This window comes from Microcoleus sp. CAWBG27 (assembly GCF_020883145.1).
Lineage (GTDB): Bacteria > Cyanobacteriota > Cyanobacteriia > Cyanobacteriales > Microcoleaceae > Microcoleus.
Map to the genome: position 1 here is coordinate 1 of NZ_JAHREU010000019.1, position 106,637 is coordinate 106,637.

At 46.0% G+C, this 106,637-nt stretch carries 87 protein-coding genes and 3 pseudogenes; 39 read left to right on the top strand and 51 right to left on the bottom strand.

What is annotated here, in order from left to right; genetic code table 11:
• Nucleotides 1-260: 260 nt before the first annotated feature.
• The 6 genes from QZ938_RS13185 to QZ938_RS13210 all read right to left on the bottom strand — a co-directional run bounded on the left by QZ938_RS13185 (nucleotide 261) and on the right by QZ938_RS13210 (nucleotide 5,122).
• On the bottom strand, nucleotides 261-551 hold the full coding sequence (locus QZ938_RS13185) for a DUF1816 domain-containing protein (protein ID WP_293146762.1): 291 nt from the start codon (nucleotides 549-551) through the stop codon (nucleotides 261-263).
• 281 nt (nucleotides 552-832) lie between these two features.
• Nucleotides 833-985 (bottom strand): hypothetical protein, encoded by a 153-nt coding sequence (locus QZ938_RS13190; RefSeq protein ID WP_293146760.1) that lies wholly within the window; start codon nucleotides 983-985, stop codon nucleotides 833-835.
• A gap of 218 nt (nucleotides 986-1,203) precedes the next feature.
• Nucleotides 1,204-1,959: a DUF2993 domain-containing protein gene (locus QZ938_RS13195; protein WP_293351840.1), complete on the bottom strand. Its 756-nt coding sequence runs from the start codon at nucleotides 1,957-1,959 to the stop codon at nucleotides 1,204-1,206.
• A 127-nt stretch (nucleotides 1,960-2,086) separates the two neighbouring features.
• Nucleotides 2,087-2,680 (bottom strand): pentapeptide repeat-containing protein, encoded by a 594-nt coding sequence (locus QZ938_RS13200; protein WP_293351842.1) that lies wholly within the window; start codon nucleotides 2,678-2,680, stop codon nucleotides 2,087-2,089.
• 92 nt (nucleotides 2,681-2,772) lie between these two features.
• Nucleotides 2,773-4,185 (bottom strand): HD domain-containing phosphohydrolase, encoded by a 1,413-nt coding sequence (locus QZ938_RS13205; RefSeq protein WP_293351844.1) that lies wholly within the window; start codon nucleotides 4,183-4,185, stop codon nucleotides 2,773-2,775.
• A 742-nt stretch (nucleotides 4,186-4,927) separates the two neighbouring features.
• The gene (locus tag QZ938_RS13210) at nucleotides 4,928-5,122 is read right to left on the bottom strand and encodes a hypothetical protein (RefSeq protein WP_293146752.1); all 195 of its coding nucleotides are present in this window, start codon (nucleotides 5,120-5,122) and stop codon (nucleotides 4,928-4,930) included.
• 135 nt (nucleotides 5,123-5,257) lie between these two features.
• Between QZ938_RS13210 and QZ938_RS13215 the strand changes: the two genes are divergently transcribed.
• Nucleotides 5,258-8,380, top strand: a complete 3,123-nt coding sequence (locus QZ938_RS13215; RefSeq protein WP_293351941.1) for a glycerol-3-phosphate acyltransferase — start codon at nucleotides 5,258-5,260, stop codon at nucleotides 8,378-8,380.
• A gap of 192 nt (nucleotides 8,381-8,572) precedes the next feature.
• On the opposite strand, the gene QZ938_RS13220 is transcribed toward QZ938_RS13215, so the two are convergent.
• From QZ938_RS13220 to QZ938_RS13240, 5 genes are all read right to left on the bottom strand, one after another.
• Complete coding sequence (locus tag QZ938_RS13220; RefSeq protein ID WP_293351846.1) at nucleotides 8,573-10,303, bottom strand: phosphatase PAP2 family protein; 1,731 nt, start codon at nucleotides 10,301-10,303, stop codon at nucleotides 8,573-8,575.
• 326 nt (nucleotides 10,304-10,629) lie between these two features.
• Nucleotides 10,630-11,850 (bottom strand): ABC transporter permease, encoded by a 1,221-nt coding sequence (locus QZ938_RS13225; protein WP_293351943.1) that lies wholly within the window; start codon nucleotides 11,848-11,850, stop codon nucleotides 10,630-10,632.
• Nucleotides 11,851-12,051: 201 nt separating this feature from the next.
• Nucleotides 12,052-13,269: an ABC transporter permease gene (locus tag QZ938_RS13230; RefSeq protein ID WP_293146747.1), complete on the bottom strand. Its 1,218-nt coding sequence runs from the start codon at nucleotides 13,267-13,269 to the stop codon at nucleotides 12,052-12,054.
• Between the two features lie 249 nt (nucleotides 13,270-13,518).
• Entirely contained in the window at nucleotides 13,519-15,387 is a 1,869-nt protein-coding gene (locus tag QZ938_RS13235; RefSeq protein WP_293351848.1) for an efflux RND transporter periplasmic adaptor subunit, read from the bottom strand.
• 161 nt (nucleotides 15,388-15,548) lie between these two features.
• Complete coding sequence (locus tag QZ938_RS13240) at nucleotides 15,549-15,725, bottom strand: hypothetical protein (RefSeq protein WP_293146745.1); 177 nt, start codon at nucleotides 15,723-15,725, stop codon at nucleotides 15,549-15,551.
• A gap of 109 nt (nucleotides 15,726-15,834) precedes the next feature.
• Here QZ938_RS13240 and QZ938_RS13245 point away from each other — a divergent pair, with 109 nt between their 5' ends.
• A complete protein-coding gene (locus QZ938_RS13245; protein WP_293351850.1) occupies nucleotides 15,835-16,257 on the top strand; it encodes a hypothetical protein in 423 nt (140 codons plus the stop codon).
• Here the strand turns inward: QZ938_RS13245 and QZ938_RS13250 are convergent, their stop codons facing one another.
• From QZ938_RS13250 to QZ938_RS13295, 10 genes and pseudogenes are all read right to left on the bottom strand, one after another.
• Nucleotides 16,258-17,268, bottom strand: a complete 1,011-nt coding sequence (locus QZ938_RS13250) for an ABC transporter permease (protein WP_293351852.1) — start codon at nucleotides 17,266-17,268, stop codon at nucleotides 16,258-16,260.
• 192 nt (nucleotides 17,269-17,460) lie between these two features.
• Complete coding sequence (locus QZ938_RS13255; protein WP_366863727.1) at nucleotides 17,461-17,832, bottom strand: transcriptional regulator; 372 nt, start codon at nucleotides 17,830-17,832, stop codon at nucleotides 17,461-17,463.
• Nucleotides 17,819-18,100 (bottom strand): annotated as a pseudogene (locus tag QZ938_RS13260) (type II toxin-antitoxin system RelE/ParE family toxin); the annotation flags it as partial. The gene QZ938_RS13255 and the pseudogene QZ938_RS13260, both read right to left, overlap by 14 nt.
• A gap of 276 nt (nucleotides 18,101-18,376) precedes the next feature.
• On the bottom strand, nucleotides 18,377-20,032 hold the full coding sequence (locus QZ938_RS13265; protein ID WP_293351854.1) for an ABC transporter substrate-binding protein: 1,656 nt from the start codon (nucleotides 20,030-20,032) through the stop codon (nucleotides 18,377-18,379).
• Between the two features lie 347 nt (nucleotides 20,033-20,379).
• Nucleotides 20,380-20,994 carry a hypothetical protein gene (locus QZ938_RS13270; protein ID WP_293351855.1) on the bottom strand — a complete coding sequence of 205 codons (615 nt, stop codon included), beginning with the start codon at nucleotides 20,992-20,994 and terminating at the stop codon, nucleotides 20,380-20,382.
• Between the two features lie 362 nt (nucleotides 20,995-21,356).
• The gene (locus QZ938_RS13275; RefSeq protein WP_293351857.1) at nucleotides 21,357-22,484 is read right to left on the bottom strand and encodes a type II secretion system F family protein; all 1,128 of its coding nucleotides are present in this window, start codon (nucleotides 22,482-22,484) and stop codon (nucleotides 21,357-21,359) included.
• Nucleotides 22,485-22,733: 249 nt separating this feature from the next.
• A complete protein-coding gene (locus QZ938_RS13280; protein WP_293146732.1) occupies nucleotides 22,734-23,831 on the bottom strand; it encodes a type IV pilus twitching motility protein PilT in 1,098 nt (365 codons plus the stop codon).
• Nucleotides 23,832-23,955: 124 nt separating this feature from the next.
• Nucleotides 23,956-25,965, bottom strand: coding sequence for a GspE/PulE family protein (locus QZ938_RS13285; protein ID WP_293146730.1), 2,010 nt, complete (start codon nucleotides 25,963-25,965; stop codon nucleotides 23,956-23,958).
• Between the two features lie 492 nt (nucleotides 25,966-26,457).
• The gene (locus QZ938_RS13290) at nucleotides 26,458-27,588 is read right to left on the bottom strand and encodes a transposase (RefSeq protein ID WP_293365539.1); all 1,131 of its coding nucleotides are present in this window, start codon (nucleotides 27,586-27,588) and stop codon (nucleotides 26,458-26,460) included.
• Entirely contained in the window at nucleotides 27,589-27,891 is a 303-nt protein-coding gene (locus QZ938_RS13295; RefSeq protein WP_293351861.1) for a helix-turn-helix domain-containing protein, read from the bottom strand.
• Between the two features lie 757 nt (nucleotides 27,892-28,648).
• Here QZ938_RS13295 and grpE point away from each other — a divergent pair.
• The 10 genes from grpE (at nucleotide 28,649) to QZ938_RS13345 (ending at nucleotide 39,953) form a co-directional block, all read left to right on the top strand.
• Entirely contained in the window at nucleotides 28,649-29,440 is a 792-nt protein-coding gene (gene grpE / locus QZ938_RS13300; RefSeq protein ID WP_293342413.1) for a nucleotide exchange factor GrpE, read from the top strand.
• A gap of 290 nt (nucleotides 29,441-29,730) precedes the next feature.
• The gene (gene dnaK, locus QZ938_RS13305) at nucleotides 29,731-31,839 is read left to right on the top strand and encodes a molecular chaperone DnaK (RefSeq protein ID WP_293351863.1); all 2,109 of its coding nucleotides are present in this window, start codon (nucleotides 29,731-29,733) and stop codon (nucleotides 31,837-31,839) included.
• A 132-nt stretch (nucleotides 31,840-31,971) separates the two neighbouring features.
• Nucleotides 31,972-33,099, top strand: a complete 1,128-nt coding sequence (dnaJ, locus tag QZ938_RS13310; RefSeq protein WP_293351865.1) for a molecular chaperone DnaJ — start codon at nucleotides 31,972-31,974, stop codon at nucleotides 33,097-33,099.
• Nucleotides 33,100-33,583: 484 nt separating this feature from the next.
• Nucleotides 33,584-33,874, top strand: a complete 291-nt coding sequence (locus QZ938_RS13315) for a sulfurtransferase TusA family protein (RefSeq protein WP_293146720.1) — start codon at nucleotides 33,584-33,586, stop codon at nucleotides 33,872-33,874.
• Nucleotides 33,871-35,121, top strand: a complete 1,251-nt coding sequence (gene rsgA / locus QZ938_RS13320) for a ribosome small subunit-dependent GTPase A (RefSeq protein ID WP_293351867.1) — start codon at nucleotides 33,871-33,873, stop codon at nucleotides 35,119-35,121. Before QZ938_RS13315 ends, rsgA begins: the two co-directional genes overlap by 4 nt.
• A 245-nt stretch (nucleotides 35,122-35,366) precedes the next feature.
• On the top strand, nucleotides 35,367-36,155 hold the full coding sequence (locus QZ938_RS13325; protein ID WP_293146714.1) for a MotA/TolQ/ExbB proton channel family protein: 789 nt from the start codon (nucleotides 35,367-35,369) through the stop codon (nucleotides 36,153-36,155).
• Between the two features lie 15 nt (nucleotides 36,156-36,170).
• Complete coding sequence (locus tag QZ938_RS13330; protein WP_293146712.1) at nucleotides 36,171-36,902, top strand: biopolymer transporter ExbD; 732 nt, start codon at nucleotides 36,171-36,173, stop codon at nucleotides 36,900-36,902.
• A 531-nt stretch (nucleotides 36,903-37,433) separates the two neighbouring features.
• Nucleotides 37,434-37,631 (top strand): NblA/ycf18 family protein, encoded by a 198-nt coding sequence (locus QZ938_RS13335; protein ID WP_293146710.1) that lies wholly within the window; start codon nucleotides 37,434-37,436, stop codon nucleotides 37,629-37,631.
• Nucleotides 37,632-38,635: 1,004 nt separating this feature from the next.
• Nucleotides 38,636-39,574 (top strand): transposase, encoded by a 939-nt coding sequence (locus tag QZ938_RS13340; RefSeq protein ID WP_293351870.1) that lies wholly within the window; start codon nucleotides 38,636-38,638, stop codon nucleotides 39,572-39,574.
• A 49-nt stretch (nucleotides 39,575-39,623) separates the two neighbouring features.
• On the top strand, nucleotides 39,624-39,953 hold the full coding sequence (locus tag QZ938_RS13345) for a transposase (protein WP_293351872.1): 330 nt from the start codon (nucleotides 39,624-39,626) through the stop codon (nucleotides 39,951-39,953).
• Nucleotides 39,954-40,028: 75 nt separating this feature from the next.
• On the opposite strand, the gene QZ938_RS13350 is transcribed toward QZ938_RS13345, so the two are convergent.
• The 11 genes from QZ938_RS13350 to QZ938_RS13400 form a co-directional block, all read right to left on the bottom strand.
• Nucleotides 40,029-40,478 (bottom strand): hypothetical protein, encoded by a 450-nt coding sequence (locus QZ938_RS13350; protein WP_293146706.1) that lies wholly within the window; start codon nucleotides 40,476-40,478, stop codon nucleotides 40,029-40,031.
• 80 nt (nucleotides 40,479-40,558) lie between these two features.
• Nucleotides 40,559-41,779 (bottom strand): anhydro-N-acetylmuramic acid kinase, encoded by a 1,221-nt coding sequence (locus tag QZ938_RS13355; RefSeq protein WP_293351874.1) that lies wholly within the window; start codon nucleotides 41,777-41,779, stop codon nucleotides 40,559-40,561.
• Nucleotides 41,780-41,849: 70 nt separating this feature from the next.
• The gene (locus QZ938_RS13360) at nucleotides 41,850-42,581 is read right to left on the bottom strand and encodes a PP2C family serine/threonine-protein phosphatase (RefSeq protein ID WP_293351876.1); all 732 of its coding nucleotides are present in this window, start codon (nucleotides 42,579-42,581) and stop codon (nucleotides 41,850-41,852) included.
• 370 nt (nucleotides 42,582-42,951) lie between these two features.
• Nucleotides 42,952-44,169: an RNA-guided endonuclease TnpB family protein gene (locus tag QZ938_RS13365; RefSeq protein WP_293351878.1), complete on the bottom strand. Its 1,218-nt coding sequence runs from the start codon at nucleotides 44,167-44,169 to the stop codon at nucleotides 42,952-42,954.
• Between the two features lie 247 nt (nucleotides 44,170-44,416).
• Nucleotides 44,417-46,183, bottom strand: a complete 1,767-nt coding sequence (locus tag QZ938_RS13370) for an AarF/ABC1/UbiB kinase family protein (protein WP_293351880.1) — start codon at nucleotides 46,181-46,183, stop codon at nucleotides 44,417-44,419.
• Between the two features lie 60 nt (nucleotides 46,184-46,243).
• The gene (locus QZ938_RS13375) at nucleotides 46,244-47,458 is read right to left on the bottom strand and encodes a transposase (protein ID WP_293365541.1); all 1,215 of its coding nucleotides are present in this window, start codon (nucleotides 47,456-47,458) and stop codon (nucleotides 46,244-46,246) included.
• A gap of 212 nt (nucleotides 47,459-47,670) precedes the next feature.
• Entirely contained in the window at nucleotides 47,671-48,012 is a 342-nt protein-coding gene (locus QZ938_RS13380; protein ID WP_293146694.1) for a DUF6825 family protein, read from the bottom strand.
• 41 nt (nucleotides 48,013-48,053) lie between these two features.
• The gene (locus QZ938_RS13385) at nucleotides 48,054-48,302 is read right to left on the bottom strand and encodes a hypothetical protein (protein WP_293146692.1); all 249 of its coding nucleotides are present in this window, start codon (nucleotides 48,300-48,302) and stop codon (nucleotides 48,054-48,056) included.
• Nucleotides 48,303-48,527: 225 nt separating this feature from the next.
• Complete coding sequence (locus QZ938_RS13390; RefSeq protein WP_293351884.1) at nucleotides 48,528-50,099, bottom strand: serine/threonine protein kinase; 1,572 nt, start codon at nucleotides 50,097-50,099, stop codon at nucleotides 48,528-48,530.
• Between the two features lie 847 nt (nucleotides 50,100-50,946).
• Nucleotides 50,947-51,408 (bottom strand): DUF2127 domain-containing protein, encoded by a 462-nt coding sequence (locus QZ938_RS13395; RefSeq protein WP_293351887.1) that lies wholly within the window; start codon nucleotides 51,406-51,408, stop codon nucleotides 50,947-50,949.
• Nucleotides 51,409-51,715: 307 nt separating this feature from the next.
• A complete protein-coding gene (locus tag QZ938_RS13400) occupies nucleotides 51,716-54,679 on the bottom strand; it encodes a CBS domain-containing protein (protein WP_293351945.1) in 2,964 nt (987 codons plus the stop codon).
• Nucleotides 54,680-55,217: 538 nt separating this feature from the next.
• Between QZ938_RS13400 and psbZ the strand changes: the two genes are divergently transcribed.
• From psbZ to QZ938_RS13445, 9 genes and pseudogenes are all read left to right on the top strand, one after another.
• Nucleotides 55,218-55,409, top strand: coding sequence for a photosystem II reaction center protein PsbZ (gene psbZ / locus QZ938_RS13405; protein ID WP_293146686.1), 192 nt, complete (start codon nucleotides 55,218-55,220; stop codon nucleotides 55,407-55,409).
• 228 nt (nucleotides 55,410-55,637) lie between these two features.
• Entirely contained in the window at nucleotides 55,638-56,186 is a 549-nt protein-coding gene (gene ribH / locus QZ938_RS13410; RefSeq protein ID WP_293146685.1) for a 6,7-dimethyl-8-ribityllumazine synthase, read from the top strand.
• A gap of 106 nt (nucleotides 56,187-56,292) precedes the next feature.
• A pseudogene (locus QZ938_RS13415) lies at nucleotides 56,293-56,875 on the top strand (Uma2 family endonuclease).
• Nucleotides 56,876-57,360: 485 nt separating this feature from the next.
• Nucleotides 57,361-58,599, top strand: a complete 1,239-nt coding sequence (locus QZ938_RS13420) for a sedoheptulose 7-phosphate cyclase (RefSeq protein ID WP_293351889.1) — start codon at nucleotides 57,361-57,363, stop codon at nucleotides 58,597-58,599.
• A 2-nt stretch (nucleotides 58,600-58,601) separates the two neighbouring features.
• A complete protein-coding gene (locus tag QZ938_RS13425; protein ID WP_293351891.1) occupies nucleotides 58,602-59,405 on the top strand; it encodes an O-methyltransferase in 804 nt (267 codons plus the stop codon).
• Nucleotides 59,406-59,776: 371 nt separating this feature from the next.
• The gene (locus QZ938_RS13430; RefSeq protein ID WP_363318837.1) at nucleotides 59,777-61,168 is read left to right on the top strand and encodes an ATP-grasp domain-containing protein; all 1,392 of its coding nucleotides are present in this window, start codon (nucleotides 59,777-59,779) and stop codon (nucleotides 61,166-61,168) included.
• Between the two features lie 2 nt (nucleotides 61,169-61,170).
• The gene (locus QZ938_RS13435; protein ID WP_293351893.1) at nucleotides 61,171-62,196 is read left to right on the top strand and encodes an ATP-grasp domain-containing protein; all 1,026 of its coding nucleotides are present in this window, start codon (nucleotides 61,171-61,173) and stop codon (nucleotides 62,194-62,196) included.
• Between the two features lie 246 nt (nucleotides 62,197-62,442).
• Nucleotides 62,443-63,078 (top strand): Uma2 family endonuclease, encoded by a 636-nt coding sequence (locus tag QZ938_RS13440; protein WP_293351895.1) that lies wholly within the window; start codon nucleotides 62,443-62,445, stop codon nucleotides 63,076-63,078.
• A gap of 215 nt (nucleotides 63,079-63,293) precedes the next feature.
• Nucleotides 63,294-63,917 carry a Uma2 family endonuclease gene (locus QZ938_RS13445; RefSeq protein ID WP_293351897.1) on the top strand — a complete coding sequence of 208 codons (624 nt, stop codon included), beginning with the start codon at nucleotides 63,294-63,296 and terminating at the stop codon, nucleotides 63,915-63,917.
• A gap of 60 nt (nucleotides 63,918-63,977) precedes the next feature.
• On the opposite strand, the gene QZ938_RS13450 is transcribed toward QZ938_RS13445, so the two are convergent.
• A complete protein-coding gene (locus tag QZ938_RS13450) occupies nucleotides 63,978-64,115 on the bottom strand; it encodes a hypothetical protein (RefSeq protein WP_293351899.1) in 138 nt (45 codons plus the stop codon).
• A 13-nt stretch (nucleotides 64,116-64,128) separates the two neighbouring features.
• Between QZ938_RS13450 and QZ938_RS13455 the strand changes: the two genes are divergently transcribed.
• The 5 genes from QZ938_RS13455 (at nucleotide 64,129) to QZ938_RS13475 (ending at nucleotide 70,248) form a co-directional block, all read left to right on the top strand.
• Complete coding sequence (locus tag QZ938_RS13455) at nucleotides 64,129-64,440, top strand: hypothetical protein (RefSeq protein WP_293351901.1); 312 nt, start codon at nucleotides 64,129-64,131, stop codon at nucleotides 64,438-64,440.
• Between the two features lie 12 nt (nucleotides 64,441-64,452).
• The gene (locus tag QZ938_RS13460; RefSeq protein WP_293351903.1) at nucleotides 64,453-65,886 is read left to right on the top strand and encodes a pentapeptide repeat-containing protein; all 1,434 of its coding nucleotides are present in this window, start codon (nucleotides 64,453-64,455) and stop codon (nucleotides 65,884-65,886) included.
• Nucleotides 65,887-65,995: 109 nt separating this feature from the next.
• On the top strand, nucleotides 65,996-66,235 hold the full coding sequence (locus QZ938_RS13465) for a hypothetical protein (protein WP_293351905.1): 240 nt from the start codon (nucleotides 65,996-65,998) through the stop codon (nucleotides 66,233-66,235).
• Between the two features lie 168 nt (nucleotides 66,236-66,403).
• Nucleotides 66,404-67,726 carry a 30S ribosomal protein S12 methylthiotransferase RimO gene (rimO, locus tag QZ938_RS13470; protein ID WP_293351907.1) on the top strand — a complete coding sequence of 441 codons (1,323 nt, stop codon included), beginning with the start codon at nucleotides 66,404-66,406 and terminating at the stop codon, nucleotides 67,724-67,726.
• 1,049 nt (nucleotides 67,727-68,775) lie between these two features.
• Nucleotides 68,776-70,248: a DEAD/DEAH box helicase gene (locus tag QZ938_RS13475; RefSeq protein WP_293146672.1), complete on the top strand. Its 1,473-nt coding sequence runs from the start codon at nucleotides 68,776-68,778 to the stop codon at nucleotides 70,246-70,248.
• 277 nt (nucleotides 70,249-70,525) lie between these two features.
• On the opposite strand, the gene QZ938_RS13480 is transcribed toward QZ938_RS13475, so the two are convergent.
• Nucleotides 70,526-71,086 carry a hypothetical protein gene (locus tag QZ938_RS13480; RefSeq protein WP_293146670.1) on the bottom strand — a complete coding sequence of 187 codons (561 nt, stop codon included), beginning with the start codon at nucleotides 71,084-71,086 and terminating at the stop codon, nucleotides 70,526-70,528.
• Nucleotides 71,087-71,405: 319 nt separating this feature from the next.
• On the opposite strand from QZ938_RS13480, the gene QZ938_RS13485 reads away from it, so the two are divergent.
• Nucleotides 71,406-72,605 carry a Coenzyme F420 hydrogenase/dehydrogenase, beta subunit C-terminal domain gene (locus QZ938_RS13485; protein WP_293146668.1) on the top strand — a complete coding sequence of 400 codons (1,200 nt, stop codon included), beginning with the start codon at nucleotides 71,406-71,408 and terminating at the stop codon, nucleotides 72,603-72,605.
• A 92-nt stretch (nucleotides 72,606-72,697) separates the two neighbouring features.
• The gene (locus tag QZ938_RS13490; protein ID WP_293146666.1) at nucleotides 72,698-73,381 is read left to right on the top strand and encodes a leucine-rich repeat domain-containing protein; all 684 of its coding nucleotides are present in this window, start codon (nucleotides 72,698-72,700) and stop codon (nucleotides 73,379-73,381) included.
• A 113-nt stretch (nucleotides 73,382-73,494) separates the two neighbouring features.
• Here QZ938_RS13490 and QZ938_RS13495 read toward each other — a convergent pair whose 3' ends face one another.
• Together QZ938_RS13495 and QZ938_RS13500 are read right to left on the bottom strand one after the other, a co-directional pair.
• Nucleotides 73,495-73,866: a DUF2237 domain-containing protein gene (locus tag QZ938_RS13495; protein ID WP_293146664.1), complete on the bottom strand. Its 372-nt coding sequence runs from the start codon at nucleotides 73,864-73,866 to the stop codon at nucleotides 73,495-73,497.
• A gap of 51 nt (nucleotides 73,867-73,917) precedes the next feature.
• Entirely contained in the window at nucleotides 73,918-74,379 is a 462-nt protein-coding gene (locus QZ938_RS13500; RefSeq protein ID WP_293146662.1) for a GNAT family N-acetyltransferase, read from the bottom strand.
• Between the two features lie 393 nt (nucleotides 74,380-74,772).
• On the opposite strand from QZ938_RS13500, the gene QZ938_RS13505 reads away from it, so the two are divergent.
• The 7 genes from QZ938_RS13505 (at nucleotide 74,773) to QZ938_RS13535 (ending at nucleotide 80,992) form a co-directional block, all read left to right on the top strand.
• A complete protein-coding gene (locus QZ938_RS13505; protein WP_293146660.1) occupies nucleotides 74,773-75,357 on the top strand; it encodes a TetR/AcrR family transcriptional regulator in 585 nt (194 codons plus the stop codon).
• A gap of 7 nt (nucleotides 75,358-75,364) precedes the next feature.
• Entirely contained in the window at nucleotides 75,365-76,870 is a 1,506-nt protein-coding gene (locus tag QZ938_RS13510) for an efflux RND transporter periplasmic adaptor subunit (protein WP_293351909.1), read from the top strand.
• A gap of 33 nt (nucleotides 76,871-76,903) precedes the next feature.
• On the top strand, nucleotides 76,904-77,536 hold the full coding sequence (locus tag QZ938_RS13515; protein ID WP_293351911.1) for a Vat family streptogramin A O-acetyltransferase: 633 nt from the start codon (nucleotides 76,904-76,906) through the stop codon (nucleotides 77,534-77,536).
• Between the two features lie 151 nt (nucleotides 77,537-77,687).
• Nucleotides 77,688-78,017, top strand: a complete 330-nt coding sequence (locus QZ938_RS13520; protein WP_293351913.1) for a DUF2834 domain-containing protein — start codon at nucleotides 77,688-77,690, stop codon at nucleotides 78,015-78,017.
• A 21-nt stretch (nucleotides 78,018-78,038) separates the two neighbouring features.
• A complete protein-coding gene (gene devC, locus QZ938_RS13525; protein WP_293351915.1) occupies nucleotides 78,039-79,235 on the top strand; it encodes an ABC transporter permease DevC in 1,197 nt (398 codons plus the stop codon).
• 225 nt (nucleotides 79,236-79,460) lie between these two features.
• The gene (locus QZ938_RS13530) at nucleotides 79,461-80,207 is read left to right on the top strand and encodes a DevA family ABC transporter ATP-binding protein (RefSeq protein WP_293351917.1); all 747 of its coding nucleotides are present in this window, start codon (nucleotides 79,461-79,463) and stop codon (nucleotides 80,205-80,207) included.
• Between the two features lie 188 nt (nucleotides 80,208-80,395).
• Nucleotides 80,396-80,992, top strand: coding sequence for a hypothetical protein (locus tag QZ938_RS13535; protein ID WP_293146648.1), 597 nt, complete (start codon nucleotides 80,396-80,398; stop codon nucleotides 80,990-80,992).
• A gap of 121 nt (nucleotides 80,993-81,113) precedes the next feature.
• Here the strand turns inward: QZ938_RS13535 and QZ938_RS13540 are convergent, their stop codons facing one another.
• Nucleotides 81,114-82,346, bottom strand: a complete 1,233-nt coding sequence (locus QZ938_RS13540; protein WP_293340269.1) for a methionine gamma-lyase family protein — start codon at nucleotides 82,344-82,346, stop codon at nucleotides 81,114-81,116.
• An 80-nt stretch (nucleotides 82,347-82,426) separates the two neighbouring features.
• Here QZ938_RS13540 and QZ938_RS13545 point away from each other — a divergent pair, with 80 nt between their 5' ends.
• Both QZ938_RS13545 and QZ938_RS13550 read left to right on the top strand, forming a co-directional pair.
• A complete protein-coding gene (locus QZ938_RS13545; protein ID WP_293157155.1) occupies nucleotides 82,427-83,239 on the top strand; it encodes an acyl-CoA desaturase in 813 nt (270 codons plus the stop codon).
• A gap of 366 nt (nucleotides 83,240-83,605) precedes the next feature.
• Nucleotides 83,606-84,433, top strand: coding sequence for a fatty acid desaturase (locus QZ938_RS13550; RefSeq protein WP_293157157.1), 828 nt, complete (start codon nucleotides 83,606-83,608; stop codon nucleotides 84,431-84,433).
• Between the two features lie 251 nt (nucleotides 84,434-84,684).
• On the opposite strand, the gene QZ938_RS13555 is transcribed toward QZ938_RS13550, so the two are convergent.
• The 14 genes and pseudogenes from QZ938_RS13555 to QZ938_RS13620 form a co-directional block, all read right to left on the bottom strand.
• Complete coding sequence (locus tag QZ938_RS13555; RefSeq protein WP_293351919.1) at nucleotides 84,685-85,401, bottom strand: hypothetical protein; 717 nt, start codon at nucleotides 85,399-85,401, stop codon at nucleotides 84,685-84,687.
• A 430-nt stretch (nucleotides 85,402-85,831) separates the two neighbouring features.
• Complete coding sequence (locus QZ938_RS13560) at nucleotides 85,832-86,677, bottom strand: ABC transporter permease (RefSeq protein WP_293351921.1); 846 nt, start codon at nucleotides 86,675-86,677, stop codon at nucleotides 85,832-85,834.
• Nucleotides 86,678-86,810: 133 nt separating this feature from the next.
• On the bottom strand, nucleotides 86,811-87,722 hold the full coding sequence (locus QZ938_RS13565; protein WP_293252960.1) for an ABC transporter permease: 912 nt from the start codon (nucleotides 87,720-87,722) through the stop codon (nucleotides 86,811-86,813).
• A gap of 205 nt (nucleotides 87,723-87,927) precedes the next feature.
• Nucleotides 87,928-89,058 carry a spermidine/putrescine ABC transporter substrate-binding protein gene (locus QZ938_RS13570; RefSeq protein ID WP_293351923.1) on the bottom strand — a complete coding sequence of 377 codons (1,131 nt, stop codon included), beginning with the start codon at nucleotides 89,056-89,058 and terminating at the stop codon, nucleotides 87,928-87,930.
• 151 nt (nucleotides 89,059-89,209) lie between these two features.
• Nucleotides 89,210-90,340: an ABC transporter ATP-binding protein gene (locus QZ938_RS13575; protein ID WP_293157171.1), complete on the bottom strand. Its 1,131-nt coding sequence runs from the start codon at nucleotides 90,338-90,340 to the stop codon at nucleotides 89,210-89,212.
• Between the two features lie 185 nt (nucleotides 90,341-90,525).
• Nucleotides 90,526-91,158 carry a DUF4340 domain-containing protein gene (locus tag QZ938_RS13580; protein WP_293351925.1) on the bottom strand — a complete coding sequence of 211 codons (633 nt, stop codon included), beginning with the start codon at nucleotides 91,156-91,158 and terminating at the stop codon, nucleotides 90,526-90,528.
• 42 nt (nucleotides 91,159-91,200) lie between these two features.
• Nucleotides 91,201-92,391, bottom strand: coding sequence for a transposase (locus tag QZ938_RS13585; protein ID WP_293351927.1), 1,191 nt, complete (start codon nucleotides 92,389-92,391; stop codon nucleotides 91,201-91,203).
• A 330-nt stretch (nucleotides 92,392-92,721) separates the two neighbouring features.
• A complete protein-coding gene (locus QZ938_RS13590; protein WP_293351929.1) occupies nucleotides 92,722-94,968 on the bottom strand; it encodes a Gldg family protein in 2,247 nt (748 codons plus the stop codon).
• 48 nt (nucleotides 94,969-95,016) lie between these two features.
• The gene (locus tag QZ938_RS13595) at nucleotides 95,017-95,922 is read right to left on the bottom strand and encodes an Rpn family recombination-promoting nuclease/putative transposase (RefSeq protein WP_293157183.1); all 906 of its coding nucleotides are present in this window, start codon (nucleotides 95,920-95,922) and stop codon (nucleotides 95,017-95,019) included.
• Nucleotides 95,923-96,113: 191 nt separating this feature from the next.
• Complete coding sequence (locus QZ938_RS13600) at nucleotides 96,114-96,914, bottom strand: ABC transporter permease (protein WP_293157186.1); 801 nt, start codon at nucleotides 96,912-96,914, stop codon at nucleotides 96,114-96,116.
• A gap of 1,783 nt (nucleotides 96,915-98,697) precedes the next feature.
• Nucleotides 98,698-99,642, bottom strand: a pseudogene (locus tag QZ938_RS13605) (ABC transporter ATP-binding protein); the annotation flags it as partial.
• A gap of 417 nt (nucleotides 99,643-100,059) precedes the next feature.
• On the bottom strand, nucleotides 100,060-100,434 hold the full coding sequence (locus tag QZ938_RS13610) for a hypothetical protein (RefSeq protein WP_293157189.1): 375 nt from the start codon (nucleotides 100,432-100,434) through the stop codon (nucleotides 100,060-100,062).
• 188 nt (nucleotides 100,435-100,622) lie between these two features.
• The gene (locus QZ938_RS13615) at nucleotides 100,623-102,740 is read right to left on the bottom strand and encodes a serine/threonine-protein kinase (protein WP_293351933.1); all 2,118 of its coding nucleotides are present in this window, start codon (nucleotides 102,738-102,740) and stop codon (nucleotides 100,623-100,625) included.
• A gap of 56 nt (nucleotides 102,741-102,796) precedes the next feature.
• Nucleotides 102,797-104,116 (bottom strand): NB-ARC domain-containing protein, encoded by a 1,320-nt coding sequence (locus tag QZ938_RS13620; protein ID WP_293351935.1) that lies wholly within the window; start codon nucleotides 104,114-104,116, stop codon nucleotides 102,797-102,799.
• A 189-nt stretch (nucleotides 104,117-104,305) separates the two neighbouring features.
• Between QZ938_RS13620 and QZ938_RS13625 the strand changes: the two genes are divergently transcribed.
• Both QZ938_RS13625 and QZ938_RS13630 read left to right on the top strand, forming a co-directional pair.
• Nucleotides 104,306-105,409 carry a peptidoglycan DD-metalloendopeptidase family protein gene (locus QZ938_RS13625; protein ID WP_293363681.1) on the top strand — a complete coding sequence of 368 codons (1,104 nt, stop codon included), beginning with the start codon at nucleotides 104,306-104,308 and terminating at the stop codon, nucleotides 105,407-105,409.
• A 277-nt stretch (nucleotides 105,410-105,686) separates the two neighbouring features.
• Nucleotides 105,687-106,409 (top strand): hypothetical protein, encoded by a 723-nt coding sequence (locus QZ938_RS13630; RefSeq protein ID WP_293351939.1) that lies wholly within the window; start codon nucleotides 105,687-105,689, stop codon nucleotides 106,407-106,409.
• Nucleotides 106,410-106,637 lie beyond the last annotated feature (228 nt).

A 106,637-nucleotide genomic window follows, 5' to 3' on the forward strand; every position in this document is an offset into this window, starting at 1 on the left:
TGCACGGCGACAAATCATTATACCTTAAAAAACCTCAAATGATTGCATAGCAACCATCTCAGGTTTTGAAAATTATGATTTGTTTGAAAATTAAATCCGATCGAATATCTGCGGAATGTGGGTTGTTATCGTCATCTATCGGATTTGATAGGACGAACTATTGACGCGCAGAAACCGGGGTTTTTAACCGATACTTCTCACGATAGAGGGAGTATTTAAGTCAAAAAACCCGGTTTCGGCAGTCTGAACTATCAAAATTATTAAGCAGCAATACCCTCTGAGAATTCACTTTCGCAGATGGTGAGATCCGAAGGATGGCATCGTTTGATGCGGATGCTAAGTCTTTTGGCTCCCTCGCTTTCCAAGTCTTCGATGTAGCCTGGAGTATTGCTGGAGGCTTCTTTGTCGGTGTCGAAGGGGCCAAAATAGTAGGTACAGTAGGGGAAATCTGTGATGATTTCTACCCACCATTTCTCCTGGCTGCGGCGGCTGGGCCCGGCAAATACGGACAAGACTGCGAGGTAGAGACCAAATAAATAAAATCCAAGCATTTTTCCTCTTTATGGGTTATTTATTTTTTAATAGGACTTGCGTCGTTGTGACTCTCATTTACCGGGTTCTTCGATCTTCGCGATCGCCCCTCACCAGATAATTTTGTCCCTTAAACCCGGTTTCTGTCTCCAAGATACTCTAACTTTATCAAGACTATTTGGGCGATCGCCTCAACCTGAGTGCTGATTTTGAGGCGAGAGTTAGAATCCCAGGGAATAAGCGACTTTGCACAGGTACTTTATTGCACTTAAATTGAAGCTTGATGGCGCGCTATCAATTCTCACTCAAAAGTATTTAAGTCAGCAATTGCTGACAAATTAAATCCCTTAAAGCTTAGTTCTGGAAATACGCCGGAATACAGAGAGACTTTACCAGAAATAATTGGTTGAAAGCCTCGCTTGTTTGGCGTAGAAATTAAAATCAGACGGTTCATTACTTCCATCCTCGGACTTGAGGGTAGAGGTTGCCCTCAAGCGGTCAACTATCAACTGTCAACTGTCAACTGTCAACTGTCAACTGAATGAAGCTAGCAACACCAGAGCTGAAAAACTGTGGCTAAAATAGCAAAACCCGCCGGGGCGGGTAGTTTTGCTAAGCTATAAAATTTTTCCAGCTAATCTGATTTGTCGGCCAAGCTCAGCACGCTGAGGCTTAGCGCTTTCCTTTGGGAAACTGTTCGATGCCAGCCCAACCGTAAAAAACCAGTTCGTCGTTTTGAACTCGACAGCGATCTACTCGCAGTTGAGTGCCCTCTAAGGCAAATTTGTCTAAGTCTAGCAAGTTATTTACGTGGGCAATTATAGCTTGAGCCAAGTCTACTGCTTGCCCGTCACCGCCGTAAGTAACGCTGACAAATTGGATTTTGCGCCGGTCTTCTACTTGCAATTGAGCTGTAATATCTATTTTGACTGGTTCGCTGTTCTGGCCGATCGTAATCTCGGACTGAAGCCGAATTGATTTGTCTGTTCCGAAGCTGACTTCAGTGTTTTGAAAGTACAGAGATTGGTCTTGGTATTTCAGCTTTTGGAGTTTTTCAACTACAAAAGGTGTATTGAATGAGGTGGTTAAATCCGATCGGCTTAATACTACTCGCATATTTGCCTGGGTAGGCTGCCGCAATTTGACTTGACCTGCAAAAATCGCCCCAAAATCAATGGAGAGTGCTTGCAAGTAGAGTTCCATCACTTCTATGCGGAGGCCGTTATACATCAACATACCTTTGCCAACGAAGTCGAAACCGTCGATGCTTCCCTGCAAGAGTTTGGCCACAGGTTCGACTCGGATGTTGGCTTCTGCCTTTTCAGAACGTTTGAATAAGGCTGCGATCGCAGCTCCTGCTACTTTGCTGACAAGGCGATCGCCACTTTGACCTTGAAAGGATGTACCGCTAAACAAAGCTGCTACCATTTATTCGTTTGCTCATCTACAGTAGCTATTATAACCTCTCATTAAGAAATGTTAAAATAGCTTGTGCTTATTCACTTTATAAGCAGAAGTTGTTTTTTGTCTGCCTTGAAAGTAACATTTTGGAAATTTAAGGACTCAGGGGCGTGCCTTGGAGACAAGCGCGATCGAGCAAAGCTCCATCCCAGACGGTATGTTCGATCGCCGCACAGAGCAAATTAGCGCCCGTCAGGTTGGCACCGCGCAGTACGGCTCCATTCAGGATAGCTTCTTCTAAATCAGCTCCCGACAAGTCTGCGCCGGACAAATTGGCATTGCTCAAATCTGCCTGCTGCAAGATGGCGCGAGCCAAGTTAGCGCCCCGCAAATCGGCGCCGCGAAAATCGACACAGCTCAAATCCAAATTGCCGATCGAGGCCGCCGTCAAAAAAGCACCCCCAAAACTTGCATCGCGCACCAAAGCATTAGCAAAAGAAGCACCGCGCAAGTCAGCATTCCGAAAATCTGCCCCGCGCAAGTCAGCACCGCTCAAGTCTGCGCCGCGGAGGTTTGCTCGCAGCACCGCCCGCTGCAAGTTAGCACCTGCGAGATTAGCTCCTGTTAAGTTGGCTTGAGATAAGTCGGCACCGGCGAGATCGGCTCCCGCTAAGTTTGCGCCGGCTAAATCTATGCCGGCCAATATATGAATTTTGCCTTGGCGTATGGCTTCGAGGTCGTTAGTCATTGGTCATTAGTTAAATGAAGGAAGAAGGATGAAGGAAGAAGGATGAAGCTACCAATGCCCTATGCCCCATGCCCTATGCCCTGTTTGGCCGATTACAATGCCGGAGTTGCCGCGATCGTGCGATCGCCCAAATCCTCCAACCAGATATTGGGCAGTTGGCTGGGGCGGGTGGGTAACTCCATCAAACCCATGTCTGCGAGTCTGACGACATTCCCGAGAGTTTCCACCAAAGCCGGATCGAACCGAGTGCCCGACAGTTCCCGGCACCTTTCCAAAGCTTCTGTCAAGCTCAAAGGCGGACGATCGCCCCGCGGTTGAGTCAAATCTTGAAAACAAGCGACTAACCCCACAATCCGCGAAGCAATTGGTATATCTTCGCCTCGCAAACCCTCAGGCCTGCCGCTGCCGTCCCAATTTTCGAGTTTGTGCTTGACAATTTCGGCGACTGGTGATAGTTCCGGCATTGCTTGCAGGAGTTGGGAACCGATGAAACTGCGATCGCGCCAGAATGACAGAGTTCCTTCGTCGAATTTATCGGAAGTGCGATCGAATACCTCATTCGGGGCGGAAACTAAGCCGACTCGAAACAGCAATCCCGCCAGCCGCAGCCTTCGCAGTTGCAAAGCCGGCAAATCCAACAATTGACCCAAAGTTTCCGACAAAGCCGCCACCTGCAAAGAAGCTGTGGGATTTGAGGTGTCGCGTTCGTCTACGCGCTGGGCCATCCGCAGAAAAGCTTGCAGTTTGTTGGCGTTCAAATTGCGGCTGACGCGCAAAGCTTGACCTTCCAATTCCCACAAATCGCGAGTTTGGCGGTTAATTGCCACCATTTGCTGCTGAGAACTTTGCAGGTAAGTGACGATCCGGGTGACTACGCCACTAATATCGGCTAGGGGTGGGCCGACTGTGGCAAGAATTTCGTGGTGAATTTCTAGCAAACTGTCGGCTAGGGAGGAATTGTAATGTCGTGTTTGTTCTATAAAAATTTCTGCTGACGCTGACACTAATGATTGGTCAAAAGACCACAAACCGTAGAATTTTCGCTCTGTATCGACTTCTGGCTTGCCCTCTGGCAAGTATTCCTGGGCCGTAAGTTCGCGACAAAGCACCATTGCTTTGTATGTGGGGGCGAGGATGATTAAATTCCATTCTTGGATAATCGGGTCGATCGGATCGAGATTTATTAAAGATACATTTTCTAATTGACCAGTTTTGTGTGTAGCGAAACCGCTGTCGGCTACTGCACCGATGACAACTTTTCGGGAAGCCTCAGCAATATCGAAGTAGCGATCGGCTTCTTGCAAATACCATTTTCCCTGCTGAAACGTGACCAAAACCAGGGGTTTGAGTGCGAGATCGTCCCCGGTACTGGTTTGCAAGATGTGGTCTTCTAGGGCGTGACACAGGGCTACTAGGGTGTTTTTGAAGTATACCCCGTAGCTAGAAGGCAGTTTTCCGTCGGGAAGTGTAGCTTGTAGTCTGGCGAGAGTTGATTCTGGATTCATTGCAAAAGGCGGTGCCGGCTCTTAATATATTGTAACGTGCGATCGACCTTCTCCAAAATACTTTTGACAAAAATCCGATTTTTTGATGACTTCCGGCTCCACAACCTATAAAAACGGCGATGTAATGGCGATCGATCGGCCTTTTTCAACTTATATCGAACCCAACCGCACCAACTGCGATTTCTTGCTCTTCAAAAAAACGACCTTGCTTATATTAGGGTATGAAAATAAATCACTTGAAAATTCAGCTATATTAGACTTGAATTGCCAAAGTATTTTTGCGGTGTTGTTTGTATTAATTCTTGTTTGCTGTTCCCCGTTCCCTGTTCCCTATTCCCGACTTTTGCAAGAAGTCTATTAGACTTAAATTGCCAAATTATTTTTGCGGTGTTGTCTGTATTAATTTTTGTTTGCTGTTCCCCGTTCCCTGTTCCCTATTCCCGACTTTTGCAAGAAGTCTATTGACTGACTGGCTTGTTTCATTTATTCACATTGAGTCTTTCATGCCGTAAATCAGCAACGCCGCATTCGCTAATATAATTTTTTTTGCTTGTTGTTGTTCTACCAGAGAGGATATCAGAATTTTTATTAATATGTTCTTCATTACAATATAAATACAGGACTTGTGCAAAAAATGGAAAACCCAGCCCTTAAAATTGCAGCGTTCTGGGTGCAACGACAAAGTTTTCTCATTAATTCACAAGTCCTATCTCAGTTTTTCTTCGTCTCAATAAACTTTTTATTATTTACCTTTGGACTCAGAAACATCTGCAATCAAATCATCTTTATCAACTTTTGGAACAAAATCAGGCCGTTCTTTGGATTCCCAACCCGGGGGGCGCTTGGAATTATACCACGCAATGGAGCCGATACTAACCGCAGCGACAAATCCAACACCAAGAACTGCGATCGGAATCATTAGGTTGTTCTCTACCATTTGGTTCAAATCCTTATTTACTGTACTTCTCTAGTATTTTATGTGCTATTGGCGATCGTGCAATATATCCGAAGACTGAAAATTTGAGTGAATTGCAGCCATAATACTTAGAGATTGAAATTAGAAATCCCCTTTATGCCGCTGTTGTCGATCGCACTTCTGTTAACCGCCAGTTTCGCCCTCGGCGCTTTGCCACTTACTCGCTGGGCGGTGCGGCTGCTGGGCGGTAAAGATTTGAGGCGGTTGGGCACGGGGAATGTGGGGGTGTCGGCTGCTTTTATTCACGGGGGGAAGTTGGCGGGAATTGCTGCGGTGTTGGCGGAAATTGCCAGGGGTATTCTACCAGTTTTGGCGGGGAGATTTTGGTTTCCTGATTCACCTGCGATCGCGATCGCCCTGTTAATTCCTCTGGTTGCGGCCAGATATGCGATCGCCCGAGGTGGAGGCGTGACTAACGCTGTTTGGGGTCTTTTGGTATTTTCGCCTCCGGTGGCTGTCTCATCGGGCATTTGGGGGCTGCTGGTGTGGGGTTTGGCACGGCGGTGGTGGCAAAAGGGCGATCGGGCGAGACTCTTTGCTTCCCGCTGCGGCTGTCTTTGCACGCCCATCTGGGTTTGGGTGTGGCGTCAATCTTTGCCGGAATTCTTAGCAGCAGCAGGATTGGGAGTTTTATTAGCTGCAATTAATCTCAGTCAGGGTGATGATATGGCTTTATCTAAATCGGAACAATTGTTTTCTCTGGATGACTCGTTGGATGCTGCAATCTGCGGCGATAAGGCTACTAGGTTGTCCCAGCTAAAACGAGCTAATTTTAACGTACCTTCGGGTTGGATATTGTTGAATGAATCGGGCATTGGGCATCGGGCATCGGGCATCGGGGATGGAGGAAATGCTGAGGAGTTGTTGAATAAATCGGGCATCGGGCATCGGGCATCTGGCATCGGGGATGGAGGAAATGCTGAGGAATTATTAATTTCTAATGCTTTCATCCAAAATATCAAATCTAAAATCCAAAATCCGATGATTGTACGCTCTTCTGCTGCGGGAGAAGACGGGGATTTTAGTTCCGCCGCCGGACAATATGAAACTATCGGGCCTGTTTCTACTGAAGCAGAATTGCTTGATGCAATTAACCGCTGCCGCCAGTCTTATTGGACTTCCCAAGCAGTCGCTTATCGCAGACAGCGACAACTGCCCGATACCCAAATGGCTGTTTTGATTCAGCCTTATATTGATGGCAAAGTTGCGGGAGTTATGTTCACCCGCAATCCTTTAGATGGCGGTTCCGAGGTAATTGTTGAAGCTTTACCGGGAGGAGCGGAATCGGTTGTCGGCGGGCAATTTACTCCGGTTCATTTAGAAATAGATTTTAGCACTACTGAATCTTTAGAATCAAGTTTAAATAAAATTGAAACGAATTCAATTATAGATAAATCTCTTGTCGCAGAGTTGGTGAAAGTAGCCCAAGCTATTGAGGCATTTTTTCACGGCATCCCGCAGGATATTGAGTGGAGTTGGGACGGGGAAAAAGTTTGGATTTTGCAAAGCCGTCCGATTACTAATTTGCAGCCGTTTTGGACTCGCACTATTGCCGCTGAAGTGATTCCTGGTGCAATTCGCCCGCTAACTTGGTCGATTAATCGGCCGCTCACTTGCGGGGTTTGGGGAGAGATTTTTCGGGTGGTTTTGGGCGAGAAAGCTGCTCATCTAAATTTCAACGAAACGGCGACTTTGCTGGGTTCTCACGCTTATTTCAATGCGACTTTGTTGGGCGAAATCTTTCGGATGATGGGATTGCCGGAGCAGGGTTTGGAATTTTTGCTCAGAGGCCAGAAGATGGGTAAGCCGCCTTTGGGGAAGATTTTGCCTTCTTTACCCGGTTTGTGGCGTCTGGTGCGGCGGGAACGGGCGCTGAATGCAGAATTTAAGGGCGATCGCACTTCTATTTTTTTACCAGCAATCGAAAGTCTGGAGAAGTCAGAGAAGGAAGAAGGAAGAAGGAAGAGGGAAGAAGGAAGAGGGAAGAATGAAGAAGGAATATTAATTCCCAATGCCCAATTCCCAATGCCCAATGCCCAATTCCCAATTCCCCATGCCCAATGCCCCATGCCCAATGCCCAATTCCCCATGCCCAATTACCAAGATTTAAGGAAGTTGTTGGATAAATCTGAGCAAATTCAGGAGTGGCTGAAGCCGATTACTTACTACAATATTCTAGGGCCGATCGGGCTGGCAATTCGCAAAGCAATTTTTCGGGTTCCCGATGAATGGTTGGACAATGAAAATGCTCCTGAAATTGCTTCGGTGCGAGCTTTGCAGCAGTTGGCTCAAAAGTTGCGAGAATCTGGAATTTCGGAATCTGAGGAGACTGTTTCAACTGCACGATTAACAGAGGTATTTTCTGAAAGTTCGGCTTTGCAAGCAGAGTTTGCACAGTGGCTGGATAGTTACGGATATTTGAGCGAGGTGGGGACGGATATTGCTGTTGCTACTTGGCGCGAACAACCGGAAGTTTACCAAAAACTGTTAGTGAATATGGCTCTTAAATCTGCTGTAACTAATTCAGCATTCAAGCGTGAATTAAGCTTGACTTTTTGGCAGAAGTGGCGTTTAGATAAGTGTCGGGAAAGAGCGATCGTCAAAAATGAAATTAGCGAAATTTACGCGCGGTTGTTGGCTCATTTGCGCTGGACTTTTTTGGCAATTGAAGCAGGCGGCTTGGCAATGGGTGTATTTGAGGAAGCAGGGGATATCTTTTATTTGGAATTTGCGGAAGTTCAGGGGTGGATTCGTAAAGGTGCGAGTGTTTCGTTTCAGGATACAATTAGGGAAAGACGCGCACAGTTGAAAGCCGATCGCGATCGCCCGATTCCCCCTGTAGTCTACGGCAATCTGCTGCCGAATTCTCAGAAAAGGTCGATCGAACTTGCAGAATCCGCAACTAATATCATGCAGGGAATTCCGGCAAGTATCGGCTGCGTCGAAGGCTTTGTCAAAATTTGCCGCACCGCGAACACAGATTTAGGCGAAAGTGCGATCGCCGTTGTGCCATACACTGATGCAGGTTGGGCACCGCTGCTATTAGGCGCAACAGCAATTATCGCCGAAGTTGGCGGCCAACTATCTCACGGAGCAATTATCGCCCGCGAGTACAAAATTCCCGCAGTCATGAATATTGCGGAAGCGACAACTCGGCTGCGAGACGGTCAAAAAGTCCGAGTTGATGGCTATCTCGGCACCGTAGAATTGCTCGAATAAACTGGTTTGTAGTAAGGACTTTAGTCCTTATTGACTACAAACTTAAGAGAGGACTGAAGTCCTTACTACAAACCTTCAGAGAGGACTGAAGTCCTCACTACAAACCTTCAGAGAGGACTGAAGTCCTTACTACAAACCTTCAGAGAGGACTGAAGTCCTTACTACAAACCTTCAGAGAGGACTGCTAATTTCTTACGCTTTCAAGAAATTCTCGACAACATAGTTGCCCACCTTTCTACCAGAACTCAAACCATCTACGTTAGCAGTCATGAAATGGATGCCTCCGTAAATGCGACTCATCCCCGATTCATCAGCAGCTTGGGCAAAGTTTTCATAAGTTCGCAAACTATTGACAGTTTTATCTCCCTTATCCGCAAAGCCAAAATCCGAACCGAATACAGCATTCATAACAGGCTCTGCCGCACCGCTAAAGGTACTGTGGCCCGACGTGTACTCGGGGAAAGGCGGAGTCGTTATCAGTGGAGCCCACAGGGGGTCTGCCGTCGTGTTGGGGTTGTTGTCTGTCTCAGCTTGGCGGATAGCTGTCACGGGCCGCCACAAGTTGTACTGGTACTTGGCATCCCAGGAGGTAATCGCTGCATCGGCTACGGCCATATTCAGCAGCGCGAACAACCGGGCGTTATCCTCCAGAGAGTTACCCGCTAGGGCTGCTGCTTCTTGGGCGATTTGGTTCCAGTGGCCCGGAGGTGTAAAAGTACCGGCGCCATTGGCCCAGAATTTGGCGATCGCAGTTTGATCTGGCGTGCGCGTGAGGCTATCACTTTTGCCGATTTCTTTGACTTCGTTAAATTCCGCTGCATACTTGGCGCTATCCAGGGCGGGCGGGCCCGACGGGCGAAATTGAGAACCGCTAGTCATCGCAAACGGAGTAACTTCGGGCCACTGTGGCGCCAGGGCGGCGGCTAAGGCGGGCGGAGTCGGTTCCCAAATGCCGGGTTCGGCTGAGCGGGTGTACGGCACGACTTTGCTGGCGCCATCTGTACTCCGCAAAGCGATAATTCGATCGGCAACCTGTTGTCCCAGGGCGATACCGTCGTTTTTAGCTTTACCGTCGGGGATTTTGGCTAGAGACGATGCGTATGTTTCATTGAATTTGACTGCTTGGGCTGGATAGAGACTGAGTAAAACGCGGTGGGCGGAGGCTGCGGTGGCGGCTTCTGGTGACGCGCCCGCTGGTGCATCGATGCTGACTTTGTAAGGGGTATATTTTTTGGTGATGGAGTTAACAGAGTCGTAAACGGCTGCCTGAACCATTGCCATGTTGCGCGAGGCCAAAGGAGGCGCGGTGCTGGCTGTCCGCACGGCGTCGAGTAAGGCGCCGTTCCAGTCTGTGACGGCGTTTCCCGATATAAAGGTTGTGAAGTTGCTGCTGCTGATGCTGCTGCTGTTGACTCCTTGCAATACTGCTAAATACTCGCCCGTGAGTTTGTCTTGAATTACGGCGCTGTTGCTGTTGCTGCCCGTCCCTTGCTGGATATTTAAATCGTTAAAAGTCAGGCCGTCTAGCAATCGAATTTTGTCATTTCCGTTGCCGAAATCGGCGATAAAGTCGGCTGTGGCTACAGTTGAACCGCCGCTGCCTTTACTGATGGCAAATATATCGTCGCCTTCGCCGCCGGTCATGCTATCGCTGCCTGCGCCGCCGTAAATGGTGTCGTTGCCGGATTCGCCCGAAATTAGGTCGTTGCCTTTGCCTCCCCAAATCATGTCATTGTCTGCGCCGCCGAAAATGGTGTCGTTCCCTTGATCGCCGCAGATTTTGTCTTTCCCTGCATCGCCTGCGAGAAGGTCGTCTCCGCTGTTGGCGTAAAGTATGTCGTTGCCATCCAAGCCTTTAAGTGTGTCGCTTTGGGTGGTTCCTTCGAGGTAGTCAAATTTAACACTTGGGGTTAGGGATGCCATGATTATTTATTGGATATTAAGATTAAACTTGCTGAATTTGTATTGTCGGTAGATGCTTGGGTCTGTTTGTTGTTGGTTTAAGCTTAATCAACTTTATGGCTCGACTGTAAACACCCTAACGGAACTTTATTAAATCTTTAAAATATAACTGGTTCTTTATGAAGTTTTGCACAATTGAACTAGGTAATAACACAAGCATTAAAACTGCATTAAAACTATCTTTTTGTTAATTCTTTACAAAATGAGTATAGTTTTTAAAGTTTAGATAAAGATGTTTGTGAAATCATAAAAGCAACAAATTGTATAGTTACGTAAGTAAATATTTATTAAGCACTTCTCAAAGCTGCGATCGGATCGAGTTTGGCCGCCTGACGCGCCGGGATCACGCCGAAGAAGAGACCGACGCCACCGGAGACGCTGACGGCAAGGGCGATCGCCACGGGCGAAATTCCAGCTTTTAGAGGAGTAAAATTACCTACAAGCAAGATGCCTCCGACTCCTACGCAAGTCCCAACGATCCCTCCGGCGGCAGATAAAATTACAGCTTCGATAATGAATTGAAACAAGATATCGTGTTGGGAAGCCCCGATCGCCTTTCTGAGCCCAATTTCCTGAGTGCGTTCGCTGACAGAAACCAGCATGATGTTCATAATCCCAATGCCGCCGACTAACAGCGAAATGCTAGCAACAGCAGTTAACATCAGAGTCAGGGCCCCGGAAATCGATCCCATTGTCGCCATTAAATCTTTCTGATTTCTGACAGTAAAGTCATCTTCTGTGGTAATCTTGTGCCGCAATCTCAGCAAGTTTTCCACCTGAAATTGAGCGGCATCCATTTTCGACTCATCTTGAATCGAAATAAACAGCGAAGTGACAGCTAAACCGTAGGGAGACTTGCGCCCGACAATGCGGTTGGCCATTGTGGCGATCGGCACAACCGCCGAGTTATCATAATTCGTACCAAAAGATGTCCCTTTTGATGCAAATACTCCAATTACTTTCATGCTGACATTTTTGATTCGCACTTGTTCGCCGAGGGGATTGGTATTAGCAAACAGTTTCTGGGCCAATTCTGAACCGAGAATCACAACTTGATTGTTTTGTTTGACATCGAGTTCGGTCAAAAATCGCCCTTTAGCCATTTCAAAATTTCTAACTGTCAGAAATTCTGGAATTGTGCCAAAAATCAGAGACGAGACATTTTTATTGCTGTAGCGCACAATCTCCGAACTGTTGAGTTCTGCGGAGACACCTTGCACCGACGGGACTTGAGTTGCGATCGCCTTACCATCTTCTACTATCAGCGTTTGGGGTGCATTTCTAATCGAACTTCGGCTAGCATTAGGCACTCCAGGTCTCACAATCAATACATTTGTACCCAGAGATTGAACTTGTCCTGCTACAAATTTTTGCGCGCCTTCTCCAATGCCAATCATCGCAATTACCGAGGCATTTCCGACAATCATCCCAATCATTGTCAAGCTGCTGCGAGTTTTGTTTGCTAGCAGTGTTTGACCGGCCATTTTAACACTTTCAATAAAATTCATAATAGGGGAATAGGGAATAGGGAATAGGGCATCGGGCATCGGGCATCGGGCATCGGGCATCGGGCATCGGCCAAAGAGGGAATTGGGAATTGGTGCTTCCTTATAGCCTGATAGTAAGGTGCGTCGCTGCAAGTTCGATCGAATATCTCGCAGCGACGCACCCTACAAACTGTCAACTGTCAACTGTCAACTGTCAACTAATTAAGCACTTCTGAGTGCGACAATCGGATCTAATTTAGCAGCTTGTTTTGCCGGTACAACGCCGAAGAATAAGCCGATACCGCCAGAAACACCAACCGCAAGGGCGATCGCCACTGGAGACACACTAGCTTGCAGAGGAGTAAAAGCAGACACTAACAAAACGCCACCAATACCAAATCCAGTACCGATCGCGCCACCAGCAGCCGACAAAATCACAGCCTCAATCATAAACTGAATCAGAATATCCTGAGGAGAAGCACCGATCGCCTTTCGCAGTCCAATTTCCTTAGTACGTTCGGTAACAGAAACCAGCATGATATTCATAATCCCGATGCCGCCCACAAACAGCGAAATCGCCGCCACAAAAGCCAACATCAGAGTCAAAGCACCAGTAATGCTGCCCAAAGTCTTCATTAAATCCTTCTGATTTCGGACAGTAAAATCATCTTCCTTAGTAATATTGTGACGCAAGCGCAGCAAATTTTCAATTTGAAATTGCGCCGCACTCATTAACTTCTCATCTTTCACAGAAACCGAAATAAATGTTACCTTAGTACCGTAGGGAGACGAGCGACCGACAATGCGGTTAGCCATCGTTGTTAGCGGCAAATAAACATTCATATCTTGATTGTCACCAAAACTCGAACCCTTAGCCTGCATCACTCCAATCACTTGAAAAGTTGCGTTTTTGATGCGAACATATTGACCGACAGGCTGAGTATTGCCAAACAATTGTTCAGCAGCTTCTGAACCTAAAGCAACTACATTTTCTTGTCTTTCTAAATCTAGCTTGTTTAAAAAACGACCTTGACCAACATCAAAGCTTCTCACCGGCAGAAACTCAGGAGTAGTTCCGACAATCGAAGACGAAACATTTTTATTGCGGAAAGTAACGATTTGACTGTCATTGAGAGTTGGTGCGACTGCTTCGACAGAAGGGACTTGAGAGGCGATCGCCTCTGCATCATCCAAAACCAAAGTTTGAGGAGGAATCACCGGGCGACTTTGGGCATCAGGACTTCCGGGAATGATAAACAGCAAATTTGAACCCAGAGAGTTAACCTGTCCCGCAATATAGGTTTGAGCTCCTTCGCCAATACCAATCATCGAAATTACGGAAGCATTACCGATGATAATTCCTAACATCGTCAAGCTGCTGCGTAACTTGTTGGCTGTCAAAGTTGTGACAGCCATTTTGACGCTTTCAATAATATCCATGAGTCTATTTTAGATTGTAGATTTTGGATTTGCGATTTTTGGTAATTGGGAATCAGTAATTTAAATCCGTTACATCCCAGGACTTATGAAACTGGCACAAAATACAAGTTAACTCTTAGGTATGTAGTTGCGCTTGAGCGCTCTTTCATATATCTGTAAAGAGCGCTCAAGCGCAACAACGTACCTTTATTTAATATGAGAGTTGTGCCCAGGAATAACATCCCGTACATTGCTCGTTCCCAACTTCCTCTACTTCTGATTCTTAATAATATCCTCCAACTTTTTACCAGCAGGAAGTTCAGTAAAAACCCGATCGCCCGCCTTAGCACCCTCTAAAATCTGAATCTTGTTACCAATAGTCGATCCAACCGTCACAGCCTTAAACTTCGGCTGCTGTTTCTCATCGGGAACCAGCACACCCGTTTGCCCTTTATTAGTTACAATCGCCACAGTTGGAACAACCAAAGCATTGCTCAATTTTTGACCGACAAATTTCAAATCAACATTCATCCCAGACTGCAAGAAATCCTTACCAGTGTCAATGGCGACGCGGACTTGAAACAAAGTCACATCCCGTTCTTTCACAGCTTCCGGCGCAATCAATTTAACCTTGCCTTTAAACACTTTATCGGGATAAGCATCAGCCACAATTTCCACCACTTGACCCGGTTTTATTTGACTGATATCAGCCTCGGGAACTTTCGCTAAAACTTCCACATCTCTAGCCAGAGCCACAATCGATGTTGAAGTTGCCGAAGTCGCTTCCGAAGCCGAAGTTGCCGGAGTTACAAAAGCTCCTTGAATCGCGTATCTTTGGGTAATAACTCCTGCAAAAGGAGCGCGAACTTTTGTATCTTCTAACTGCACTTCTTGGAAGCGAACTTGAGCCTGAGCTTCAGCTAAATCAGCTTTAGCCGAAGCTATTTCTTCCGGGCGAGCACCGTTTTCTTGTACGGCTAATTGGCTTTTTGCTTCAGCAACTGCTGCTTCGGCTTTGGCGATTTCTTCTGGACGGTTGCCGTTTTCTGTTTGTGCTAATTTACTTCTAGTTTCAGCAACTTCTGCCTCGGCTTTGGTAATTTCTTCCGATCGCGTGCCGTTTTGCAACTGCTTCAATGCTTGCTGCTCGACTTCCACAGCAGCTTGCAGTTGCTGGATTTGCGACTCCCGACTTTCTTGTAATTGTTGGAGGCGTTTTTGGGCTTCTGTTACCTTAGCTTTGGCAGTGCGATTTTCCTTGATCAGTTCATCGAGTTTATCTTGAGCAAGAGCACCTTCTTGGACTAACGGGCGGTTGCGTTCCACCCGCTGAGCTGTTAATTCGGCTTGAGCTTTACTCGATTCAATTTGCGTTTGTGCTTGGGCAATTTCTTGTTTGACACTGCCAGTTTGAGCGTCTGCTAAACGAGCTTGAGCTTGGGCTAAACGAGCTCGCCCTTGGCTGACTTCTTCCACGCGACTGCCGGCTTTGAGTTGCTGCAAGCGGGCTTGAGTTTGCTCTAAGCGGGCTCTGGCTCCTGCAACTTCTTCGACGCGGCTGCCGGCTTGGAGTTGCGCCAGAGTAGCCTGGGCTTGCTCTAAGCGCGCTCGGGCGCTGGCGATGTCTTCCGATCGATTTCCGGCTTCAATTTTGGCAAGTTTGGCTCGAATGCTGGCTTCGCGGGCCTTGGCTTGAGCGAGTTGAGCTTCCACATCGCGGCTTTCCATGCGGGCGACGATTTGTCCTGCTTCGACGCGATCGCCCTGTTCGACAAATAACTCTGCGATCCGGCCGGAGCCTTTGGGGCTGAGATTCACGCGCTGTACGGGTTGTACCGTCCCGCTCGACGTGATCCGCACCGTCAGGTTTTGTGCTTCCACCGGCACTGTCATCGCTGCGATCGCATCTACTTTCGGCTGCGATCGACTTTTTGATATATATATGGTAGTCGGTACAGCTAGCAACCCGGCTGCAACCAAACCGATCGCCCACCGCGGCATCTTCCGCGCGGCTTTTTTCGGGGATTGCTTTTGGGCGGTTTTTTTATCTGCAATTTTAGTCTCTGGGGCCTTGGTGTCTGCAATCTGAGTATCTTCCACCTTGACCTGAGCAGTTTCCTTTTTGGGGCTAACGATCATACCGACTCACCTAATTAAATCTCAGGATTACCTTAAGGGTAAAATTTTTTCTGATGCGCGGCATCGTCTTTCAGACTCATCCGATCGGGTGATTTAAAAAAAGTTCCCCAACCAGCACCTGTAAACAATTATAGCTAATCTTTGCAACTTATTAAATAATGTTAAGTTTTTTCAGTCTCAAGAGGCGAGCTCAAACTTCGATCGCGCTCAACTGACTTTCTGCGGGGGCGGGCTCTGCCGCGTGGGCGATCGGCTTCCAGTAAGTCGTGGGTTGTCTTGTAGGGCGATCGCACAGTGCGCGCCCGGTAACTACACAGTATGAAGACGCTGACTATCATAAATCCATTTGTCGATCGTACCCTGTCCAAGTCCTGAATATCTATGTGCCCTGTGCGCGCAACAGGTTAAAATATTTTGCAAATCCGTTGAAAATGGAAAAGCTTCAACATGAATCGTCCTCAAAGCGTTACAGTTCTGGCAATCTTACAGTTAATTAGTGGCATCTTCAGTCTGCTTGACGGCTTGTTCATCTTACTTTTTGCAGGCGTTTTAGGCGGTCTCGGCGCAGTTGGATTCGGTGCAAAAGTTGGCACTGTCATCGGCGGCTTCATTGCAATTTTTTCGGCGATCGCGATAATTATCGGAATTATTTCCCTAGTCTTAGCATGGGGTTTGCTTCAACTAAAAAAATGGGCTTGGACTGGAACATTAATTATCCATGTCATCGCCGTCGTCGCGCAAATTGCCAAAATGTTGGGTAGTGCAGGTGCAGCAGTCAATTTTCTATCTCTGGGTTTTGCGATCGCTAGCATTTACTACCTGCTACAGCCGGATGTTAAACAAGCATTTTCTGTAGAACTTCCCTTCTAATTAACGGTACTGAATTCTCGGGTCAAAAAAAGCATAGGAAATATCAACCGCCAGATTGATCAGTACAAAAGTCACAGCAACAAAAATTACTCCTCCTTGCACAATTGGGTAATCCCGCGTCAGGATACCGCTATAAATCCAGGAACCAATTCCGGGCCACGAGAAAATTGTTTCAGTCAAAATTGCCCCGCCCAAAAGCGTGCCGAACTGCAAACCTATAGTTGTGACGATCGGCAAAAACGCATTTTTCAAAGCGTGTCTCAAAACCACCCAAAATTCCGGCAATCCCTTAGCCCGCGCCGTGCGGATGTAATCTTGCGCCAGCACTTCCAGCATTGCAGCACGAGTAATTCGAGCGATAATCGCCAAGGGGATTGTTCCTAAAGTTAAGGCTGGGAGTACGAGATGGGCGATCGCATCTCCCAAAGCCACCAAATCCCACCTCAGCAAAGCATCCAAAACATAAATACCCGTAATTGGCTGAAAACCAAACCCCAAATCAACACTAATTCGCCCGCTAGGAGGCAGCCATTTCAGATAAACAGCAAACAAATAAATCAACATCAATCCCAACCAATAGACTGGTAAAGATACGCCAATCAAAGAACCGCTCATCGTCAGATTATCCAGCCAGCTATTTTTCCGAACAGCAGCCAAAATCCCCGCCGGAATTCCGATTATAAGTGCCACCAACATCGCCGCCACCGACAGTTCCAAAGTAGCAGGCCAGCGACTTCTAATTTCATCAACAATCGGAATACCGCTAATAATACTATTTCCCAAATCGAATCGAATCAAACTACTTAAAAAAGCCAAATACTGCAAAGGTAAAGGCTGATTCAAGCCCAATCTCGCCTTTAATATTTCTACCTGTTCGGGAGTTCCGCGTTCTCCCAAAAGCACAGTCGCCGGATCTCCCGGTATCAAATGCAAAAACGCAAATACCAGCACTGTAATTCCCAAAAGAACGGGTAATATTCCCAGCAAACGTTTAACAATATATTGGAACATCAGTTTATTTTAAATGCGATCTCATTATAAGTTCGTAGTGCGGACTTCAGTCCGCTTTTTGGCTGCGGACTGAAGTCCGCACTACGAACCTTCTTTATCGATCGAAGCAAATTCGGAATCTAACCTTGAATATTCTTGCGTTTCCCTAAAAGCGGTTGCGAATGTACGATCGCCATAAAAAGCTGCGATCGGCTATAAATTAGCTGGTTCCGGGGTTCGTTCTGATTCCCCAATCTTCGTTGATTCCGAGTCAGCGGGCAACTCACTATTTTCGACAGTAATTGCTAGTTTAAATCCTAACGCTTCGAGCAATTCTACAAAACAGTAAATTTCCGAACCTCCACTTGCTGTCAACATTTTGTCAAGCTTTTCATGATGCTGTTTGGCCGAAGCAGAAAGAGCATTCATCCTAATTCGAGCCTCAATCACCTTTCTAATTGCATTTCTAAACAGTTCCCGTTCAGGTTCTTTTTCTTCCAAGATAGCCTCAATATAACCAGCAGCTTCTTCCGGCTCTTTGAGAGATTCAATTAGGTAATCGCGGTAGCTATCACTCGCAGGCATTTTCACGTTTTTCATAGTCTATCCAGTATTCTATAGCTTTTTGAATGTCTTGTTGTTGGGTACTTTTGTCCCCAGCTATGAGGATTACCACAATTGTCAAATCAAATTGTCCAAAGTAGACGCGGTAGCCTGGGCCATAATTAATTTTGAGTTCAAAAACTCCTTGTCCCACTGACTTAAAATCTCCGAGATTACCTTGCTCAACTCGGTCAAGCCTAGCCTTGATTCTAACTCTAACATTCCGATCGCGGAGAGCATCAAGCCACTCGGTAGACCTCCTGCGAAAGTCCTCACCTAATCGACAGAACCGATAATTACCAGTATGTCTGGCCAATCTTTTATTATTAGTTAATAATGGCTGAAATGGCTACTGTTAAAGGATCGATAAAATACTTTCGCAGGAGGTCTGGTGAATGGTGCTCGACCCTCTGCTGTAGTGTAACGTCGAATTTCCCTTGGTTGTACTTCCATCAGTGTATCACTCTCGATCGGCAATTTCTATAGTAGAGCGATCGGCAGTACATTCAGCACGAAAATCACTTTTTTAAGACTTACTAACTTCCTCAAAAGACTCCGAACCTAAAGGACTCGGAATCCAACCTTTAATATTCTTGCGCTTCCCTAAAAGCGGTTGCGAATGGACGATCGGCAAACGCACCGCCTCCCCATGCAAAATCTCGCTAACTTCCGCATAAATTTTCGCCCGGGCTGCTTTATCCCCAGTCGCCCTCCCCTTATCTAAAAGTTCCAAAACCTTCGGATTTTTCCAATTTCCCAAATCCGCCGTCGAACCAGGGCCGAAGTGAGGATAATAAAAATTGTCAGGATCGCCATAATCTCCAGTCCAACCCATCATAAAAGCTTGAAAGCCTGGAGGTTTTAGCCGATCGGCCAAATAAGCAGACCAATCCTTTGTCAGCAACTTTACCCGAATCCCGATCGCGCTTAAATCCGCAGCAAAAGCCTCAGCGATCGGCTTCGGCGTGGGAAAATAGGGACGGCTGACTGGCATATACCACAAATCCAAATCAAAACCGTTTGGATAACCAGCCTTCGCCAGCATTGCTTTAGCTTGCTGGGGGTTAAACTCGTAATCTTTAACTTTGTCCGACGCCGCCCAATTCAGCGAGGGCGGGATAAATTGTGAATCATATTTGCCTAGTTCTCCCCAGAAAGCCTTGACGATGGCTTGCTTGTTGATTGTTTGGGCGATCGCCCGTCTTACCTCTGATTTCGCCAAAGGCGCGTAACCTGGATTTAACGCCAAATAACCCACATTAAAAGAAGGGCGCAAAACAGTTTCCAAATTAGCATCCGCTTGCACCTCTTTCAATTGATCCGGCGTTAAATCCACAGTAAAATCAAGTTGACCAGCCCTCAATTGAGCGAGTCTTGCCGCCGGATCGTCCACAAAACGAATTACCAATTGATTGACTTTCGGCGTTCCAGCTTTCCAATAATTCGGATTTTTTTCTAAGATAATGCGATCGCCCGAGATCCATTCCTTAAACACAAAAGGCCCCGTACCCACCGCCAGCGACCCCGGAGTGCCGTATTTAGCACCCGCTTTCTTCACCGCCGCCGGACTCGCAATCCCAAAATAACCAGACCCAATCGCCGAAGGAAAGGCCGCAAAAGGTCGATTTAACACGAACCTAATCGTAGACTTATCAACAACGGTCACATCCTTGACCAAAGAATCTTTATCGCCCTTAAATCCAGCAAAAAAGTTTTTCCAAATCTGATAAGTTTTGCCAGAATCTCGATACCCGTTAGGATTTTTGGCATCCCACCAGCGATCGACATTAAACTTAACAGCATCCGCGTCAAAATCCGTCCCGTCGTGAAACTTCACCCCGGATCGCAACTTAAAAGTCCAAGTTTTGCCATCTGTCGAACTCGACCATTCAGTTGCCAGACTCGGTTCCAATTCTACAGTTCCGGGTTTAAAATCAGTTAAACGATTGTAGATTTGGTCGATCGCAATCACCGAATTACCATCAGTAACATTTCCCGGTTCCAGATTCACCGGCGGCCCGCCCGCACCGTAGACTAAAGCCCCTGGTGGAACAGCCGCAGGAGTTGTCGCAGTTGGAGAATTATTAGTAATATTTGCAGGAGTGCCACAATTTGATAGAACTACAGCCATCCCAAAAACTAGAGCTAATAAAACTAAACGCCAGGATTTTAACAACCTCATTTCAATAGCTCCTATTTAATAAAATTATATTCCTATCAAGAAAATTCTAATTTCCTCATTCTCTCCCCTCTGCGTTCTCTGCGTCCTCTGTGGTTAACCTCTTAATTCTTATCTTACATAAAATTTAATCAACAAAATATAACACACTGATTACCAATTACCCTTTATCATTACAAAAAAGAATTGGCTTAAAGCCCCAAGCGCGATCGGAAGAAATTAAAATCAGACTATTAATTACTGCAATCCCCGGACTTCCCAGTACAGATGGCTGTCACAGACAACTAAGAGGGCAGGCACGGGGGCACTACCCCTACAATTGTCAACTTAATTATCGATCGCACCACCGCCTACAACTCATAACTCTCTTCACCCATACTCCCCAATTCAGGGCTACCGAGAAACTGTTCATCCTCCAATTCCTCAATCCCCGAGTCAAAACTTTCAACAACAAACGGCAACCCCGCCGCCATCAAACCGCGCTGAATGCGATCGTTAGTTTCCTCAAACAAAACAAATAGCGGATGAACAGCCTCCGCCTCATCGCTAAAAATATGTCTGTAGCGGTACGGCATCACCCACTCGTAAGTTTTATCCAACCAAACCTGACACTGCCGCCAGCGGCCCAACAAATCAGAAAAATCTTCACCAGGGCGGTGAATAAAAACCAAAATTTCCACCCCAATTTTAACTTTCCACTCTGGATCGCACATCAAAATCACCAAATCGCAGGGCAAACAAACTGCCTGTCCCGGCGCTATGGAAGTGCCTCCGCTTCCAGCATAGGAAACCCCCTCCCGCAAGCGCGCAATGGGCAATGGAATGGTAATTAAGCTTTCGTTAGCGCGGCGGATACTCGGAATCATCTCCATGTACAGCCGATATTTTTTCAACAGGGCGATCGCTGCCGAAAATTCGCTGTACTGTGCTAGTAAAGCCTCGTAATGTGATTGTTTTACAGACATTTTAAATCAATTAATTAGTCATTAGTCATCAGTCATTGGGCATGGGGCATGGGGCATGGGGCATAGGGCAAACAGGGCATTGGTCATTGGTCATTAGTCAGTTGTCATTGGCAATTTGTAATTGGTAATTTGCAATTGGTTATTCATTAGTTCGCAACAATTGGTCATTGGTTCTTCAAAGATTAGCCAAGACCATATCACTGACTGAACAGTATTAACAACTCAAACAAAGCCAATGACAACTGTCAACTGACAACTGTCAACTGTCAACTGTCAACTGACAACTGTCAACTGTCAACTGTCAACTGTCAACTGTCAACTGACAACTGTCAACTGTCAACTGACAACTGACAACTGACTTTTTACAGCTTCTGAAACACTGAGAACATCGGCAGATACATCGACAGCAAAATCGAACCTACGATACCACCGACCACAACAATCATCAGAGGTTCCAGCATACTGGTAAGTCCCTTGACTGCTTCTTCGACTTCCGTTTCGTAGAAAGCGCCAACTTTCATCAACATTTTGTCAAGTTCCCCAGTCTCCTCGCCAATTGCCATCATTTGAATTGCCAAGGACGGAAAAACAGCTTGTTCTTGCAAAGCAATACTGATCATGCCACCGCTTTGAATTTCCTGTCTCGCATATTCGATCGCATTTGAGATCGCCTGATTTCCCGCCACATCTCGCACAATTTCCAAAGAGTTCAGAATCGGCACACCCGATCGCGTCAGCGAGCCAAAGATGACGCAAAACCTCGCCACCGCCGATTTTTCAATCAAATCTCCAAAAATTGGCAACTTCATCGCAATTCTATCGATTTGGAGGTGACCTACTGGAGTTTTGTAGTACATATCGAAGGCAAATTTTAGCGCTATAATTACCCCAATAACTGTCAGTTGTTGGATCGGAGGCCAAGCCGTACAAAATGCGCTAATTCCCAACATCATCACCGTAAAAGCGGGCAAATCTGCACCAATATCCTTAAAGATTTTTGCGAAAGTTGGTAGCAAAAAAATCGTCATTGCGAAAAAAATCACAATCGCGATGAAAAACACAGTCTTCGGATAAGACATCGCAGATTTAATTTCAGCCTCCGTCTTGTGATTTTTTTCCATCATCACCGCCAGACGGTCGAGGGTTTCATCTAGCACACCGCCGACCTCTCCCGCCGCCACCATACTGATAAACAGTTGGTCAAAAACATCAGGAAACTTAGCCATCGCCTCTGCCAAGTTTATCCCCTCTTGCACGTCAGCATTCATGCTCCTGAGTGCTCGTTTCAACTTAGCATTAGAGCACTGCTCGTGCAGCACGGAAAGGCATCTCACGATCGCCACCCCGGCATTAAACATAGCCGCAAACTGACGAGCAAAAATCGCCATATCCTTAACAGTAAGACTGCTAAGGTTATACTCAAATTGCTCCTGAATCCTACTGAGATCGAAGCCTGTTTTTGGTTTTGGATTAATAACATTTGTAGCCATAGATTGCCTCTGGAAAATTATTAAAAGTCATTAGTCATTGGCAATCAGTCATTAGTCATTAGTGATTGGTCATTTCTGCGGACTGCTGACCAATAACTGATTGCTTAGCCCCAAAACAGGTACAAGTCCCCAACACTTATGAGAGTCGATCCCCAAATTTTAGATTGTAATTCAAGCTCCCAGATTCACTGCGCTGCAATTAAATCTAAAATCTAAAATCTAAAATCTAAAATGGACTGACTGACTCAATTAATGAGCCCCTACCTTGCCTGTACCAACAGGTGCCGGGCCGATCAAGCGTTCGAGTTCATCAGCCTTAGAAGCCTTGGCCATTGCCGATTCCCAAGTGATTTTACCGCCCTTGTAAAGTTCAGCGAGGGCCATTTCCATCGTCCTCATGCCCAATTTTGCCCCCATTTGGATTTGGGAGTAAATCATAGGAGTTTTGCCCTCCCGGATCAAGTTAGCCATAGCTGGAGTATTCACCATGATTTCCATAGCGCAGCAGCGGCCGCCCCCAACTTTCACAACCAAATTTTGGCTGCAAATTCCGACTAAAGAGTTAGACACTTGGGCGCGAACTTGGGGTTGTTGAATGGGCGGGAACACGTCCAAAATCCGATCGATCGTAGCAGCAGCCGAATTAGTGTGCAGCGTTCCCATCACCATGTGACCCGTTTCTGCCGCCGAAATTGCCAGACCGATCGTTTCCAAGTCCCGCATTTCCCCCACCAGAATCACGTCCGGATCTTCGCGCAGGGCTGCTTTCAGCGCATTAGCAAAGCTCTTAGTATCTTCGCCCTTTTGGCGTTGGTGAAACAAACTCTTGACATTCGGAAACACATATTCGATCGGGTCTTCAACCGTCAGAATGTGTTCAGCCCGCGTCCGGTTGACCAGATCCAACAAAGCCGCCATCGTAGTAGTTTTCCCGGAACCTGTCTGTCCCGTTACCAACAGCATACCCCTGGGTCTTTCCGTCAGATCCCGCAAAATCTGCGGCACGCCTAAAGCATCTGCGTTAGGAATCTTAGAAGCCAGAGCCCGCATACAAGCAGCCCAAGCACCCCGCTCACGGTACACATTCACCCGGAACCGAGCCAATCCCTTCACCCCGTAAGCGCAGTCGAGTTCCCACTCCATTTCCAACTGCTTGCGCTGCATATTGTTGAGCATTTGGAAGATCAGGATCTGCACTTCCTCAGCAGACAAAATGTCGCCGTATTGGGACTGAGGAGTTAGTTTTCCGTGGACGCGGAAGAAGATAGGCGCGCCTGCTTGGATGTGTATGTCCGAACCCCCTTGCTCTACCAGGGACTCCAATACGTCTTCAATCATCAGACCCATAGATACCTCTCCTCGATCTAGTTGATAGTTATTGACCAATCTAGCTCAGTTAACAGTTAACAGTTAACAGTTAACAGTCAACAGTCAACAGTCAACAGTCAACAGTCAACAGTTAACTGCTGAATCAATCCAAAAAGCGTGGCGTCAAGCAGTACGGACAATCCAGCATCTCCGGCTTCAATTCCGCCCGACAAGTTTTGCAGGTAAGTCCCTGCTTGCGTTTGGCTTTCAGTTCTGCCTCCAACCCGGAGTCAGTAAAGGTCACCCGCTCGACTTCTTCAAAGGTAGTCGCGCCTTCCCGCACCAACTGCAAGCTGTAAGCCAACAAGGTTTTCATCCCTTCTTCTACCGCTGCTTCCTTAAGTTGCTCTGTGGGAGCCCCTTGAGTGATCAGAGTTTGCAGCCGCTCAGTATTTTTCAGGAACTCGTAAACGCCTACCCGTCCTTTGTAGCCTAGGCCGCTGCACTTCCGACAAAGTTGATCGCGTTCTGCGAGTCCTTTTCTTTCCTCTACCGGTATGGTGTTGGCTTTGTTAACAGTCAGATCGATTTCTTGAGAAGCCGACAGACCGTAGCGACCGAGTTCGGCCGCAGTAGGCTGGTAAGGAATGCAGCATTTGTCGCAAACGCGCCGCATCAGACGCTGGGCCAACACGCCCAACAGAGCGGCTGAAACCATGAACGGTTCTACGCCCATTTCGTCCAAGCGCGCGATCGCCCCTGCCGCGTCGTTAGTGTGCAGTGTGGTCAGCACTAAGTGTCCCGTCAAAGCAGCTTCCAGAGCAGTTTTCGCCGTTTCTCTGTCCCGCGTTTCCCCCACCAGAATCACGTCAGGATCTTGCCGCAAAAACGCCCGCAGCAGGTTGGAAAAAGTCAAGTCTTTTTCCCGAATTACTTGACATTGGGTAATTCCCGGCAAAGCATATTCGATCGGGTCTTCCGCCGTACTGATATTAACCCCCGGATCGTTGCGTTCCGCCAGAATCGAGTACAGAGAAGTTGACTTACCCGAACCCGTCGGCCCCGTCACCAAAATCAGTCCGAACGGGCGGCTAGCAGTCTCTCGCACCAAAGCCAGAGTTTCTTGATCCGAGATCAACAAACCCAAACCCAACTGAGTGCTGGAACTGTCCAAAATCCGCAGCACGATTTTTTCGCCGTACCGGGAAGGCAAGCTATTCACCCGGAAATCTACCGTGCGTCCCTCAAACACCCGGCGGATACGACCATCTTGAGCTTGTCGGCGTTCGGCAATGTCCAAGTTGGCAATAATCTTGAAACGAGCCGTAATCGATTGCACAACCTGTTTCGGAAACCGGAAATACTCTTGCAGCACCCCATCTTTCCGCATCCGTATCCGCATAAACTCTTCTTGAGGTTCTACGTGGATGTCAGACACCTTTTCCGACAAAGCTTTAGCCAAAATGATGTTGACAGCCTTAATTACCGGAGCCGCCTCAGCATCGTCTATGGTGTTGGCTAAGTCTTCTTGGTCAGAACTCTCCTCTTCTAATGAGAGTTCGCCAAAATCTCCCTCGCCTAACTCCAGTTTTCTCTGCTTTTCGGCTTCTGCTATTTTGGCGGCTACCTTAACTTGGTCGTCTTGATAGGACGAAGTGATGTCCTGGTAGTCGTCTGGCGTAATCACCCGTCGCTGCAAAGCCAATCCGTGAGGCTGTAAAATCCGCCGCAAATCTTCTATGGCGTTGAGGTTGTCGGGATCTACCATTGCCACTAAAACAGCCTGAGGCTCGGTTTCAGTCTTCGCTACTGGTAAAAAGCGACCTTGGTGACAAATGTCGATCGAAATTTTCAACCCATCGAGCATAATTCCGAGTTGCTCGTTCGACATTTCGCTCATCTCCGGGTCATACGCTTCAACCCCGTAGACAATCTTCCGTTCAAACATCTGCTGCTTCTTGTAAAGCCGCAGCAATTCAGGAGGCAACGGCTGCCCGGTAAGTGCTTCTAATACCTCCGTCAACCGCTTACCCGACTTCCGGCTTTCAAGTTGAGCTTGTTTCACTTGGTCGCCGTTGACGTAACCCGACTGAATCATCTTGTTGAGAGCCGGAGGCAAAACGCTGATAGCAACTATCGATGTGCGAGAAGACCCCTGGGATGTGTTAGTCATAAAAAACACTCATGATTGTGGGAAACTCAGTCACAGAGAGTGCTGAGAGGAAAACCAACGCGGGGTTAAAACCCCCGTATCTTTTGCTTGTGGATGAGCTATCATAATTTTTGCTCTATCCGTAATATGTCAAGTGTAAGCTCGTAGTCTCCTCTCATTTTCGTCCACAAATTGATGAGACGTTGGAGGGATTGGTCGATGCTCGCAATCAAATTTTGTTTGTTGAGTGCTAAGTTGCTTACTGGCCCGATCGACCTGCGATATACTCTCGTTATAGCCTCATGGCACATCACTTGGGCATTGATCCCGAGGTCTGTAGCCTTTCCACGATCGTGCTATATTCGCAAATTGTTTGGTCAAATTACAGTACCCGTGGTGGCGCGGTATCTGTACTAGCTTCAAGATCGGCTGTCCGATCTTTGATGATGATAGCTTTGACGAAAGCCATCGATCGCTCTTTTGAGATATATTTTGAGTGAACGAACCTGACGGTCAACAGAGTACAGTTAAACCGCAGGCTTCTTTTTCCTTTTCTGCAAAGGCTTTTTTGAGTGACGGAGTTCCCCCGCCACTTTCGTAACTTATACCAATTTTTTTGATTAGCTTGGCTGAATTTTCGTCTCGATCCAAAGACTCACCGCATTGACAAGAATGCCACCGCTGAGACAATTCTTTCGGTACTTTGTTGAGGCAGTTCCAACAATATTGAGAAGTTCCCTTTGGATCGACGAACAAAACATTTTTACCCAATTTCCAAGCGACATACTTGAGAACACTAGCAAATTGACCGTGAGCAGCATCAAGCATTGATTTATTCAAGCCACTTTTAGCTGACTGACCGTTCGGCAAGTAAACTAAATTGCCATCCTCGATATCAGTCTTAGATTTGGCACGTCTAGTTAGATTCTTGAGACTCAAGTCTTCAACGACCAAAACATCGCATTTGCCAAACAGCTCATGTGCAACTTTGAATTGAAAGTCAAGTCTCGCCCTAGCTACAAATTGATGCAGCCTAGAAATCCTGTCCTTGATAATTCTCCAGGGTTTAGAACCTTTAACTCTCGACGCTAGTTTTGCTTGAAGCCTTGCTAATTTCTGAGCCGACTTCCTCAAGAATCTAGGATTCTCAACTCTTTCACCATTAGAAAAATAGACGTAATTGGTTATCCCCAAGTCGATACCAAGAGTGTTTTTATCAGTCGGTTGAATTTCTGCAACCGCTACGGGAACTGTCTTATCTTCTAGCGTCAGGGCAATATACCACCCGTCTGCTTCTCTGATAACTGTCCCCGTCTTAACTTTAAATCCTGCTGGTATTGGACGATGGAAAACCATCGGCACTTGACCTATCTTCGCTAGGTCAACACAAATTCTATTTTGCTCATCCTTGATAATATCTAAATTATCTAATTGAGGATAAGTAAAAGATTTGTAGTAATGGAATCCCTTGAATTTAGGTTTGCCTCTGCGATTGCCATTTTTGTCAGGCGTGGTGAAGTTTGAAAAGGAAGTTTCCACTCGGTTAACCACATCCTGTAAAACCTGGGAATTCAAGGCTTTGTAATCAGAAAACAGTTTTTTAGTGTTTTTCAGATCCGCTAACTGAATGGTTTGCCACTGCACCTAACCACTCTCAATGTTTGAAAAAACATCACCTTTCCTGGTCAAAGAATTGCCTGATTCATCCTTCTTTCTACCATCTCTAGTTTGCACTCTAGTCAAAGGAATATTTTGATAAATCTCCTCGACAGAAACTATGGATGCAGTTAAGGGGCAGGCGTTGACGGGTGATCTCGTCGATTCCCACCACCTAAATCTTTCGCCGAGTCGGTAGTTATACTGTCGGCGGCAGAGTTCTAGGTGAGTCGTGATTGTTCCTAATTGGGCTTTTGTAGGTTTGAGGCGGTATTTGTACGTGAGCTGCATTGAAAACTTCCTTTTTTCGACCTTCCCACAGTATAACTGTTTCAACACTTAGGAAGTATATTGAGAATCAAGATGCTCCCGAAGATTGACTCGTAGTAGGCAGGTCTAATTGTTGGTTTCCGTTCCTCTACCCAACGCTTCTGGACATCCCTGCGGTAATTCATTCGGGGTACTTCGCGCAATGCTCAGATTCATCCCCTTTAAATATACCCTTAGAATTCCCGGCTGTTAGTTAATTATCTGTGATCGGGTTGCGGGCGATCTCCCAGATTTTGAGCAGATCTAGTTTTTTCTCTGCCAATATTCATTTTACTCCCAAATAATCGAGGATACTTCTCTGTTTTGCAAACGCAGTCAAGGGAAAAATATAAGGCTCTACTTGCCAATAAAAAAGCCATACATATCAACCTTAATTAACTCTTGTTTTTCGCAAATATTGAAATGTCTGCTATCAACGACTCAATTATTCTTAGGAAATATAACTGCTTAATATCATTCTCAACTTGCTATCAATGCGAGTGTGTTATTCCCAAATTGCGATACAATAAACGTTGTGTTAGCGCCAACGGCGGTCTTACTAGAACTAGAGATCGAGATTTCATTTCCATAAAATATTGAAAGCTTTGAGAGATTCCTGCACATAGGCCGGAGCTTTCCTATGAATCAGATAGTGCTATCCACACTAAATTATAGTTCTCTACATTTACCGTGTTAAGTGTATCTGCTAGAATTGATAGGGTTCTGTCGCGCAGCTTATATGATTGACGAGGAAAAACAGCAAGATCTAGATCCTAACTCAACTGGGGAAACCCCAGAGGGTTCACCAATGGCAAGCGAAACTCCGCCGGCACCAGCAAACTCTAACGAAGCAGCCGATTGGGAACTCGAACTTGCTCAAGCTTATCAAAGCACCGAGGGCGATCGCAAGGGAGCAAACGCATCCGGGGATCCTGTCACCGGCAATTCCACCAACAGCCCGACAGCAGACGCGGCTGAATCATGGAAGAGGGAACTCGCCTCCGTAAGAGATGAAAAAGAGGCTTTAAAAACTCAGTTGCAAGCCACATCGGCTCAACTAGAAGACCTAAAAAATCAAAATCTCCGCCTAGCAGCAGATTTTGAAAACTTCCGCAGGCGCACCCAAAAGGAAAAAGAAGAGTTAGATTTACAGGCAAGGTGTCTCACGATCAAGCCGCTGTTGCCGGTAATCGACAATTTCGAGCGCGCTCGATCGCACATTAAGCCGCAAAACGACGGCGAAATGAACATTCACAAAAGCTACCAAAGCGTTTACAAGCAAATGGTAGATGGTCTCAAGCAAATTGGGGTTTCTCCGATGCGCCCTGAAGGCGAACAGTTTGACCCCAACCTCCATGAAGCTCTCCTCAGCGAGCCCACAGACGAACACGAGGAAGGAACAATCATCCAAGAACTAGAACGCGGCTACATTCTGGGCGATCGTGTCTTGCGCCACGCCAAAGTGAAAGTTGCGGCGCCTGGGATATCTGTGGTAGCCTCAGATGAAAATCCCGATAGTTCGGAAAGTTAATCGGGACAGAAGCTACTGCATTCCTCGAAGTCACTGACCCCCGAAGAGAATTCGGGGGTACGAAGGTGGCAGACTCACCAACTTCTTAATTCAGGACTAAAAGCAGGTCAGCGCTTTCTCAACAAATTCTGAACAATTTTTTAACGAGTCTGCGATCTTGCATTAAAATATCAAGTTTGTTTCCTACAAATCGAGTCAGGTGATGCTTGTTAAAACAAGCTTAGTCGTTTTTTATACCCCAACTTGTAGTTGGAAGTTTCCAAACATCCCACAAAGTTTTATGAGGCGCTATGGGAAAAATTATTGGAATTGACCTCGGCACGACCAACAGTTGCGTAGCTGTATTGGAGGGCGGTAAACCAGTCGTGATCGCCAATTCTGAGGGCGGCCGCACAACTCCGAGCATCGTAGGATTTGGCAAGGCGGGCGATCGCTTAGTCGGTCAACTAGCCAAGCGGCAAGCTGTAACTAATGCTGTAAATACTGTTTACAGCATCAAACGATTTATCGGGCGCAGGTGGGACGACACGGAAGAAGAACGATCGCGCACTCCCTATACCTGCATCAAAGGCAAAGACGACACTGTTAATGTCCAAATTCGGAACAAAGTTCACACTCCCCAAGAAATCTCGGCAATGGTACTCCAAAAGCTCAAGCAAGATGCTGAAGCTTATTTGGGACAAACTGTTACCCAAGCCGTGATTACTGTGCCGGCATACTTTACAGACGCCCAGCGCCAAGCTACTAAAGACGCCGGTACGATCGCGGGTTTAGAAGTCCTGCGGATCGTCAACGAACCGACGGCGGCCGCCCTTTCCTACGGGCTCGACAAGCAAAATATCGAACAGAAAATCTTGGTCTTTGACCTCGGCGGCGGTACTTTCGACGTTTCGATCCTGCAATTGGGAGACGGAATTTTTGAAGTCAACGCCACCGCAGGTAACAACCATCTCGGAGGAGATGACTTTGATGACTGCATAGTTCAGTGGCTGGTAGAAGCTTTCCGAACTCAAGAAGGTAGCGACCTCTCAACAGACAAAATGGCTTTGCAGCGCCTCCGAGAAGCTGCGGAAAAGGCGAAAATTGAACTCTCTCTCTCGCAATCCACATCCATTAATTTGCCGTTCATCTCCTCTGATGCTAAAGGGCCCAAGCATTTGGAAATGGATCTCTCGAAGGCTCAGTTTGAAAAACTGGTGGCTCATTTGGTGCAGGCGACGATCGATCCGGTGACTCAAGCCCTCAAAGACGCAAGTCTTACCCCGAAAAATATAGACAGGATTATTTTAGTCGGAGGCTCAACCCGAATTCCGGCAGTTCAAGAGGCAATTAGTAAGTATTTTGGGGGCGCGTCTCCCGATAAATCGGTGAATCCCGACGAAGCTGTAGCTGTAGGCGCGGCAATTCAAGCCGGGGTGTTGGGCGGTGAAGTCAAAGATTTGCTGTTGCTAGACGTGACGCCGCTTTCCCTGGGACTCGAAACTTTGGGCGGTGTGTTTACCAAAGTAATCGATCGCAATACAACCATCCCCACCAGTCGATCGCAAATGTACAGCACGGCTGCTGACGGACAAACCTCCGTAGAAATTCACGTCCTCCAAGGCGAGCGCGCATTGGTAAAAGACAACAAAAGTCTCGGCAAATTCCTGCTCAAAGGCATTCCCGCAGCCCCCCGCGGCGTACCTCAAATCGAAGTTACCTTTGAAATCGATGCCAACGGCATTCTCAAAGTTGCCGCAGAAGATAAGGGAACCGGCAAAGAACAAAGCATCCAAATTTCCAATACAGGGGGCTTGAGCGAAACTGAAGTCGAGCGGATGCGACAAGAAGCGGAACTTTACGCCGATGAGGATATCAAGCGCGCTCAAGTAGTCGAACTCAAAAATCAAGCCGACACCCTGGTCTATAATTGTGGTGTCACTTTGAAAACCAACGCCCAATTGCTCAGCGACGACCTCAAAGTCGCAGCCGAAACAGCAGCAACAGCTTTGAAGGCGGGGATGGCTAACCCCGACATCACTGTTGAGGAACTCACCGAGCAAATCGAAGCTTTCAAGCAACTGCTATACTCCCTCGGGACAGCAGTCTACGAGCAAGCCCGCAGCGGAGTAGCCAACTCCTCGCCAGAGGTTGAAAGCGAGATGATTTCAGAACTAGAAGAGGTTGCAGTTACCGACGACAGCCTTTTCCTGACAGAAGAGCTGCTGGTGGCACCCCCCCCGGCGCCACCAGCTCCGCCACAACCGGAACCCAAACCGGAACGACAGTCCAAGCGACAGCCGGAACCACAACCGGAACCTAAACCGGAACGACAGTCCAAGCGACAGCCGGAACCACAACCCAAACCCAAACCGAAGGTTCCCGAACCGGAAGTTGATGAGATGAATCCTTTCCTTTAGCACTGAAAAATTAACAATTAACAATTAACAATTAACAATGAAAATTTTTAATTTTTAATTGGTAATTTCAGGAAAGGTTGCCCGTTTCTTTTTCGTACACTTTTTGTTATTTACCTCCAGGCAAGCAGCTTTATGGCCGGTGATTACTATGAAATATTAGGCGTTTCTCGCAGCGCAGACAAAGAGGAAATTAAGCGTGCTTACCGCCGCCTAGCTCGCAAGTACCATCCAGATGTCAACAAAGAATCTGGAGCTGAGGAGCGGTTTAAAGAAATTAACCGTGCCTACGAGGTACTATCCGAACCGGAAACCCGCGCCCGTTTCGATCGTTTCGGCGAACAAGGCGTCAGTGGTGCAGGCGCGCCGGGGTTCCAAGACTTCGGCGACAGCTTTGCTGACATCTTTGAAAGCTTCTTTCAGGGTTTTCAAGGAGGGGCGGGCGCCCAACAGCAAGGTCGCAGACGCAGCGGCCCGGTGCGCGGAGATGATTTGCGACTGGATTTGCGCCTGGATTTCCGCGAAGCAGTTTTTGGTGGGGAAAAAGAACTCCGCATCAAGCACCTAGAAACCTGCGAAACTTGTACCGGAACTGGCGCCAAGCCGGGAACCAGACCTCAAACCTGTTCGACTTGTACCGGCAGCGGTCAAGTCCGACGCGCTACCCGCACTCCTTTCGGCAGCTTTACTCAAGTTTCTGTTTGCCCCACCTGCAACGGCACCGGGCAAGTGATTGAGGACAAGTGCGAAACTTGTGGCGGCCGGGGCCAGAAAGAAGTGATGAAAAAGCTGAAAATCACTATTCCGGCTGGGGTAGACAACGGTACTCGCTTGCGCGTTTCCAATGAAGGCGATGCTGGCAAGTTGGGTGGGCCGCCGGGGGATCTTTACGTGTTTTTGGCTGTGAATGAAGACCCGCTATTTAAGCGGGACGGCATTAACGTTAATTCGGAAGTCAAGATTAGTTACTTGCAAGCAATTTTGGGCTGCCGGTTGGAAGTGGAAACTGTAGATGGGCCGACGGAATTGTTGATTCCTACTGGGACTCAGCCTGATACGGTTCTGACTCTGGAGAAAAAAGGAGTGCCTAAGTTGGGCAATCCAGTCAGTCGCGGTGACCATTTGATTGCGGTGTCTATTGATATTCCGACTAAGGTGACTGCTGAGGAACGGGAGTTGCTGATGCAGCTTGCTAAGCTGAAGGGCGATCGTACTGGTAAAGGTGGCTTGGAAGGATTTTTGGGCAATTTGTTTCAGAAATAAGCAATTTTTTGACACCCATGGGTGTCAAATTTTCCTGTTTGATGATTCCGTGGCAATTTTTAAAATTCTCTGTCAAAAAAGTGAGACCAATTGGTCTCATTTTGTACAGGTAGAATAATTGTTCGGCAATTTTAAAATTCTCTGTCAAAAAAGTGAGACCAATTGGTCTCATTTTGTACAGGTAGAATAATTGTTCGGCAATTTTAAAATTCTCTGTCAAAAAAGTGAGACCAATTGGTCTCATTTTGTACAGGTAGAATAATTGTTCGGCAATTTGTGGGAATAGTCCTTCAAAAAATGAGACCCATGGGTCTCAAAGATCCGTCGTAGAATAATAGTTGGGCAATTTGTGGGAATAGTCCTCCCAAAAATGAGACCAATTGGTCTCAAAAATCGGTTGTAGAATAATTGTTGGGCAATTGGTTCACGATAAAATAAGGCTTTTAGGATTTGAAATGGGAAATTTGAAAAGAAAAGGCAGACTATGAATTCAACATCCAAAATTGAAAATCCCAAATCTCCCGATGCCAAAATCGACCTGCGGGGGACTCCGTGTCCTCTGAATTTTGTCCGCACTAAATTGCGACTGGAACAAATGCCACCGGGTGCTGTTTTGGAAGTGTGGCTGGATGCGGGGGAGCCGATCGAACAAGTGCCTGATAGTCTGAAAATGGAAGGCTATCAAATTCTCGAAACGCAATTTGTTGCGGATGAGTCGGAGTCCGGCTTTTTTGCCATGAAAGTGCAGCGCCCAGAACTCCAGGAAGCAGGATGAGCCTGAATTTGTCCTCCCTCGTCGGTACAGTAGTGGCAGTTCAGGCTAACTTCTACCGAGTCAGGCTAGATCAAGCAGCCGGGATTCACGAGAATATAGCCCTGGCGGATGCTCCCACTCTCCTGTGCACTCGTCGCACTCGACTCAAAAAAATTGGTCAACAGGTGATGGTGGGCGATCGCGTGGTGGTAGACGAACCAGACTGGACTGACCGCCGGGGTGCAATTTCAGAAGTCTTCCCCCGCCGCACAGAACTCAACCGCCCGCCTGTCGCTAATGCCGATCGCATTCTCCTGGTTTTTGCCCTAGCCGAACCCGATTTAGACCCCGCCTCATTAACTCGGTTTTTAGTCAAGGCAGAATCTACAGGTTTAGAGGTGAGTTTGTGCCTGAACAAATGCGATTTGGTAAGGGCCGAGGAATTGGAACAGTGGCGCGATCGGCTTTCACGTTGGGGCTACGAACCAATGTTTATTAGCGTTCGCAGCGGTTTAGGAGTGCAGGAAGTTGCCACAAATTTTCAAAATAAAGTTTATGTCGAAAAAGTAACTTCCCAGCATTTATCGGACAAAATAGATGGTTCTCTGTTGCCTTCTGAGGAGAACCCCCTACTAGCAAAATCGGCTCATCCGTTAGCTCCGTTAAATTCCGTACAAAATCCCTTGCCGAACTTTCTCCACAGCCACACCCAAGACAAAATAACGATAATTTGTGGGCCTTCTGGCGTCGGCAAGTCCAGCTTGATCAACCAACTGGTTCCCGCCCTCAACCTGCGAGTCAACGCTGTTTCGGGCAAACTCGGCCGCGGGCGCCACACGACTCGCCACGTCGAACTATTTGAACTCCCCGACGGCGGGCTGTTGGCTGATACTCCGGGCTTTAATCAGCCGGCTCTCGAATCCGATCCGTCCGAGTTAGCTCAATATTTCCCAGAAGCTCGTCAGAGGCTGGCTTTGGGTAGCTGCCAGTTTAGCGACTGTTCGCACCGCGATGAGCCTAACTGTGTGGTGCGGGGCGATTGGGAGCGCTACCAGTATTATTTGAATTTTATGGAAGAGGCGATCGTCCGCCAGCAAACTCTGCAAAACTCCAGCAGCGCCGAATCCAGCTTGAAGCAGCAAACCAAGTCCGACGGTACACAGCAGTATGAACCGAAACTGCAAACTAAAAAATATCGTCGCTCTTCCCGCCGCCTGCAACACCAGTCGCTGCAAGATATGTGTCAAGAAGACTTAGAAGAATTCTGAGCAAGTCGCCACCGCCGATCGCCCGCGAGGAGTCTGACAATATTACCAAGACTTACCAGCAACGGGATTCGATCGAGTAAGATACTTCTTTGCAGCCCGAGGCCTCGGACTGCAAGACCCGGTTTCTTTAGTGGCGAGTGCGTAAGTCCTGAGTACATTAATCGCTAAAATTAAATGGCCTTAGATTTGTAAAAAAAAGTAGAACAGAAGCAAAAGTTAGCGGGTAATGCAGGAGCAAAAATATTGTGAATATTCAAGAACTGTTTCAAAAAGGCGGCCCAGCGATGTGGCCCCTGTTAGTGTTATCGATTCTGTCTGTAAGCACAATTATCGAGCGTTTGTGGTTCTGGGCGAGTCTCTTGAGCAAAGAGAAGCAGATTGTTAACCGGATTCTCGACGCGGCGCGCAGCGATTGGGGGGCGGCTAGCGAGATTGCCAGACAGGCCAACCGACAGCCGATCGGGCGATTTCTTTCTGCACCCCTGCGCCTGTACAATCCCGAACCAGATTTATTTCGACTCGCCCTCGAAGCAGCCGCCGATGAAGAGTTGGCTTCGATGCGCCGCGGGGACAAAATTTTAGAAGCGACGATCGCTCTCGCCCCTTTGCTGGGCTTGCTGGGAACAGTTTTGGGCTTGATTAACTCCCTCAGTTCCATCCGTCTGGGCGACATCGGTACGGCGGCAACCACTGGCGTGACTTTGGGGATTAGCGAGGCGCTGATCACGACTGCGAGTGGGATGGTAGTAGCAATTTTTACCTTGGCGTTTTATCGGATATTTCAAGCTTTTTTGTTCAACCAAGCCAAAATATTTCGCAAAGCTGGAAATGAAATGGAATTGCTCTACAGACAATATTGGCCGACTGCTAATGCTAAAGGTCGATCGCCCGGTACAGAGCACAACAATTCTTCCTTTGGTTCCGATGGTTTGAACAGGCGTTCTCTCAATTCTCAAGAATCATCGGGAGAACGTCTCAGGGAGCCGAAATTGAAAGGTTCCGATCCGGCTGAAGATTCACCTTCTAATAATTAGAACAAAGAACAACTGATGAAGATTCACTTAGATACTCCTGCTGAAGAGGCTCGGATTGAACTGGTGCCTTTAATTGACGTGATCTTTTGCATTCTGACGTTTTTTTTGGTGGCGGCTTTGCAACTGACTCGCCAGCAAGCGATTAATGTCGATTTGCCGAAGGCGAAGACTGGACAAACGCAGATGCGAGAGATGCTGATTGTCAGCATTGACGATTTCGGGCAAACTTATATCGACCAATTGCCTGTTAATTACCAGCAGCTCGATCGAGTTTTAAAGAGTTTCCACAGCACAAATCCTGCCGGCTTGACGGTGTTGTACGCTCCTCAAAATGCTAAATACGCCAAAGTTGTGGAGGTTTTAGACAAATTGCGAGAGGTAGGGGGCGATAGAGTAGCTCTAGCAACTCTTCCTAGTTCAGCTCCCTCTGCCCAGCCGAATAATCCGTCGCTTCCCAATTCGGGGATTCCTGCGGCACCTTCGGGCAATTACCCTCAACCTCTGCCGTCTCCCGTAGATCCTGGGCAACAGCAGCTCAATCCAAATCGGTTTCAATCTCCTCTCCCGGCTCCGGGGCAGCAGCAGTTCAATCCCAATCAGTTTCAATCTCCTCTTCCAGCACCGGGACAGCAGCCGAGCAACTCTGGGGGAAATCTAGGAATTCCTCCCGTTTCGCCCGCACCCATTGCCCCCAATTCCAGGCCCGGAGCTGCTACTCCACAGCCGAATGTCCCTCCCTCCAATTAGCAGGAACGCTTCTAAGTTCGGAAGCAGTGTGCGGGATTTAACAGGTGTAGCCGATTTAACGAATGGATGTTGAGGGTTGAACTCCGAAGCCAGCAAATGATTTGATAACCGATACAAGGAAGAAGGTAAGGGAGAAGAGAGAAATATAAATTCTCCCACTCTCCCGATCTCCCCTCACCCGCTCTCCCCCTTACTCAGAGAGAATTTCCGCACGAGTTGGTATAAATCGCTGCAATTATTTTGGTTCATACTGAGCCTTTTTTCTTTTGACAAGTAGATAGAGTGGTATAAGTCTGCGGAAGGAACTTTTGCCGACATCCTGCCATCTCTACGATTAAGTTATTTCTTGGGAAAGATGGTAATTTTGTCAAATTATTGTTACCTTTTGTAATATACTAAAGCGAGATAGGCTTGCGGGACATCCTGAAACCAAGAGCCGATCGCTGAAGCAACTTACAGAAACAACTTACAAATCTGGTTAATCCAGGTTTCACTGTCAAGTCACTTTTACTTACTACAGGAGTCAAAGTCATGAGCCAACCAGCAGAATTGTCTTTGGAGCAGCAATTTAGCCTGTGTTCCTTCAAAACACAGGTAAGTGGCATGAGCCGCGAGCAAGCTCAGGAGTTTTTGGTCAAGCTTTACGAGCAAATGATGTTGCGCGAAACCATGTACCGCCATTTTCTCAAACACCATTGGGGTCTAGAGCCCAATCCAGGCGTTGAGTAGCCTAGAGTCGCAGTCGGCGACCTCCGTCTCTTACTCTCTTCCCTCAGGCGGAAAGGAGTTGGGGGTGATGGGGCGTCACTCGAAGATACAAGGCAAGAATATCCTCAGAACCCGACACTGATATACGGATGAATTTATCAGGTTAGAGGCATTTGGTAGAAACAATTTTTAGCGACCTATCGAGAACTCATCCTCGGGTCTAGACAAACTCCCACTTTATTGTCTTTTGATTCTACTAAAAGTTGGGATCGATTCTCCGTAATAGTCCGATCGACGATCGCAGCACAAAGCAACAAGAATTTATCGCTCCGCCTCTTAAACATTATAAATTTTTCGACAATATCTATATTTCTTATACAATAAATTAAACCCATAAATTCTGAAATTGGGTAGAATAAATTAATAAATCTAATTTCCAGAAATGCAAATTGTTTGATATAGCTTTTCTCAAAAATATGAGGTATGTCTGGCAATTGGTAAGCGATATGTATTACAAGCTTTCTGAGGTTTCTCTCCGGTAAATATGGTCTTCGTGTGTGCACTCTCCCTGATTATCGCAGCATAATTTGATATACCTCATCTTTCTGAGAACCGCTAGATCGCGAGCTTAACACTTCAACTAAAGCTTTTAATCTGCAATAAAGTTAGATTTGCACGGCGCTAGCCCTCTCAAGTTGCAGCGGATGGCTTTGAGCAAGAATTGAGCAAGTCGAACATCAAAAGGCGATCTCCGACAAGCAAAACCTTTAATTTTCTACTCAAGTTCTGGATCGTGCCACTTGTAACTCTAAAAAGAGTTGTAAAAAACATTCGGCAAGCGGAAAACTCTGAGTCTTTAGACCTGAGATGCAAGCAGCACGGGCGGTTTCAACCGCCGTAAATTTTTCTTGAATCTTAATATTTAAAACCAAAAAAAGACGTTAAAATACAAGCTAAGGAGGTGAACCAGATTGCTAACAAATTATGTTTATAAGTTGCGACCCAATCAAACACAGTCATCAAAAATGTCGGCTTGGATAGATATGCTGCGAAGCCAGTATAATTGGTGCTTAAATGACAGAATATGTCAGTACAATCAGCAGTTTATCCAAGGCAATTACAGTGACATTAGAACGAAAGTCGAAGCTTCACCATTGACCTGCTTCGTAAGTAAAAATGGCGCAACCGGAAATCCTTGGAAAGATTCTAAGTCAGACTTTGAAGGTAAAACTAGAAATCCGCGTCGAAATGCTGGTGACATTCAGATTACAGCATTACCTGAGTTAAAAATGGCTAGACCTTGGTACAACGCCATAGATTCAACAGTTTTACAACAGAATGTTAAACGCTTAGATATTGCCTACAAAAACTTCTTTGAGGGTAGGGGATTTCCTAAATTTAAAAACCGCAGCAACTTCACATCTTTTACTTTCGTAATGGGAGTAAAAATTAAGGGTAATAAAATTTACCTACCTAAACTGGGTTGGATGCGGTTTTACAACTCTCGCTCAATCCCAAATGGTTTTACCATCAAGGCTTGCACAGTTAGAAAACGACAGAATGATTGGTATGTTTCCGTGAGAATAGAAGATAAGTCTGTACCTGAATACAGCCCCAAAGCTCTCGGTAACAATCCCAAAGTAATCGGTTGCGACTTAGGACTCACTAAACTGGTTCATCTTTCTGATGGCTACCAAATTGAGAACCCTAGGTTTTCGACCAATAAAAAAGCTAAACGTACTCTAAAAATTAGACAGAGACGGGTTAACCGCAAAACAAAAGGCAGTAAAAACCGCAAAAAAGCAGCTATCAGAGTTAGCAGATTCCATCAAAAGATTGGCAATAAACGCCAAGCGCATCAATGGAAAACTGCGAATAAGATTGTATCTAGAAGCGTTGATGTAATTGCCATAGAAGATTTGAATATCCCTGGGATGATGCTAGAAATGCAAGGTAAAAAGTGATGAGAAAACTGGGAGGTTTCTGAAGAACGGGCAATCCAGGAAAAAGGGATTGAATCGTGCTATCTCTGATGCGGGCTGGGGCGATTTGGGATTAAAGATTGAGTATCTAGCTGTGAAGCAAGGAAAAATCGTAATTAAAGTTAATCCCAAACACTCTAGCACTGAATGCAGAAATTGTGGACACATCGATAAATCCAACAGGAATGGAGAGAAATTCATCTGTGTGGAATGTGGATATCACGAACACGCCGATATTGGTGCTGCAAAAACGATTAGAGACCGAGCCTTGAGAATGGTACGCGGGCCAGGACGCGAAACCTGGTATTCAACACCTAAACGCCCAAAAAATATTACCACGCTCGCAGAGCAAACGTGGTGAGTTTGGGAACCTGAGCAATCAGGATATTAAGACCGCAATGTCTTAAGAATCTCAGTCGCTTTAGCGCTGAGAGTGTCAATCCGACTGACGTTCCAGAGTTGCCTCCATCGTACTCGTCAAGTAATGACCAGACATGATGCCACTAGATTGGTAGTAGCGATTTTCATCAACGCGGTGGAGGGTATCAAAACCCGTCCGCCGCTGGCGTTCATCTCCGAGTACCCAGTAACGTTGGACGATCGACTGGGGAGCAATCCAACCTTCGCCCTCGACTCGGCCGAGTTCGCTGTGTTGGAGTACAAAAGTATACTGCCGCTCATCGTTATTGAGGTGTCCTCGGTACTGCAAAATAATCTCTTCGCGATCGCCTCCTGGAAACACGAGCTTCGTCACCATACTGAACCAATCTGTTCGGTTCCAGCTCACTAAAGTTTTGCCTTTTACCGTAATTGGCACGCCATTGCGCTCAATCCAACTTCCTTCGAGCGTCCATTGGCCAGATTCCATTAAAAACGTGTGAGCCACAGTGCTGTTCCTATGCTTTTCCTGCTGGCTACAATGCTGGTGCAACAACGCACAGCCGTTGTCCCTCAGACTCTATGCTATCATGCCCAACTGTGCCAACAAGAGTTAATTTCTCCTAACAGAACCGGCGCGCAAGCACCAGTAACTTGAGGCAGATTGCCGGGAATACCCCGAACCCGCCAGACGGCTAAAACCGCGAAAGCGATCGCCTCTTTAAAATCTACACTCAAGCCTGCCTCAGAAGTAGTCAACACTTGCACTGGATGCAATTGTGCTTGCAATCGGCGTTTTAAGTAGAGATTGTGGCTGCCGCCCCCGCACAATAAAACTCGATCGGGCATCTGCGGCAAAAAAGTTTGGTAACTGTGAACGATCGAAGCAACTGTCAGTTCCGTCAAAGTAGCCAGCACATCAGCAGGACTGAGGTTGTAACCTTGAGCCTCGACCAAACAACGGTTAAAATAGTCTACACCAAATAACTCTCGCCCTGTAGATTTGGGCGGTGCTTGGATGAAAAAATCTTGCTGTAGCCAATTCTCTACTAAAGCTTGACAGGGAGTGCCACTTGCCGCCCAAGCTCCACCTTCGTCACAAGTTTTTGTGCCGTCACAGAAGTGCTGCACTGCCAAGTCTAACAGCGAATTTGCCGGCCCGGTATCCCAACCCAAGATACCCTCGCCCAGAGGAGGAGCCGCAGACTTGTCAGCCAATTCCCGATCTTTAAAGGCAGGAAGATAAGTAAAATTGCCAATTCCGCCGAGATTTTGGATGCAGAGATTGCGGTTGGGCTCGGCAAGCAGGCAGGCGTCAACTATTGGGACTAAGGGTGCTCCCTGACCCCCTGCTGCAATGTCTGCCGATCGAAAATTGCTCACAGTCGTAATGCCTGTCAATTGCGCGATGAGCGCGCCCCGCCCGAGTTGCAAGCTGTAACCCATGTCTGAGCAGGGGCTAGGTGCAGCAGAAAAACTGCTCTTTTCCGTATTCCCTGGGGGTCGGTGGTAGACCGTTTGACCGTGAGAGCCGATTAATTCTGCATTATCATATTCTGTTTGAATTGTCAATGCTGCCTTGGCAAATTCTTGGGCGATCGCATCATCTAATTCAGCGAACTCAGCCATGGACAACGCGGAACCACTGCAAACTGAGAGAATTTGCGATCGCAAAGTAGCAGGATAAGGGAAAGTCTTGCCGGCCACCAACTGCACTTTTAAGTCTGCTTGGGAACCGACCACATCCACTAAAGCAGCATCAATGCCATCTACCGACGTGCCACTCATCAAACCGATAACGCGAACCATTCGATTTTAGATTTTAGATTTTTTGATTGGGGGATTGGGAGATTTTTAGGTGTGCGAGGGCGCGAGGATATTATTTGAGGTCGATCGTCACGATCACCACAGTAATATTGTCCCGTCCCCCTTTATCCTTGGCGGCTTCAATCAAAGCAGTTGCAGCGCCCTCGCAGGCGCGAATCGACTTCAGAGGCGAAGCAATCAAAGGATCGGAAAGTTCCTCAGTCAAGCCGTCGCTGCACAGCAACAAGCGATCCCCGGGCTTTACGTCCACCGGCAGAATATCTATCTCGTGCAAATCGTCGCGGCCCAAACACTGGGACAAAACGTGACGCCAAGGATGACTGCGAGCCTGATCCGGAGTCAGGGCCTTTCTTTTGACAGCCTGAGCCACCCAAGTCTGGTCTTCAGTAATCTGATCCAAGTGAGATCCGTGCAGCCGATACAAGCGAGAGTCCCCGATATTAGCGCACCAAGGTCTGCCCTCATCCCTAAAGATCAGAACCACAGCCGTAGTACCCATATCAGCACGCTCGGGATGTTCGAGCTGATCGGTCAAAATTGCTTGATTGGCAATTAACAAAGCCTTTTCCAACAACAGGGGAGAATCTTCAGGCCCTTCCCAATGTTCGAGCAAATAAGATTGAATCGCCTGAGTCGCAATCCGACTGGCTTCTTGACCTCCCGCGTGTCCTCCCATGCCGTCGGCTACTATGAAAAATCGCCCGTCAGGGTCTATGTAGTACGAATCCTGATTTACGGAACGAACTAGCCCTGTGTCTGTCTTACCTGCGAAAGAGCGTTTCATAGATTGCTGATGGGACTCATCGAACTTAAAAGCTTGATTTAACGGGTGCAATTTTTGATTACAAAACTTAAAATTCCGAACGGTACTGGAAATTTCTGCCGATCGCTAGTCTTGGAAAAATTGCACTTCATTAGCCTTACATTGTAGATCGTCAGATGCTCATTGCGTCTGAAAAGTTTCGTGAATCAAGCTGCATTCAGCAGCACCTGCCCAAAAAAAACGATTTCTAGCTTCAAAATAAGACATTTGGCTGGGGAGAAATCTATGCAGCAACCGGGGTTTTAGTGTCCCTAGCAAGTAATAGCTGTCAAGTTGAGAAACTTGTTGTCAGCCTGCGAAAACTTAACAGTGAACTACCCCGCCCTACTTCCTACGCGCCCTGAGCGCTTCGGTCGTTGAGGGCGGAGCTTCCAACTTCGACGGGTAGTGCCTTAGAAACGGATGACTTACGCCTTCCAGACTTTGGACTTACCTTCCCTCCCTTGGCAGTAGCGCTAGTTCCTAACGCTAAAATACGGAGTCCTTCATCTCGAATATTGACCGCTGCGTTGACATCCCGGTCATGCTTTGTTTCACAGCTTTGACACTGCCATGACCGCACATTCAACGGCAAATTACCAACTCGATTGAGACAGACTGAGCAAGTCTTTGAGGATGGGAAAAAACGGTCTACTTCGACGTAGCACTTCCCCTCCTCTTTTGCTTTATATTCAAGCATTCGGGTGAATTCACTCCAGCTAGCATCACTGATTGCTTTAGCTAGGTTGTGATTTTTCACCATATTCTTCACTGCCAAATTCTCAACGCAGATGACTTGGTTCTCGTTCACCATTTTGCGTGAGAGCTTATGCAGGAAGTCTTTTCGGGTGTTAGCAATCCGCTCGTGGACTCTCGCCACAATGCGTTTCGCCTTCAGGCGCGTATTTGAGCCTTTAACTTTACGCGATAGCTTTTTTTGCTTGCGCTTCAGGTTCTTGGCCCGCTTTTTCAACACCCTTGGATTGTCAAACTTTGATCCATCTGACGTGATGGCAAAGTGAGTCAAACCCAAATCAATCCCTACCGCCTTCCCGTCACTGGATTTAGCCAGTTCTGGCACCCCGTCATCAAACAGCAATGAGGCAAAATACTTGCCTGATGGTGTCATCGAGACGGTCACGGTTTTGAGTTGACCATCAAGAACGCGGTGAATTTTGGCGGGAATCACACCCAACTTAGGCAGTTTTAAGCCTTCATCGGTAATCTTGACGTTTTGGGGATACTGAATCGATTGCTTGTCGAACTTAGATTTGAAGTTAGGGAATTTTGTCCGACCTTCAAAGAAGTTGATAAAAGCCCTCGACAGGTTCAATGAAACCGATTGAAGCACCTGGCTATAAGCTTGGGCTAACCATTCAAACTCTTTTTTTAGCCCTGGTAGGCGGTCATTCATTCCTTGCTGAGATAAGCCTTTCCCAGTTTCTTTATAGAGCCGATTGGTCTGGGTCAGTGAATTATTCCAAAACCAACGAGCACAGCCAAACGCTTTTGACAGCGTTTTTTTCTGCTCGTCGGATGGATAAATTCTGACCTTGACTGCTTTCATCATTCCAGTATCTTACTACAAAAATAGAAAAGTAGTAAATAAATCTTCTGTTCGTTGCTTTCTCGGTAGTTTGTGGACTCCGCTGCGCTACATCCACCTGCCTTTCATCCCCACCCTTCTTCGTTGCGGAAGACGCTACGCTGTTCCTACACTACGAGAGGATGGGGAATTCCCGGCGAACTCGTTAAATGTTAAGTTTTTGCAGGCGACAAATCGCAAGTCAGAAATTCTCGATCGTCAATTGGCCGCATTATGACATTCTATCTAATCGATCGATCCGTTTGAACAAACGCAACAGAGCAAACCCAGCACCCGCAGCCAGCAAAGCCACAGCGACAGCGGGCCATACTTGATTGCTGACAAACAAAATTGTCGCCGACAAAGTAAAAGCACTCATCATCAAAGTATAATTAGTGCCCATTTGAACGTTGCTCATGCGGCGCATCAATCGCTCAGCTTCGGAAGAACGGACTCGAATCCGCAAATCTCCCTGTTCGAGTTTATCAATAGTCTCCTCAATCCGGCGGGGCAAACCCAAAGCTGTCGAACTCACCTGAGCCGCCTGACGGCCTAGTTCGTTAAAAATGCTGCTCGTTGCATCCGGCCCATTTCCATTAGTCATAAGCTGCATGGCAAAAGGTTGTGCCACCTCCATAAAGTTAAACTCGGGATCTAAACCCCGGCCCACGCCTTCAATCGTCGAAAAAGCTCGCATTACAAAAGTAAAGGTAGCTGGGAAGCGAAAAGGTTGATCGTAGGCTATATCGTAAAGATCGTCGGTAATGGCGCTCACGGACTGCTCTTCAAAAGGCTTGTCCATGAAGTTATCGAGCATATACTGGATGCTGCGGCGCACCGGACTCATATCGCCTGTAGGAACCAAAGCGCCCAAGTTGATCAGAGAATCCATAATCCGCTGTCCATCCTTGGAAGCAATGCCGTAGAGAGTCTCCATCAGTCCTTCGCGGACGTTGGACTGAATTTGACCCATCATGCCGAAATCGTAGAAAATCAGAGATCCGTCAGCACTAACAGCGATATTGCCGGGGTGTGGATCTGCGTGGAAAAAGCCATCGTTGAGCAACTGTCGCAAATAAGCTTTCGCACCTAACTGAGCAATTAATTTGCGATCGATCCCGGCTGCTTCGAGAGCTTCGTAATGGCTGATTTTAATCCCTGGTAGGTATTCCAAAGTCAGCACTCGCGGAGCCGCGTAGCGCCAATAAACTCGCGGCACCCGCACCCAGTCGCAGTTGCTAAAATTGCGGCGAAAAGTATCAGCATTCCGGCCTTCATTGAGATAGTCTATTTCCAGCCACAGAATGCGACAACATTCCTCATAAATCCCCATCCAATCTCGGCCGCGGCCCCACTTAGGATGGTTTTGAAAATAGCGAGCAATTCCCTTGAGAATTTGCAAATCTATTTCAAACAGCTTTCGCAGTCCAGGGCGTTGTACTTTTACTACAACTTCCGGGCCCGAGTGCAGTTGAGCTTTGTGTACCTGACCCAAACTGGCAGCGGCCAGGGGCACAGGATCGAAGCTGCGGTAGAGTTCATCAACACTCTTGCCCAAATCTTGCTCGACAATTACCTCTAGCTGTTCGTAACTGAAAGCAGGCACTTTATCTTGCAACTTAGAAAGTTCCTCGACAAACTCTGCGGGGAACAAGTCGGCGCGGGTGGAAAATAATTGTCCAACTTTAATGAAAGTCGGGCCTAAATCCAAGAGTGTTTCTCGAACCCAGATAGCTTGAAAGCGGCGTCTGGCAACTTTCTTTTCTTCAGTTACACCTCCCCAGTAGCTCCAGTTTTTGCTGTCGAACCACAGCGAAGCCAGCCAGAGCAAGACAAAGGCCCAAATGTCGAAGAAGCGTCGCTGCCGGGAATATTTTTCGCGATTCCAGCGATAAGCTTTACTTTTGTAGGATTTACCAGCAGTTTTTGGCTCATCGGCGTCGCTAGTACGCTTGGGGGAGCGCTGGCGATTAACAGAGTCATCAAGGAGAGCAGACACTTGGGTTCCCAAATTGCTTATTTTATGTTGTTGCTTTGATTGCAGTTGACACTCTCCGCTCTAAAGAGACGGGGATTCTTTCATCACAGGGAGCCTAGTAGCTTTACCCTCTGAAAGCATCTTGACGGTATGCCCTACCGCTGCAAGCCCACGCTGGACTACTACCTGCGCTGCTGCTACATCTCTATCTGCTTCATATCCACACTCAGGACATTGATGAATTCTTAAGCTCAAAGGCTTCTTTCCTGTATGAGTCTGGCACTGAGGGCAGGTTTGAGATGTACCATTTTTATCTACCTTTAAGAAAAATACATCTTTCTTGAAACAAACATATTCCAGAATAGATAGAAATTGTCCAAATCCCCCATCTAGAGTGTGCTTGCAGAGCATCTCTTTTGCCATTGCTTTGACATTCAAATCTTCAGCAAATATCATTCCTGCTTGATTACAGAGATGATGGGCGGTTTTGAAATGGAAATCCTTCCTACTGTCACTGATATGTTGATGGTATCTTGCTACTTTTTTTTGAGCTTTTTGCCAGTTTTTTGACCCGATTCTTTTGCGACTGACTACTTTTTGCAGCGATTTCAGCTTGCGTTGAGCATCCACAAAGAATTTAGGTCTGGCAACTAGTTCATTATCGGAGGTAGCGAGAAATTTCTCTAAACCTAGATCGATTCCTAGGGCATAGCCATGAGGCATGGTAGTAGGGATACTTACATCTAGAGCTAAAGCTAACATGGCAAAGTATCCAGAGGCTCTTTTAACTATTCTGATTTGCTTGACTACAAAACCATCAGGGATAGGTCTAGAATCTCTGAACTTAACTAAGCCAATACTGGGTAGGTTAATCCTATTCCCGATTACTACGGTTTGATTAGGAGTAGGGAACAGGAAACTTCTGATTCTGCCTTTCTTCTTAAACCTCGGAAAGCCAAAACCTGATTCCCACATAGAAGTAAAGGCTTTCTCTAATTGCTTGAGAACTTGCTGCAATACTTGGGAGTGGACAGTTTTTAGCTCTGAATTACTTTGTCTAGCGGTGGTCAAAGATTTGCACTGCACGGCAAAGTTTGGTCTAGGGGTATCAGCGGGAATAATGTATTCGGATTTTAGGCTACAGGCGTTGATTCCACATGACCTTGAGTTGTACCAGTCTTTCCGCTCTCTAAGAGCATAATTCCACACCTTGCGACAGACTTCTAACCAGTGGTCAAAGGTCTGAGATTGGGATGAAGTGGGTTCTAGTTTGTACTCGTAGGTCATGTTTAGCATATCTCTATGATAGCTTATCTATGGCTAAGATGGTAGATAGAAATGGAATAGTGCAATAATTAAAAAATTAAAGCCGTCCTAGAAGGACGGGGCTTTAGACCCAATTTCTTGGTAAGAAGGAGCGCAGGAGCGCAAAGCAATGCGCTCTTGTAACAATCAGTAGTTGTTGCGATCGTCACTTCGGAGCTATCGTCCGCTGGAATCGCCCTTTGTTAAGGCAAACTGCTGCGGTAGCGCTGCAATTCCGATCGCACGAGAGCGACTTCGGCGCGCAGCTCGTCGATCGTTACTTGCAAGTCTGCGGGATGGATGTCTTGAATGTCAGTAGTAGTGCTGGTGGTTCCAGTACCAGTTCTGGTCTGCATCGCCTCATCGGCAGCTCGATTAGCCCGTTCTACAACTCGATCTGTGAACTGGCGCAGGCGTTCTCTTTGTTCGGCGTCAAATTTGCCGAGTTCGGAGAAAGCGTTGGTTGCTGCGCTTTCTAATTGCTCGTACAGTGCTTCGGCAACTGCTCTGCCTACAAAAAAGGCATGAACTGGGGGTTTACTCATAAAAAAATCTCTGTACGCTTCCGCAACAAATTATAACTTGCTTATCCTCGATGGCGCTTGTTCCCCAAGAAAGGAACTTTGCCCGAATCGATCGACCACCCTGGCTTGCACCGAAAAAAACAACTGTTTGCACCGATCGCGATCGCACATAGGGCGCCACCACCGCAACTCACGGCATTTTCAGGTTGGGTCTTACTGAAACCTTTCTCAAGCTTAGTAGGTTTGGCAGAACTAATGGGCGACCTCGCACAACCCAGCCGTCCGGTCTCAATATTAACATAATTTACCACAAAATATCAAATATTTATAAATTTTGGGGTTTCCATTCTGATTAGTTAGGTGATAGAAAATATTCGATAATTTTCGGCAATGGCTATTGATATTTTCTGAGTCGATCGCAGGTTGTGCGAAATTGTCTGTGGTTCGGAATGGCGTTATTCGCTCCACAATCGATGGATATTTAGTCAATCCTCAAACAAAGGATTAGTTCGCCCTTTTAAGCAAAAAAAAGAATACTAATTTGTCACAGGTTCAGGATAAGGCACTGTCGGTTCTGGCACGGGGGGCTGCGAGTAAGGTGCGATCGAAGTATCGGAATTGCTGCCGTTTTGGCTTGGTATTGGCGGATCGATCGATCCTAGGGCCGGTGACGGCACTGTCGGTGCGGATTCTTGCTGTGGGAATGTTTCAGAACTATTGGCAGCAGACGGGGCGGGTGCGGGTACGGGAGGGGAGGATCTGCGGGATTCCGGTGGCAGGGGCGGAACTTCTGGTACAGGTGCGGATGCTGCTTCGGGTGCTGGCTGGGTTTCAGTTTTAGCTTCTGGAATGGGGTACTCAGAGATCTGCGCTTCGGGATCGGGAGTTGGGGATGCTGAAGGTTCAGGATCGGGGGCGGGAGTCTCCGGGCTTGGGGAGGCAGAAGGTTGGGTGCTAGCTGTTGAGTTGTCGATCGGTTCTGGTATGCTGCTGTCTGACGTGGGTTTGGGGCGCTTGTTGAGTTGGAGTGGAACCAGAGGGCTGCTTTCGACAGACGGCTGCCCAAACATCGGCCCTGAAAGATCGCGGGATTTGAGCAAATCTTCCAAAGATGGGAAGGATTGAGTTGTGGATCTGTTGTTGCTGGCATTGATGCTGTTGTAGCGCCAGGCCAAGTCAAAACCCATCCAGCCAGCAATTGCAGCCGTGACGACAAACGCCAGCAAGGTCAACGGCAGGGGGGGAGGTGCGGGCAATCGCAAACTTTGCTTGCCTGTTGTCTGTGCGGGTACTCGCTCTGTTTCTTGCAGCATAGTAAGCCAATTTTCCACTGTCTGGGGGCGTTTCTGGGGGTCTGTTTCGAGTCCCTGAAGGATTGCTCGCTCAATACCGGGGCTGAGGTTGGGCTGAAATTGCCGCAAAGAAGCCAGGGGAATGCGATCGCGCAGGGGTGCTGCTACGGGTGCTACGCCGGAGAGCAAGTAGTAGAGGGTGGCGGCGATCGCGTAAACATCTGTGGCCGGTGTACATTTACCGTCATAGAGGTATTGTTCGATCGGCGCGTATCCTGGGGAAAGCAAGTTAGTGTGAGTTTGTTTCGTCCCGGCGGTAAAGTCGCGAGCAATACCGAAGTCTATCAACATTACTAGATGAGAATCGGCTCGCCGGATCGTATTTTCTGGATTGATGTCTCCGTGTAGCAATCCGCTGTGGTGAACCGTACTTACCGCTGAGGCTATTTGCCGAATGTAGTGCAGGGCCTGGGCTTCTGGTAAAGGTCGATCGGTTTCGACTATTTGGGCGAGAGTTTGGCCTGGAATGTAGTCCATCGCGATAAAAGACTGTCCGGCTTCTTCAAAAAAGTCAATTACCCTGACGATGTTTGAATGCTGGCATCGAGACAGGCGCTGGGCTTCGGCAATAAACTGCTGCTGAAACTGGGCAGAGGCTGGGTGTTGGCGCAGACTTTCGTTGAGGGTTTTGAGTACGACGGTTTGGTTTAATTGGGTGTGGGTAGCTCGGTAAGTGATGCCGAACCCTCCTCTGCCTAAAGTCGCGTTAATTGTGTATTTGCCCTTTTGCAGGACTGTTGCTGGCGCTAAGTTCATCTTTAGTTGATGCCGGTTCCCAAACTATGCTACCGCCTTTGGGTTGTTTAGCTTTCTTTAGGCTGGATGTTCGATCGACGATCGGCGCCCTAGTTATCGGTTTTGCTCTGCCAGGTCATCTTTGCCTCTGGCAGTTATTTTATCTGTAGCCGTTGTCTCAAAACTTAACACAATTTTTTGCCAATAAAAATCCCGCTCTTGTGGAACGGGAAAGCCATCAGGGTGCATCTATATCAATAACTATAACTCATGGGGGGTGTAGCCCCTCTTTCCTTTATCAACTCTTTACCACTGGCAGGATTGTGTAAAGATTTAGGTTTTTATTTGACTTATCGTCGTTAATGTGATATAGGTTCTGAAAAAAATGAAGTATTGACGAATCAATCCGTCAATCCCCAATCTCAAATCTCAACTTGTACCTCATCTTGCTGAGAAAGGCTATAGAAAAAGTAGTGCTACAAAACGTTCGGCTTGTGCGATCGACTGTGCAGGTAATACCATTTTTCTAAAGATACGATAGAGATCCAGGACGACAAGAGATTGTAATTTATAGACTTTCCATATTTTCTAAAGTCTGTTATAACTTTTAAAAAATGATATTAGGACTCTAGCGTATTCAACTTTAATCTTCCTTAGAATCGCAAATTAAATAATTTACACTCTTGAAAGTGGGATGGGCGTCCCGCCCGTCCCACAAGAACCATTAAATTATAAGTTATTTAATCCTCATTCCTTATCAGAAATAATTGATTTAAAGCCTCTCCATTTTAAGGAAAAATTAAAATCAGACGATTCATTACTCGAATCATCGGACTTCCAGGTAGAAGTTGCTGTCAATTGTCAACTGTCAACTATCAACTGAATTACCGTGCTTCGGCAAATGGTGCAGCAAATACCAAAACACCGCTATATTTGCGATAAAAACCACCAGCTTAAGTACGGTAAAACCATGAAATAACTCATATATTTCGGGCGGGATACTGATACCTACCAGCGCTAAAACCAAAATAGTCGCCCACCCTTTTTCGTACCACAAACCAACTGCTTCAAGAGCAGTTAAAGCGGCATAAAGTCCGGCTGCTAGTCCGCTAAATAGTAATGTTTTAGGCTTTACACTTAGAACTTTATCTAGTAAAAGCTCAATTATTTTTAATTTACTTTCTAAGAAGTACGATTCCGAAAAATCCTCCAAGGCTTGATGATTCTTCAGCGCTAAAAGCAAAGCGACGGAAGTTACTGTCAAGAGGGCTGCTACAAAACTTTTGTAAACTACAATTGCGATTAAACCAGGAGGGCGCTGTTTTTTCACGTAAATTCTCAAAATATCAATAATGTGCGACGATCGGCTTGTGAATAAAGAAGGAATAAGTTCGGCAACGAATTCGCTTGCGCGAGATTTAACGGATAGAAGATGGCATTCAACAGTTGACAGTTGACAGTTGACAGTTGACAGTTGGAAAGCGACCTCTAACTATAAGTCCGATGATTGAAACAGTGAATAATTTTGTTTTATTTCCCCCTCGAAGGAGGAGGGTTTAAACCCATTCTTCTTGGTAAAATTTAGCAAGTATTAGCTCATCAATTGACAAAAAATAAGGTGCTGCTGACATAGCATACTAAGATAGAGGATAACGTTGTGCTAAGAAAGAGAGCGCGCTAGCCCGATCGCCCAAATCGCCATCCAACGCAGCCGCCAACAAATCATCCAACATTACCTTAAACCCAGGCCCGGGCTTGTAACCCAAATCCTTCAAGTCATTGCCGTTTAAAGGCGGCTCAACATTCGCCAACCGGGTGAGGTATTGCCAAATCTGGCGGCGGGCGCTGCGGGGGCTTTGCAGGGCGATCGCAATTAACAGCGGCAACTCATAATTCCTCAACAGAAACACCAATTGACTGGGTAAATTACACTTCTGTAAACCCTTTGCTAATTCCTGATTTCCAGCTTCCAAAACTTCCAGCCGCTTGATACTATCAGCAGGTAATTGAAGATTTGTAGCCACCTTAACCCGATATTCCGGTGCTAAATAAGCAATCAAAACTTCCAGCCGCATCAGCCAATCTGGAATATTGATAATTGGGAATTGGGCATTGGGCATTGGGAATTGGGCATTGGGCATTGGGCATTGGGCATCGGGCAATTGTGCTGAGCGAAGTCGAAGCACTGGGATTTTTTTAACTACTTGTTTCTTAATTCCATCCATTACATCCGTTACATCCGTTACATCCGTTACAGAATCCGCGGCCGAACCTTCTTCCTTCTTCCTTCCATTCAAACATCGATCGAGCAAACGCAACCGCCGCCATAACTCCCGATCCAACTCCAGAGTAGGATGAATGCAGCGCAAAGCCTGCAAATCTCCCAGCATTTTCAAAGCCACCTTCCAATAATGAGCTTGCAAAATGTACTTCAATTCACTTTTCAGCCGAGTTTCCAAAGCCGGAGCTCTGCCGTTTTCTCCCTGAATTCGGTAATAAATCCCGCTTTCCAAAGCGTGGCGGATGTATCCTTCAGTTTGCGATTCAATTGCAAATCCCAGCCGTACCGCAAACCGCACAGCCCGATAAATCCGCGTCGGATCTTCGATAAAACTGTTAGCGTGCAAAACTCGAATTTGCCGCGATTCTAAATCTAGCAAACCGCCAAAAAAATCCAACAATTCGCCGCTGCTCTTAACACCCAACCGCACAGCCAGCGCATTAATAGTAAAATCCCTGCGGTACAAATCTTGGCGGATCGAACTCGCTTCAACTTCAGGATTTGCAGCCGGATAGGGATAAAATTCAGTACGAGCCGTTGCGATATCCAGCCAGAGGGAGCCGAAAGCAGAGTCTTTGTGCCACAACAGGGCGGCGGTTTGAAATTGACCGTGAACGTCTAAACGCGAGTCTGGGTAAAGCTTTTGCAGGGCTGAGGCTAATTCGACACCGGCACCGGAATCGTTGGTACCGCAGTTGCCATCCACTACCAAATCAATGTCTGTGAGGGCGAGTTTATCGTCCTTTGCTAATAGTAAATCGCGGACTGCTCCACCGACAATATAAAGTTGCCAGCCCCGCTGTTGGGCAATGTTGGCTGCGATCGACAATAATTGCCATAATTCGCTACTAATGCCCGATCGCAACAACTGCTCAACCGACTCAGATACAGGATAATCGGACAATTGAGAATTACTGCCCCTATCGCGCGCTTTTTGCTGGTGCAATTCCCGCAACACGTCAGTGCGAGTCACAATTCCCACCAGTTGGCCGTTTTCCAATACTGGCAAACGCCCGATATCGTATGTCACCATTAAAGCTTCAATTTCTGGCAGCAAGGTATCCGGGGCGATCGTTTTTAGCTGCGGAGTCATGTAACCCTTCACCGGGGCGTGACTGAAACCGTGGTGTAAGGCAATATCAATGTCGCGGCGCGAGATAATGCCTGCCAGCCGTAGCTTGCGGGGCGGGACGCCATCGCCTGCATCCACCACTGACAAACCAGAATGCCCGTAGCGCAGGAGGATACGGTGAGCCTCTCCCACGGAGGTTTCCGGGCGAATGCTCCGGACTGGCGAGGACATTAACTCGCGGGCGGTGGGAGGGTGCGGGATTTGAGCTTTGAGTTCGTCAGCTAATTGATTTAAAGTTAGCAGCGGATCGACATCTCGGGTGGCGAGGGATGCGGCGCGGGCGTGGCCTCCGCCGCCGAAAGGTTTGAACAATTCGCTGAGGTTTGTGCCTTCGATGCGCGATCGACCGATAATAGCTAAGCGGTTGGAAACTGGCGATTGGGCGATGTTGCGGTTGTCGTTTTCGCTAAATTTATAAACATTGCCTAAAAGTAGAGCATCGGTTTCAGTTAAATCCAACAAGCGAGAAGCTAGCGCCGAAAGTCCGGGCACGTAGGCTTCAGTGGATAGCAGTACCCAAGCTACTGTATAACCGTGCAAGGTTTGCGATCGCAAATTCTCCAACCCTTCTCTCAGCAAATCCTGCAATTGCGGAGACAAACCGGGTTCTACATATTCAGAGATTACCCGCAAACTTGCTCCCTGTTCCATCAACCACGCCAAAGCCATTGCATCTCGCGCGGTGGCCCCCTCGAAGGTGAGGGAACCCGTATCGACGTGGATGCCGAGGGCCATGACTGTGGCTTCTGAAGGTAAAAGCTGGGATGTTGTATCGCCGTTTTCTGCTGAATTTTTGAGCTTTTCCCGGAGTTTTTCGACAATTAATGTGGTGGTTGCGCCGACAGCTTCGATTTGGGTAACAGTCGCGGGGATGTCCAAATCGGCTTGCAGGTGGTGGTCAAAAACCGCTATTTCGTTGAGGTGTGGCAAATCCAGCCATTCGGCGGCTTTTCCCAAACGATCGCGCCCCGAAGCATCTACTATACTAATCGATCGAATTTGTTGCGGATTGACCGATCGGCGTTCGATCAGCGGGTACTCGTCGCGGTGCAGCGCCAAAAAATCCCGCACCGTCGGGTGACAGCCCCCAGTCAGCACAATTCTGCTACCGGGGCGCAGCACGCAAAGTCCCACCGCTGCGCCTAAGGCGTCAAAATCTGCTGTTGTGTGGCACAAAACTAAGTCCATAGCCGAAAATCCCGCATCTCTCACCCTCACATTAGCAATTTCTGGGGCTTTGATACCGGGCGATCGCACTATAGCCAATGGTTAAAGCTTAGCCCGAAAGACCGCCAGGAGTTAAAACCCTTGTCGGACAGTTGGACTGATGGTTTGATTTTAAGTTGACACGACTGTGGACTATAACTTAAGCTTTCCAGTTTTCTGTGCAGTAGCGAACAATGATAAAATTGATGCAAATCTCAAGAGCCACTGGCGCCTGTTCGCGCAACGCCCGAATTTGCACAGTCTCTTTCGTATCAATCAACCGACAATTTCTGGATTGCGATCGCAATCGAGTCAGTCGATTTTAAATTTTAGATTTTAGATTTACTCCACAGATCGATCTGGGAGATGCAACTTTGGTCTAAAATCTTGAAATCTCCACGACGTAAGTCGGGGAAGCCAACCCGTTTTTGAGCGGGTCAAAAACTATAATCTGGAATTTTCATCCAGATTACCACAAACTATTTCTAGTCAACGCACGGCTATATCGAAAGGAGAAAAAATGTTATCAATTGTGTTTCAAGTTGTTTTACTGGCTCTGGTACTGCTGTCTTTTGTGATGGTAGTTGGCGTGCCTGTGGCTTATGCCTCTCCCCAAAACTGGAATCAGTCTAAAACCTTGATTTTTGCAGGTTCAGGCCTGTGGTTTTTGCTGGTTATTGCAGTGGCTGTATTAAACTTTTTGGTGGTTTAAGCTCGCCCATCGCTATCGAATAAAGAAGGTAAAAGATAGAAGGCTGAAGGCATCAACCAGAATTTTGAAGGTATTCGGTATTCGGTACCCACTAAAAATTTTTCAACCCGCGCGATCCTGTATGTTTGTGCACTCCAGATTAAAATCAGATGTTTCTGCTTTCTAACTTTTGCCTTCTTGCAAACAAAAATCTAAAATCTAAAACCTAAAATCTAAAATTAGAGCACTATGGCAGTTTTCGAGGGAAATTTTACTAAAACAGAATCTTTGCGATTCGCGATAGTCATCGGTCGTTTTAACGATTTGATTGTCAACAAACTTTTGGAAGGATGCCAAGATTGTTTGAAACGCCACGGAGTTGATATCAATCCTCATGGAAATCAAGTTGATTTTTATTGGGTTCCCGGGTGTTTTGAAATTCCTTTGGTTGCCCGCAAAGCTGCTCAGTCTGGCCGCTACGATGCGGTAATCTGTCTGGGTGCGGTAATTCGCGGCCAAACTCCGCATTTCGATTTTGTAGCTGGTGAGGTTTCTAAAGGAATTGCTGCGGCTGCGTTTCAAACAGGAGTACCGGTGATATTTGGGGTGGTGACGACTGACACGATGCAGCAAGCTTTGGAAAGGGCGGGAATTAAGAGCAATTTGGGCTGGAATTATGGGATGAGTGCTTTGGAAATGGGCACTTTGATGCGTCAAGTTAATGGTTTGGGTGGAAGTTCTTACGATCGATTACCGGAGGCTGCTGCTGTTCAAGTGCTCCCGGGCGATCGGGCTTAATACATATCATTATGTCATGCCAACTGGTTCCCCGGCTCTGCCTGGGAATCGAGATCCAGAGGATCCGCCTCGCTCGTCGCTTGTAGAATACTAGGTAAGCAAAGCTATGACTACTGTAACTGCAAAACGATTCTCGATCGCAGAATATCACCGTTTAGGAGAACTGGGATTTTTCAGTCCTGATGAGCGAGTTGAATTGATTCGCGGAGAACTTACTTATTATCAAGGCTGCTAAAACTACGTTTCACTCTGTTTGTAACAGTCTTTTAGTTGAAGAATTAATAATTTTACTGACAAGACGCGCTCGTGTCCGTGCACAAGAGCCGATTATTTTGTCTACTACAGATAGCGAACCAGAACCTGATGTGGTTATCGCCCGCAATCGCGATGATAATTATTTAGCTTCTCACCCAGAATCGGCGGATATCTTGTTGGTAATTGAGGTTTCTGATTCTACTTTAAAGTACGATCAAAGAACTAAGTTATCTCTCTATGCTGAAGCTGGGATTACTAATTATTGGATATTTAATTTAGTCGGTAGTCAACTGGAAATGCACAGCGAACCTTATCAAGAAAGACAAGGGGATTTCAATTATCGATCCAAACGAGTCGCTCTGCAAAATGAGGCTGTTGTAATTCCGGGTTTTCCCGATTTGTCTCTGGATTTGTCTTTGGTGTTTCCAGCCTAAGCTGAATTGACTTTAAAACACTCCCTGAATTTTCAGTATCATTTTATACATTTATTGTCAATCGCGATCGCTCTTCGACTTACTGAGTATTCTATAATACATTAACTTCCTTAAATACTGATTTATCTGTAAATTTTTTAACTAAAAATCGCCCATTATCTAATATTCCTCAACAGTTTTATGAGATTTATCTAAATTTGGTTGCACAAATATGAGAAATTCGTTATGTTAAGTTTTGTGTAAGCATTGAGGCCGTCTCAACTCGATCCTAGGATGGCTTTCAGCATAAATGCTGTACAAACAGTATTTAACGTATTCTTAACAAACAGGTCTAAAAGTAAATTTTTAGGTCAATTGTTAACGTGATATTAAATAATAAATTTGTCCAGTTAATACCTAGGAAGCTTGCCAACAAAGGGATTGATAAGTTTGAGGTTCGTCCGGATACTTACCGTTACTTACCAACACGAAAGTGAAAAAAATTTATGGGTGACATTCAAGCTACATTTACAGCCACCGATCGCGCTTTTCACATTGAAGGGTACGAAAAAATTGATTTCAGTCTACTATATGTAGATGGCGCTTTCAAACTCGAAAATCCAGAGATTGCCGATAGCTATCGGCAATTTGGTCGCTGTCTAATGGTTGTAGACCATACAGTGTATGGTTTGTACGGCAAGCAGATGCACGCCTACTTCCAGTATCACGAGATAGATTTAACCGTCTTTCCAGTGAATATCAAGGAACCAGATAAAACCTTAACCACCTTTGAAAGCATCATAGATGCCTTCGTTGATTTCGGGCTGGTGCGGAAAGAACCTGTGTTAGTAGTTGGCGGTGGATTGACTACTGATGTCACTGGTTTTGCCTGCTCCTCCTATCGCCGTCGGACTAACTACATTCGCGTACCGACAACCTTAATTGGACTGATTGATGCGAGTGTGGCGATCAAGGTAGCTGTCAATCACGGTAAACTGAAAAACCGCCTCGGCGCTTACCACGCTTCCCAGAAAGTAATTTTAGATTTCTCCTTCCTAAAAACTCTGCCGATCGACCAAATACGCAACGGCATGGCAGAGTTAATTAAGATCGCAGTTGTTGGCAACACAGAAATCTTTGAATTGTTGGAAAACTACGGCGAAGCATTGCTGCACAGCCATTTTGGTTACTTAGATGGCACATCAGAACTGCGAGAAGTGGCGCATCGTTTAACCTACAATGCGATTCAATCAATGCTGGCCTTAGAAGTACCAAACCTGCATGAACTAGATTTAGATCGAGTGATTGCCTATGGTCACACCTGGAGTCCGACGCTCGAACTAACACCGGAAATTCCGATGTTCCACGGCCACAGTGTCGCTATCGATATGGCTTTTTCGGCGACGATTGCTCAACAACGGGGCTACATTTCGATCGCCGATCGCGATCGCATCTTAGGATTAATGAGTCGCCTCGGACTAGCCATTGATAGCCCCTATCTGACTCCAGAATTGCTCTGGAAAGCCACAACATCTATCGCCCGTACCCGTGACGGCCTTCAACGTGCGGCAGCACCCCGCCCCATTGGTGAATGCTTTTTCATGAACGATTTAACTCGCAGTGAGTTGGATGAAACCCTAGCGGTGCATCAAAAAATCTGTCATAGCTATCCGCGCAACGGCGATGGCGAGAATATGTACGTGGTATTGGACAAAGTTGCAACTCGTTCCACCGCAGGAGTATAAAGATGAGACCTGTCACCCCAGTCGGAATTTTAGCGGCTAAACTGGAAAGTCTTGTCCAACAGGTAGAGTCTCAAGATGCGATCGATTCAGCTTTCAAGGCAGAATTAAAACAAGCCTACGAATTAGCAAATGGTCTAGATCCCTACCTGAACCTTTGCACCACAGCGGAATCTCCAGCCTTAGCCACCTTAGTCAAGCGCACCCAATCAGAAGATTGGAGTCAGCGATTCTCCGACGGCGAGACAGTGCGCCACCTCGAACAAGAGATGCTTTCGGGCCATGTGGAAGGGCAAATGCTAAAATTTCTCGTCCATCTGACGAAAGCACAGCGCGTACTAGAAATTGGGATGTTTACTGGTTACTCAGCACTAGCGATGGCTGAAGCCCTTCCTGTTGATGGAGAAGTGGTAGCCTGCGAAGTAGATGCTTATGTAGCTGAATTTGCCCAAAAGTGTTTCAACGAATCGAATGCTGGCCACAAAATCTCAGTGAAGGTAGCGCCAGCCCTAGAAACCATGAAACAATTGGCTGCTGCTGGAGAAGTGTTCGATTTAGTGTTTATCGATGCTGATAAAGCTGGATATACAGACTATCTCGATTTACTGCTCACCACAAGTTTGTTGGCACCCAATGGCTTGATTTGTGCGGATAATACTCTGATGCAGGGACAGCCCTATTTGTCAGGTACTGCTACTGCTAACGGAATTGCGATCGGCCAATTCAATCAAGCTCTAGTTGACGATCCGCGCGTAGAGCAGGTTTTAGTGCCACTGAGGGATGGGATTACCTTAATTCGGCGCGTTTAGAATCAGGAGACGGCAAGAGCCCATTAGTGTCAACTTAAGGTACAACCAATAGTCCGGCAGGGGTTGAAACCCCTGCCTCATAGCGAAAGTCCTCTCAAAGAGGACTGAGGAGTTAGTTGATGTGTATTGGTTTCAGGCAAATCTTCAGTCAGTTTCAAGCAAATCGACCGTCGGTTTCAACCGACTTTAGCTATGAGACAGGGGTTTCAACCCCTGTCGGACTCGTAGGATGACTGACAGACTTGGTACGCTGACAGCTTAAGTTGACACCTATTGGAACTGCCGTGTCCTGATTTCCGGTAATATTAATTCCGACACCAACGAATTTAATATTAATTAAGAATTTTTTACTGCCAAACCAAAAACTTATTATGAAAACAATTTCAGTTGCAGCGATGCCATCTGAACAGGAAATAAATGCGGGAAATCGGCGCTTTCAAACAGCACTTAAAACCCTGGCAACTTTGACTTTGTTGCTATTAGCAATGCCTCTGAATCTCGGTTTGACAATTATAGCCTTACTCAGAGCCATACTCACTAAACCGTTCCAGTCGCGATCGCACCTAGCCACTCCCCAAACGATTTTAATCAGTGGCGGCAAGATGACTAAGGCATTACAGCTAGCGCGATCGTTCCACAAGGCCGGTCATCGGGTAATTTTGGTTGAAACCGAGAAATACTGGCTAACTGGTCATCGTTACTCTTGGGCAGTCGATCGCTTTTACACAGTACCAAATCCCCAGACAGAGGAATACCCCCAAGCACTCTTGAAAATCGTCCAACAAGAGAAAGTTAATGTCTATGTACCAGTCTGTAGCCCCGTCGCCAGTTACTACGATGCCGCAGTCCAAAGCGTACTTTCTCCCCACTGTACGGTAATGCACGTCGATGTGGAAACGCTGCAACGATTGGATGATAAATATACATTTGCCACCGCTGCGGAAGCCTTGGGGCTGCGAGTTCCGAAGTCTTATCTAATTACAAATCCCCAACAAGTAATCGATTTTGACTTCACTGGTACACAGCGCAAATACATTATCAAAAGTATTCCCTACGATTCTATTCGCAGGTTAAACTTAACTAAATTACCCTGCGAAACTCCAGCCCAAACAGCCACTTTTGTCAAATCTTTACCAATTTCTGAGAGTACACCTTGGATTATGCAAGAGTATATTCCGGGGCAAGAGTTCTGCACTCATAGTACCATCCGTAATGGTCATGTTCAGTTGCACTGTTGCTGTGAATCATCGGCATTTCAGGTAAACTATGAAAATGTCGATCGCCCGGATATCGAAAATTGGATTCGTCAGTTTGCCAAAAGCCTCAATTTGACTGGACAAGTTTCCTTTGATTTCATGCAGGCGGCGGATGATGGAGAGATTTACGCGATCGAATGCAATCCCCGCACCCATTCAGCCATCACGATGTTTTACAACCATCCCGATGTCGCTAAGGCTTATTTAGATCCGAATCCGCTACCAGAAACTGTGCAGCCCTTGGCATCTAGTCGCCCGACTTACTGGATTTACCACGAAATTTGGCGATTGGTGACTAATTTGTCGTCACCAAAGCTAGTTTCTGAGCGGTTACAAATTATCACCCAAGGTAAAGATGCCATCTTCGATTGGAACGATCCGTTACCATTTTTGATGGTGCATCATTGGCAAATTCCCTTGTTATTGTGGGGAAATTTGCAGAAGCCGAAAGAGTGGATTCGGATTGATTTTAATATTGGCAAACTTGTAGAAATAGGAGGAGATTGAGAATGTCAGTATTACGGGTTTTGCATTTAGTCGGATCGGCAGTCAGTGATTTTTACTGCGATTTGTCGCGCCTTTACGCCCAAGATTGTTTGGAGAATACGGCTAATTCAGCACTGTATGAATTTCATATTGCCTATGTTTCTCCCGATCGCACTTGGCGTTTTCCGACATCTCTGGATAAAAGTGCGATCGCGGCGGCTAATCCCATGTCTTTAGCGGGGGCTGTGCAGGTGCTGAGCGACCTCAAAATTGACGTAACGATCCCCCAGATGTTTTGCATTCCAGGCATGACTCAATACCGCAGTTTGTTCGATCTGTTGAGTATTCCCTATGTGGGTAATCCGGCGGAGTTGATGGCATTGGTGGCGGATAAAGCGAGGACGAAGGCGGTGGTAGCAGCCGCTGGGGTAAGCGTACCGTTGGGAGAAATTGTCCGTAGGGGCGATCGAACTGCGATCGATTTCCCAGCCGTACTTAAGCCAGTGAATAGTGATAATTCCATTGGAGTGGCTTTCGTGAAAAATGCTGCTGACTATGATGCAGCTTTGCAGACAGCATTAACTCATTCAGATGAAGTGCTAGTAGAAAAATTCATTGAATTGGGTAGAGAAGTTCGCTGTGGAATTATCGTCAAAGCAGGCGAGTTAGTCTGTTTGCCACTGGAAGAGTATGCTCTAGATCCTGATACGAAGCCGATTAGGAGTTATGCTGATAAGCTCAAACAAAATGACGATGGCCACTTGAGCTTGACCTCTAAGAATATTACCAAGTCGTGGATTGTTGACAAGAGCGATCCGATTACGGAGAGAGTTTGGGATATGGCGAGAAAATCCCATATTGCTTTGGGATGTCGAGATTATAGTCTATTTGATTTTCGCATCGATCCGCAGGGAAAACCTTGGTTTTTGGAAGCTGGATTATATTGTTCTTTTGCTCAGAAAAGTGTGCTTTCTGCGATGACGAAAGCATCGGGAACTTCTCTCGATAGTTTTTTTGACAGTATGTTGCAAAATGCTTTGCAGAGATGACTCAGGCTGAGTTTGCGATCGGAGTAGCTAAAACATCACAAAATTTGTGAAATAATGATCGTATCAAGAATTTCTGTGGATACTTTGAGATTCAGTCGATCGGCGCGATCGGTATTTTTAGATTTTGGACTTGAGTCCATAGCAAACTTCACTTCCTATGTCAAGGACTTTCCGTATTTTGCGGAAAGTCCTTGTGTAACCTTCTAGCTTTCCGCATACTAATCACCAGACAGAGGAAACCACAACATGATCCAAACCATATCCAAAACAATCACGTTTGATGAGTTCGTTGCTTGGTATCCAGAGAACTCTGTCCATAAGTACGAACTACACAATGGAGTTATTGTTGAAATGCCCAAAGGAACTGGCGACCATTCAGATGTTACAGGCTTTATAAGCTTAAAACTAGGAGTTGAAATTGACCGTGGTGAATTACCCTACTCAATTCCAGGTGACTGTCTACTTAAACCCGTCCGTGACGAATCAGGCTACGAACCAGACGTAATAGTCCTAGACAGAACCGCACTTGCAAACGAACCGCGCTATAAAAAAGAATCCGTCATCACGATGGGGTCTTCGGTGCGACTGGCTGTAGAGGTCGTCAGTACCAACTGGCGGGATGATTATTTTTTCAAAGCTTTTGACTATGAAGAGATGGGCATTCCCGAATACTGGATTGTCGATTATTTAGGTTTGGGCGGCCGCAAGTTTATCGGTAATCCCAAACAACCAACACTTTCGGTTTATCAATTAGTAGATGGGGATTATCAGGTGAAACAGTTTAGGGGAAGCGAAACGATTGAGTCGCTGGCTTTTCCAGGATTGAAATTAACGGCCGAACAGATTTTTCGGGCTGGTTTACCTGCAACCGAGCCGACTTAGAACAAATGGTGCGATCGGGTATTAAAAGAATATCAAATCGGGTACAAAAGGACACCAATTTTTTGATAAATTACCGTTTTATATCAAGTGCTGTTTTGTTAGGACGGGCGATCTAACTCATATCAGCTACGGTTTAATTTGTCAACGATAGCATCTATCGTTGTGAGATTTTCTAGCTTTCCGCATACTAATCACCAGACAGAGGAAACCACAACATGATCCAAACCATATCCAAAACAATCACGTTTGATGAGTTCGTTGCTTGGTATCCAGAGAACTCTGTCCATAAGTACGAACTACACAATGGAGTAATTGTTGAAATGTCTTTAGGAACTGGCGACCATGCCGACGTTATAGGTTTTCTTTCCAGTGAAATCAATTTTGAAATCAGACGACTGCAATTATCCTACTCAATCCCTGGTCACTGCTTACTCAAGCTTTCCCGTGACGAAGCAGGTTATCAACCAGACGTAATAATCCTAGACAGAACCGCACTTGCAAATGAACCACGCTGGAAAAAAGAATCCGTCATCACGATGGGATCTTCAGTGCGACTGGCTGTAGAGGTTGTCAGTACGAACTGGCAAGATGATTACCTGGTTAAAGTAGCCGATTATGAAAGATTGGGTATCCAGGAATATTGGGTTGTGGATTATGCTGCTTTGGGCGGCAGACGCTTCATTGGCAATCCGAAACAACCGACTATCTCGGTTTACCAGTTGGTTGACGGGGAATATCAAATCAGTCAGTTTCGGGGAAATGACATAGTTGAATCGCTGGCATTCCCAGAGTTAAAATTAACGGCAGAGAAGATTTTTATTGCTGGTTTGCCGAACTAACCAAGGCTGTTCTTCCTAGACTTTCTGGTGTGGTATAATCTGAAAAAGTGCGATCGCACTTTATAAAAATTTATACCGTGCCGTAATGACTACGCCGTCGAATCCGCCACCGACTCCGCTGACTCCGACACCATCCCAATCGAGTCCAACTCCTGTAGTGCCATCTCCTCCAGTGACTACGCGATCGGGTACATTCACGAAAAAAGTAGTGATGAGTGTTTTAGAGGTTGTCGATCAGGTGTTCTATATGTTTTTTGGTTCGTTTGGGAGGACAGTTTTTGGATCTATTCAGGATGCGATAGCACTTAGTATTCTTTTTAAACTTCCCAGTTTAATCTTTCAAATTATTAGCGCTAAAAAATTTGCTGATTTCACGAGTTGTTTGCAAGAAAGCCCTTGGGGATCATCGTTTTATTTTTGTTTCATTATCGTAGGTTCTGAGTTTTTGTCATTGATACTTATCGCAGGTCGAATTATTGCTCGGTCTTGGGCAGATTGGAAAAATTTGAGAAATAATCCATAGGAGATATTTGATATGACTTTAGTCAACCGCAAACAAATTAGTCTTTATGATGAAGCTAAAGGTGGATTAACTTCTTTAGTCAAGCAAACGGCTCAAGTTGGTGTTGGTTTGTTGGGAATGCTGTTGCTAACAGGAGGAAATCCGCCAGCTTTGACAGTAGGGTTAAGTGTAGTTGGGGGAATTGCGTTTGTTGCTTGGAGTGAAGAGAAGCGACTGACTAAATTTTATGCGCGACAGACTCAACTCAAACACGATCCTGTCATTGCGAGTGAAACGAAGCAATCGCAACCTCTTAACTCTAGTGAGTCTGAATCGCATGAGTCAATTCAAAATGACATAAAAAAAATTCTGGAAGCAGATACAAATAATTTATCTGAATTGGTGAGACAGGCTGGTCTAAATCCACATGAAGATTTAGCAGGAGCTGATTTAAATAGTGTTAAAGGAGTTGGCTGCAAATTAAGCAGATTCAATCTCAGCGGTGCAGACTTAGATCATGCCGATTTGAGTCGTGCCGATCTGAGTTTTGCTAACTTAAGGAAGGCTAAACTAACAAACGTAAAACTTTGTCGCGCTGACTTAAGTGGTGCTGACTTGAGAAATGCTTTGCTAATGGATGCCAACTTGAGTTTTGCTGACTTAAGCGATGCCGACTTGAGTGATGCCGACTTGAGTGATGCCGACTTGAGATTTGCCAACTTGAGAAATGCCAACCTGAGCTGTACAAACCTGAGCGGTGCAGATTTGAGTGGTGCCGACTTAAGTGGTGCCAACCTGGGCGGTGCTAACCTCAGCGGTGTCAACCTGAGCGGTGCTAACCTTAGCCGTGCCCACATGATCTCTCCCAACCTGAGCGGTCGCAACCTGACCATTGCCAAGCTGATGGTCGGTGCCCACATGATCTTTCCCAACCTGAGCGGTGCCAACCTGAGCGGTGCTAACCTGAGCGGTGTCAGCCTGAGTGGTGTCAACCTCAGCGGTGCTAACCTGAGCGGTGTCAGCCTGAGCGGTGTCAACCTGAGCGCTGCCAACCTCAGCGATGCCAACCTGCGCGGTGTCAACCTCAGCGATGCCGACCTGAGCGGTGCCGACCTGAGCGGTGCCAAGCTGAGCGGTGCCAAGCTGAGCGGTGCCAAGCTGAGCGGTGCCAAGCTGAGCGATGCCGACTTGTGGAGTGCCGAATTGAGCGATGCAGACTTGAGCGATGCAGACTTGAGCGATGCAGACTTGATCGGTGCCAATTTAAGCAATGCTAATTTAAGCAATGCTAATTTAAGCAATGCTAATTTAAGCAATGCTAATTTGACGGCAACAAACCTGATGACCGCCAAAGTTGAAAGTGCTCGATTTGGTAACAATGTCGGACTTGATAAAGATGGAAAGTATGAATTAAAAAAGCGAGGTGCAATCTTCCCGCAAGACGAACTTATCCCTGCATTGGTGTAAAATTTTTGTTGAGACGGCAAAGGATCGGTTAAGTTAAGAGTTGCGGTCAAATATGTCTTCAATACGAGCTATAATAGTTGAATAACGTTGGGGTAAGTAAAAAACTAACATGAATCAAACTTCTACAGTTACGATCGCCAACACATTTTATCAAATCCTCGCAGAAATCTCTGCAACCTCTGGAAAATCAATCCAAGCAGTTCTCGAACAAGCGATCGAACAATACCGAAGACAACAGTTTCTAGAAACAGCCAACCAAGCTTACATCGCTCTACGCAATAACCCCGAAGCTTGGCAAGAAGAACTTGAAGAACGATCGCTCTGGGATATCACTTTAGTTGACAGTTGACAGCCTTTATTTCTTAGTCCGCGGAGGCGGACTTTGTTTGTATAGTAGCGGTTTCAACCGCCGAATCATCTGAATTCCCCGATCGCACCCACCGACACATTGCAATTTATCAAATTGTGTGGTATCATAAAACGTTCTCGAAAATAGCGCAACAGCAAATATTACTGCATGGCAACGAAGCCAACGATCGCATTTACTCACCTCGGCTGCGAAAAAAATCGCATTGATACCGAACACATGATTGGCTTGCTGGCTCAAGCAGGCTATGAAGTCGATTCTAATGAAGAATTAGCGGATTACGTCGTCGTCAATACTTGCAGTTTTATCCAAGCTGCGCGAGAAGAATCAGTCCGCACCCTGGTAGAATTAGCCGAAGCTAATAAAAAAGTAGTCATCACCGGCTGTATGGCACAGCATTTTCAGCAGCAATTGCTGGATGAATTGCCGGAAGCCGTCGCAATTGTCGGCACTGGCGATTATCATAAAATAGTCGATGTGATGCAAAGGGTCGAAAAGGGCGATCGCGTTTCTCTCGTCTCTAGTGAACCAACTTACATCGCTGACGAAACTACTCCCCGCTATCGCACAACATCCGAAGGTGTCGCTTATCTGCGAATAGCAGAAGGCTGTGACTACCGCTGTGCTTTTTGCATTATCCCGCACTTGCGCGGAAATCAACGATCGCGCACGATCGAATCCATCGTCGCCGAAGCCAAACAATTAGCCTCCGAAGGTGTCAAAGAAATTATCTTAATTTCTCAAATTACCACCAACTACGGCAAAGATATTTATGGCGAACCGAAACTAGCCGAATTACTCCGGGCTTTGGGTGAAGTAGATGTACCTTGGATTCGGATGCACTACGCCTATCCAACAGGTTTGACTCCCCAAGTTGTCGCAGCCATCCGCGAAACGCCCAACGTTTTGCCGTATTTGGATTTACCCCTGCAACACTCGCACCCGGAAATTCTGCGGGCGATGAATCGACCTTTTCAAGCTGGGATCAATGATGCCATAGTCGATCGGCTGAAAGCATCAATTCCTGGTGCCGTCATGCGGACAACTTTCATAGTCGGCTTCCCCGGCGAAACCGACGAACACGCAGCACACTTGCTCGATTTTGTCAAGCGCCACGAATTCGATCACGTCGGAGTATTCACATTTTCCGCCGAAGAAGGCACGCCAGCCTACAGTTTGCCAAATCAACTGCCACCAGAAACAATGGAAACTTGGCGCAATGCAGTAATGGCGGCACAACAACCTATATCATTGAAAAAGAATCAAGCATCTGTCGGTCAGGTAGTTGATGTCCTGATAGAACAAGAACAACCAGAGACAGGCGAGTTGATTGGTAGATCCGCCCGATTTTCCCCAGAAGTAGATGGACTCGTCTATGTGACAGGAGAAGCACGGCTGGGATCGATCGTACCTGTGAAAATTACGAGTTCAGATATCTACGACCTCTACGGTCAAGTCGCTTTTGGATTTTAGATTTGGGATTTTAGATTAAAGAATTGATTTGCAGGGCAGTGAATCTGCGAGCTTGAATTTTAAGTCTAAAACTTTGCGATCGACTCTGACGCTCGTGTCGGAAAGCAAGTATCCGTCTGTAGGCGGGTCAAACTCTAAGTGTTGCTGGAATTGTCGCCTCAGACGGTGTGGCGAAAAAAACCGGACACCAGCCAAAACGATTAGCGGATTGTTCAGGAAAAGTAACCATTAGTGCAAGATTGTGCAAAGATATGTAGAAAAGGGGCTGTAAACTTTTTTACCCCCTCTCTGGCAATCGACCCGCCCCGTCGGGGTGCGGTTATCTCTACAGAACGATCGGAGAATTTTAACGAATTAAATGTTTTGTTTCTGAATGTAAAGAGTTATGATGATAACAAGCCAGAAATAAGCGGGGAAAATTTGAGATTGCTTCGCCGTCCGCCCTACACCACAACGGTATCCCGAAAGAGTGTTGAGATGGATAGGCGGTAACGGTAGTCCAAAAACGGATAGAAGCCGCCGACGCCAGGAGTAGAGAGGTTAAAATTTTAGACGCTAGTTCAAGCTGCCAGATTCATCTGTGGAGTAAATCTAAAATCTAAAATCTAAAATCTAAAATCGACTGACGGTCGCTACATTCCCTGTTGAATCCCGCAGGCGACGGATTGCGGGATAGCGCCTGAACCAACAAAACTGTAACTACTATATATGTAGTAAAGTGGGGCTGGTCATCATCCTCACTATAAAATGCCCTAGAGAGAAAGCTTGCAAGTACCTCAAAGGAAGTCCAATGTACTGTTTAAAGAATGTTGGAAGCCGATAACCCCACCGCTGGCGGTTGGTATCGGTGATGTCAGAAAATCAAAGACGGCTGTCGAATCGGTAAATTAGTCACCATCGACGGAGCTGCCCTATACTCGATTGCTATTTGAAAAGGTGCGCGCAGGCGCAGCACCATACAGAACTCACAATGAGTTCCTGCCCTAGAGCAGAAATCCGCATCCGAGTTGGGCAACTTAGAAGGCTAAGACTCGTTATTAGGAGAATTAATGAATTTATTGTTTGAAGGTTTGGGTCTTTCCGAAGAACTCGTTCTCCATCTGGAAACACTCGGCTTTACAGAACCTACTCCCATCCAAGTACAAGCAATTCCGCACCTGCTAGCAGGCCGCGACGTTGTGGGTCAAGCTCAAACTGGAACGGGCAAAACGGCAGCATTCTCGTTGCCCATCTTGGAGCGGATTGATTTAGATGTAACAGCGGTACAAGCATTGGTGCTGACACCGACTCGTGAATTGGCGATGCAGGTAACTGAAGCTATCCGCGATTTGAGCGGTATCAGCAGCGAGGGCCCGGTAAAACTCGGTCGCTCTCTGCAAGTTCTGACAGTGTACGGCGGTCAATCGATCGATCGCCAAATGCAGCGTTTGAAGCGCGGCGTTCACATTGTTGTCGGTACACCCGGACGCATATTGGATATGCTCAGCCGCGGCAGCCTGAAACTCGACAAGGTACAGTGGCTGGTTTTGGATGAAGCTGACGAAATGCTGAGCATGGGCTTTATCCAAGATGTGGAAAGAATCTTGGATGCTGCACCAAAAGACCGTCAAACGGCATTTTTCTCGGCGACGATGGAAGCTTCTATTCGGAAATTGGTAGCGCGGCATTTGCGCAACCCAGTCAACGTCACCGTAGAACAACCAAAAGCAACGCCGAAACGCATCAGCCAAGGCGTGTACATGGTTCCCCGCGGCTGGTCTAAGGCAAAAGCTTTGCAGCCAATCCTAGAAATGGAAGACCCGGAATCGGCGCTGATTTTTGTGCGGACTCGGCAGTCGGCGGCGGAACTTACCAGCCAACTGCAAGCCGCAGGCCACAGTGTTGATGAATATCACGGTAATTTGAACCAAGCACAGCGGGAACGTTTGCTGCATCGGTTCCGCCAATGTCAAGTCCGCTGGGTAGTGGCGACTGATATTGCGGCCCGCGGTTTGGATGTGGATCACTTGACTCACGTAATTAACTACGATTTGCCAGATAGCGTAGAAAGCTACGTTCACCGGATCGGACGCACGGGCCGGGCTGGCCGCGAAGGAACTGCGATCACGCTGATTCAACCAGTGGATCGCCGCAAATTGCGCTTGATTGAACGCCACGTGCGATCGAGCTTGACTGTACGAAACATTCCGACACGGGCTCAAATAGAAGCTCGTCAGTTGGAAAAGATGCAGGGTAAGGTTCGCGAAGCTTTGGCCGGCGAACGGATGGCATCTTTCTTACCTCTGGTGTCTCAGTTGTCTGAGGAATACGACTCCCATGCGATCGCCGCAGCAGCTTTGCAAATGGCCTTCGATCAAAGCCGTCCGGCTTGGATGGGCGCCGATTACGCTCAACAAGAAGATCCCCCTATTGGTGGAGAAAACAGCGTCAAGCCAATCTTGATCAAGAAGCGGGCTAAGACTGGCGCGCCGACTAATTCAGTCGGTTCGAGCGTTCCTGCTCCCGTTCCCCAGAACAGCTAATTAGTAGGGTGCGCGCTGCGCGCCTTATTTTCTAACTGGTAGGGTGCGAAATTCGCACCTTATTTTTTTATGTGTGGAATTAATCTAGAGGTACGTTGTTGCGCTTCAGCGCTCTTTATAGATATATATAAAAGCGCTAAAGCGCAACAACGTACCTAGACTGCCCGTGATTCTCAATACTTGTTTTCAGCAAACCTGAAAATCCTCGGAAGCTAGAAGGACTGAAGTCCTCACTACGAACCTCTACACGGGGATTTTTGGACGGTTGTGTAATATTTTAGTTGAGCTGGGTGCCGACAATAATCTTTTGCACGCGATCGCCCTTAAGTTCCAAAACCAAATTAGAGGCCTTTTGGTCGTTGCTGTAAGTCAACCGACTCACTCCACCCTGCACCGATTGCGAGCTGTAACCGTAAGTTTTAAGGACTTTTTGACTTTTATCTCCTACCTTAATACTACTCGTTGTTACGTACTTGGGATTCGTAGTAGAAATTAAATAAACTTTGCCATTCCAGGCTGCTACCGTCAATTTCGAGTAGGTTAGCGTGCGAATCTTGCCACCCATAGCCTTGCTACCCGGTTTCGTTTCATCCCGCTGGGGTTTGCCCAACTTGCGTTTAGCCTCTTCTACAGACATCCCCAAACGCACACCGCCAATCCCCAAACGCGAATAATCGATCGCCGCCGGCTTTTGTGTGGCGTTCAACATACTTTCTAGAGCGACAGCAGTTTGATTCATACCCACAACAGGGCGAATTAAAGCAGCAAATCCGAAGCTCGAAATTGCGATATTGAGCATGATGCCAGCAACGGCTGTTGTCACAAACAATCTTACCATTTTTTTATACCTTTATTTTGCAGTTTATTCCTGCAATACCCTGTTATATCCGGATAAATACTAATGATTGCGGGCGAATACAATTCGCTCCTAAACAGCCAAAGTCCGCCTGCGAGGACTAAAGGAGTAAGGATATTCATCCCCAAAAATATAACATAGAGAAATCCGGTTTTAGTAGGGGGCGTACCCCCGTGCTCGTCTTTATTCGGGGTTTCTGAATACCAACACCATTTTACGTTTAATTAGCGCGAATACTTCATCACCGGAATGGGTGTGATATCCTAACAAAAGCCCTTTCTCCATAAAATTTGCAATTTAGATGACCGCCATAGATTCCACTAAACACCAGAAATCTAAAGCCCTGAAACCGGGCAGCCGCCGCCCCGCTAAAGAACTTTGCAGCGAGTGCGGTTTGTGCGATACATATTATATCCATTATGTCAAGGAAGCTTGCGCTTTCTTAACTCAGCATATCGCAGAACTGGAAGAGGAGATTCACGGGCGATCGCGCAATCTCGACAATCCCGACGATTGGTACTTCGGCGTCAGTCAAAATATGATGGCGGCCAAGAAAAAAGAACCAATAGAAGGCGCTCAGTGGACGGGAATTGTCAGCACAATTGCGATCGAAATGCTAGAAAAAGGCATCGTTGAAGGCGTTGTCTGCGTCCAAAATACCAAAGAAGACCGCTTTCAACCGATGCCAATAATTGCTAGAAATCGTGAAGAAATTTTGGCAGCAAAAGTCAACAAGCCAACTCTATCTCCCAACCTTTCAGTGTTGGAACAAATCGAAAAGTCGGGAATGAAGCGGTTGTTAGTTATTGGCGTTGGCTGTCAAATTCAAGCATTGCGAACAGTCGAGAAACAACTCGGTTTAGAAAAGCTCTACGTTCTCGGAACTCCCTGTGTAGATAATGTCAGCCGCGCGGGATTACAAAAATTCCTAGACACGACTAGCCGTTCTCCTGAAACGGTGGTGTCTTACGAGTTTATGCAAGACTTTAACGTTCATTTCAAACACGAAGATGGTTCGGAGGAAAAAGTGCCATTTTTTGGATTGAATACGAAGGAATTGAAAGATGTTTTTGCTCCTTCTTGTTTGAGCTGTTTTGATTATGTGAATTCCTTGGCAGATTTAGTTGTGGGCTACATGGGTGCACCTTTTGGCTGGCAGTGGATTGTGGTACGAAATGATACTGGGCAAGAAATGTTAGATTTGGTAGCGGATCAGCTAAACACTCAGCCGGTGATGTCTCGGGGAAACAGAAAAGAAGCGGTTCAGCAGAGCATTCCGGCTTATGAAAAAGGAGTGACATTGCCGATGTGGGCGGCGAAGTTAATGGGAGTTTTTATTGAGAGAATTGGGCCGAAGGGTTTGGAATATGCTCGGTTTTCAATTGATTCTCATTTCACTCGCAATTATCTGTATGTGAAGCGGAATTATCCCGAAAAATTGGAGGCTCACGTGCCAGAATATGCGAAGCGGATTGTCGGGCAGTATAAGTTGCCAGAGTGATTTGATTAGGAGAGTTTATAATTGATGTTTTGTCGGGACATGGCAATGCGGTGTCCTTGTATGCAGTTGCTGAAAATTAGAGGTACAAGATTATGACACTTACGGTTGCACAAAAACACATGAATTTACCAAAGTCGATCGCACTTGCTTGTTGTGTACTCCTCGCATCATGTGAAAATAAACCTTCGGAGTCAGCCTCCGAGACGAAACCGGGAAACAGTCAAGGAACATTTGCTCAACTGTGTCGCGAGAAAGCTTCTTTGAGTGCTGAAGCCAAAAATACTGTTGAGGTGTTGTTGAAGACAGCAGGAACTACTGAGTGCGAGGTGGCTAATCAAAAACTGTCAAGTATCACCGAACTCGATCTCAAAAACAATAAAATCAGCGATATCACACCCTTGAAATATTTTACTCAACTGACGAGTCTAAACCTTGGGGGTAATAACATCAGTGACATCAAACCGCTGGAATCTTTGACTAATCTGAGTTGGCTCTATCTTGGGTTTAATAAAATCAGCGATATCACGCCTTTGCCATCTTTGACTAAGCTAAATTGGCTATACCTCAACAACAATAAAATCAGCGATGTCAAATCCTTGCAATCTTTGACTAAAGTCAGTGAACTCAATCTCAGCGACAATCAAATTAGTGACATCAACTCCTTAAAATCTTTGACTAAACTGACTGCGCTTTCCCTCAGCGGAAATCCGGCTCCCAAAACTTGCCCTCTCAAGCCAGAGTCTATTTGTAAGTGGGGAGCGCCAACTAAATCATAAAACTTTATAATGACATCGATCGCCTTTAAATACTTCAGTCGCAAATGATGATAAATTTGGTATTTATCGGAAAAGTGCGATCGCCCTTATCGACTAAAAGCGATCGCACATTCCTACAAATCAGCAGCGTGTTCCTTCAACTCGTCCAAAGAAACGTATTCCAAAGTTAAGACATGAGTCGCCGACAAAACCACAAGCGGCGCACATCCAGCATCCATTGCTTCCTTCCAACGAGGCGCGCACAAACACCAACAATCCCCTGGTTTCAATCCCGGAAATTTAAAGTCTGGAACCGGGGTACTCAAATCGTTTCCCATTCTTTTGGTGTACTTCAAAAACTCTTCTGTTACTTTTGCACAAACGGTGTGAGCCCCTAAGTCTCCGCCACCCGTATTGCATTTTCCGTCCCGATAATAGCCTGTCATCGGCGATGTGCAGCAAGTTTCTAATTTTGTGCCCAGTACATTTGTCGCTTCCGTAACCATCGCAGCTCCTCCACACAACTCTGCGATCTAATTTTACACAAAAGGTGGTTTTTATATATTTTTTTCCATTGCAAAGTTAATAAATTTTTGTCCTCTCCGCTCTACTTCTTGCTTTCGGATCATCATAAATCCCTGGGTTTCAAAAAAAGGTCTAGCTGTAATGCTGGCTTCGGTAAATAACTTTCTAAGTCCTAATTCTTTGGCTTTTGACTCAATTTGTGTTAAAATTAGCGTCCCAACTCCTTGTCTTTGAAAGTTTTTGTGGCAGTAGAAGCGATCGATATGGCCGTTGATTTCTAATTCTCCAAAACCTGCGATTGTATCGCCCTCTTCTGCTACGAAGGTAAATTTACTGCTTAAACTTTGCATCCATGTTTGAATATCGGTATCTGCTGGCGCCCAAGCATCTACTTGGGCTGTTGTATAATCGCGGATATTTACTTCGTGCACGGTGTCGTAAAATAGTTTGACAATTTTTTCAGTGTCGCCGATTTCGTAGGTTCGTACTTTCATAATAATTAAGAGTTAAAAAAAAGAATGCTACTCTAGATCGGCTCAAAACCACGATCGCAATCTGTCATTTCCCATTCTAAAATCTAAAATCTAAAATCGACTGACTGACGCAGATTGATGGCGGGGTGTTTTGGATTTTAGGCTAAACTCGCCCCGACAAATCGACTCTAAAAATAATTAGACTCCACCCCTTGACAAGCTATGATAGTCTGTGCAACATTAATTATAACAACTGTTCGATATACTTATTTTTTTCCAAGCTCAGCCGTCAAAAGCTTTCTTTGTATTAGTTTATACTATATCGGATGTTCGATATAGGAATATTCGGTCGATCGCCCTTAAATCTCCGATAACCTAGGATCCAGAATCAAAAATCTTAAGATCGATCGACCTATGCCAAAAATAGTTGACCGCGAATTGTACCGCAAAGAATTACTGAACAAAAGTTTTGAGCTTTTTGCCGAAAAAGGCTATTCCTCCGTCACAATGCGAGAAATTGCCTCAGGAATTGGAGTTTCTACAGGAACCCTTTACCACTATTTCCCGAGTAAAGAAAGTTTGTTCGAGCAGTTAATTGTATATTTGAGCTATGAAGATACAAAAGAAGAAGCACTGGCTGAGTTAGGAAATCCACCAACTCTCGGAGAAAAAGTTGAACAACTGATGAATTATCTCAGCGGAATTGAAGATTATATGCTGAAGAATCTGTTAATCACCTTCGAGTTTTGCCACCAAAAGACTCGCAAAGAGATTGATAGCAATCAAGCACTCCAGCTAGCAGGAAAGCGTTATGAAGAGGCACTCATTTGCTACCTGGGGATCTCCGATCCAGCGCTCGCTAAATTTGTCATTTGTTATATTGACGGTTTGGTGGCAAGAAGATTTTATCAAGGCGAAAGGATATCTTTTACAGAACAAGCGAATGTATTAAAAAATATATTACTCGCTTATTTAGAAAAAAAACAACCGCAAATTTAGGAGGAATATGAATTTTCAATCTTTCATCAAGCCTAAAAATAAATTGGTAATGGGATTGGTAGTTGCTGGCGCTGCTATTAGCGTGGGTACAACTTTTTACGGCATTTCTCAGTTTGGATCTTTAGCTAAAAATGCTGAACCTTTACCCGTAGAAACACCTCCGCCCCGAAAAATCACGGCTTTGGGAAGATTGGAACCGCTGGGGGAAGTGATTCGGTTGGGGGTGTCGCAGGCGTTGGATGGCGATCGCGTGGCGAAGCTTTTAGTCAAAGAGGGCGATCGCGTCGAAGCAGGGCAATCGATCGCAATTTTGGATGCGGGCGATCGGCTAAAATCTGCTTTAGACGAAGCCAAAGAAAAAGTCAAAGTTGCTGAAGCCAATTTAGCCAAGGTAAAAGCGGGCGCCAAGTCGGGAGAACTTGCAGCACAATCTGCGACAATTGGCAAGCTAGAAGCCCAATTGCAAGGAAACCGGGAGGCGCAACAAGCAACAGTCGATCGGCTGCAGGCACAATGGCAAGGAGAAAAAACCGCACAGCAAGCAACCATCAGCAGAATAACCGCACAATGGCAAGGAGAAAGGAAAGCACAAACAGCAACAATTAGCCGCATAACTGCACAATGGCAAGGAGAAAAAACAGCACAAACAGCAGCAATTAACAAATTAAAAGCCGAGTCAAATAATGCCGAAACCGAATACCTGCGGCACAAAGAACTTGTTGCCGAAGGCGCTATTTCTCAATCGGTAATGGACAGCAAACGGCTGGCATTAGAAACAAGTCGCCAGCAAGTTAAAGAAGCCGAAGCAAATCTCAGCCGCATCAACAGTACGGCAAAACAACAGCTTGAAGAAGCCGAAGCAAATCTTGCCAGAATTAACAGTACAGCAATCCAGCAACTCAACGAAGCCGAAGCAAATCTTGCCAGAATCAACAGTACAGCAATCCAGCAGTTAGTAGAATCTGAAGCAACACTTAAGCGCATCAAAAACAGTGGCAGCGAAGAACTGAAAGAAGCCCAAGCAACTCTCGACAAAATAGGCGAAGTACGCCCAGTAGATATCCAAGCAGCCCAAACCGAAATCAACAGCGCCATCGCCCAAGTCAAGCGCACCCAAACCGAATTAAATCAAGCTTACATCCGCACTCCGCAACCCGGAAAAATCCTCAAAATTCACACCCGTGCAGGAGAGAAAATCAGCGATGACGGCATTGCAGACGTAGGAGAAACTCAGCAAATGGTAGTCGTTGCCGAAGTTTACCAAACCGACATCAGCAAAATCAAGGTTGGGCAAAAAGCAGGTGTTACCAGCCAAGCATTTTCAGGAGAATTGCCGGGAACTGTTAAAGAAATCGGGTTAAAAGTCAGCAAACAAAACGTGTTTAGCAACCAGCCGGGAGAAAACTTAGACAGCCGAGTTGTGGAAGTGAAAATTCACCTGAATCCTGAAGCTAGCAAACAAGTTGCGGGATTGACAAATTTGCAGGTACAAGTAGCAATTCAGAAGGACTAAAGTCCTCACTACGAACCTTTGAGATTGAAATTTATGGCAGAATTAGGGCCAGATCCAAACCTACCTTATCCGATGGCAAACCAGCGCCGGGTTTGCTTTATCAAAAACTTTGTTAAATCGCCCAATATTGTTGTCGGTGATTACTCTTACTACGACGATCCGATCGATCCGGAAAATTTCGAGAGAAACGTACTTTACAATTACGGAAGTGAAAAATTAATTATTGGTAAATTTTGTGCGATCGCCACCAACGTCAAATTCATCATGAACGGTGCAAATCACAAACTAGACGGCATTTCTACCTATCCATTTCCAGTCTTTGGGAACGGCTGGGAAACAGCAATGAATCTATTAATGGAACTGCCAAGCAAAGGCGATACCATTATTGGCAATGATGTTTGGATCGGCTATGAATCCGCGATTATGCCCGGAGTTAAAATCGGCGACGGTGCGATAATTGCTGCCAAATCTGTTGTGGCAAAAGATGTTCCCGCTTACACCGTTGTCGGCGGAAACCCCGCAGGTTTAATCAAACAGCGTTTCAGCGATGCTGAGGTGGCTCAACTATTACAAATGCGCTGGTGGGATTGGGAGATTGACAAGATTTCGCGCAATATTAACTTAATTATGCAATCCGATATTAAAGCACTCAGTAATGCTGAGTAAACTCGCAAATACAGCGATTATCATAAAGATGAGGTACGTTGTTGGGCTTTAGCCCTCTTAGCTTAAGTGGTTATATAAGCTGTCGATTATACCTCATCTTTTTGAGAAAGGCTATATAGCGATTTAACATTAACAAAGTCGAGGTTTTCCAATGCTTAAGATTGCCTACTTAGTTCTCTGTATTCTAGAAACAGCTTTGCCCTATTCGCAATTTATCCAGTTTCTCTTAGAAAAAGGGTTGAATGTCAACGAGTTCTTCGGACAATTATTTGCGAATCAAATTTCCGGTTTTTTCGGCATGGATGTCATCGTATCTTCCGTGGTTTTGTGGATTTTTGTATTTAGCGAAGGTTCGCGTCTAAAAATGAAAAACTTGTGGATTTATATTGCGAGTAATTTACTGGTTGGTGTTTCCCTGGGTTTGCCTTTATTTCTCCTAATGCGGCAACGCAAAATTGAACAAACAGCTTCAATTTTTTGAAATAACAATGCCCAATGCCCAATGCCCAATGCCCCATGCCCAATTCCCAATTCCCCAAATATTATGTTTCGCAAAACACCCCTTGCTTGGTTGCAAGTAACCAGAGAAAAAACCCGCCTCGCTGTTGCTATCGCCGGAATTGCCTTTGCAGATATTCTGATTTTTGTGCAACTCGGCTTTCAAGATGCACTCTTCGATTCTGCTGTTAAGCCGCACGAAAGTTTACAGACAGATTTAGTGTTAATCAATCCTCAATTTGAAACTTTTGCTGCGGTAAAACAGTTCAAAAGAGAGCGACTTTATCAAACACAAGGAGTCGCGGGAGTCAAGTCTGTTACTTCTTTATATATTGGGATGGGACAGTGGCGAAATCCCACAAACCGCACTACGCGAGGAATTTTAATTTTTGGCATAGATCCTGGCAACACAACATTTATTTTGCCAGATGTCAATCAGAATTTGGCTCAACTGCAAAAGTTCAATAATGTGTTATTTGACCAAGCTTCTAGACCTGAGTATGGGGAAATTGCCAATATTTTTAATACACAATCTACCCTCGAAACTGAACTTAACAAACGCAATATTCAAGTAGGAGGAGTATTTACTCTCGGTACTTCTTTCGTGGCTGATGGCAATGTCATTGCTAGCGATTCTACTTTCATGAATTTATTTCCAGAACGCAAACCAGATGAAATTGATGTGGGTTTAATTCAGTTGCAACCGGGGGCTGACATCCTCAAAGTTCAATCAATGTTGAAAGCTATTTTGCCGGATGATGTGAAGGTTCTGACATTAGCAGAATTTGCAGAAATTGAAAAAGCTTATTGGGGAAATGCTACTCCGATCGGCTTTATTTTCGGATTCGGTACAATTATCGGATTCATTGTTGGTTTGATTATTGTTTACCAAATTCTTTACTCTGATGTTTCGGATCACTTGGCTGAGTACGCGACTTTAAAAGCAATGGGATATAGCGATCGCTATTTAGTCGGAGTTTTAGTTCAGGAAGCATTGCTGTTAGCTGTTTTGGGCTTTATGCCGGGAATTGTTTTGGCTAACGGACTGTATTCCTTAGCGCAATCTGCGACATTGCTGCCAATTGCGATGACGGCAAATCGAGCGACTACTGTGTTGGGTTTGACAATTGTGATGTGTACTGGTTCTGGGGCGCTGGCTTTGCGGAAATTGCGATCGGCGGATCCCGCCGACATTTTCTAGAATAAAAAAAACTCCTGTTTCACAGCAAAAAAGAGGTTCGTAGTGAGGACTTTAGTCCGCATCAAAAAAAAGGTTCGTAGTGAGGACTTTAGTCCGCATTTGGAGAGGACTGAAGTCCTCACTACGAACAGGTTAATCAATGAGGTTCGTAGTGAGGACTTTAGTCCGCATTCAAGAGAGGACTGAAGTCCTCACTACAAACATTAAAAAACACAAAAAATCACCATGCAAACCCTAAATTCTCCCGCGAACTTCGACCCAACTATCACAAATCAAGCTGTAATCTCCGTCAAAAACCTCAACCATTACTTCGGCAAAGGATCCCTCAAAAAACAAGCTTTATTTGATATTAATCTCGATATCAACTCTGGGGAAATAGTAATTATGACGGGGCCTTCTGGTTCGGGTAAAACAACTTTACTGACGATGTTAGGCGGCCTGCGTTCGGCTCAAGAAGGGAGTCTGAATATTCTGGGGGAAGAAATACGGGGCGCTAGTAAGAATCAGTTAACTAAGTTGAGAAAGCAAATTGGTTATATTTTTCAAGCGCATAACTTGATGACGTTTTTGACGGCTAAGCAAAATGTGCGGATGTCTTTGGAATTACATAAGGAAATGCTGAATCAGAATATGGATGCTTTGTCAATATCAATGTTGGAGGCTGTGGGTTTAGGCGATCGCGTCAATTATTACCCAGAAAATCTTTCGGGAGGACAAAAACAAAGAGTGGCGATCGCCCGGGCGTTAGTCAGTCGGCCTAAAATAGTGTTAGCGGACGAACCGACGGCGGCTTTAGACAAACAATCCGGGCGAGATGTGGTAGAAATTATGCAGACACTAGCAAAGGAACAAGGCTGCACGATTTTGCTCGTAACGCACGACAACCGCATTCTCGATATTGCCGATCGCATTATCTACATGGAAGACGGCCGTTTAGTGACAAATTTAGCCGATCGGGCAATTAGTCATTAGTCAGTAGGGGCGGTGGATGGTGCGGGCCCGCCCTCTTAGTCGTAGAGTGCGTCGCCACAAAGAATCTCTCAAAAAATAAACAATCGATGAGCGACGCACCAAACCAAGAATCATTAGTCATTTGTACAAGATGTGAGTTAAAATTAATGGTGAATACTCCCTATAATAAATAGTACAAAGTAACCGCAATGGTTTACAGCGAATTTAATTTAGAAAGGGTCAAAAAAGACTTTAACCTAACTACTTTGGAAAGGTTAAATATTTTTGCGGACGCACCTGAAGTAGAAAGCAGTCAATGGCTGAAAGATACTTTGCAATACTATCAGCCGATCGTCCGCGGCAGCAACAGTGAGAAAGCGCGATCGGAACTCATCATAGCTCCAATTTTGGTAGAATTGAAAAGACAAAAGAATGAGTCAGTAAATTTATTCTCTGGAGTTGATTTCACCGTTGACGAAGCTAAAGGGTTAAAAGGAATTTGTGATTTTATTGTTACCAAATCCCCAGAAGTTTTTATAATTACTGCCCCAGTAATTACGATTGTCGAAGCCAAAAAAGAAAATATTAATGCAGGTTTGGGGCAGTGCGCTGCTGAAATGGTTGCTGCTAGAATATTTAACGAGCGATCTGGTAATGAAGTTGAGGCAATTTACGGAGTTGTCACAACGGGAAGTATTTGGCAATTCCTGAAACTGCAAGGGCAAGAAATAGAAATAGATTTAAGCGAGTATTATCTCAAAGACGTGAATAAAATTTTAGGCATTTTGGCGATCGGCATAACTTAATTAGGACAGGACTTACGCTCATGGACTGGAGTGCGTAAGTCTTGTTAATAAGTCTTCTTCCTTCTTCCTTCCCCCTTGGGGGGCAGGGGGGTTCTTCTTCCTTCTTCCTTCTTCCTTCTACTTATTTGGCCGGCCCGACAGCCTCGATCGCAGCTTCCAGGGCGATCGACACATGAGTCCAATGAGTACCCCCTTGACAAAAAGCCACATAGGGTTCTCGCAGAGGCCCGTCTGCTGAAAACTCCGAGGTGCTGCCATCAATAAAAGTACCGCCAGCCATCACCAACTGACTCTCGTATCCCGGCATCGGCGCCGGTACTGGGTCTAAATACGAACCGACTGGGGAATTTTGCTGCACAGCCCGACAGAAAGCAATTAACTTATCAGCAGAACCGAATTCGATCGCCTGAATTACATCCCTGCGCTTCGCCAAAGGAATCGGATTCACCCGATAACCCAGCTTATAAAAAACATAAGCCGTCAAATGATTGCCCTTCATCGCCTCGCCCACAAACCCCGGGGCCATAAACAAACCCTGAAACAGCAAGCGGTTCAAATCAAAAGTCGCGCCCCCGCTGCTACCGATGCCGGGCGCTGTCAAGCGACAAGTTGCCGCCTCCACCAGATCCGCCCTCCCGGCCACGTAACCGCCCGCAGGGACGATCGTACCCCCTGGATTTTTGATTAAAGAACCCGCCATCAGATCTGCACCCACAGCAGTAGGTTCGCAATCATCAACAAACTCGCCGTAACAATTATCAACAAAGCAAATTGTGTTAGGATTCTGATGTTTGACTAGATCGACGATTTTTTTAATCTCAGAAATAGACAGACTCGATCGCCAAGAATAACCGCAAGAGCGCTGGATCAAAACCAGGCGAGTTTTTGTTGAAATAGCAGAGCTCAATGTCTGCCAATCCACACTACCTTCGCGAGTTAGAGGCAACTCACGGTAACTAATGCCGAAGTCAATAAGTGAACCTTGACCTTGCCCCCGCAAGCCGATCACTTCTTCTAAAGTATCGTAGGGAGAACCAGCCACTGCCAACATTTCGTCACCGGGACGCAGGATGCCAAACAGAGCACAGGCGATCGCGTGAGTACCCGAAACAAACTGTACCCGCACCGCTGCCGCCTCGGCCCCTACAACTTCGGCAAATACCCCGTCCAAAGTCTCCCGACCCAAATCATCGTGGCCGTAACCCGTAACTCCTGCAAAATGGTGGACTCCAACCCGGTGGCTGCGAAAAGCTTTTAAGACTCTTTGAAGATTTTGCTTGACTGTCGCGTCAATACCAGAAAAAATCTGAAAGAGTGCCTGTTCTGCTTCCTGTAGCCGTGAAACGCTATTCATCTATACCTCGCTCACCACTTGCGTGCGCGCTGTTCATTATGGCGTAGATGCGGCCCCTAGTTTGTAAACATAAGATATTCATGACGATTGTAACTTCCAAAAAAACTTCTCCTGATTGGCCTGTCATAGGCTTTATGGCCTTTCTGCACACCGGCGCTTTATTTGCTTTGCTGCCCGGTAACTTTAGCTGGTCTGCGGTCGGTCTAGCAGTATTCCTGCACTGGGTAACAGGTGGTTTAGGAATAACCCTCGGATTTCACCGTCTCGTCACCCACCGCAGTTTTCAAACACCGAAATGGCTCGAATACTTCCTAGTGATTTGTGGCACCCTGTCCTGTGAAGGCGGCCCGATTGACTGGGTAGGAATGCACCGGTTACACCACATCCATTCCGACACGGAAACAGATCCCCACGATTCCAATCAAGGCTTCTGGTGGAGCCACATGGGCTGGATGCTGTCAGATCTGCCGATCCGAGTTGAAATCCCCCGCTTTACGAAAGACATCGGCGACGACCCAGTATACAAGTTTCTCCAAGCATATTTTATACCCCTCCAAATTGTCTTCGGTGTGTTGCTTTATTTATTAGGCGGCTGGTCTTTCGTGGTTTGGGGCGTATTCATGCGGATTGTAGTGGTGTTCCACTGCACTTGGCTGGTTAATAGCGCTACCCACAAATTCGGCTACCGCACCTACGAGTCCGGCGATGGTTCGACTAACTGCTGGTGGGTGGCTTTGCTCACCTACGGCGAAGGCTGGCACAACAACCACCACGCTTTCCAATACTCCGCTCGCCACGGTCTCCAATGGTGGGAAATCGATTTGACCTGGATGACAATTCAACTGCTGCAATCGCTGGGTTTGGCAACCAAAGTGAAGTTAGCAGAAAAATAGGGCGATCGGCAATTTAGTCATTGGTTGTCGGTCATCAGTTCTGGACTAATGGCTCGTGACCAATGCCTAATCCTGTTTTTGCGATCGCTAAAGGTTGGGTTGAACTGAGATTGAATCATCTTGTGCGATCGACCCAACCAAAACCATAATCAGTTATAATAGATTTGAGAACAAAAAATTTTGTTTAGCAGCCAAAGTTTTTATTTTCATTCATTAAACCGTAAATCTTTTTCAATCCTCATCCTAAATCTATAATTCATTCATTTTTGATTCGTTTGGGTAAGTGTGCAGCAAGAAAGTTCACTGCTCAATCCAAACTTTTATGCGTGAATCTAGCTCGGCATCTCATCAGAAACCAAAAATAGAATGACAATAGCAACGCAAGAAAAACTCCAATACAATTGGAAGCACGTTATTAGTTTAGCAGGACTTCACATCGGTGCTTTGTTCGCACTGCTTCCCAGCAACTTCAATTGGACAGCAGTTGGTTTAACAGTATTCATGCACTGGATAACAGGCGGTTTGGGAATAACTCTCGGATGGCATCGTATGCTCACCCACCGCAGTTTTCAGGCACCAAAATTCGTAGAATACTTTCTAGCATTTTGCGGAGCCCTTGCCTGTCAAGGAGGAATAATTGATTGGGTTGGACTGCACCGATTGCACCACACCCACTCTGACCAAAATGCGATCGACCCTCACAATGCCCAAAAGGGTTTTTGGTGGAGTCACCTCGGCTGGATGCTATATAAAGGCCCGGCTCACGCTGAAATTCCCCGCTGTACAAAAGACATTGCCAGCGATCCATTTTACCGATTTTTGCAAAACTACTTTCTCCCGATGCAAATCGTCTTTGGCGTGTTGCTTTACTTTGTAGCAGGCTGGTCATTTGTAGTTTGGGTAATCTTTGCCCGCTTAGTTTTGGTATATCACTGCACTTGGTTTGTGAACAGTGCAACTCACAAATTTGGCTACCGCACTTACGAAACCGAAGATAGTTCTACTAACTGTTGGTGGGTTGCAGTTTTGACTTACGGGGAAGGCTGGCACAACAACCACCACGCTTATCAATACTCTGCCCGTCACGGTATGAAATGGTGGGAAATTGACTTCACCTGGATGACAATTCAAGCCTTGGAAGCAGTAGGTTTGGCTAGTAAAGTGAAATTACCACCTTCCCGAGCGGAAGGTTAGTTAGTTATTGTAGGGTGTACGCAGATTAATAATTTTTCTCCTGACGCACCTTACGGTTAGTTAGCACCTCTTAGTAATGTCGTTGCTCCCGTTCAATCCGTGTTGCGAACCTTTAAAACTTCTAGGAAAACCGATTCTTAACGCGGATTAACTCAGATATTTTCTCAATGCTATCAGGTGCGTCGCTATGAGATTGTCTATAGATCCCATTTGAGATCTTTAGTCAATGGCTAGACTTTTAAGGAATCGAATTAACCTAAAAAAGAAGTGTGCTTTTGGATAGCTGAGGAATTTTCTTTTGCATAGCTGAGGAGTTCGTGAGTCCACGACTCAAATAACCCAAAGACTTCATCAACGAGCTCCAGACAGTGGGTCTGAATCGCACCATTGAGGCAAATTTCTGAAATATCAATGCGATCGCTTCCTACCAAATGACCTGACTCTAGGTTAAAGTGAAATGCCCCGCAGTATCGCAATTCGATGTTGCGCCGCAACTCAATGGCTTTTGCCAGATCCTGCACGGTACTGAAAAGGACATTTCCAGTTTCTTCAATCGCCTCAATTATGGCAAGCCGTTCTACAGCACTTGCTGTAGAAATGAGAGCAGCCAGGCGGTAAGTTAGAATTCGATTTTGGCGTGTTTCGTCGCTCCACAAAAAACGCATCAGGTTCGTTGGAGTGCACCGATTATCGAAACCGAGTTTGGCAAAATCTTCAAGGTACCAAAGCCAATGGTGGTCGTCTTCATAGGTATGAATGTTCACCCGCTGCTGGTACTCATCGCTTGTCGGCTCGGAGCGCAGCATATATTTGTTGATATCCCCAAAACTCAGAATAAAATGCGCCATACACGGGTAAAAAGACAGCCGCTGTTCTTCAGATAAACTTGCATCCCGCATATATTGGAATAGTGGCAAGTTGGCGTAAGCCTCTTTGTGTTCTAATATTTTTGCGAGTACAATCTTCACAAGAACTCCTGATTTTTATTAAAATCTTTCCGCATTTTTGTATTATGGCACTGGCACATTATATCCGATATGGGTATTATCTAGTTTTGTTCACTGCCTAACAGCCGCCTGCATTAACATTCAGTCAAATCCGTTTTAGTATAGCACCTAATTTGAGTTCTTTAGTCGGTGGCAATGCTATCAGGTGCGTTGCTGTGAGATTGTTGATATTGAGTTGAAATTTTCTGTGGCGACGAACCCTACGACTATGACTTATAGGGAAATCGCTCCTTAACGCGGATTAACGCAGATATTTTCTCAATGCTATCAGGTGCGTCGCTATGAGATTGTCGATATTAAGTTAGAAATTTTCTGTGGCGACGCACCCTACGACTAATGACTAATCTACTAAGAGAGAGGGCGGGCACGGGGGCACCGCCCCTACTGACGACTAATGAGCCTGTTTTTGGTCGCCCCTACCGCGCAAATATTCCGCTAAAAACGCCAATCCTCCCGAACCTACTATCAAGAGCACGCTCAGAGCATTAATATCAGGTTTTACACCAGTCCGAATCCGGCTAAAAATTTCCATCGGTAGAGTTGTAGTCCCGCTACCTGCGGTAAAACTCGCAATCAAAAAATCGTCCATGCTGAGCACAAAAGATAGCAGACAACCCGAAACAATTCCAGGTATTAATTGAGGTAGCAAAACCTGAATAAAAGCTTCAATAGGCGTTGCACCCAAATCCAAGGCAGCTTCTTCTAAATAAGGGTTTAAATCTGCCAATCTCGTAGAAACAGCTAGAGCAATGTAAGCCAGACAAAACACAACGTGGGCGGCAACAATTGTCCACAAACTCAGAGGAATAGCTAGCGCTGCTAAAAATACCAGAGTAGCAACCGCGCTCGCAATATCTGGAATAATAATCGGCAAGTAGGAAACTCCCTGATATAAACTTTTGCCGGGAAAGCGGTAGCGGGCTAAACCAACGGCCATTAAAGTGCCGAGTACCGCCGAGATGGCAACTGCACAAACAGCAACTGTTAAACTGTTTCTCAGGGCTATTAAAATCCGCGTATCGCTAAATAATTTAACGTACCAATCTAAAGTAAATCCTTCCCAGCCGGCGCTAAAACGGGATTTGTTAAAGCTGTAAAATGTGAGTACCAAAATTGGCAGGTACATATAAAAAAACATTGAAACGGTAAATATTGCCTGCCAAGAAATCTTAAATTTAGGTTTTAAGTACATATCGGGTTGTATTTCCTCCTGTGGATTGTCGGCGGTATTTTCCATATCTCGTTAATCGGTAATTGGGAATTGTTAATCGGGTAATTGGGAATTGCTAATTGGGAATTGGGAATTGGGAAAACTATAATTATTTTTACCTCTTCCCTCTTCCTTCTTCCTTCTTCCTTCTTCCTTCTTCTTAAACTGCATTACGATCGCCATATTTGAGTAAAAGTGCAATTCCGATACTCACTGCAAAGATTAATACCATACTCAGAGCCGAACCCAGCCCCCAATTTTGAGTCGCCCCCAAAAACTGATTGTAAATCAAACGAGCTGCCGTCATGCTAGAAGCTCCACCGAGCAACTCTGGATCGACAAAATCCCCCAAACAGCTAATAAATACTAGCAAAGAACCCGCCGCAATCCCCGGCATAGTCTGCGGTACTGTCACTTTCCAGAAAGTTTCTACCGGATTCGCGCCCAAATCCTGAGACGCTTCTAGCAATCTGCGATCGAGCTTTTCCAAGGAAGCGTAGAGAATGGTTACGATATAGGGCAAATAGCTGTAAGCCATGCCGATTAGAACGGCGGAACTTTGATTTAACAATTCTAGAGGAGGGATGCCCAAAAGTCCCAGGAGCGAGTTGAGAACGCCCGTAGGACGCAGAATTGTAATCCAAGCATACGATCGCAAAAGTGAAGAAGTCCACAGCGGCAACACAAAGCCCAACAATGTTAAATTCCGCCACTTGGGCGAGACATTGAGCGCGATCCAGTAAGCGACAGGAAATCCCAGCAGCAAGCACAGAATAGTCGTTCCCGTGGCAAAAAAGAGCGATCGACCCATCACCTGCAAGTTAAGCGGCTCAAACACTCGCAGGTAGTTGCCGATTCCCGAAGGATTTACCAAATCTCCCGGCTTAATATTTGGTACCAAGCTAAGTTGAAAAATCACCAGAGTTGGTATTACTAATAATAAAACCAGGAACAAGCCAGAAGGGCCGAGCAATGCTAGCGGGCCTGTCCACTTTGACCATGGGGGGACGCTTTCAGGCTTGACTGGAGCAGTGGGAGGAATCGGAGGGGGAGCTTTGGTAGAAACAGCCATAAATAATAGTTTGGATTTTTGAGCGGTAGGGGCGAATTCACCAAAATCTTTAATTTCAAAGCCCGAATTCGTATAAACCCGCCCCCACCCAACGGTAAATCTAAATGTACCAGATCGACTTATTGTCGGAAAAATTGATGCGGGCGATCGACTCTGGGGGCGAGAGTCAGAGATTGTTGGTCAAATTTGCTCCTACAGGTTAGGGTTAACCAGCGGTTAATTTAGTCCAATAGCGATCGTACACTTCCATAAATTTCCCTACAGGAGCCACACCTTCGCAATTTTTCAAAACAGCTTCCGAAGGGAAAAGAAGCTCGTTTTCGCGAACTTCCGGCGTCAGCAAACTATAAGCATCTTCCGAAGGAGTTGAAAAACTGAGCCTTTCTACTAGAGAAGCAGCGACATCCGCTTGCAACATAAAGTTAATCCACTTATAAGCTGCATCGGGATTGGGAGCACCTTTGGGAATTACTAAAGTATCAGTCCACAGAGAAGAACCGCTTTTGGGCACGACATACTTTAATTTGTCGTTATCTGAAATTACTTCATTGGCATCCGAAGAATAACACATGGCTATCTTCAAATCCCCCGTCAGCATTTGCGGCCGCCAAGCATCCGTGGTAAAAGATGCGATCGCAGGTTTGAGTTCCACCAGCTTTTCGTAAGCTTGTTTAACTTGCTCTTGGTTCGTAGAATTTAGAGAATAGCCCAGCATTCGCAACGCAGCGCCCATGACTTCTCGAACATCGCTCGCTAGCGTCATTCGCCTTGCTAACTCTTTTTTGTGCTGCCACAAATAGCTCCAATCTTCTGGAGCTTCTTTGAGTTGTTCGCTGTTGTAAATCAAGCCTGTGGTTCCCCAGCTCAAAGGAACGCTGTAGCGGTTTCCAGGGTCGTATACAGGGTTTTGAAACTGTTTTTTTAGTCGATCGAGTCCGCCCAAAATCGAGTGGTCTAATTGAGTCAACAGCCCCAGTTCCGTCATCTGAACCACCATGTAGTCAGACGGGTAAATGATGCTGTAGGCGCGGCCGCCACCAGCTTGAACTCTAGCCAGCATCTCTTCGTTGGAGCTAAACACGTCGGCGACTACGCGAATGCCGGTTTTTTCAGCAAAGCGATCGAGCAAAGCTTTATCGGTATAGCCTGCCCAAGTATAGATGAAAAGTTGGTCGGCAGCACCTTTGACAGGAGGAGCAGATTGTACGTCTGCAAGCCGCCAGCCGCAACTGGAAAGAGCTAACCCGGAAATTGTCGCCGCCGAATTTTTTAGGAACTGACGGCGTGTGGAATTAGCCGGGAAAATCCTGGAAATTGGTAGATTTGTCGGAGGCACAGATTCTAAGATTGGTAATTTGTTATCTGTTATTGGTTATCTGTTATTGGTTATCTGTTATTGGTTATCTGTTATTGGTTATCTGTTATTGGAACTAACAACTAACAACTAACAACTAACAACTAACAACTAACAACTAACAACTGACTAATTATTTTCGATCGCCCAACGCGAGACAATCAGTAGTTCCCCAGTAAGCATAAATCGGCGTGTGCGGGTCTGGGAAAGAGCCGCCCGTATTTGGTTGGCGCACCGTAATTTTATCGCCGGACGACAACTCAACCACGTAATGAACGTGGGTGCCCATGTACATAATGTTTTTGAGCCGCCCTTCAAAACAGTTGACCGACAATTCCGGCTGGTAGAGATTCAAATATACTTTTTCAGGCCGGACGCTAACCACCACAGAGTCACCGATGACGCCATTCCACATATCCGATTGCTGAACGATTATTTTCAGATTGGCTGATGTGCGAACTGTAATAGTCGATCGGTCGATCGCCTCCACCGTACCAGAAAACAAATTAGTATCCCCAATAAAATCCGCCACAAAAGCAGTCTGGGGACACTCATAAATTTCTTCAGGCGAACCAATTTGCTCAATCCTGCCCTCGTGCATCACCGCAATCCGGTTAGAAAGACTCATCGCCTCTTCTTGGTCGTGAGTCACCATCACAAAAGTCAAACCCAACTCTTGATGCAAATTCGACAATTCCAACTGCATCTGCTTCCGCAACTTCAAATCCAGAGCACCCAAGGGCTCGTCCAACAGCAGAACCGCCGGTCGATTTACCAGAGCTCTCGCCAAAGCCACCCGCTGCTGCTGGCCGCCCGACATTTGACCCGGAAACCTGTTGGCGAAAGATTCCATCTTCACCAATTGCAAAGCTTCCCGCACCCGTTCTTCTACTTCCGATTTCCCCAGCTTTTTAATCCGCAATCCAAAAGCAATATTGTCCCAGACATTCATGTGTCCGAACAGGGCATAGCTTTGAAACACAGTATTTACCGGACGGCGGTAAGCTGGAGTATTGGTCATCGACTGGCCGCGAATCATCAATTCGCCCGCCGAGGGAGTCTCGAACCCAGCGATTAAGCGCAGCGTGGTAGTCTTACCGCAGCCGGAGGGCCCGAGAATGCTAAAGAATTCTCCTTGACGAATGCTGAGGTCAACTCCGCGGACTGCGGTTTCGCCGTTAAATACCTTAAAGACCTTGCGGAGTTCAACGTCAAGCGCTGTATCCGTTGCTGTCGTACCTTGGTTGAGTGCTGTCTGAAACATATTCGCCCTTTCCTGGGAGTAATGCACGCCGCTTGAATACAGTTTAGATTTAGACTTTTCTGTATTTTAGGCGAGGAATGTTGGGAATTGAGAGGTTTTGGGATTTGTTCTTCAAATTCTATCTCAGCTTGCTCCGAGGCTATACCGAATGTCTTGTTTCTTACCAAATTCGATCGACCCAGCATCTATTGATTCTCAGGACTTGGCGTGGGAGAAGGTGTTTGCTGTTTATCAGGTTTGGGTGTTTCTGCTTTTTTCCACTCAGACAAAGGTCGCTGGACGGCATTTTTAAAGTCAAAAGGTACCAGCAGGACTGGCAAAGTTTGGGCGCTATTTTGAGGTGGCGCTTCCGCCGGGTTGGCTTGGGCGTACAAAAAGCGGCCGCTAAAGTCTGTTTTGCCTAACACTAGGCGGTGAGTTTCCTGGTTGTCCAGTTTGACTGTGACTGTGGCTTGCGGTTGGTCGAGGCCGAATTCTGGCAGTTGAGCGGCAGTAATATCTATTGTGCGATCGCTCTTTCCTGTTGCCAGCCTGTCCAGCAAAAAATCCACCGATGCCTGACTCGCGTGTGCTTGCACCGGCAATTTCATTTCCCAGCTAGACTTACCACCTTTCTTTGCATAAACTCGTTCAAAAGTCAAGATTTTTTCCGGAGTTTTGACTGTAAAGAATTGTACGCGATCGGACTTGAAAGTAAAAATTTTATGTTTTTCGTCCTTAGCCGCCTCCTGTTTCGGGGAAACTTGCGTCTCGTACAAAGAAACCAACCCCGTCATGGTCAGCGCAACGGCTATTAATATAAATGTATTTTTCTGCAATTTCTTGACACTCCTAGGCCTAAAGGCGTGGGATTCTTTAATCTACGAGCCAACTTGCTTAGACAGGATTTCTCCAGCCAAAGTAGAGGTCGATTCTCCCAAAGCGTTACTTGCGTGGTTCGCAAAGGTTCCGGTATGCCCTACCGTACCCAATCCTCGACTCAGGATATTTTTAGCTGCGTTAAAATCTCTATCCATTACACAACCGCACTTACAAACATGGGTTCTCGTGGATAGTGTCTTCTTGACAATTGCACCGCAACTAGAGCATTCTTGGCTAGTATACTGCGGATTTACCGCCACCGTTACTTTCTCAAATACTTTAGCAAAGTATTCAATCCAAATACGGAACTGATACCAAGATGCGTCATTAATAGACTTAGCCAGACAATGATTTTTTACCATATTTTTAATCCTCAAGTCTTCGTAAGCTATCAAGTCGTTAGACTGAACTACGCACCTTGCAAGTTTGATTGCATGGTCTCTGCGTTGCCTACTTATTTTGAGGTGGCGTTTCCCTAAAATCTGTCTAGCTTTTCCTCTATTTTTTGAACCCTTAACTTTTCTATAAACACGACGACTAGAACGTTTGAGAACTTTCTCACTTTTTCGGAGGAATTTAGGATTTTCAACCATTACACCGTTTGAATCGGTGTAATATTCCTTCAAACCAACGTCTAATCCGATGGTATTTCCAGAAGGCTCTGTGTTTTCCTTTCGATCGACATCGACACAGAATTGGACATACACGCCGTCTGCACGTTTTACCAATCTTACCCGTTTGATTTGGGTGATTTGATAGAAATGCAAATCCCGTGTTCCCTTTAATTTGAGTTTACCAATCCCTTTTTTGTCGGTGAATTTGATTGACTTCCTGTCATCCGCAAGTTTCCATCCAGTTGATTTATAGTCAACTGAGCGACAGTTTTTCTGAAATTTGGGATACCCTTTTTTCCCGACAAGACCTTTTTTACAGTTGTCATAGAATCGGGAGATAGCAGACCAGGCTCTTTCAGCACTAGCTTGTCTAGCTTGAGAGTTAAGTTCGTCGGCAAATGGGAAATTTTTAGCCAGCACGGCACAATATTTGTTTAAGTCGTACTTATCTATTTTTCTATTGTCCATCCAATAGCGCAAACAGCTATTGCGGACAAATTGTGCTGTACGAATCGCTTCATCTACTGCTGCAATCTGACTCTTATTTCCGTAAGCTTTGAACTCAAAAACTAGCATGGCTTGGCCTCCTACCTTATGCTAGATCTTTCAGCACAAAGTTAGCTGGCATTGTAACAAAGGTTTACAACTAAAGCCGTCCTAAAAGGACGGGGTTTTAAACCCCGATGTCCTGATAATAATCGGGAATTCGGTATGGTCAGTCATTGTAGGGTGCGTCAGGGTTGAATATTTTGCTCTGTTACTAATAATTCCCTGCTGACGCACCCTACGGGAATTAGGGATTAGGAATTGGGAATTGGGAATTGGTTGAAAAACAATAAAGAGGCAAATAAATCCCTTACATCCGTTAAATCCCGTACATTGCTCGTTGCCGAACTTGCTTCAAAATTATCTTCTCTTCCACCAAATAGCGCCACCAATACCCAGTCCGAGTAAAGGCCAAATCAGCCAAGCTAAAACCAACAATCCTATTTGGAGCTCATTCATGTTAATGCGGCGGTTCGTAGCTTTTTTCGGGCTGATAGAAAAGCTTTGCTGGTCTGGTTTACTCAACCAACTCACTGAATTGAGAAACACATCGCTATTGAGTTGTTGGTCAAACCAACCGTTAGTCACAAATTGGGATGTACCAATTACTATCATGCGCGATGTTTTTGTAGGAGTTGAAGGCACAGAAGGAGTTGTGGTTGGACTGGGAGATGCTGTGGGAGATGTTGTTGGTGTTGGCGTGGGCGAACTTTCAGGAGATGCTGTGGGAGATGTTGTTGGTGTTGGCGTGGGCGAACTTTCAGGAGATGCTGTGGGAGATGTTGTCGGTGTTGGGGAAGTCGTTGGTAATGCTGGAGGTGTAGCTTCTTGGGAGACAATCACCGAATAGCTAATTGGGGAAGCTACGGGTGAAGTTGTCGGTGATGGCGAAGTTGTTGGCGATGGCGAAGTTGTTGGCGATGGTGAAGTTGTTGGCGATGGTGAAGTTGTCGGTGATGGCGAAGTTGTTGGCGATGGTGAAGTTGTCGCCGATGGTGAAGGTTTCGGCGAAGTTGTTGGTGATGGCGAAGGTTTGGGCGATGGTGAAGTTGTCGGCGATGGCGAAGTTGTTGGTGATGGCGAAGGTTTCGGTGATGGTGAAGTTGTCGCCGATGGTGAAGTTGTCGGCGATGGCGAAGTTGTTGGTGATGGCGAAGTTGTTGGTGATGGTGAAGTTGTTGGTGATGGTGAAGTTGTTGGTGATGGTGAAGTTGTTGGTGATGGTGAAGTTGTCGGTGATGGTGAAGTTGTTGGCGATGGCGAAGTTGTCGCCGATGGTTGGGGTGAAGGCGTGACTGGTGTTGGTGAGGCTGAGGGGTTTAACGGAGTGATCTCAGAACCCGATCGCACCAAAGCCACACCTAATAATAACGGGCCTTGTCGATCGGTCTTCGGATCGAACTCCAATTTTTTAGTCGTCAAATCGCTTTCCGCCCAACTTTCCTGACTCGTCCAAATCAGGGGTTTTTCCTCTATCCCTACTACAGGCGAAGTTTCCAAAGCGCGTGCAAACGGATAAAATGAAATACCGCTACCGAAACTTTGAGTAATCGGATGTTCCCCGTAACGCCTGACTGTGGGAACCGTCGCGCCCAGGCCAAATTTTTGACCGGTACCCGAAGCATCGATGACCAAACGGCTGTCTAGTTTTACGCCCCATTCTTGCAAAAATTTGTCTAATCCCGTATTAATTGCCGGGTCTACCATTAAAAATAAACTGCCACCGCGATCGAGATAAGCTTTTAGTGCTTTAATTTCTACATCCGCAAAAGGTTTATCCTGTCCGGGAACAATTAAAGCATCTGCATCTTCGGGCACTTCTTTTCGTTCGCTCAAATTCAGGGTTTGAGAGTTATAGTATTTATCTTTTAGAGATTTTTCAGCTTGCTGAATTCCCCCTTGACCTTCTTTCAGCGGGCGAGCTCCTTTGCCTTGCAAAAAGTAAACTGTAGGAGTACGAGTGCTGAGAATTTCTTCTAAGCCATTGGTAAGTTTGATCTCCGAAAGACCTTGATTCGGGTCACTACCAAAAGCAGTACCACTTTTTTGCAGGACTTGTTTTTTGTCACCGGATTGCAAGTAAATTTCTCCGATGCTGCTAATGCTAAACTCCCGGATTTTTCCCGGTTGGGCCTGGGGGTCAACAAACTCGTATTGAAACTTTTCGCCTCCCTCGCGTTTGTAGCTTTGCAGCAATTCTTTAATTTGCGGATTTTGGATGGGGTCAAATACCCAAACCTTGACTGTTTGTTGCAGGTTTCGCAGGATTTGTTGAGTCTGGGGGGCGAGGGTAAATTGTTGGCTTTCGGTTAAGTCGATGCGGAGGGGATAGCGAAAGGCTATGAAGTTAATTACTCCCAGAATCACAAAGACGGCGAGGGTAGCAATCAGGGCGTTGGTACTCGCTTGAGTGGAACGTCGTCCCCAAAAGCCTTGTTCGTAAGTCAACGATAACAGCCAAAGTGCGATCGTCACTATTCCGGCAATAACTAAACCGACTGTCAGGGGTTCCCACGCTGCGGATACAAGTGCTGCTGTTAACCCCGCTGCGGTGAGGAGAGGGCCCAGCCAAAAAACGTATTTCCAATTTGTTTTGGTAATTTTCATAAGCTAAATATTGTTTGTGTGAGCAAATTCCGGTTCAAGAATTTTATTCTATATTGAGTTAGTCTGCTGCAACCAGGCTGTTAAATCTGAGAGACTGTTGAAATCCAGGACAGCATCTCCTAATTCTTCTAATTCCTGTAATCCTAATTGACGGATCGAGTTTTCTAGTTCCGGTTGGATTGTGCCTAAGCGTCGCACAAGTTGACGCAATATTAATGAGAGTTGAGCAGTTTTTGTCAGTTGTTCTCTTGCTACTTCTATCGCAATCTGCTGGTCTTGAATCCACTGTTCTTGGTTCTGCAACTCTTTTAATTCTTCTTGACTAAAATTGTCCTTGTTGGCAATTTTAAAAGCTTTCTGAATTTCGGGAACAGCACTCAGTGTTTCGGGGACTGTCTCCAGAATACTGGCATTTTGGAGAAAGTAAATCCATTGTTCAGATCCTGTTTCTAATTGTGCTAATTCTTTACTGAATTTTGGCAGCTCCACAAATACTAATTCTATTTCAGTATCTGGACAATCAAATTTTTGCTCTTTTTCTTTGAAAACAAACCTAGTCATAAATTCTGGCTGATTTTCAAACATTTCAAAGTCGGCAATTTTCAAGGAAGTTACTGTTTTTAGTCTTTCATAGCGTTCTTCTCCTGTTAATTGCCCGCTGTAGGCTTTGGCAGCATTGTACAACACTCTTTTCTCGAAGGAAGGCACGTTGAGCAGTTGAATTTCAATGAGGGCGATTCTGCCACCGTTAATTGTGGCTTTGACATCTAGGTGTGTGTCTGGGACTCCGAAAGTTTTATTTCCCGGTTGGGAGTCGATTATTTCTAAGTCTTTAATGACAGGCTGTGCTTCATAAAGGATGGCGTTTAAAAAATTAATGAGGATGTATTTGCTGTCGCTGGAACCGAAGATCTTTTTGAACGCAAAGTCGATTTTGGGATTGATAAATCTCATTGTTTGATTTACTTGGTAGAATCATTTACCCTGAAAATATAACCGAATGTTGAAGGAAGTTCGGCAACGGATTTTGTAACTGATGTAATGGATGGGCAAAAGGAATAAGTCAGTAGGCAGATTAATGCCCGATGTCCTGTTTGGCCGATGTCCTGTTTGCCCGATGCTTTTAGGCCCGATGCCCGTTGTTTTTAAGAACGCTGATATCGCAAAGCGTCGATCGACTGTGCTGTGAGAAATACTCCTAGAATGATGTAACTGGCAAAGATAATTATACTGCTAGTATCAAAAACTCCCTTGACAAGATTAGTGTAATGTGTTAGGAGTGAAAGCTGTCCTAATGCTGCTCCGAAGGGCCCGCCGATACCGACGGCGGCTGCATCGATTACCCACAGAAATAAGACTAGAGCGAAGGTGAGGATGGCGGATAAAATCGTGCTGTCTGTAAGGGATGAAATAAACATTCCGAGGGACAATATTCCGGCTGCTAGTAAGATTAGGCCGCCGTGTCCTAGCAGCACAACGCCGGAGGGTACGGGTGGGGTTGAGGAACTTAGGGCGATCGCCTCGCAGAAGAGCAGTGGCAGCAACATTGTGGTATAAAATGTTAAAACGCCGAGGAGTTTGCCGGTAGCAACGACCCAGTTGGTTAAGGGCGATGTGGCTAAAAGTTCTAAGGTGCCGCGCTTGCGTTCTTCTGCGTAAAGTCCCATGGAGAGTGCTGGTAATACGAACAGCGAAAGGGAACCCATAATTCGCAGAAAAAGTTGCAGGAATTCATAGGCTATGTCGATCGCAGGTTCGGTAATTCCCATTCTATCTCGCTGGGTGATTTGGGGAATTAGGCCGTCCGGGGCGAGGAGAATGGCGATTAAAAAGTAGCCGGTGATCAGCCAAAAGACTGCTGCGATAGCATAGGCAAATGGTGATGCAAAATAGCTTTGCAGTTCTTTGCGGTAAATGGCGATGATATTACTAATCATTACTAACATTTAGGAATTGGGAATGGGTAATTGGGTATTGGTAATTGCTTCATTCTGAGTCGCCTCCCGGCAGTGTTTCGCTGTCGTTGCTCTCTTGTTGCTTTCTTTCTATTTTTCGCTTTCTGTTAACAGGTGGTTGTTCTCCTTGAGAATCGCTACTCGGTTGTGGCCTTTTTTTAACTTGCCGATTTTTGACAACAGGTTCGGATTTTGGTTGAGGAAGCTCGCTCGACTCTACGATTTGGGCAACAGGTTCGGATTTAGCTTCGCTCGACTCTACGATTTTGGCAATAGGTTCTGCAACAGGTTCGGATTTTGGTTGAGGAAGCTCGCTCGACTCTGCGATTTGGGCAACAGATTCGGCAACAGGTTCGCTCGACTCTGCAATTTGGAGCACAGGTTCTGCAACAGGTTCGCTCAACTCTACGATTTGGAGCACAGGTTCTGCAACAGGTTCGCTCAACTCTACGATTTGGATCACAGGTTCTGCAACAGGTTCTGCCTTAGCTTCGCTCAACTCTACGATTTGGAGCACAGGTTCTGCAACAGGTTCTGCCTTAGCTTCGCTCAACTCTGCAATTTGGAGCACAGGTTCTGCAACAGGTTCGCTCGACTCTGCGATTTGGATCACAGGTTCTGCAACAGGTTCTGATTTTGGTTGAGAAAGCTCGCTCGACTCTGCGATTTGGCCAACAGGTTCGGATTTTGGTTCAATCGACTCTACGATTTGGGCAACAGGTTCCGGTTGAGAAAGCTCGCTCAACTCTACGATTTGGGCAACAGGTTCCGGTTGAGAAAGCTCGCTCAACTCTACGATTTCTGCCACAGGTTCGGATTTTGGTTCAATCGACTCTACGATTTGGGCAACAGGTTCCGGTTGAGAAAGCTCCCTCGACTCTACGATTTGGGCAACAGGTTCCGGTTGAGAAAGCTCCCTCGACTCTACGATTTGGGCAACAGGTTCGGATTTTGGTTCAATCGACTCTACGATTTGGGCAACAGGTTCCGGTTGAGAAAGCTCGCTCAACTCTACGATTTGGGCAACAGGTTCCGGTTGAGAAAGCTCCCTCAACTCTACGATTTCTGCAACAGGTTCCGGTTGAGAAAGCTCCCTCGACTCTTGTCTTTCGACAATTTGCAGAAATTCTGCAACTGATTGCATTTCTGGTTCTATATCATTGATTGTCTCTGATGTTTCTGCTTCTGGTTCTGATGCTGAGTGAGAATCATCAAGCGACTCTACTGTTTCTATAACTGGTTCTGATCCTGAATAAGAATGCTCGATCGACTCTGGGATTTGGGCCACTGCCAGATTGTCTAAAATCGGTTCTGGTTGAGAATGTGCGATCGACTCTACTGTTTCTACAACTGGTTCTGATCCTGAATAAGAATGCTCGATCGACTCTGGGATTTGGGCCACTTCCAGATTGTCTAAAATCGGTTCTGGTTGAGAATGTGCGATCGACTCCACAGTTTCTACAACTGGTTCTGATACTGATTCAGCATCATAGAGCGACTCTTGCCTATCTGACTCTAGTGTTTCTAAAACTGGTTCGTCGGATACTGGATCAGCATCATAGAGAGATTCTTGCCTATCTGAAACTGGTTCGTCGGATACTGGATGAGTATCATGGAGAGATTCTTGCCTATCTGAAGCTAGATTTTCCAGAATGGGTGCTGATTCCGATTGATGAGAGTCGGCGATCGAGTCTGGAATTTCTGTCGCTGCTTCCAGATTGCGATCGACCTCCGGTTCGCTGTGAACCAGGCTTTCTTCCGGTTTCTTTTGGGCCGCTGTCAGCCGTAAAAACACATCTTCCAAAGTAGCGCGATTGCGGCGCATTTCGCAGAGTCCGAATCCTGAGGCGATAATAGCTGCGGCGATTTCTCGTCCTGGTTCCACCTCCGATTCGCATTCTGCCCGCAGGCGGTAGCGACTGGCTAAAAATTGCTGGCTGGGAATCAATTCGATCGATCGAACTCCCGGCACGTTTTCCAAAGAAGGCAACAGCAGACTGTTGAGCAAATCCGCCTCACCTTCTACTTCGACTTCGTAACCTTCCCCGGCGGCCAACTCTCCCATCAAACGTTCGGGAGTACCAGCGGCGACGATTTGACCGCGATTGATGATGGTGACGCGGCTGCAAGTCATGCTGACTTCGGGCAGAATGTGGGTAGAAAGGATAATAGTGTGTTCGCCTGCAAGACTTTTGATTAAGTTGCGGACTTCGATGATTTGTCGGGGGTCGAGGCCGACGGTTGGTTCGTCCAGGATAATGACGGGGGGATCGTGGACGATCGCCTGTGCAATACCAACTCGTTGCCGAAATCCTTTAGAAAGTTTGCGGATTAAAACTTTGCGTTTATCAACCAGGCCGCAGCGTTCGATCGCGGATGTGACACGTCGGGCGCGATCGCCTGCAGGTACTTGCTTGATCCGCGCCACAAAAAATAGAAACCCTTCCACGCTCATTTCTGGATAAAGCGGCGGGTTTTCTGGCAGATAGCCGATCCGCTGTCTGACAGCCATCGAATTTTCGTGAACGTCGAGCCCAGCGATCCGGGCGGTACCGCTGGATGCCGGCAAATATCCCGACAAAATCCGCATGGTTGTGGTTTTGCCGGCGCCGTTGGGCCCCAAAAACCCAAGTATTTCTCCTGCTTCGACCGAAAAAGACACGTCCGCGATCGCTGGGGTCGAACCGTAAGTTTTGCTTAAGTGTTCTACTTCAATCATTTGTCAAAGTCATGTCGATTTTAGGTTTGAGATTTGAGATTTGAGATTGACTCTGCCAACCACAGGCGGGACGCCTGTTCCACAACCACAGGTGGGTTAGAGCCGATTTCTCACATTAGCCTGCCAGAAACCCAATCTATCACAACTGATGATTGTACTTGGAAGCGGGACACTTGTTTTAGGTCGATCGTCTGGCTCCGGTTATAGTTGAGCTTGTCATTGCTGGTTGGAAAATTCTCACTGAAAAACAGGCAAGATGCTTGTTCCACAAAGAAAAAAGTGAATTTTGTTGTGGTCATTCTGCCCGTTTTGGATCGTATGGCGGGCGATCGCGTTACAAGAGAACCGCAAAATCTGTCAAAGTACCGTCTTACGAACGATCGAAGCCAAGCATAATTTCACTTTAAAAAACCCATGCTACGAACAGTTAGTAAGCGATGCCTTCTTCTGCCCCGTCTTCTTCCACAGACTTCTTTCCAATCCCCAGCCTGCTAAACCCGACTTTTTCCAACTCAAGGGGGCTACAAAAGTGCCGACTTTTCTATACTGAAAAACTTGGGCTTCCCTGACATCATATGAATAGGTTAAGTTAATCAAGTGACAAACGGAGTTAATCAATGCGTTTTGGATTTTTAAGTTTTGGTTTGCTGGTTCTCTCAGGAGCGATAATTGCCGTAGATGTCGCACCTTCTTTAGCAGCAGCAAGCGCCCAAACAAACAGAGAGTTGTCACAATCGCAGGCACAAGAGCGATCGCAGCAGCTAATTGCCTCCTGTCGCTGCACTCCCTCAAGCTGTAGTTGTAGTAGCCGTCCTACTCGTCGTAGATAGGATAATTAGCAGCTATCGAGTGACTCCTGTTCTTAAATAGTTGAGGATTGGGCATAAAAGAATAGTCTTTTTTAAGTCCAATTCTCTGTTTGTATAACTTAATTGGTAGATCGATTCACCAACAAACTTGCTTGCTGCTACTAAGCTCTGTTAATGAGAAATACTCCAAATCCTAACAAAACTATCTGGGCCGCCACTGGCAAGAGTCTGCCCATCGGGGCTAAAAGCAACAGAATAAACCCAGTTTGAATGTCCCGTGAGAGTTTGCAATAATTCGCCAGTATCCAGATTCCAAAGTCTAATGGAGCTATCATAACTGCCGCTTGCCAGAGTTTTCCCATCCGGGCTGATAGCAAGACACCAAACCGAGCTCAGATGTCCAGTAAGAGTGCGCTGCAATTCCCCTGTTTTCGGATTCCACAGTTTAATACTATTTTCAGCAGTACCGCTAACTTCGTTCCTGCCACTACTGCTAATAAGGGTTTGACCGTCAGGACTAAAAGCGACAGACAAAACTTGCGCTGAATGTCCTTTAAGAGTGCGAATTAATTTCCTACTATTCAGACTCCACAACTTAACAGTCAGATCGTCACTACCGCTAGCAAGGGTTTTGCCATCAGGATTAAAAGCGACCGAAGTAACGTGGTTAGTGTGTCCGTAAAAAGTATAAAGCAGCTCTCCTGTATTAACACGCCACAGTTTGATTGTTTTGTCATGGCTGGCACTAGCGATAGTCAAACCATCAGGGCTAAAAGCAATCGATCTAACATCGCTAGAATGACCTTTGAGGGTGCCCAAAAGCATCCCAGTATCTAGATTCCACAACTTAATAGTTGTGTCCTTCTCACTTTTCCCATCCTCCTCCAGTTGCGGCCCGGTAGCCAGCAATTTTCCATCCGGACTGATTGCAACCGACCAAAGCTTTGATGAAGCTCTAGATAGTTTTTTAATGACTTTCCCTGTACGCCAATTGTAAAGTTCGATCGGTTCATCGTAACTACCTCTGACAAGCGTCTGTCCGTCAGGGCTAAAAGCAACTGAGGTGACTGCATCAAATACTTCCGAACCTCCTTTCAAGGTGTTGACTAGAGAAAGATTTTTTAAAGGTGCAGGAGATTGACCTTGTAAAGGAACAAATTTAGGTAAAATTAATACAGTAACGCAAGCAAATGCTGTTATTCCAATTCCGACTAATGCTTTCTTAGTTCTAGCTAATGACTTCAGCCACTTTCTTTCAGTATTCAGCGCGCTAATTCCCCGTAACTCAGTCTGAGGCACTGCCGACAACCCTTCTCCACCAAGGCATTCAATCTTAGCTATAGCCTGTAAAATTGCTTCGGGATTTTTCGGTCTATTCTTGGGATAGAAAGCCATCAGCTCATCAATTAAATCTGCCAGCAATTCCGAAATTTGTGGTGCTTTATCTCGCCAAATCACCTCTTCATATAGCTCGTCTTCAAGGTCAGATGGATTTTTTCCTGTTAAAAGAAACACGAAAGTGCGTCCCAAGGCGTAGAAATCGGATTGAGGCAGCGCTTTGCCTTTTATTTGCTCCAACGGGGCGTAGCCTGGTGTATATATCTTTGTCACTTCCCCCTCATTTTCGTTAGCAATTTTTGGAAGGTAAGTGTTTGTGACTATCCGCACTGCTCCAAAGTCTATTAACACCAGTTGACCATCAGGTTTTAATATAATATTTGCGGGCTTAATATCTCGGTGAAAATAATGCTGCTGATGCAAGTAAGCCAGAATATTTACCAGTTGCTTTAACCAGTTAATTGCTTGTTGTTGGGTGATGGGTTGATAATCTCTCTGCTTTAGCCACTGCTGCAAATTATGACCGTAAATTTTCTCCATCACTAGACAGTAAAGCGTGTTTTCTCCTTCTCGATCTAGAAAATATCCGTCTGGTTCTACTTTAGGAATTCCTGGATGCTCTAGTCGTATTAAGACACTAGCCTCTCGCTCAAACAAGGATACTGATATTTGTTTTTGCTGCAAGTTTGAGCAATTATCAAAATGCAGAACTTTGAGAATTTTTGGCGTCCCTCGCTCATCAACAATATCAAAGATTTTGCCAAATGCTCCGCGAGGATCCAAATCTAACTCTTGCACAATACGATAGCGATTTTGAAGTATCAATCCAGGCTGAAGCATGGCAAATAAAATATGCTTTCTTTCAACTCTTCGGATATTTTTCGATCGCCAAAAGCGTAGGATTGTGGTTTCAGGGCGATCGAGAACGAGGGCAACGCTAACAAAGCACACTATAGGCTTTCGGGAAAATCAAGGATTTCAGACTACGACCTAAAAATTGTTATTTGTTACATACAATAATGATTAATAACATATTTCCTAATTACAGGCTGTAGCCTAAACGAGTCTTGACCGATTTCGGTTTCGATCAGCGATCGCCAACTCAATGACTCCAAAATATTCATTAATGTTGAGCTAGATATATCCGACGAAATCTCCGCTCGCAATTGATTAAAGTCAACAGACTTGTTAAGGATAGCTAATTGACACATTATTTTTATTTCTAAATCAGTTACACGTTCAAACATCTGGGATAGAACTACCTCTATTTGACCTCCTATAAAGACCGTACCTGTTTTAAGAAAATCAGAAGTTTTACCAGCAAATAAAGTGATAATTGTTGCTGAAATCATCCATAGTGCTAAAGGATTTCCTTCGTACCTTTCAATAAAATTATTCCATTCTTTTTCTTTTACTAACCCTCGTTCGAGAAGAATTTGCTGTGCGGCTTCATTTTTCAAGCCACTAACTTTATGAGAGCGAACAAGGTGAGTTCGATTTTCTAATAATGAAATTTCCAGAGATTTTTCTGAACTTGTCAACACCAAGCAGCTTTTATGACTCAATTCACCTACTTTTTTGAAAAATCTACCGTAATCCTGATATCCGTCTCGATATTTACCAGCCAACAAACCTGTTTCCATAATTGTCTCGACTCCATCAATTATTACCAAACATCGGTGCGCGTTGAAACACTCGATCGCTCGCGAGATGGCATCAGATGGTGTTTCTGGTAAATTTGTTTCCTCTTGACTACAGATAAATCGGATGATGTCTTTAAGGACGGTATGTATGGGTGGAGCGCGATCGAGACTTCGCCAGATAATGAAATCAAAATCATTTTGAATTTCTTGTGCCAGTTTGACAGACAGACACGTTTTGCCAATTCCCCCCATGCCCAACAGTGCCACCAGCCGGCAGCCGTCTGTTACAATCCACTGCTTCAGTGCGGTCAATTCTTCTGTACGTCCGTAGAAAACAGAGGCATCGGGGGCTTCCCCCCAATCTTGTCGAGAACGGGCGATCGCGGATTCTGGCAATTTTTCGGGCAGTTGGAGAGTTGGTGGGGAGCGATCGTCTTCTGCAAGTATATTCTTAAAGCTTTTTTTCCTAACCTCTTTCCCCAGTGCAGATGACAGCAGTTGCCAGAATTCGGAACCTAACTCCTTAGCATAACTCAGGTTGCAGTTACATTCACTGGCAATTTGCTCGTAAGTCTTATCTTCTAATACCTTACGAAATATGTTTTTTTGCAGATCGGTTGGGGATCTCCCCGTCCGAACACGAAAAGACGCCTCTGCAAGTTCTAACGCAGTGTCAACGTTCATATTTGGGAGTTATGCAAAAATCATAATTCAGTATAACCCATTTTCCGATCGCCCTACTTTTTCCAACTCTTGCCGACGAACTCAGCCAAAACCGACTTTTCTTGACAAAATTGAGCTGTAAAACAACCCACTTTACCAGACTGAAAAATTATTGGTTTTGAAACAACATAGTAAATGTCAAGTCAATCGATGAAAACAGGAGTAACGATTGTGCCTTTACCGACAACCGACCAACAGTGGGATTTAGAAAGTGGAGATGGCTGGCTATTTGATGATAATTACAGTAGGGGGGGTAAGCTTACTGGTCTTATTAAAGAAGCCTCACCAGAAGTAAAACAAATCTCTAGGGAATTGTCTCAAAAACTGGTTGGATTCTCCGCCCCAATGAGTGCTGGTTATGCCTACGAATACAGCGGTGCTAATGGCAATCCCTACAATGGTAATAATGTCTCCCACGCTGGGATTGATTATGCAGTTGGTGCAAACGTAAATGTCTCAGCGATAGTTCCGGGAAAAATCATTAATGTTGTATCTTATGGTGCAACTGGGCAATTTGTGACTGTAGAAGGTAATGATGGAAAGCGCTGGATCTATGGTCACATCCAAACCAGCAAGAGAGCTGGAGATTCTGTGAATATTGGAGATCCGATCGGTACAGTGAAAAACCAAAGTGGGAACACTCATCTCCACATAGAGGTTCAAACTTCACCTTTTGATTCCAGTATTATTGGTGGAATTCCCTATCAAACAAAAGGAAGTCGGAATTTTGTTCTAACCAATACAATGAGTCCACTTCAAGCCTACTCGGAGTGGAAAAATGGTGGCGGTGTTCCTGTAAACACAAAAAGGGGCACAGAAGGAAACGATCGCATTAGTGGAGGAGCCGGCAACGATACTTTAATCGGTTTGGGTGGCAATGATACCCTGTACGGCGAAGCTGGCAATGATTCCCTCATTGGCGGCAATGGAAATGATTACCTTGACGGCTATGCCAGTTATGTCAGTCGCGAATTTGACACTTTAACCGGTGGAGCTGGTGCAGATACTTTTGTACTTGGCAATGCACGACAAGGAGTTTTATATCAAGGCGACGGTAATGCAATTATTACAGATTATTCAAGTCGAGATGACTACATCCAACTCAAAGGAAGCGCTAGCGACTATCAGTTAATCCGTCAGGGTTCTGATACCGTAATTTCCTTGAAAAACGGAGATAGGATTGGTATTGTTCAGGGGATAACAGACTTGAGCTTAACTGCCCGACCGGGAAGAGTTGATTTCAAATTTGTCTGATGTTGAGTTTCTTGATTTCTTCTCACCATTAATATCGAAGGTAAAAGAGCGATCCCAAGATTTCATACAAGCGATCGCTTTATTTCAATCATCTTAAATCCCAATACGGTTTACTTAAAATGGTCATTGCGAGGAACGAAGCAATCTCCGTATCTATTTTTCATGGCGGTTTACCCCCAGGACGGTCTTAAGTAAACGGTATTGTCTTAAATCCTTGGCAACTTAGCCCTGATTTTTGACAACCTTAAATAGAGGTTCGTTTACTAGGAGGACTGTGATGGAGCGCATAAGTAAATTGACAGCAGCACTAGAACAATATTCCGATCGCACTCCCCAAGATGAACAACTGTGTCAACTCATTTTAACTATTTGCTCGCAACCTCGCGATAGTTTGCAGCGTCGAAAATCAATGGAGCGATTGTTGCTGAAAGTGCAACGCTTGCCAAAATTGTCAAAAAGTTCTCATCCCTATTATTTAGAAGCGGTCAATAAAACTTGGGAATGGTTAGACAATAACCTTCACAATTTTCATCCCCGCACTTCTCCGATTCGAGACAGTTTCGTGACTTGGATTAACGGTAATCTTCGGTATCGAATTCGAGATTTATACGCTGCAAAACCCCAAGATATGATTTCCCTAGATGTTATAGAATGCAGCCAATTTTACCACCCCTGTTTGGGCAGTATTGACGCTTATATCCAACAGCTTGAAGCTGAGGAAAACCAAATTTTAGCACGAAATATCGCGCAATACATTAATCGAGATCCAGAAGCTAAACTGCGAAAATGTTATCCTAAAAATCGTCCCGACTGCAACTGTCAAATTATTGCTAAAAAATTGTTTTTGCACCAGTCGCCAGAAAAACTAAGCGAGATCGCGCGACAGTTGAATATCAATACCCAAACCATTCACTCTTTTTGGAGGAGGAAGGGATTCCCAAGAGTGCGATCGCTCGCCAGAGAAATTGCTCAAATAAACTCTGATATTATGTCCGGATGATTGGTTTTTGTCTGTGATAGTGACCATCAGTCTCTCTATTTCCGAATGCGATCGCACTGTCCCTTAACACTACAAAAAAACAAAGCACCAATCTGGGTTAGAGAAAGGAGGTTTGTTTTATTGAGAATAAAATCCCAGGCATCGAGCTATTTTCTCAGGCAGTGACCCGCCAAATATCTTCGCCACCGCAGCGTTTAACAACCGAGTTCGGGATGGAATCGGAGTGGT

Bases quoted from the DNA above. Each gene is read 5' to 3' on its own strand.
- QZ938_RS13375 (WP_293365541.1), bottom strand. From the start codon at position 47,458: ATGCTAAACATGACCTACGAGTACAAACTAGAACCCACTTCATCCCAA.
- QZ938_RS13215 (WP_293351941.1), top strand. From the start codon at position 5,258: ATGCCGCTGTTGTCGATCGCACTTCTGTTAACCGCCAGTTTCGCCCTC.
- QZ938_RS13220 (WP_293351846.1), bottom strand. From the start codon at position 10,303: ATGGCATCCCTAACCCCAAGTGTTAAATTTGACTACCTCGAAGGAACC.
- rsgA (WP_293351867.1), top strand. From the start codon at position 33,871: ATGAGCCTGAATTTGTCCTCCCTCGTCGGTACAGTAGTGGCAGTTCAG.
- QZ938_RS13210 (WP_293146752.1), bottom strand. From the start codon at position 5,122: ATGGTAGAGAACAACCTAATGATTCCGATCGCAGTTCTTGGTGTTGGA.
- QZ938_RS13285 (WP_293146730.1), bottom strand. From the start codon at position 25,965: ATGACTAACACATCCCAGGGGTCTTCTCGCACATCGATAGTTGCTATC.
- QZ938_RS13205 (WP_293351844.1), bottom strand. From the start codon at position 4,185: ATGAATCCAGAATCAACTCTCGCCAGACTACAAGCTACACTTCCCGAC.
- QZ938_RS13430 (WP_363318837.1), top strand. From the start codon at position 59,777: ATGAAAACAATTTCAGTTGCAGCGATGCCATCTGAACAGGAAATAAAT.
- QZ938_RS13445 (WP_293351897.1), top strand. From the start codon at position 63,294: ATGATCCAAACCATATCCAAAACAATCACGTTTGATGAGTTCGTTGCT.
- QZ938_RS13625 (WP_293363681.1), top strand. From the start codon at position 104,306: ATGAAAACAGGAGTAACGATTGTGCCTTTACCGACAACCGACCAACAG.
- QZ938_RS13340 (WP_293351870.1), top strand. From the start codon at position 38,636: ATGTCGGCTTGGATAGATATGCTGCGAAGCCAGTATAATTGGTGCTTA.
- dnaJ (WP_293351865.1), top strand. From the start codon at position 31,972: ATGGCCGGTGATTACTATGAAATATTAGGCGTTTCTCGCAGCGCAGAC.
- QZ938_RS13600 (WP_293157186.1), bottom strand. From the start codon at position 96,914: ATGTTAGTAATGATTAGTAATATCATCGCCATTTACCGCAAAGAACTG.
- QZ938_RS13495 (WP_293146664.1), bottom strand. From the start codon at position 73,866: ATGGTTACGGAAGCGACAAATGTACTGGGCACAAAATTAGAAACTTGC.
- QZ938_RS13265 (WP_293351854.1), bottom strand. From the start codon at position 20,032: ATGAGGTTGTTAAAATCCTGGCGTTTAGTTTTATTAGCTCTAGTTTTT.
- QZ938_RS13595 (WP_293157183.1), bottom strand. From the start codon at position 95,922: ATGAGATTTATCAATCCCAAAATCGACTTTGCGTTCAAAAAGATCTTC.
- QZ938_RS13575 (WP_293157171.1), bottom strand. From the start codon at position 90,340: ATGTTTCAGACAGCACTCAACCAAGGTACGACAGCAACGGATACAGCG.
- QZ938_RS13295 (WP_293351861.1), bottom strand. From the start codon at position 27,891: ATGCAGCTCACGTACAAATACCGCCTCAAACCTACAAAAGCCCAATTA.
- QZ938_RS13355 (WP_293351874.1), bottom strand. From the start codon at position 41,779: ATGGTTCGCGTTATCGGTTTGATGAGTGGCACGTCGGTAGATGGCATT.
- QZ938_RS13335 (WP_293146710.1), top strand. From the start codon at position 37,434: ATGAGCCAACCAGCAGAATTGTCTTTGGAGCAGCAATTTAGCCTGTGT.
- QZ938_RS13560 (WP_293351921.1), bottom strand. From the start codon at position 86,677: ATGGAAAATACCGCCGACAATCCACAGGAGGAAATACAACCCGATATG.
- QZ938_RS13550 (WP_293157157.1), top strand. From the start codon at position 83,606: ATGACAATAGCAACGCAAGAAAAACTCCAATACAATTGGAAGCACGTT.
- QZ938_RS13465 (WP_293351905.1), top strand. From the start codon at position 65,996: ATGAATCAAACTTCTACAGTTACGATCGCCAACACATTTTATCAAATC.
- QZ938_RS13190 (WP_293146760.1), bottom strand. From the start codon at position 985: ATGAACCGTCTGATTTTAATTTCTACGCCAAACAAGCGAGGCTTTCAA.
- QZ938_RS13280 (WP_293146732.1), bottom strand. From the start codon at position 23,831: ATGGGTCTGATGATTGAAGACGTATTGGAGTCCCTGGTAGAGCAAGGG.
- QZ938_RS13510 (WP_293351909.1), top strand. From the start codon at position 75,365: ATGAATTTTCAATCTTTCATCAAGCCTAAAAATAAATTGGTAATGGGA.
- QZ938_RS13630 (WP_293351939.1), top strand. From the start codon at position 105,687: ATGGAGCGCATAAGTAAATTGACAGCAGCACTAGAACAATATTCCGAT.
- QZ938_RS13490 (WP_293146666.1), top strand. From the start codon at position 72,698: ATGACACTTACGGTTGCACAAAAACACATGAATTTACCAAAGTCGATC.
- QZ938_RS13230 (WP_293146747.1), bottom strand. From the start codon at position 13,269: ATGGATATTATTGAAAGCGTCAAAATGGCTGTCACAACTTTGACAGCC.
- devC (WP_293351915.1), top strand. From the start codon at position 78,039: ATGCCCAATGCCCCATGCCCAATTCCCAATTCCCCAAATATTATGTTT.
- ribH (WP_293146685.1), top strand. From the start codon at position 55,638: ATGGCAGTTTTCGAGGGAAATTTTACTAAAACAGAATCTTTGCGATTC.
- QZ938_RS13460 (WP_293351903.1), top strand. From the start codon at position 64,453: ATGACTTTAGTCAACCGCAAACAAATTAGTCTTTATGATGAAGCTAAA.
- rimO (WP_293351907.1), top strand. From the start codon at position 66,404: ATGGCAACGAAGCCAACGATCGCATTTACTCACCTCGGCTGCGAAAAA.
- QZ938_RS13545 (WP_293157155.1), top strand. From the start codon at position 82,427: ATGACGATTGTAACTTCCAAAAAAACTTCTCCTGATTGGCCTGTCATA.
- QZ938_RS13530 (WP_293351917.1), top strand. From the start codon at position 79,461: ATGCAAACCCTAAATTCTCCCGCGAACTTCGACCCAACTATCACAAAT.
- QZ938_RS13590 (WP_293351929.1), bottom strand. From the start codon at position 94,968: ATGAAAATTACCAAAACAAATTGGAAATACGTTTTTTGGCTGGGCCCT.
- QZ938_RS13275 (WP_293351857.1), bottom strand. From the start codon at position 22,484: ATGGCTACAAATGTTATTAATCCAAAACCAAAAACAGGCTTCGATCTC.
- QZ938_RS13435 (WP_293351893.1), top strand. From the start codon at position 61,171: ATGTCAGTATTACGGGTTTTGCATTTAGTCGGATCGGCAGTCAGTGAT.
- QZ938_RS13195 (WP_293351840.1), bottom strand. From the start codon at position 1,959: ATGGTAGCAGCTTTGTTTAGCGGTACATCCTTTCAAGGTCAAAGTGGC.
- QZ938_RS13500 (WP_293146662.1), bottom strand. From the start codon at position 74,379: ATGAAAGTACGAACCTACGAAATCGGCGACACTGAAAAAATTGTCAAA.
- QZ938_RS13255 (WP_366863727.1), bottom strand. From the start codon at position 17,832: ATGCCTGCGAGTGATAGCTACCGCGATTACCTAATTGAATCTCTCAAA.
- QZ938_RS13315 (WP_293146720.1), top strand. From the start codon at position 33,584: ATGAATTCAACATCCAAAATTGAAAATCCCAAATCTCCCGATGCCAAA.
- QZ938_RS13565 (WP_293252960.1), bottom strand. From the start codon at position 87,722: ATGGCTGTTTCTACCAAAGCTCCCCCTCCGATTCCTCCCACTGCTCCA.
- QZ938_RS13250 (WP_293351852.1), bottom strand. From the start codon at position 17,268: ATGTTCCAATATATTGTTAAACGTTTGCTGGGAATATTACCCGTTCTT.
- QZ938_RS13270 (WP_293351855.1), bottom strand. From the start codon at position 20,994: ATGTCTGTAAAACAATCACATTACGAGGCTTTACTAGCACAGTACAGC.
- QZ938_RS13380 (WP_293146694.1), bottom strand. From the start codon at position 48,012: ATGAGTAAACCCCCAGTTCATGCCTTTTTTGTAGGCAGAGCAGTTGCC.
- QZ938_RS13480 (WP_293146670.1), bottom strand. From the start codon at position 71,086: ATGGTAAGATTGTTTGTGACAACAGCCGTTGCTGGCATCATGCTCAAT.
- QZ938_RS13440 (WP_293351895.1), top strand. From the start codon at position 62,443: ATGATCCAAACCATATCCAAAACAATCACGTTTGATGAGTTCGTTGCT.
- QZ938_RS13400 (WP_293351945.1), bottom strand. From the start codon at position 54,679: ATGGACTTAGTTTTGTGCCACACAACAGCAGATTTTGACGCCTTAGGC.
- QZ938_RS13330 (WP_293146712.1), top strand. From the start codon at position 36,171: ATGAAGATTCACTTAGATACTCCTGCTGAAGAGGCTCGGATTGAACTG.
- QZ938_RS13540 (WP_293340269.1), bottom strand. From the start codon at position 82,346: ATGAATAGCGTTTCACGGCTACAGGAAGCAGAACAGGCACTCTTTCAG.
- QZ938_RS13505 (WP_293146660.1), top strand. From the start codon at position 74,773: ATGCCAAAAATAGTTGACCGCGAATTGTACCGCAAAGAATTACTGAAC.
- QZ938_RS13200 (WP_293351842.1), bottom strand. From the start codon at position 2,680: ATGACTAACGACCTCGAAGCCATACGCCAAGGCAAAATTCATATATTG.
- QZ938_RS13475 (WP_293146672.1), top strand. From the start codon at position 68,776: ATGAATTTATTGTTTGAAGGTTTGGGTCTTTCCGAAGAACTCGTTCTC.
- QZ938_RS13365 (WP_293351878.1), bottom strand. From the start codon at position 44,169: ATGATGAAAGCAGTCAAGGTCAGAATTTATCCATCCGACGAGCAGAAA.
- QZ938_RS13235 (WP_293351848.1), bottom strand. From the start codon at position 15,387: ATGATCGTTAGCCCCAAAAAGGAAACTGCTCAGGTCAAGGTGGAAGAT.
- QZ938_RS13225 (WP_293351943.1), bottom strand. From the start codon at position 11,850: ATGAATTTTATTGAAAGTGTTAAAATGGCCGGTCAAACACTGCTAGCA.
- QZ938_RS13240 (WP_293146745.1), bottom strand. From the start codon at position 15,725: ATGATAGTCAGCGTCTTCATACTGTGTAGTTACCGGGCGCGCACTGTG.
- QZ938_RS13485 (WP_293146668.1), top strand. From the start codon at position 71,406: ATGACCGCCATAGATTCCACTAAACACCAGAAATCTAAAGCCCTGAAA.
- dnaK (WP_293351863.1), top strand. From the start codon at position 29,731: ATGGGAAAAATTATTGGAATTGACCTCGGCACGACCAACAGTTGCGTA.
- QZ938_RS13620 (WP_293351935.1), bottom strand. From the start codon at position 104,116: ATGAACGTTGACACTGCGTTAGAACTTGCAGAGGCGTCTTTTCGTGTT.
- QZ938_RS13425 (WP_293351891.1), top strand. From the start codon at position 58,602: ATGAGACCTGTCACCCCAGTCGGAATTTTAGCGGCTAAACTGGAAAGT.
- QZ938_RS13535 (WP_293146648.1), top strand. From the start codon at position 80,396: ATGGTTTACAGCGAATTTAATTTAGAAAGGGTCAAAAAAGACTTTAAC.
- QZ938_RS13455 (WP_293351901.1), top strand. From the start codon at position 64,129: ATGAGTGTTTTAGAGGTTGTCGATCAGGTGTTCTATATGTTTTTTGGT.
- psbZ (WP_293146686.1), top strand. From the start codon at position 55,218: ATGTTATCAATTGTGTTTCAAGTTGTTTTACTGGCTCTGGTACTGCTG.
- grpE (WP_293342413.1), top strand. From the start codon at position 28,649: ATGATTGACGAGGAAAAACAGCAAGATCTAGATCCTAACTCAACTGGG.
- QZ938_RS13520 (WP_293351913.1), top strand. From the start codon at position 77,688: ATGCTTAAGATTGCCTACTTAGTTCTCTGTATTCTAGAAACAGCTTTG.
- QZ938_RS13185 (WP_293146762.1), bottom strand. From the start codon at position 551: ATGCTTGGATTTTATTTATTTGGTCTCTACCTCGCAGTCTTGTCCGTA.
- QZ938_RS13515 (WP_293351911.1), top strand. From the start codon at position 76,904: ATGGCAGAATTAGGGCCAGATCCAAACCTACCTTATCCGATGGCAAAC.
- QZ938_RS13245 (WP_293351850.1), top strand. From the start codon at position 15,835: ATGAATCGTCCTCAAAGCGTTACAGTTCTGGCAATCTTACAGTTAATT.
- QZ938_RS13420 (WP_293351889.1), top strand. From the start codon at position 57,361: ATGGGTGACATTCAAGCTACATTTACAGCCACCGATCGCGCTTTTCAC.
- QZ938_RS13585 (WP_293351927.1), bottom strand. From the start codon at position 92,391: ATGCTAGTTTTTGAGTTCAAAGCTTACGGAAATAAGAGTCAGATTGCA.
- QZ938_RS13390 (WP_293351884.1), bottom strand. From the start codon at position 50,099: ATGAACTTAGCGCCAGCAACAGTCCTGCAAAAGGGCAAATACACAATT.
- QZ938_RS13360 (WP_293351876.1), bottom strand. From the start codon at position 42,581: ATGAAACGCTCTTTCGCAGGTAAGACAGACACAGGGCTAGTTCGTTCC.